Here is a 115343-nt window from a genome sequence, read left to right as displayed (position 1 = left end):
ATAGCAAAGAGACAATCGATAAAACGAACCTTGATACTATTTGCAAGCTTTTTATTCCTTCTTACATTTACACTTCCATTTCAAGCAGGAATATTTCCCGCAAAAGACACAATGACTCATGAAGTGTTCTCTAATTTCATTCCTTTAAGTGTTGTTTCTGCTGAAGAGGATGCGTCATTGGAACCGATACAGAGGGAGGAAGATATTAAATTAATTCCAGGAGGTCAATCGATTGGGGTGCAGCTGGAAACGCTCGGGGTACTTGTAGTCGGTCACCATTCCATTCAAGGGAAAGAAGGCTCATTGTCACCGGGACAGGATGCCAAAGTCTTAATTGGGGATATGATTGTTGAAATCAATGGGAAACCGATTAAAGATATGAGCGAGATTAAACCATTGGTAAACACAGCCGGGAAGCAAAATGAAGAACTAAAAATTACGCTGAAAAGGGGAAATGAAACACTTAACACATCCTTACAGCCAGTACAAGATAAACGGGATCAGGAATATAAGATTGGACTTTATATTAGGGATTCTGCAGCGGGAATTGGGACGATGACATTCCATGACCCAGAGACAAAGCGATATGGGGCGCTTGGTCATGTAATTTCAGATATGGACACAAAGAAACCGATTGAATTAATGAGAGGTAAGATTGTCCGGTCATCTGTCGTCCACATTGAAAAAGGTAATCAAGGAACACCGGGTGAGAAGCAAGCAAGATTCTCCGCAGACCGGAATGTGATTGGAAGTATTGTGAAGAATACACCACACGGAATTTTTGGTGTGCTTAACTCAACCATAACGAATGACAATTATGATAAGCCTTTACCAATCACCCGATCTGATGAAGTTAAAGAAGGCCCAGCAAAAATTTTAACTGTTGTTGCTGATGAAAAGGTCGAGGAATTCGACATCGAAATCGTTAGCTCGGTTCCGCAAAAAAAAGCTGACATTAAAGGAATGGTTCTTAAAATAACCGACCCTCGTCTCCTCGAAAGTACAGGTGGAATTGTTCAAGGAATGAGCGGCAGTCCCATTATACAAGACGGAAAGATAGTAGGTGCTGTAACACATGTATTCGTTAACGACCCAACTTCGGGCTATGGTGTCCATATCGAATGGATGCTGAACGATGCAGGAATATCCATTAAAAAAGATGATGAAACCATTGCCTTAGCGAGCTAACCAAGAACTTGCAACAGTAAAAACACCCTGTTGCAAGTTTTTTGCATTCATTCAGCGTAAGTATCGGAAATGTCCGAAACTCACTTCTGGAGGTCCGCAGTCCAGACACCTCTCGCACCTGCTGAGCGGCCGGCAAGCCTCCTCGCGCTGAGCACTAAGGGGTCTCGCCAGCCCTATCCTCCCGCAGGAGTCTCGAGGTGTCTGGACTGCTATCAGGAAAGACCAAATATGGATCACTGTTTAATGTTCCAAAGATATAATTCCTATCGTGACGAAACAATTTCTATTCAGAGAATCAGTTCAGTTGCCCGGTGGACGGTGACTCCTGTGGGAACAGCACGAGCCTGGAGACCCCGCAGGGCGCGAGCCCGAGGAGCTCTAGCAGTGCCTAAGGATGCGCATCCGTCCACCGGGCAACTGAATGGCGATTAGAGAGAGCCATGAGAACGTGCAAAACACTTACACTGAATGAAAGTGATAAGATTATACAGTATTGAGCTTTGGTGACGAAAATCTAGTTATGGTTTTTGTCGAATAACATCGAATAAATTTGTCGAAAAAGCTCGGTATATTAGTTAAATTGTAGGAAAAATAGAGAAATATAAAAATATACAAATTCTTTAAAATAAAGAAGGATAATAATATCTTTTGTAGAATATGTAAGAGGGAAGAGTAAAAATAAGGAGGATTCGTAAAGTGGAAAGTATTTCAGTATGTTTAGTCGATGATAACCCGGAATTAATTTCGTTAATGGAGGAATATTTTGAAGGTCAAGATGATATTGAAGTAATCGGTACAGCTTCAAATGGCAGGGAATGCCTAGAAATGTTGGAGGTATTAGAACCCGATATACTTATATTAGATATTATTATGCCACATATTGATGGAATTGCAGTACTGAATCAATTACGCACGCTGGAATTAAATAAAACACCGCAAGTCATCATGCTAACTGCATTCGGCCAGGAAGAAGTAATGAAAAAAGCAGTTGAATTTGGCGCTTCTTATTTCATTTTAAAACCATTTGACTTGGACCATCTAGCTGACAGAATCCGAACGATCAGTAAGAATATCGATAATTTTAAAACCAAAGTAAGAAAACAAAGGAAAAAGAATAAGACACATAATCTTGAAGCAAGCATTACAAATATCATTCATGAAGTTGGTGTGCCAGCCCATATTAAAGGTTATATGTATCTACGGGAAGCAATTACGATGGTTTATAATAATATCGATTTGTTGGGAGCAATTACAAAAACGCTTTATCCGCAAATCGCAAAAAAATATAATACAACAGCTTCCAGAGTGGAGCGAGCAATTCGCCATGCGATAGAAGTAGCTTGGAGCAGGGGGAACATTGATTCAATATCGGCATTATTCGGTTATACCATTAATATTTCTAAAGCAAAACCTACGAACAGTGAATTCATTGCGATGGTTGCTGACAGATTACGGCTTGAACATCAAGTCAGCTAAAAAAAGAGACTGGATCAAACATCCAGTCTCTTCTTATGCATTTCTCTAGGAACCACTTTTTACTAACGAATCTTCCTCTACAAAATACAGTTCATAAAGGGAGCGGATTGCCCGTTCTAAATCGTCGGCTTGAATACCAAACATCATGGATACCTCGGAAGAACCTTGGTTGATCATATCAATATTTACATTTGCCCTTGTAAATGCTTCAGTTGCCTTATTAGCAACACCAATCGAATTTACAAGCCCTTCACCAACGACCATAATAATTGCTATTCCTCTTGTAATACTGACCGTATCTGGATGCAGTTCATTTTTAATCCGTTCTAAAATAACTCTTTCTTTATGGCGCGGTAAATTACTTTCCCGGAAAATAACAGACATGTTGTCAATTCCGGAAGGAGCATGTTCAAATGACACACCTTCATCTTCAAAGATATTTAATAGCTTACGCCCAAATCCAATTTCTCTGTTCATTAGATATTTGCTGACATAAAGACTGCAGAAGCCAGTATCACTTGCGATACCTGTTACAACTCGTCCATTTAATTCCCGTTCTGCGACGATCAATGTCCCTTTAGCTGAAGGGTTATTCGTGTTTTTAATTGCGACCGGAATTTTGGCATGGTAAGCAGGGATTAACGCTTCATCATGAAAAACAGAGAAACCAGCATAAGATAATTCCCGCATTTCTTTATACGTAAGTTTTGTAATTGTTTTCGGATTAGGTACAAAAGCAGGATTTACTGTAAATACAGAATCAACATCTGTGAAATTCTCATAAATCTCAGCTTCGACACCAGCAGCGATTAATGAACCGGTAATGTCTGATCCGCCCCTAGAAAATGTAACGAGTTTACCTTCCTCTGTATATCCGAAGAAACCGGGGATGACAAGTACTCCATCCCGTTCTCTTAGCATGCGAATCTTATCAAAACTATCCGGAAGAATTTGTGCGTTACCTGGCTCATCACTAAGAATAAGGCCGGCTTCCTGCGGATTGACGTATGCCGAATAGATACCGATTTTATTTAAATAAGCACTCAGCAATTTCGCTGAACTATCTTCACCGATTGCTTTTACGGCATCCATTAAACTTGCCTCATTATCAGATAGTTCCTGTACTTGTTTTAATGATTCTGTAAATTCATCCAATAACGTACTTGGAAGTTCTAATTCTGTAACTATCTCTGTAAAACGCTGCATAATGGCCTCGAACTGTTCGTCAAAATCAGTTTGCTTTAAATAAGCAGTCCCAAGGTCGATCAGCAAGTCGGTCATCTTTGTGTCTTCCTTAAATCGTTTTCCCGGAGCTGACACAACGATAAATTTACGGCTTGCGTCACTCTTTATAATATCTCCAACTTTCATTAATTGGCTTGCACTCGCCATTGAACTGCCGCCAAATTTTGCGACCTTCATCTGGTTTCCTCCTCATTTGTTACATAAAGATAATTTTCTACTTATCATATCATAAATTCATATATAATTACGATAAAAAGTTAATAAATTTTGTTTATTCACCCTTAACAGAGGAATTCTTCTCTTTTGCTTTGTTTTTTCGATCGCGAAAAACGATAAAACCTCCAAGAAAAGCGATTCCAGCAAGGAATAAGGCTAATCCGACAACAAATTGAATCCATGAATAAATGAAAATGGTATAAAAATCGTTGAATAATGTATCCCGCATTAATTTAATTCCAATGGCAGCAATGATGCCAGGGATTAATAGGATGCCAATTGCTATATTTCTCATGTTCATTCCCCTTTAAAAATCTCTAAAGTTGTTCTATCTATAGAGTATAGCAAAAATAGGCATAGAAATAGAACAAAATCATTCAAAGGGAAATGTTTTATACACAATAATGCAGTAGTTATCATAATCAACTAATCATTGCCAATTCATTCACGATAACGTATGATATAAGTATGCAAGATAATGCAAAGGTGGTGAATTGATGAAAAAAGTACTTATTGTTGGTGCCGGAAAAGGTGGGACGGCATTGATTCATATCATTCACTCCACAACCACTATGAAAATTGTGGCAGTAATTGATCACAATGATGATGCACCCGGTCTTGCATTAGCTAATAAGTTACAAATACAAACCGGAAGTGATTGGAGAGCCTGGGTCGATAAATCGATCGATATCATTATTGAAGCTACAGGCGATCAGACTGTCCTTGAAGAACTGATCCGTTCGAGAAGAGAACAGACAGTTGTTGTTCCAGGCTCCGTGGCCTACATTATTTCTGAACTTGTAGATGAAAAAGATGTACTGCTTGAGCAAATTAAGCAGCAAAGCGATGATCAGGAATTGATTCTTAACCATATTCGTGACGGAATGATTGTTATCGACAAGGAAGAGAACATTCAATTTGTGAATGAGAAAGCGGCAGAGATTGTCGGGCATCCGAAAGATGCATTTATCGGCAAGCATATAAGACACATTATAAAAAATTCACGTCTACCAAATATACTTCAAACAAAAGAAAAAGAAATTAATCAGAAGTTTCCATTAGAAAATGGAAAACAGATTATTTCCACACGGATACCTTTAATTAGTGAAAACGGTGATTTAATTGGAGCGTTTACTGTATTCAAAGACATTACCGAAGTTGTTAAGTTAGCAGAAGAGAACACCGATTTAATCGAGCTGAAAAATATGTTAGAAGCGATCATTAAATCTTCAGACGCTGCAATAAGTGTTGTTGATGAACATGGTAATGGCATCATGATTAATCCTGCCTATACAAGAATAACTGGACTAACAGAAGATGATGTGATTGGAAAACCAGCGACAGTAGACATCCATGAAGGGGAAAGCATGCACATGAAAGTGCTGCAAACTGGTAATGCCTATCGTGGGGTCCGGATGAAAGTTGGCCAGAAAAAAAGTGAAGTCATTGTAAATGTTGCACCGGTCATTGCCAAAGGTAAAATTCAAGGAAGTGTCGGCGTCCTGCATGATGTCTCGGAAATTCAAGCACTGACAAATGAACTGGAACATGCGAGGCGAATTATACGCAGTCTGGAAGCAAAATATACGTTTGATGATATTATCGGTTCATCACCTGAAATGCAACTGGCACTTGAACAAGCGAAAGTTGGAGCGAAGACGCCAGCAACAGTTTTGCTAAGAGGTGATTCTGGTACGGGGAAAGAGTTGTTTGCCCATGCGATTCATAATGAAAGTGACCGCAAACAAAATAAATTCATCCGTGTTAATTGTGCCACAATGAATGAATCATTGCTTGAAATGGAATTATTCGGTTATGAATCACGTGAATCGCCCAAAAGTAAAGTAGGTGCCTTCGAAGCAGCGGATGAAGGAAGTGTCTTTCTTGATGAAATTGGTGAGTTATCTTTAGATATGCAGTCTAAACTTCTCCGGGTTTTAGAGGAGAAGGAGATTATTCGTGTTGGTGGAAAACAAGCGCTTCCAATTGACGTCCGGATCATTACTGCAACGAATACAAATTTGGAAAAAGCAATCAGTAATCGGACATTCAGAGAGGATCTTTACTACCGTTTAAATCGTTTACCTATTTTTATTCCATCTTTAAGTGAACGTGTATCTGACATTCGCGAACTGGCAGAGCATCTCATTTTGAAACTTAATGAAGATTACCGCAGAGATGTCAAGCATATTAGTGAAGAAGCAATTGAAGTGCTCGAGCAATACCAGTGGCCGGGGAACGTAAGGGAGTTGGAGAATATGATTGGTCGCGCGATGATTTATATGGATAATCAGGAAGAAGTAATTAAAAAAGAATACTTACCGAAATTACTGCAATCATCTTCCACGCTAAAGCAATCCAATCTCATGTTCCCGGAGTGGGACTCTTTAACAGACGCTGTAGATGGTTTTGAGAAAGATTATATCTATAAAGTATATAAAAATAATGGATTTAATAAAACGAAAACTGCTCAAGCATTAAATATTTCAATTCGAAACTTATATTATAAAATTGAGAAATACCAGCTTGAATGATACTTAGGGCTAAATGGTTATTAAAGCGCTTACATTCAATCGATCTTCGTATGAATAATAATCTTTTTATGAAATTTGGGAGGAATGGGAAATGGAATTATTTAAATCAATGGAAAAATATGAGTATGAACAATTAGTGTTTTGCCAAGATAAGGCATCAGGACTAAAGGCAATTATCGCGATTCATGATACAACGCTGGGACCTGCGCTTGGAGGAACGAGAATGTGGACGTATGATTCAGAAGAGGCAGCGATTGAGGATGCGCTTCGCCTTGCCAAAGGGATGACATACAAAAATGCTGCAGCCGGACTCGATTTAGGTGGTGGGAAGACGGTTATTATCGGAGACCCGAAAAAGGACAAAAATCCAGAATTATTCCGTGCTTTCGGACGTTTCATTCAAGGGTTGAACGGACGCTATATTACTGCTGAGGATGTAGGCACAACAACAGAAGATATGGATCTTATTCATCTGGAAACCGAGTTCGTAACGGGAACCTCACCGACTTCGCCTGACGCAGCCGGCAACCCGTCGCCAATAACTGCTTATGGAATTTATAAAGGAATAAAAGCAACAGCGAAAGAAACATTCGGTTCTGATTCCTTAGAAGGTAAAACAATTGCCGTTCAAGGAGTTGGTAATGTCGCTTATTCGCTTTGTGAATATCTCCATGATGAAGGTGCTGAATTAATCGTGACGGATATTAATGAAGCAGCGGTTCAAAGAGCTGTAGAAGCGTTCGGAGCAACAGCTGTTGGACCGGATGAAATTTATAGTGTTGAATGCGATATATTCACTCCTTGTGCATTAGGTGGGGTTATTAATGATGAAACGATTCCTCAATTTAAAGCGAAAATGATTGCCGGCTCAGCAAATAACCAGCTTGCAGAAGAAAAACATGGTGACATCATCCATGAAATGGGAATTGTTTATGCACCGGATTATGTTATTAACGCAGGTGGAGTTATTAATGTTGCGGATGAGCTTGCCGGTTATAATAAGGGAAGGGCTTTAAAGAAAGTTGAGGTTATCTATTCCAACCTGGAACGTGTCTTTGAAATTTCCAGAAGAGATAATATCCCGACTTACGTTGCAGCTGACAGAATGGCTGAGGAACGAATTAAAGCGAAACGGGAATCACGCAGCCAATTCTTAACGAATGAGCGATCAATTTTAAATCGTTAAGATTGGAATGGAGACCGGAAAGGAGTAATGGACGATGGCAGAGGATTACGATTTAGTCATATTAGGCGGAGGTACGGGTGGATATGTCGCAGCCATTCGGGCTTCCCAGCTTGGATTAAAGACAGCAGTCGTTGAAAATAAGAAGCTCGGAGGAACTTGTCTCCACCAGGGCTGTATCCCTTCTAAAGCTTTATTGCGCAGTGCTGAAGTATATCGTCAGACAAAAGAAGCCAGTGAGTACGGCATAGAAACGAAGGATACAACAATTAACTTTACAAACGTACAGGCAAGAAAAAATACGATTGTTGAGCGCTTGCATCAAGGTGTACAGGGACTGATGAAAAAAGGTGAAATTGATGTTTATCAAGGATTTGGAAGAATTCTTGGACCAAGCATCTTTTCTCCGATGCCTGGCACGATATCGGTCGAATACGCCAATGGAGATGAAAATACAATCTTAACTCCTAAAAACGTCATCATCGCAACTGGATCACATCCGCGTTCGTTGGATGGATTAGCATTTGACGGGAAGCAAGTCTTATCTTCAGACGATGTCTTGCAGCTGGATGAACTTCCAAGCTCTGTACTCATCATTGGCGGTGGGGTAATTGGAATTGAATGGGCATCCATGCTGAATGACTTCGGAGTGGAAGTAACGGTCATTGAATATGCAAAACAAATTTTACCGACGGAAGACGAGGCAATTGCTAAAGAGATGGAACGCCTGCTTCAGAAGAAAGGCATTACCTTTGTAAAAGAAGCGAATGTCCTTCGTGATACATTGGAAATTGCAGACGAAGTTTCCATCCAAGCTGAAGTGAAAGGTATAGCAACAACATATCAAGCGGAAAAAATTCTCGTATCAGTCGGAAGAACGGCTAATGTAACAAACATTGGACTTGAAAATACGGATATTCAGGTGGAAAATGGTTTCATTAAAACAAACTCATTCATGCAAACGAAAGAATCTCATATTTATGCGATAGGCGACGTTATCGGTGGCATGCAGCTTGCCCATGTCGCTTCTTATGAAGGAATAAGGGCGGTTGAGCATCTGGCGAATGAAAATCCGTTGCCACTTGATTATGAAACGATTCCAAGCTGCATCTATTCCAGTCCAGAAGCGGCTCATGTCGGTTTGACGGAGAAGGAAGCGAAGGATAAGGGCTACAATGTGAAAATCGGTAAGTTCCCGTTCCAAGCAGTCGGTAAAGCATTAGTCTATGGTGAATCTGCGGGTTTTGTAAAAATAATCGCGGACGTCGATTCGGATGATTTATTGGGCGTTCACATGATCGGTCCACATGTCACAGATATGATTTCAGAAGCAGGACTTGCAAAAGTTCTTGATGCAACACCATGGGAAATTGCAACTGGTGTACACCCGCATCCTACGCTCTCAGAAGCAATTGGCGAAGCAGCACTTGCTGTCGATGGTAATCAGATCCACGGCTAAGGATAGAAGAACAAAGGAGTGATTAAAAGATGAGTTCAAATCGTCATCAACAAGCAGGTTTAACAGATGAACAGGTACTTGATATGTATAAAACGATGCTGCTTGCAAGGAAAATTGATGAACGGATGTGGCTGCTGAACCGTTCAGGTAAGATTCCCTTCGTTATATCTTGTCAAGGTCAGGAAGCAGCACAGATTGGAGCTTCTTTTGCTCTAGATCGGGAGCGGGATTGGAGTGCGCCATATTATCGCGACTTAGGTGTCGTTTTGGCGTTCGGTATGACAGCAAAAGATTTAATGCTTTCCGCCTTTGCGAAAGCGGAAGATCCAAATTCAGGCGGCAGACAAATGCCAGGACACTTTGGCCAAAGGAAAAACCGGATATTAACTGGCTCTTCTCCCGTTACAACACAGCTGCCACATGCAGTAGGTGTTGCTTTGGCTGGTAAAATGGAGCATGAAGATTTTGTTTCTTTTGTTACACTTGGTGAAGGTTCAACAAACCAAGGGGATTTCCACGAAGGTTTGAATTTCGCTGGTGTACACAAACTCCCTGTTATCACGATGGTTGAAAACAATAAGTACGCCATATCTGTCCCATTCGAACGTCAGGTTGCGAGTGAGAACGTGTCAATCCGTGCTAAAAGTTATGGCATGCATGGCGTCACCGTTAATGGTAATGATCCGATTGAAGTTTATTCCGCTGTTAAAGAAGCGCGGGAGCGTGCGGTTAACGGTGATGGCCCGTCACTTATTGAAGCAGTGACATATCGCCTTACAGCTCACTCGAGTGATGATGATGATCGCACATATCGAGAAAAAGAGGAAGTGGAGGAAGCGAAAAAAGATGACTGTATCCTTACTTTCTCTACTTACTTAAAGGAATCCGGTGTACTTACAGAGAAAAGAGAAGAACAGATTAAACGTGAAGTACAGGAGATAGTAAACGAAGCAACTGAATATGCAGAACAAGCCCCTTATGCAGAGCCAGAACATGCATTACGCTACGTTTACGAAGAACAGGAGGGATAAGAGAAATGACAGTTATGTCTTATATACAAGCGGTAACTACTGCATTACGAGAAGAAATGCAACGTGATGAAAAAGTATTTATACTCGGTGAAGATGTTGGTAAAAAAGGTGGTGTATTCCGGGCGACGGATGGGCTTTACGATGAGTTTGGCGCCACGCGCGTCCTGGATACCCCACTATCCGAATCAGCAATTGCCGGCGTTGGAATCGGCGCTTCAATGTATGGGTTGCGTCCGGTAGCTGAAATGCAATTTGCAGACTTCATCTTGCCGGCATTCAACCAGATTATTTCGGAAGCAGCTAAAATCCGTTATCGTTCCAATAATGACTGGCAGGCGCCAATTACAATCCGAGCTCCATATGGCGGTGGTGTACATGGTGCTTTATATCATTCTCAATCTGTCGAAGCGATGTTTGCGAACCAGCCTGGACTTAAAATTGTCATGCCATCAACCCCTTATGATGTAAAAGGATTGCTTAAAGCAGCAATCCGTGATAATGATCCTGTGTTATTTTTTGAACATAAACGCGCATATCGGCTCATCAAAGGGGAAGTACCCGAAGATGACTATGTTCTTCCGATTGGAAAAGCAGATGTGAAGCGGGAAGGGGATGACATCACGGTTATTACGTATGGGCTCGGTGTACACTTTGCCCTTCAAGCAGCAGAGAAACTTGCTGAAGAAGGCATCGAAGCTCATATACTCGATTTACGAACAGTTTATCCGCTTGATCAGGAAGCAATTATTGAGGCGGCAACAAAGACCGGAAAAGTGTTGCTCGTTACAGAGGATAATAAAGAAGGAAGCATTATTGGGGAAGTGGCAGCAATAATAGCTGAGAATTGTCTGTTCGACCTGGATGCACCAATTAAGCGTCTTGCTGGACCGGATGTTCCAGCCATGCCTTATGCTCCCACTATGGAAAAATACTTTATGATCAACCCGGAAAAAGTCGAGAAAGCGATGCGTGATTTAGCCGAATTTTAAGCTTTAGGAGGATGAAAAATGGCCTTGGAAAAAATTACAATGCCTCAGCTCGGGGAAAGCGTGACAGAAGGTACAATTACAACCTGGCTTGTTCAGCCCGGGGATAGTGTTGAGAAGTATGATCCAATTGCAGAAGTAATGACAGATAAGGTAAACGCTGAAGTACCATCTTCTTTTTCAGGAGTGATTAAAGAACTTGCTGCAAATGAAGGAGATACTATTGCGGTTGGTGAGGTAATGTGTCAAATTGAAATAGAAGGCGGGGGCGCACTTCCTGAGAACGAGCAAACATCAGCAGGAAATGAAACAACAGAAACTATTTCTGCTGAACAGAAGGACGCAACGATGAAGAAAAGATTTTCTCCGGCTGTTTTATCATTAGCCCAGGAAAATAATATTGATTTAAATGTAGTGGAAGGTTCTGGGCGTGGTGGACGGATTACGAGAAAAGATATTGAGAAAATAATCGCCTCCGGAAACATTCCGCAACGGGAAGCAACGCCAGGGGCAAAAGAGTTCCAGGAGATACAGCAAAAAGTGAAACGTTCAGTTGAACCTGCAGTTCGAACGAAGACTGGTGACATTGAAATCCCGGTGACTGGTGTAAGGAAAGCGATTGCCCAAAAAATGGTCACATCGGCTCAAGAGATTCCACACGCCTGGATGACGGTGGAGACAGATGTAACCGATCTTGTTAACTACCGTAATGCGGTTAAGAATGAGTTTAAACAACAAGAAGGCTATAATTTAACTTTCTTTGCATTTTTTGTTAAAGCTGTAGCGCAGGGCTTAAAAGAATTCCCGCAGCTTAACAGTACATGGGCCGGGGATAAAATTATCCAACGTAAAGCAATCAATATTTCCATTGCAGTAGCGAGTGATGAGGAGTTATTTGTTCCAGTAATTAAAAATGCTGACGAGCTGTCGATCAAAGGTATTGCCCGCGAAATCACCGAGTTAGCCCAGAAAGCAAGAAATGGTCAATTAACGGCTGAAGATATGAGTGGTGGCACGTTTACAGTGAATAATACAGGCACATTTGGATCGGTACAATCGATGGGAATCATCAATCATCCACAAGCAGCAATCCTGCAAGTGGAATCGATCGTTAAACGTCCGGTAATTATTCATGATATGTTTGCAGCAAGAGATATGGTTAATCTCTGCTTATCATTAGATCATCGTGTGCTAGACGGGTTGATCAGCGGCAAGTTCTTGAGAAGAGTAAAGGAAATTCTTGAGAATACGAATGAAGATACGACTACTATTTACTAAGAGTTCGTTAGGAAGGGATTTTTAGGAATTTATTTAATTGAAATTACTAATATTCCCTGATAAGCTAAATATGTATTTAGACTAATTTTATTTTAATTGGGAAAGGAGAGTTTGTGATGGATTTTAACTTGTTTATGAATGATATTGTCGACGCTGCTCGTAAAGATATAACTGAAGCTGGTTTTCAAGAGCTCAGAACACCGGAAGAGGTGGATGAAGCGCTCAAACAAAAAGGAACAACACTTGTCATGGTTAACTCGACATGTGGATGTGCAGGAGGTATTGCTCGTCCAGCTGCAGGCACTTCCATTCATTATGATCGACGACCGGATCACTTGGTAACCGTATTTGCTGGTCAGGACCGGGAGGCTACAGAGCGGGCAAGAGAATATTTTGAAGGGTATCCGCCATCATCCCCATCTTTTGCGTTACTTAAGGACGGAGAAATTGTATCGATGCTGGAACGTCACGATATCGAAAACTATAGCCCTATGGAAGTAATGATTAAACTCCAAGCATTATATGATGTGCACTGTGAAGAGGTCTAACCGATTTTAATAGAGACTGACGGTATTTAGTCAGTCTCCTTTTTACTAGAGTCTTACATAACATAATAAATTAAAAAAGACCGGTCTGATTCACCAGTCTTTGTAAGTTCATAATATTTAGTATTAGGATTCATTAAAACGCGAAGGCGGCCAATCCGTATGTGAATGTTGACAACAACATGAGGATAATCATGACATATACAATAATTTTTGTCCTGCGCTGACGTTTTGATTGTCTTTTTGAATAAGATTGTTTGGACAATTCTCTGACCTCCTTATCACAATTACTACTCTTAAACATTTTAACGTGAAATTGCTCATTGGACAAGTGTAAAGATTTCGGAAAATGAATTTGTCATGGATTTGTTGGAGAATGGGGGAAAATTATATGCCGGAAAAGTATAATCACGAGAAAACAAAATGGGAAGAAGATGTTAAGAAAACATTAAAGCGCTTTCCTGAGCGTAAGAGAGCGTTTCATACATCATCTGAGATCCCGATTGACTATTTGTATGGATCAAAGGAAGCGAACTATCCGTTAGGGTATCCGGGGCAATATCCTTATTTACGTGGGATTCAACCGACCATGTATCGCAGCAGGTTATGGACGATGCGACAATATGCGGGATTCGGTTCAGCAATCGAAACGAATAAAAGATTTCGTTATTTGTTAGAACAAGGGCAAACAGGACTTTCCGTTGCATTTGACTTACCGACGCAAATTGGCTATGACTCAGACGATGCGATGAGTGAAGGAGAAGTCGGTAAAGTAGGAGTAGCAATTGATACATTAGCTGATATGGAAAAACTGTTGGATCAAATTCCACTTGATCAAGTAAGTACTTCGATGACAATCAACGCTCCTGCAGCTATTCTTTTATGCATGTATATTGCAGTAGGAGAGAAGCAAGGGGTATCTTCAGAAAAGCTTACTGGAACGATTCAAAATGATATTTTAAAAGAATATATTGCAAGGGGTACATATATTTTCCCGCCAAAACCATCGATGCGATTAATTACAGATATATTCGCCTATTGTCAGGAGAATTTGCCTAAATTCAATACGATAAGTATTTCCGGTTACCATATTCGGGAAGCCGGTTCGAATGCCGTCCAGGAAGCTGCATTCACAATTGCGAATGGAATGGCTTATGTTGACGCCGCAATCGAGTCTGGACTTGATGTGGATTCATTCGCACCGCGCCTGGCTTTCTTCTTTAATGCCCATAATGAATTCTTTGAAGAGATTGCTAAATTCCGGGCAGCAAGAAGAATTTGGGCAAAAATAATGAAAGAACATTATCATGCGAAGGATCCAAAGAGCTGGAAATTACGATTTCATACCCAAACAGGCGGCTCAACATTAACCGCGCAGCAACCGGATAATAATATTGTCCGTGTAACCATGCAAGCTCTTGCGGCAGTCCTAGGCGGCACACAAAGCCTGCATACAAACTCACGTGATGAAGCTTTATCATTGCCGACAGAGGAGTCTGCAAGAATTGCTTTACGGACCCAACAGATTATTGCCCATGAAAGTGGCGTTGCGGATACGGTAGACCCGCTTGGCGGTTCTTATTATGTGGAAGCGTTAACAGATGAACTCGAAGAAAAGGTAATGGATTATTTAGACCGGATTAAAGCGTACGGAGGTGCCGTACAAGCGATTGAAGAAGGATATATGCAACGGGAAATCCATCATAACGCGTATGAAACTCAAAAGCGGATTGAGAGTGAAGAAGAAATCATCGTCGGTCTTAACCAATTTAAAGTGGAAGAAGAGGTTAATCCTGATCTGTTGAAAGTAGATGAGGAGCTTGAGCAAGCCCAAATAAATAATCTGCAGCAAATCCGCGGAGAACGAAATCAAAAAGAAGTGGACCGCAAGCTGCAAGCATTGCGTACAAATGCAAAAAATCAGAAGGAAAATTTGATTCCGTATATATTAGATGCTGTAAAAGCATATGCTTCCGTCGGAGAAATTTGCCGCGTGTTACGTGATGAGTTTGGGGAGTATACAGGATTTTAAGGGGGGAAGGTATCGTGAGAAAAATTAGAATACTAATAGCTAAGCCTGGACTCGATGGGCATGATCGCGGAGCTTTAGTTATTGCTCAAGCAATGCGTGACCACGGAATGGAAGTAATTTATACCGGTCTTCGTCAATCACCTGTACAAATTGCAACAGCTGCAGTTCAAGAAGATGTTGACGTTGTTGGTTTATCCTCCTTATCCGGAGCCCATAATACGCTATTTCCAAAAGTACTGGAGGAACTTGAGAAACGAAATGCAGGCGATATTCCAGTGATTGGCGGAGGGGTTATTCCGAATGAAGATATTCCGTTTCTGCTTGAAAAGGGCATTAAACGTATTTTCACTAGCGGTTCACCAACGGAAGAAATGGCTATTTATTTAAAGCAGCTTCTACGACCGGAAGAAACACCAATCCCACCGAAACAGATTGCTCATCTCGGGATTGCGGTTAAAAAAATCGAAGAAGTATTACCTTTTTATACCAATGCGATAGGTCTCGAGGTAGAAGCAATTGAAGAGGTAGAGTCAGAAGGTGTTAAAATAGCATTCTTAAAAGTTGGAGAAACACGAATTGAATTACTCGAACCGTTACATGAACAATCTCCTATAAACTCTTTTCTTGCGCAGCGGGGAGAAGGTGTCCATCATATCGCTTTTGAAGTGGAAGATTTAACAAGCAGACTCTCCAAATTAAAAGAAAAAGGTGTTCGGCTTATCAATGAAGAATCGAAGCAAGGCGCAAACAATAGTCAAATCGCGTTCATCCATCCGAAAGAGGCGCATGGTGTCTTAGTTGAGTTATGTGAGCATCCAGAAGGAAGTGAAGACTGATGGATATATATGATAAGATTAATGAATTATATGATAAACGGAGAGAAGTCGAACTAGGCGGTGGTGACGAACGGATCAAGAGGCAACATGAAAAAGGTAAAATGACTGCAAGGGAACGGATCGATTACCTTTTGGATGAGGATACATTTGTTGAACTGAATCCTTTTGTCGAAACCCGCACCTCTGACTTCAGTATGAACGGTGATTCGAGTAACAAAGGTGAAGGTGTGGTAACCGGATACGGGAAAATAGAAGGGAGATCTGTCTATTTATTTGCCCAAGATTTTACGGTGTATGGTGGTGCACTTGGAGAAATGCATGGGAAGAAAATTGCAGCTGTTATGGATCTTGCAGCAAAGACGAGAGTGCCGTTTATCGGACTGAGTGATTCAGGTGGTGCGCGAATCCAGGAAGGTGTTTCCTCTTTGGATGGTTATGGACAGGTGTTTTACCGTAATTCCATTTATTCTGGTGTCATTCCGCAGATTTCAGTTATTATGGGGCCAAGTGCTGGTGGTGCCGTCTATTCACCGGCAATCACTGATTTTGTTATTATGGTGGAGAAGACGTCTCAAATGTTTATTACAGGGCCGAAAGTGATTGAAACTGTCACGGGAGAGAAGATATCCTCAGAAGATTTAGGGGGAGCATACATTCATAACACGAAAAGTGGAAATGCCCATATCAAGACTTCAACTGAAGAAGCAGCTCTCGATTCGGTCAAAAAGCTACTATCTTATATTCCGGCAAATTTTGAGGAAAAATTAAAGCCGCTCCCCTATGAAACGAAAAGCATGGAAGAAGAATTTCGTCCAGCTCTGACTGATCTTGTTCCATTTGATCCCGTTCGGCCATATGATGTGAAAAATATAATTGAGAATATTGTTGATACGGACAGTTTTTTTGAAATACATCAAGACTTTGCTAAGAATATTGTTGTTGGCTTTGCCCGGATAAAAGGGGAAGCGATTGGTCTCGTCTGTAATCAGCCGAAGTATATGGCCGGTGGACTAGATATCGATTCAAGTGATAAGGCATCTCGATTTATTCGTTTCTGTGACTGCTTTAATATACCAATTATTACATTTGAAGATGTTACTGGATTTTTCCCTGGTGTCAAACAGGAACATGGTGGTATTATACGACATGGGGCAAAGATTTTATACGCTTATTCCGAAGCAACCGTTCCGAAAATTACCGTGATTACAAGAAAAGCATTTGGCGGTGCGTATGTTGCTTTAAATAGTAAGTCAATCGGTGCGGATCTCGTTTATGCATGGCCGAATGCTGAAATTGCTGTCATGGGGCCTGAAGGAGCGGTTAATATCATTTATGGTAGGGAAATTGCAGAAAGTGATAATCCTGAGAGCTTGCGCGCTGAGAAAATCGCAGACTACCGCGAGAAATTCGCGAATCCTTATGTAGCAGCAGGTTTAGGAATGGTTGATGACGTCATCGATCCTAGAGAGACGAGAATCAAGCTCATCCAAGCCTTGGAAATGCTGCGGGATAAACAGGAGGAACGCCCTCATAAAAAGCACGGGAACATCCCCTTATGATGTAATAAAGGACCTGGAGGCTAAAAGATGGATATAGTAAATGAAACAAGATTAGTCGAGGAATTCCTTGAACTCGTTCAAGTGGATTCCGAAACAGGACATGAAGCAGAAATTGCATCCGTCCTTAAAAAGAAATTTACTGATCTTGGTGTGGAAGTGATGGAAGATAATGCAAAGGAAAAGACAGGACACGGAGCAGGGAATTTAATTTGTACACTGAAAGGGACTAAATCGGATATAGATACTATTTACTTCACATCCCATATGGATACTGTCGTACCAGGTAATCATATTCAACCCATAATCGAGGACGGGTTTATTAAATCAGACGGCACGACCATTCTCGGCGCAGATGATAAAGCTGGCCTTGCAGCAATTTTAGAAATGATTCGTTTATTACAAGAGCAGCAAGTCGAGCATGGTGATATTCAATTTATCATTACAGTCGGGGAAGAGTCCGGTCTGGTTGGTGCAAAAGCATTGGACAGTTCCTTGATTCATGCGTCATACGGCTATGCAATTGATAGTAATGGCGAGATTGGTGACATCATTGTTGCAGCTCCGAATCAGGCAAAAATTTTCGCAACTGTAAAAGGCAAAACCGCCCACGCAGGGGTCGAGCCAGAAAAAGGTGTCTCTGCGATTACAATAGCAGCTAAAGCAATATCCAAAATGCCGCTTGGTAGAATTGATGAAGAAACAACTGCAAACATCGGCCGCTTTGAAGGTGGACAACAAACGAATATCGTTGCGGATCATGTAGATATCATTGCAGAAGCTCGTTCTTTAGATCGGAAAAAGCTTGATAAACAGACAGCCGCAATGAAAGAAGCGTTCGAACACGCAGCAAGCGAACTTGGTGGTGAGGCGGAAGTAGAAATAAAACTGATGTACCCTGGTTATAAACAAGAAAGCGGGGACCAAGTGGTGGAAGTTGCTAGGAGGGCTGCAAAAGCAATTGGTAGAGAAAGTAAATTGCTGAAAAGCGGCGGTGGCAGTGATGCTAATATCATTGCCGGTTTTGGGATTCCAACGGTGAATCTCGCAGTAGGGTATGAAGAAATCCATACGACAAAAGAAAGAATCTCTGTAGATAATTTGCGTAAGATTACAGAACTCATTACAGCAATTGTTATGGAGACAGCAAAATAACAATACAATCAAGCATCCATTGCCCTGTGAATAGGACGTAATGGATGCTTTTTCTATGCTATACTTATAGTAAGAGTAACAACCAATCAGTAAAGGGTGGTTAACATGTCTACGTTGCAGCGAACAGCAAGAAGAAGAATCATTTTTCATATAGACATGAACAGTTTTTATGCCTCCGTTGAAATGGCCTTCAATCCAGATCTTAAAGGAAAGCCTGTCGCTATCGCGGGAAATCCTGAAGAAAGAAAAGGGATTATTGTAACGAGCAGCTATGAAGCAAGGGCGAAAGGGGTCCGGACAACGATGACGGTTTGGCAGGCGAAAAAGCTTTGCCCGGAGCTCATTATTTTGAAACCAAATTTCCAACGTTACCGGGCCGCTTCAAGTGAAATCTTTCGGATGTTGTCTGAAATAACGCCACTTGTTCAACCGGTCTCCATTGATGAGGGGTATTTGGATGTAACAGATGTAGAGAGTCTAGGTACCCCGGTAGAAATTGCACAAAACTTACAAAATCGCATATTGAATGAACTTGATTTACCGTGCAGTATCGGTATTGCCCCAAATAAATTTCTGGCTAAAATGGGTTCAGACCTCAAAAAACCCCTTGGTATAACAATTATTCGCAAACGGGAATTATCTAAAACATTATGGCCGCTTCCCATTGATAAAATGTATGGTGTGGGGGAAAAGACAGCAGAAAAGTTAAAAGCAATAAAGATTCACACGATTAAAGATCTGGCAGAAGCAGATGTTTATGAGTTACGCCAATTGCTTGGAATTAACGGCGAACGACTAATCAATCGGGCAAATGGTATTGACAACAGGGAAGTCGACCCTGATGCGATATTTGATTTCAAGAGCATTGGCAATTCACAAACCTTACCTTATGATACGACGAGCCATCAAGAGATTTACCAATTGCTTGATAAGCTTTCTGAAAAGGTGATTAGCCGCATGAAACGAAAAGAAGTCGTTGGAAAAAGTGTGCAAATTATGATTCGTTATCATGACCGGAAGACGGTTACGCGAAGCAGGAAGCTGGATACATATATCGATGAAAAATCAGAATTATTACCGATTGCGACTGAGTTATTTGAAAATCACTGGAACGAAGAACCAATCCGGCTGTTAGGTGTGACCGCTCAGCATCTGGAAGATAAGCGTAACGTTGGAGAGCAGCTTGATTTATTTACCTATGAAGAAGCTGTAAAAAAAGAGAAATTAGAGCAGACGGTAAAGAAATTAGCGGATAAATTTGGCGTGGGTACATTTAAAACATTACCTAGCAAGCAAGACAACGACTCTAACAAATTCACAACAAGCTTTCAAAAAGACTTCCTTGATGACTTTAAAAAATAATGTTACGCACTCTGTGTATCTCTCACAGAAATCCGCAGTCCCATGGGAATGAGCGCATGGGCTGCGGAGCTCGAAAGGACGTTTATAAATAAACCAAGAACATTTGTGACATCAGTCATGAGCGGGTCATTTCATGATTCTCTTTACAACTGAAGTGTTCAGCTTGCTTCCTTGGTAACGGAATGGAAAATCAAATTTCGTTGTTTGTTTAAGAATACCTTTTTGATGGGTGAATGTATCAAAGCCGTATTGGCCGTGATAGGCACCCATCCCGCTTTGGCCCACACCGCCAAAGGGCAAGAATGGATTGCCTAAATGGTAGACAGCGTCGTTAATCGCACCCCCTCCAAAGGAAATAAACTCGATAACTTGCTGCTGGATTTTTTCATTTTCACCGAAATAATAAAGAGCAAGCGGTTTTTCTTTGCGCTTGATTTTATATAAGGCATCTTCAATATTTCGAAACGTAAGGATAGGTAGGAGAGGACCGAAAATTTCTTCCTGCATAATCGGGTCATCCCATGTCACTTTATCCAGCACGGTCGGCTCGATTAAACGCGTATCTGGTTCATATCCCCCGCCATGAATCACTTTTTCTTGATCAATAAAGTTTATCAATCGGTTGAAATGCTTCTCGTTTATGATTTTCGTGTAATTCTCATTGTATAACGGATGTTTTCCAAATAACGATTTAATTTGTTTGACGAGAGCTTTCATAAATTTAAATTTGACATCATCGTGAACATACAGATAATCCGGAGCCACACAAGTTTGTCCTGCATTAGTGAATTTTGCCCACGTAATTCGTTTGGCAGCAAGATTTACGTTGGCATCAGAATCAATGATTGCTGGACTCTTCCCACCCAGTTCAAGTGTTATCGGTGTTAAATGTTCACTTGCTGCTTTCATCACAATTTTTCCAACGCTTGTACTTCCTGTGAAAAAGATATAATCAAATCGTTCTCCGAGGAGGGTCTGTGTCGTTTCGACTCCATCTTCCACGACCACAATTAAAGAAGGATCAAACGTATCCTGAATGAGCGTACTTAGCAATTGGGAAGTTGCTTTTGCATGTTCAGATGGTTTAATCATCACACAGTTTCCAGCCGCAAGCGCTGCTATTGCTGGTGCAAGGGCAAGGTGCAGCGGATAGTTCCAAGGTGAAATAACGAGCACAACCCCGTAAGGCTCTTTCATAATATAGGATTTTGACCCTTTATGCGAAAGCGGGGAAGGTACCTTTTCTGGCGCCATCCATGCCTTTAAATTTTTTAATGTAAAATCAATTTCGGAATATAAAAAGCCTAATTCTGTTACGAAGGCCTCATGTTTTGACTTGTTGAGATCCTGTTTTAAAGCATAATAGATCTCTGTTTCATTTTCTTTAAGCATACTTTTCAATTTTAATAAACTTTCTTTGCGATATTCAAATTCAAGCGTATTCCCGTGAATGAAGAAGGTTCGCTGATTTTCTAGTAATTCTGGAATATAATTCATTTTTATCTCTCCTAAAGTCCGTGTAACGCTTATCTATTACCTGATATTGTGATGATAAAAATCGTTTGCAAGCTCCGTATCCGGGAAAATTACTCGTGCTTCCTGCAGTAAATCCTCATCGTCTTCTTGCTGATACCGTGATGAAATATGAGTCATGATCAACTGTTTCACATTGCCCTCTTTTGCAAGAGTAGCGGCTTGCTTCGTTGTGCTATGAAAGTATTGAAACGCTAAATCTTCCTGTTCCGCCTTGAAGGTTGCTTCATAGATTAAAACATCAGATTGTTCAACAAATGTAGTAAAGCTTGCGCTATAACGGGTATCTCCCATTACAGTAACGATTTTCCCCGGTTTATCCGGTCCAATGAAATCTTTGCGGTATAGTATACCGAACTGTTCCGTATTGATATATTCATTATTTTTAATTTTACCGTATAAAGGTCCTGGTGGAATACCTTTAGCTTGTAATTTGCTTGCAAGTAATTCTCCAGGTGAATCTTTTTCAACAATTCGGTAACCGAAACTTGGGACGCCGTGGTCCAGCTCCTTTACATAAATCGTAAAGTTATTTTCTTTAATCACGGATCCGTCTTTTATTTCAACAATTGTAATCGGATAGTTGAGATGAGATTTACTGATACGGAGCGCCGTTTCGACATAATCACGTAATCCAGTTGGGCCGTAAAGCGTAACCGCATCATCCCCTCCTTGGAAGGAGCGGCTGCTTAACAGGCCTGGCAGACCGAAAATATGATCGCCATGTAAATGGGTGATAAATATTTTGTTTATTTTCCTCGGTTTTATTGAGGTGTGTAGTATTTGGTGCTGGGTTGCTTCTCCGCAATCAAATAACCAAATTTGGTTCTCTTCCTGCAGGAGTTGCAAGGCAATAGCTGATACATTTCTTCCTTTTGAAGGAAGGCCAGCACCAGTACCAAGAAATGTGATTTCCATGCGATTTCCTCCGCGATAAATAGTTTACATATTCATTCAACATACCTAGCCTGATACGGCTAGATATACTTATACTTTCATTCAGCGTAAGTGTCCGAAACTCACTTCTGGACTGCTACCAGGGAAAACTTAATTTGGAACGCTATTTATTATTCCAAAGATATATTTTTTTCGTGACATGGCACTGGAATAAATGCTATTAATAATAATCATCCCAACCAGTTCAGTTGCCCGGTGGACGGTGACTCCTGCGGGAATAGCACGAGTCTGGAGACCCCGCAGGGCGGCAGCCCGAGGAGCTCTAGCAGTGCCCAAGGATGCGCATCCGTCCACCGGGCAACTGAACGGCGATTAGAGAGCATTTCAAGAGAACGTGCAAATCACTTACGCTGAATGAAAGCGATGGATGGTTTATTTAAAAATATTTCGGATATGGTGTGCTTTATCTGGGACATCGGTAATGATGCCGGAACAATGAAGTTTCAAGCATTTTTTAATCGAGATCGTACGATTTACAGTATAGACCCGGATAGGAAGATGGGCTGCTTCACATGCTTTGACTAAAGAAGGTGTAAGCAGCGTATGCTTGACATGTAGAGAGCTTGCTCCTAATTCTTTAGCATAGTCTGCAAGATTAGGGTGTTTTCCTGACCGGAGAAAAGCAACATCTAAAGTATGATCGAGCTGCCTCATCCGTTTGACACTTTCTGGATTGAAGCTTGAAATTGTCGTGCGCTGCTTTACTTGGTATTTTCTGATTGCATCAAGCACTTTTATTTCGATATCTTCATAGTCTATTTTATTATTTTTCAGTTCCAAATTTAAATGTAACGGCTTATCACTGGCCCACTCTAAGAATTCTTCAAGTGTCAAAATTCGTGTTCCAATGAATGTAGCTGCAAAATAAGCGCCAGCATCCAAGGTCTTTAGTTCTTCCAAATGATAATCTTTAATATGACCTCTTCCATTTGTCGTTCTCCGTAAATCCTCATCATGAATCAGAATTGGAATGCCGTCTTTTGTTAATTGTATATCCGTTTCGATTCCGTCTGCTTCCATTTGATAAGCAAGGCGAAAAGCAGGCAGCGTATTTTCTGGTGCATATTTACTTGCTCCGCGGTGAGCGAATATCATCGTCTGCAATTGATCCATCCTTTCGAAATCAGATAGGCTTATACCCGATGCTGCTCATAGATATTTCGTTTTGTATGTTCTTTTAACTTTACATACAAATCTTCCGGTAAATCAGCGGTTAAATCAGCCGCTGTATTTTCCATGACCTGTTCTTTCGTGCTTGCTCCAAATGTGATTGTTGTAACGGCAGGATGTTGTAGGACATATTTTAATGCTAGTTCGTTCATTGGCATTCCTCCAGCGAGTTCTGCTATAGCTTCAGCCGTTTCCAGCAGCTCGGTCTGATTGTAGTCCAGAAAGCCTTTTGCTGCTTTCTTTGTAATATTTTCTTTATAATATGTACTCAACATGCCTTTCGCTAGTGGTCCTCTTACAATCGCACTGATTTGATTCGATTCCAGCTGCTTTAAGACATTTTCTTCGGGTCTCCGGTCGAGCAAGTTATATTGCAGCATCACACCATCAATAGAAGATTTGTTAATGAACGTATCAATCACATTCGGTCGAATGGAGGAAATTCCGTAAGCCCGGATCAATCCATCTTGTTTCAATTCTTCCATCGCTTCAATCGTTTCTTCTATTGGATCATCCAATGTTCCGCCGTGAAGCATGAAGAAGTCAATATAGTCGGTCTGGAGCCGTTTTAAGCTTTCTTTCGCTGCTTGTACGATATATCCTTTTGAAGGATCCCAGAACCAGTCCTTCGTTTCTTTCGAGAAGTGGTTCCCAGCTTTTGTAGTTAAGATTATATCTTGTCTTCTATCTTTAATAATCTCCCCGATAATTTCCTCGTTCAATCCAAAATCATATAAATCTGCTGTATCAAGATGATTAATTCCTTGTGCTAATGCAGTATCGATAATTTCTTTTGCTTTATTTTTATCTTGTCCAAGGGACATACAACCGAGAGTAAGCTCAGATACATAAATATCAGATTTCCCTAATTGATTTCTTTTCAATTAAAACACCCCGCTAATTCATAACTTATCCCCATTATAAGGAAGTTTCGTGACATACGCCAATCAGTTAGTAGTTTTAAGGAATAAATATATGATAAAATGGGGAATAAAAGAAAGAATGAAGGAGATAACAATGAATAACTTTGAAGAGAAAACAATCCATACAGAAAAAATATTCAACGGAAAAATTATTGACTTGCAAGTGGATGATGTTGTCTTGCCAAACGGGGAGAATTCGAAGCGGGAAATCGTCAAACACCCGGGAGCTGTAGCAGTTATCCCGATTACAAAAGATAACAAAATCGTATTCGTGAAACAATATCGTAAACCACTTGAAAAAACATTAGTGGAGATACCAGCAGGGAAATTGGATAATAATGAGCAACCACTGGCGGCAGCAATTCGTGAACTGGAGGAAGAGACGGGTTATACGACGAAAGAATTGAATTTTGTCACATCATTCTACTCATCTCCAGGTTTTGCTGATGAACTTGTTTATATATACGTTACCGATACATTGGAAAAATTGGAGACGCCAGTTCCAGGGGACGACGATGAATTTGTTGAAATTGTTGAATTAACTTTGGACAAAGCGAAACAATATGTCGAGGAAGAAATGATTCATGACGCCAAAACAAATTATGCCGTTCTCTACTTACATGCGCTAGGGAGGATGTAATGCAATTATCATCGTATTTTGTAGATTTGCATATTCATATCGGCAGGGATCATGCTAATCGTCCGGTAAAAATTACCGGAGCAACGTCACTTACTTTATCCAATGTTTTAAAAGAAGCAGATGAGAAGAAAGGATTGGATATGGTTGGCGTCATTGATTGTCACGTACCTGCCGTGCAAGCCGAAATTCAGGAACTAATTGATACAAAGCAGGCTTTAAGCTTGAGTGATGGTGGGATTCGGTTCAAGCAAGTGACGTTGATTCTCGGTTCAGAAATTGAAATATATGATGAAAATTGCAAAGGACCAATTCATGTTCTTTGCTTTTTCCCAACACTTGAAAGCATTAGCACCTTTACTGCCTGGCTTAAAGAACGAATGACAAATATTAATCTGAGCTCCCAAAGGTACTATGGTTCTGCAAAGGATTTGCAGTATAAAGTAAAAGAGTTATCCGGCTTATTTATTCCTGCTCACATATTTACCCCATTCAAAAGTTTATACGGTAAAGGGGTAGAGCGGTCTCTACGGGAAGTACTGGATGATTCGCTGATTGATGCGGTTGAACTTGGTCTTAGTTCGGACACGTATATGGTTGAGGGCATCGATGAGCTTCACCCTTATACATTTTTAACAAACTCTGATGCCCATTCATTAGGAAAGATGGCGAGGGAATATCAGGAAGTCCTCATGGAAACACCGAGCTTCAAGGAGCTTTACTATGCAATCCACCAAGTCGAAGGAAGAAAGGTCGTTCGTAACTTCGGCATGAATCCGCGTCTTGGGAAGTATTATCATACGGTTTGTAAAAACTGCTTGCATCCTGCGCCAAAAAATGAATCGTGCAGTAATTGCGGTTCCTTGAAACGGATAAACGGTGTAAAAGAACGGATCGATACGTTAAAAACGAATGAAAATACGAGAGAACGTCCTGTTTATATTCATCAAGTCCCACTTGACTTCATCCCTTCTCTAGGTCCGAAAACTTATACAAAACTATTAACTGCATTCGGTACGGAAATGAATATCATCCACCGGGTAAGCAAGGAAGAGTTGGAAGTGATTGTTCCGGCTAAACTTGCCGACATGATAATAACCAACCGGAATGGAGAATTGCAAATAGCTGCAGGTGGCGGCGGTAAATATGGGAAAGTGATTACTGGAGAGAGTGATTCCAGCGAGTAAGTGTTTTCGGAACGTGAGTCTATTAATGAGTTCTATTTAAAGATAGACCCTCATAGCATAACTATAGAAAGATGCTAAGGAGGGTCCACATGCAAGAGTTTAAATTAAGGTTCGCAAACCATATACAGTCCCATGCAATTATCTATTTATTTATGTGTATTCTGCTGTTAACCGGGATTATTTTTGGTGCAGTCCTCGTTAACAGCATGAATTTTATCCAGAAACAGGACTTGTTTTTCTATTTGGAACGGTTTTTCAATCATACCTTGGACGAACAAGATGTGGACCGCTTTACAGTATGGAAAGATAGTTTTTATTTTCATTTAAAATATCTTTTATTATTATCTGTTCTTGGGCTTTCCGTGATTGGATTACCAATCATCTGGATTTTACTATTTATTAAAGGGTTGGTCATCGGTTTTTCGGTCGGCTTTATTGTGAATCAACTCGGTTCAGAAGGGTTGTTGTTTGCTTCTTTAACCATTGCACCGCATAATTTAATTGTTATTCCGATTTATATTTTTGCAGGTACAATGGCAATGTTGTTTGCGCTCTTCAGTTTGAGAAAGATTTTTTCAAGAAGAAATGTGGATTCGCTTTGGCAGCCTTTTGTCAATTACATTATTATATTCTCAATGCTGATTTTGTTATCGGGTGGTGCGGCGTTAGCGGAAGTGTACATTTCTGGAGGCCTAATGGAAATGTTAATCAAATCATTTTACTTATAATCGAACCTTCTTTATAATTATTATTAATATAAACTAATAAACTATACTTTGACACGCTTAAGAATGGCGCCTATAATAAAGTTGGGATTATGAGGGAGGCGAACGAGGAATGGAACATCGGATTGAACAAATTAAAAAACAACTCCATGCACAGAATTATAAATTGACCCCACAACGTGAAGCGACTGTAAGGGTATTGATAGAGAGAGAAGAAGATCATCTAAGTGCGGAGGATGTTTATTTATTAGTTAAAGAAAAGTCGCCTGAAATTGGTTTAGCTACCGTCTATCGAACATTAGAATTATTATCTGAATTAAAGATTGTCGATAAAATAAATTTTGGAGATGGTGTCTCTCGATATGATCTTCGTAAAGAAGGCGCTAAACATTTTCATCACCATCTAGTTTGTATTGAATGTGGATCCGTTGAAGAAATTGTAAATGATTTATTAGAAGATGTAGAAAAAATTGTTGAAAATGATTTTGGTTTCCAAGTAAAGGATCACCGTTTGACATTCCATGGAATTTGTAAACAATGCCAGGAAACCGTTGTGAAAGCACAATAATCAATGTAAAGAGCAGCTTTGTCCAAAACGGGATGAAGCTTTTTTTGTTATTCCACCTATGGTAAATTATAGATAAAGGGAGATGAGCGTGATGCTTTATAATGAACTGGAAGATTTTTTGCATTTTTTACAAATCGAAAGGGGGCTTGCTGCCAATACCTTGACCTCCTATAAACGCGATTTAAAGAGCTACATACAACATTTGGAGAAAACAGCGATGAAAACGAACTGGAAAGAAATTTCGCGTCCGGACATTTTGCAATTTCTCTTTCATTTGAAAGATAGCGGGAAATCAACTGCGACAATTTCCCGGCATATTTCATCTATTCGTGCTTTCCACCAATTTTTAGTAAGAGAGCAAATCGTTACACAAGATGCAAGCCTTCATATCGAAAAACCAAAAAATGAACGGACATTACCGGATGTACTTTCTCAAGATGAATTGGATAAGCTTCTTGAAATAACCGATAGCAAACCGTTAGATTTACGCACGAAAGCGATGCTGGAACTTTTATATGCAACAGGTCTCAGGGTGACGGAAATGATTGAACTGAAAACAAATGATTTGCATCTTATGATGGGGTTTGTTCAGTGTTTTGGAAAAGGTTCTAAAGAACGAATTGTTCCTTTAGGAAATACAGCTATCCATGCGATTGAAGATTATTTAGATAATGCAAGACCGAAGCTATTGAAAGGGCAAAATACGCAAACGCTTTTTGTCAATCAGCACGGTAGACCCTTGTCGCGTCAAGGATTTTGGAAGATTTTGAAGAAAAAAGCGCTGGAAGCTGGCATTACCAAAAATATAACCCCACATACATTACGCCACTCCTTCGCTACCCATCTGCTCGAGAATGGCGCTGACCTGCGAATTGTTCAGGAGATGCTTGGCCATGAGGACATTTCAACTACACAAATCTATACACATGTTACAAAAACAAGACTGAAAGATATGTACAACGCCTACCATCCAAGAGCATAACAGACACATTCATCCCATATTTCATATCAAATGGATATGGGATTTTTAATATAGGTAGCTATAAAATATAAATGTTGTTATAACCACAGTTGCTGGCAGTGGCCACGTCCGGATCCAGCGACCAGCAACTATCAAACTTCACCCTCCTCCAATCGATAAAGAAGACTCGGCCGATTGGCTTCAGCCAGAGGCTTAGTCGCACTTATACCCTTGTGGTGGAAGTCAACATCAACTCACTATCGTCGCCTGAGTTTCCTTTTTCTCCCTTCCGGTAAAAAAGAGGTTCGATTAAGTTCGCCCCTTCCTGGGGCAACATCGAACTACCTCCCATCCTGGGAGGCACAGTTTGTACGTTGCTAAACGGGCGCTTCCACCTTTGTTCTGTATAAAAAACCTCTAAATTGGGCATCCTAGTTCCATACTAAAATTTGGAGGTAAATCTATGAATAAGAGCAGTATTCTTCTAACTGTTATCTCATTTTTACTATTTGCTAGTTTCACTCCATTAGCAGGGGTAGATGCAGCTTCTGATGCGGAGAATGAGCTGGAACTTGCCGAGGATGCAAAATCCGCGATATTGATTGAACAGGATACCGGTACGATTTTATTTGATAGGAATCCCCATGAAAAGTTACCACCGGCAAGCATGACAAAAATCATGACTCTATTATTAATCATGGAAGCTATCGACGAAGGAACATTATCACTTGATGAGAAGATCCGTGTAAGTGAAAATGCTGCGTCCATGGGCGGCTCGCAAATATTTCTTGAAGCAGGGGAGGAAATGTCCGTTACAGACCTCTTAAAAGGTGTAGCAGTAGCTTCAGCTAATGATGCTAGTGTAGCGCTTGCTGAACGGATTGCTGGAAGTGAGCAAGCATTTGTGAAAGCAATGAATGAAAAGGCGAAATCATTAGGTCTTGAGAATACAAATTTCCAAAATACATCTGGTTTACCAGCAGAAGACCACTATAGCACCGCTTATGATATGGCGATGATGTCACGTGAATTGTTAAAATACGAAAAAATCACAGAATTCACCTCCATTTATGAGGATTACTTACGGAAAGATACCGACAAGGAATTCTGGCTTGTCAATACAAATAAACTCGTCCGATTTTATCCTGAAGTTGATGGATTGAAAACTGGTTACACAAGCGAAGCAAAATACTGTCTGGCTGCGACAGCTAAAAAAGATGATATGCGAGTTATTGCTGTTGTTTTAGGTTATGAGAACTCAAAAGCAAGAAATGCTGCAGTTTCATCCATGCTCGATTATGCATTTAACCAATATGAAACGGAAAAGCTTTATGACAAGGGAGATGTCGTTACAGAGATATCTACGTTAAAAGGTGATAGGAAAAAAACAAACATCATCACCGCCTCTCCGATAAGCACAATTCATACAAAAGGACAAAAGCTTGAAGATTTAACAACAGAGTATGAATTAATGGAAGAAATCGACCTTCCAATTGAACAAGGAGACAAGGTCGGTACCCTTTTCATTAAAAACGGCGAAGAAATTATAATCGAAGCGCCATTGACTGTGGAACGCTCGGTTCATAAGGCATCTTTCTTCACATTACTAAAACGTTCTCTTCAGGAAGTGACTGTTTTTGAATAAGTGTCGATTAAGCGGGAATATCAACTAGTTTTGTCATGATGCAGGAATTCAAGGGAGCAATAAAGAAACATAGATTAAGGAATAAAAGAGGAGGAGATTAATGTGGGATTACAATCCTTATTTTCCGTGAAGGAGGATGTACTAATTGTCAGACTGACGGGAGAACTAGATCACCATACGGCTGAAACACTCCGTAAAGAATGGAAGGACATGCTTTATAATCACTCTGTAAAACATGTGATTTTAAACTTGGATGGAATCTCATTCATGGACAGTTCGGGTTTAGGTGTCATTTTAGGCCGATATAAAGAAGTGTTGCAGCTTGGTGGTGAAATGGTCGTCTGTTCTGTCACGCCGCCAATTAATCGTTTGTTTGAAATGGCCGGTTTATTTAAAATCATCCGTCTTGCTGAAAATGAGGAATATGCTTTGGAAACTTTGGGGGTGGCATCATGAAAAATAGTATGCAGCTTGAATTTTTAAGTGTCAGTGAGAATGAAGCCTTTGCGAGAGTTGCTGTTGCGGCATTCATCGCTCCATTAGATCCGACGGTTGACGAAATGACGGAAATGAAAACTGTTGTTTCAGAAGCAGTAACCAATGCAATTATTCATGGATACCAGAATGAACCTCATCATTTCATTAAAATATTTTGTTCAATAGAGGATAATGAAATAAAACTGAGAATCGAAGACAAGGGGTTAGGCATTGCCGATATTGAGGAGGCCCGGGAACCGCTCTATACTTCTAAGCCGGAATTGGAGCGTTCAGGTATGGGCTTTACTATTATGGAAAATTTTATGGATAAAATAGAAATTATATCTCGACTTGGCGAAGGTACAACGGTGGAGATGTCAAAGCAATTAATAAATAATAAAACGGTTTACAATTAGGATGAGAGCCAATGGATCTTAATACAAAACCAAAATCAAATAAGCACAAGCTTACAAATGAAGAAGTTAAAGAACTCCTATACCAAAGCCAAAATGGCAATAAAGAAGCCAGGGATTTCTTGGTGGAGCAAAATGTTCGGCTTGTCTGGTCAGTCGTCCAACGCTTTATCAACCGGGGATACGATCCGGATGATTTATTTCAAATTGGTAGTATCGGATTAATCAAGTCAATCGATAAATTTGATTTATCCTATGACGTCCGCTTTTCCACCTATGCTGTACCGATGATTATTGGAGAAATTCAGCGGTTCATTCGGGATGATGGAAGTGTAAAAGTAAGCCGGACCTTAAAGGAGACAGGAAATAAAATTCGCAGAGCAAAGGATGTCCTGACGAAAGAGCTTGGCAGGTCACCTTCTGTCAGTGAACTTGCGAATGAGTTGGACCTTACAGTAGAAGAAGTCGTCCATGCTGAAGAAGCAGCAAGGACACCACAATCCATTCATGAAACGGTTTTCGAAAATGATGGTGATCCGATTACATTACTTGATCAGATTTCAACGGAAGATACGAAATGGTTTGAGAAAATTTCGTTGGAAGAAGCAATTCAGCATCTAGATGAAAGAGAGCGATTGATTGTATATTTGCGATATTATAAAGACCAGACCCAGACGGAAGTTGCAGAACGTCTAGGAATTTCTCAGGTTCAAGTCTCACGAATCGAAAAGAAACTCTTGCAAGAGATAAAAGAATACTTAGGAATCTAGAAATACCCCCGGTAAGGATTTCATCCCCCTTGCTGGGGGTGTTTCTTGTAGAAAAACCTAGTAGTAAGAACTTACGCAATCTATTTCTCACGCATTAGCGGTCTGTAATATCCCCACTGAATGAAGGTTTACTTTATGTATTTTGGATAAAAATCATCGAAAATACGCATACTAAGCAAAATGCTTGGTAAAGGTCGGTGATGGTATGACGCGAACGGTCTATTTGCGAATGAAGCGAAATGTTAGCGTAAGCGAAAATAAACAGCTGCTTCTAAATGATATCGCTCATATCGCTGCTCCAATAGAAATCAAAGAAATTTTTGAAAATAAACCAATCTACCGTATCCGGGATGCAGATCTTAACATCCTTGTAATTGACGTATTTCTCATCATTAAGGAACTTACAAAAGAATTTCCTAAGTGGGAGATAGAAACGGTTGGGCCGGAACAAACCGTTATCCGGATTGAAAAGAAAAGAAGAAAAGCGAATTTATTCATCGCATGTTTAATCTGGCTGCTTTTATTTGTTGGTACGGCGATGACAATCATGAACTTTCATTATGATGTGAGCATGCAAGAAGTTCAGCAGCGACTCCATTTCATCTTAACCGGTGAAGAAAACGAGTTTCCGTTATGGATTCAGATTCCTTATTCACTTGGATTGGGACTCGGAACGTTATTGTTTTTTAATCACTGGTTCAATAAACGTTTCAATGAAGAACCAAGCCCGCTTGAGATAGAAATCTCTAACTACCAAACTGAACTCGATCAATATTTAGTCATACATGAGAATGAGCTCGATGACAGAAGTTAGTTTGAATATTATACAAGCGTTCATCGGTTTTGGCAGTGGTATTACAGTCGGTGCAGGTTTTGTAGCTTTTATTACAGTGCTGAAGATTATCCCGCGTCTCATTCAGTTAAGTAAGACCGCGTCTTTTCTTAAAATATATACCGCAAGTATTATATCTGGATTATTGTTTGGCACTTTCCTTACCTTTTTTGATGGAAGTTGGCAGGAGCCCGTTATCCTGCTTGTGTTTTTAGGTCTATTGCATGGGATTTTCAATGGATTACTTGCAGCGGCACTTACCGAAATATTGAATGTAATCCCTATTTTATTGAAACGGGTAAGAGTGGACGGTTTCTTACTTTGGCTATTGATGGCGATTATGTTCGGTAAAATTATCGGCTCGCTTTTTCAATGGTTGTATTTTGTTACCGTTTAGATTGTTACGAAACTTGAGTTCGGAGTGAAGAGAATGGAAGTAAAAACAAAAGTATTTCATGATTTGAAGAAAAATGAAGAATATTTGAGAGAAAGGCTCGGAGTAGGCGTTTCTTATGATGTTGATTTTCGAGAAATTATTGTACTCGAACGCCGGATTCAGCTTTATTCCGTTAACGGTCTATGTGATTCAAGTATCATTCAGGAATTACTAAAAGAGCTCGTTCACTTGAATGAATATGAACGGGAGAAAAAGAAACTACCTGAAATTCTTACAAACCGCTTGCTGCATCAACAGCTTGTAAAGTTAGAAACATTGGATGAAGCAGTTGACGAACTGCTTTCCGGTCTCGTAGTTCTGTTTTTAGATGGATATGACGAGGCTTTCACCGTTGATATAAGACATTACCCTGGACGGACACCGGAAGAGCCGGATACGGAGCAAATTATTCGAGGTTCCCGGGATGGTTATACGGAGAATGTTGTAGAAAATACAGCTTTAACGAGAAGAAGGTTGCGTGACGCTCGCTTACGTAATGAAATGATGAAAGTCGGAGAGCGTTCGAAAACAGATGTCTGTGTCAGTTATATTCAAGATATTGCAAGTGATGGACTTGTTGATTTAGTTAAGAGTCGAATCGAATCAGTGGAAGTTGATGGGCTATCCATGGCTGATAAGTCGTTGGAAGAATTTATCGTTGAAAGGAAATGGAATACTTTTCCTTTAGTCCGTTATACGGAGCGACCTGATGTTGCAGCTAACCATTTATTGGAAGGCCATGTGCTAGTTATTGTTGACTCTTCACCGAGTGTGATTATTTTTCCGACGACTTATTTTCATCACTTGCAACATGCGGAAGAATACAGACAGTCACCGATATTTGGTACGTTTATCAGGTGGATTCGTTTTTTAGCGGTACTTGTTTCAATATATCTGCTTCCACTCTGGTTATTATTTGTTGCAGATCCAAGCCTTTTACCGAAAGACCTGTCTTTTATAGGACCAAATGAAGATGGGAATATTCCAATCATCATTCAGATCATTCTAGCCGACTTGGGAATTGAATTATTACGAATGGCAGCGGTCCATACACCAACACCACTCTCGACTGCAATGGGATTGATCGCTGCGGTGTTAATTGGACAGATTGCAATTGATGTAGGATTATTCAGTCCGGAAGTCATTCTATACGTCTCGATCGCTGCGATTGGTTCATATGTGACGCCGAGCTATGAGCTGGGTACGGCAAATAAAATATTAAAATATTTCTTGATTCTGCTGACAGCGTTATTTGGAGTTAATGGGCTAATGATTGGTTTTACATTAACTGTTCTATATTTAGTAAATCAAAAGTCATTAAAGACACCATATTTCTGGCCATTCATCCCATATAACCCAAGTGCATTGCTCCACATCATCTTTCGGATTCCTGTTCCGTACTCCAATAGAAGGCCAAGTATTGTCCATCCGAAAAATATTTATCGTCAACCTGTAGAAAAAGGCAAAGGGAACGACAAATAAACGTTCTCTTTCATTCAGCGTAAGTGTGCCAAACTCGGAAACTTTCTACTGGAGGTCCGCAGTCCAGACACCTCTCGCACCTGCTGAGCGGCCGGCAAGCCTCCTGGCGCTGAGCACTAAGGGGTCTCGCAGGCCTACCTCCGAACAGGAAGTTCTAATGCCGGCGTTGGTCACAGAACGTGACCGTTTTTAGCTGTCCTCCCGCAGGAGTCTCGAGGTGTCTGGACTGCTATCAGCAAAGGCCGAATTTAGATCACTGTTTATTATTCCAAAAGTATTATTTTTATCGTAATATGGCACCGGTATAAATGCTAATAATAATAATCTCTACCAGTTCAGTTGCCCGGTGGACGGTGACTCCTGCGGGAACAGCACGAGCCTGGAGACCCCTTAGTGCTTAGCCCGAGGAGCTCTAGCAGTGCCTAAGGATGCGCATCCACACCGGGCAACTGAACGGCGATTAGAACTCCAGTCTAGAGAATGCGCAAAATACTTACGCTGAATGAAAGTGATAATGTATCGATATAAATTTTTAAGGCATTGTTCTTTTGTTTTCCTCTTTAATATGATAAAGTTATGTATCATTTTACAATATAGCGTACGGGGGGAAACGAAAATGATAATTGACCACCATCCATTTGAAGTTAATGATAAAGGACACTTAATGATCGGCGGTGTCGACAGTTTGACACTTGCTGAAAAATATGGAACACCTTTATATGTATACGATGTAGGGATTATCCGTAAAAATGCTCGAAGTTTCGTACAGGCTTTTAAAGATTTGAATGTACAAGCTAAAGTTGCATACGCGAGTAAAGCTTTTTCCAGTATTGCAATGGTTCAAGTTGCTAAACAGGAAGGCTTATGTCTTGATGTCGTTTCGGAAGGAGAACTGTATACAGCACTTCAAGCAGATTTTCCTACAGAGCGAATCCACTTACACGGCAATAATAAAAGCAGAGAAGAAATAAAAATGGCTGTCGACCAAAATATCGGCTGTATCGTTATAGATAATTTATATGAAATTCAATTACTCGAAGAAATACTTCAAGCTGAGAATAAGACAATCGATGTATTAATCCGGGTAACGCCAGGTATTGAGTCCAACACTCACCAATACATCATGACTGGAAATGAAGATTCTAAATTTGGCTTTAACCTCGTTAATGGCCAAGTGGATGAAGCATTTCGACTTTTACATAACCACGAACATATTCACTTGAAAGGTCTGCACTGCCATATTGGTTCCCAAATTTTTGAAACCGATGGCTTTATGGTTGCTGTTAATCTATTATTCAATCAATTGGAAAAGTGGCTGGATCAGACAGGGTTTGTCCCTGAAGTGTTAAATCTCGGCGGAGGATATGGAATTCGGTACACGGAAGAAGACGAACCGTTAGCGTATCCTATTTATGCAGAAAAAATCGCTGCAGCTGTTAAGAAAAACAGTGATCGTTTAAATATTGCCATGCCGGAGATCTGGATTGAACCGGGACGTTCGATTGTTGGTAATGCTGGTGTATCGTTATATACGATTGGTTCGTCCAAACAGATCCCCGATATTAGAAATTATATATCTGTAGACGGCGGGATGGCTGACAATATTCGACCAGCTCTTTATGAAGCAAAATATGAAGCCGTTCTCGCGAATAGGGCAACAGAAGACCCGGTAGATACCGTATCCATTGCTGGAAAAGCGTGTGAATCTGGAGATATGCTTATTTGGGATCTTCCACTTCCGGAAGCAGAGCCAGGTGACGTCCTTGCTGTCTTTGCAACTGGTGCTTATGGTTTTGCCATGGCAAGCAACTATAATCGCTTTAGGAGACCAGCAGTAGTTTTTGTAGAAAATGGGATCGATAAGCAAGTCGTAAGAAGAGAGAGTGTAGAAGACATTGTAAAAAATGATTTATCTTATGAATGATGTGTCATTTCTTTTCATTAATAATCGAAAATGGTAAACTATATTGGAATATGAATTAAACATAAAAGGAGCGTTTTGCATGGCTAAAACAGGCTATATACTAATGGAAAATGGAGAAAAAATTGAAATGGAATTCTTCCCAGAGGCTGCACCGAACACGGTTAAAAACTTTGAAGATCTTGCAAACTCAGGATTTTATGATGGGGTGACTTTCCACCGCGTGATTCCTGGTTTCGTAAGCCAAGGAGGAGACCCGACAGGAACTGGTGCTGGCGGCAGTGGGAAGACGATTAAGTGTGAGACAGAAGGTAATCCGCACAAGCATGAAGCCGGCGCATTATCGATGGCGCATGCTGGTAAAGATACAGGCTCGAGCCAATTTTTCCTTGTTCATGAAGCGCAGCCACATCTAGACGGAGTTCATACCGTTTTCGGAAAAATCACTTCCGGACTAGAAATTGCACGCAATATGCAAAATGGTGATGCCATGAAAGAAGTACGGGTATCGGCTGAGTAATAAATCGATTACCAAGGTTCATTCCTTTTTCATATATGATTTTTATTTGACAAACTAGCATTAAAATGCCATAAATATATATATGCTTTTAGTTGAATGATTCATTGTTGAAAGAACTTAAGATGAGTTTAAGTTAATTAATGAGGGATTGATATGTTGATTCGCTATAAGAAAAATATGGAAAAAATTGCTATGGGCTTATTATCCTTTATGCCTGATGACAAGCGGGATGTAAAAAAGCTGCAGCAACATATAAAAGAGTATGAAACGAATCCGGATTGGCATTTGTATTTATGGAAAAATGAGGAAGATGACATCCTAGGTGCAGTAGGCATTCGTGTGGAAGATGGAATGCACGCAGTTATTCAAGATTTGTCCGTCAACCCTTCCCACCGGAATCTAGGACTCGGAAAAACATTGATTCAAGAAGCGAAAGAAATATATAGTGAGAAATATATTGTTTATCCAAGTGAACAGATTAGACAGTTTTATGAGAAGTGTGACGCGATTGAATAATAAAAGCCAGCCCCATCAGACGGGCTGGCTTTTATACCTGCTATTTTAAGCGGGTAGATTAATCACCTACATTCGACTTAGAACCATGCTGCCCCTACAATAATTAAGAGTATAAACAGCACGACAATTAGCGCGAATCCTCCTGCAAAACCTCCACCGTAACTACCACTCATAACTAAAAACCTCCTTTACGTAATGCGTAGGTGATAAAGCCAGCGTTATAGAGCAATCTGACTTTACTTACGATATAGCTTATGTACTGCTAGCGAATATGTTTGGGCAGATAACATAATTTTTTTCTTTTCGAGAAAGGATGCAGATGATGCAAGAAGCTTATAAGGTGAAATTAGAACAATTTGAAGGACCGCTTGATCTTTTACTGCACTTAATCAAGCAATATGAAATTGATATTTATGATATCCCTGTAGCAGAGATAACGAAACAATATATGCAATATATCCACACCTTTCAAATATTAGAGTTGAATATTGCAAGTGAGTACCTCGTAATGGCTTCTACGCTCGTCGCGATTAAAAGTCAAATGCTCTTACCGAAACAAGAAATGACAGATGATGTGGAAGAATATATGGAAGACCCCCGTGATGAACTCATGCAACGTTTAATTGAATATCGGAAATACAAAGAAGCTGCTGAGAAATTAAAGAAAAAAGAAGAAGAAGCAACTCATACCTTTACACGACCACCGATGGGATTCGATGAAATCTTGACGGAAAAACCGCCTGTTGTGCAAGGAGATATTACAATTTATGATATGCTCGGTGCACTCGGCAAGATGCTTGAAAGGAAAAAATGGAATGAACCGCTCGACACGACAGTGCAACGGACGGAAATCTCACTCGAAGAACGGATGGATCAGGTACTTTCCATCGTTAATCAAACGAAACAAGGTGTCCGGTTTGATGAATTGTTTCCCGAGCGCACCCGTAACCATATTGTCGTCACTTTTCTTGCCTTGTTGGAGCTAATGAAAGATCGGCAAATTTATTGTAAACAAACGAAGCATTTTGATGTGTTATACTTGTATGCTATGGAGGAATGAAAGTGGATAACGGAGAATTACAAGCCGTCGCGGAAGGACTTCTTTTTGCCTCAGGTGATGAAGGAGTTACGATTAAACAACTAAGTAAGGTGCTTGATATTTCGGAGGACGCAACTTCCCAAATTATTGAAGCGTTAAAAGGGGATTATGAACATGCAACTCGCGGACTGATGCTGATGGAAGCAAATGGGGTATTGCATCTCACGACAAAACCAGAACACAGTTCTTATTTCAAGAAGCTTATTGAAACTCCCCGCTCGGCAAGTTTGTCACAGGCAGCACTTGAAACATTGGCAATTATTGCTTATCAGCAGCCAATCACCCGAGCGGAAATTGATGAAATTAGGGGAGTGAAAAGTGACGGGCCGGTCCAGACCTTACTCAATCGTTCAATGATTGAAGAAATGGGGAGAAAAGAAACGATTGGACGTCCAATTCTTTTTAGAACGTCAAAAGACTTCTTAACCTATTTCGGTTTAACCTCGATTGATGAATTACCACCACTTCCAGAAACGACAGATGATGCAAACAACCAAGAAGTCGATTTGTTTTTTGAGAGATTTAATGATGAACTAAAGAATCATTAATTTGAGTTTCATAGGCACAATTAACAGCCCTCTTCATAAAATACTTTGGAGGAGGGCTTTTGTATGAATAAAATGCATTTACGAGCGCTAAAAAAGTGGAGTGATGATGTAAAGGAAACGATACAAATGGAAGAATTACCGGAGGAAATGCGACATACTTGGGTAAGCTGGGATGAGGAAATTCAAGCTTTTCTTAAAACTGGTGTGGAACAGAATCAACTAATAAAGATCCAAAACCAAGGAGAAGAATTACGACAACATTTAATGGCCTCTGCAAAAGAATCAGTTCGTCAGGATTATGCAAATCATGTTCTTCCAGCGCTTCCATACGCCTACAATGCACTTGAACCTTATATTAGTGAAGAAATTATGAGGCTTCACCACCTTGTGCATCATCAGGCTTATGTGGATGGATTAAATAAAGCTGAAGAAGAGATATACTACGAGAATCATGAACCAGATATGTTGAGGCATTGGTTACGAGAGCAAGCTTTCAACGGTTCAGGACACTTGCTTCACTCGGTTTTTTGGCAGAATATGACTCCCTATTCAGCCAAGGTACCAAGTAAACAAATCGCCCAAGCAATTAATAGAGATTTTGGTTCATTCGCTCATTTTAAAGAGCAATTTACAAATGTTGCAAAAAGTATACAGGGGCCAGGGTGGGCTGCCTTATTATACGATCCGGTCAATCATCGGCTTGTTATCGAATCGATTGAGGAGCATCAGAATAATCAACTTGTTTCCATGATTCCGCTTCTCGTTCTTGATATATGGGAGCATGCGTATTATTTACAATATAAAACGGGAAAAGCGGATTACATTGATGCATGGTGGAATGTTGTAAATTGGGAAGATGTCAACAACCGTCTCTTAAGTGCGATGAATAGCCGTGACTAAGTTCAGTTTTGTCATATATAGAAAACCTTCCTGCATAGAATGAAATAAAGAAATATGCTAGGAGGCAAGTTCGCATGCGATTATTCTCAGGCTTTATCCTATGTGCTTTTCTTTTTTTCTTTTCGGCTGAAAATGGACAAGCGGCCCCAGATGTATCAGCTGCACAAGCAATCTTAATGGATGCGGAGAGTGGGCACGTTTTATTCGAAAAAGATGCATATGAAGCAAGACCAATTGCGAGCATTACGAAAATCATGACCGCAATTCTTGCGATTGAATCCGGGAAAATGGATGAGGAGACAATTATTTCAAGAAATGCAATTTACACAGAAGGCTCATCCATTTATCTTGAACAGGGAGAAAAAATGAAAATTCAAGACCTTGTCTATGGATTGATGCTTCGCTCAGGAAACGATGCGGCCGTCGCAATTGCTGAGCATATTGGGGAGAGCGAAGAAGGCTTTGTCTATTTGATGAACGAAAAGGCGAAATGGCTAGGAATGAATCAAACGAATTTCACAAATCCACATGGTCTAGATAATGAGGAGCATTATTCAAGTGCCTACGATATGGCAATATTAACGAAAGACGCAATGAGAAACAAAGAGTTTCAAGAGATAAGCGGCAGTACAAGCTATTTATCGGAGAGCCGCTCCTACAGTTGGCAAAATAAACATAAGCTCGTGACAGGATACTATACGAAGGCGACAGGGGGGAAGACCGGTTATACGAGACGGACCGGAAGAACGTTAGTAACGACTGCAGAAGAAAATGGGCATTCTTTAATCGTCGTAACTTTAGATGCTGGAAATGACTGGAATGATCATATCGCTTTATTTGAATGGGGTTTTGAAAAATTAACGGAAGAAAGTCTTGAAAAAGAGACTGATGTAAAAGAAACGACAGGTAACAGTGTTCGATCTTTTTTATCCGAATTTTTACGTAAAGTGGCAGGGATCCAGTCATGGTGAATTTAATCTGGGCATTGATGGCGATTGTCGGAATCCTTTATGCAATGTTGAATGGTACGATGGACAAGGTAAATAAAGCAATCATTGAAAGTGCCAATGAAGCGGTTACGCTATCGATCGGTTTGATCAGCATTCTCGTTTTCTGGCTGGGCGTAATGAAAATAGCGGAAGCAGCAGGCGTACTTAAGCTAATTACAAAATTGATGCGTCCACTTATTATAAAAATCTTTCCAGAGATACCAAAGGATCATCCGGCCATGGGGTATATCCTTTCCAATTTCACTGCCAATTTTTTCGGTTTAGGTAACGCTGCAACCCCGTTAGGTATTAAAGCGATGCAAGAAATGAAAAACTTAAGTAAGTCTGATACTGCATCCAGGTCGATGATAACCTTTCTGGCTATCAATACATCAAGTTTGACACTTATTCCCACTACTGTCATTGCTATCCGGATGCAATATAACTCGGCCTCACCTACAGAAATCGTCGGCACAACGTTAATTGCATCGATTGCCGGTGTTACGAGTGCTGTTCTAATTGATCGCTATTACTATAATAAAGAGTCACGGAGGAAATAGGATGAGTTGGATGACGACAATAAGTGTATGGATCATCCCTTGTTTTTTACTGATCGTATTAATCACGGCCTCTTGGAAAAAGCTTCCTAGTTATGAACTGTTTGTGGAAGGAGGGAAGGAAGGTGTCAAATTGGCATTTTCTTTACTTCCTTTTTTAGTAGGTATGATTGTGGCAATAACGATTTTAAGAAGTTCTGGAGCACTGGGTGCATTGATCGGATTGCTGACTCCTGTACTTACTTTTATTGGAGTTCCGCCTGAAGTCTTACCCCTCGCGCTCATCAGACCAATTTCAGGTACGGCGGCACTTGGCATGACAGCAGAACTGATCCAAACGTACGGACCGGATTCCTTTATTGGAAGACTGGCTTCTACCATGCAGGGGAGTACAGATACGACATTGTATATTCTAACCATTTATTTTGGTGCGGTTGGAATAAAAAAGATGCGTTACGCACTTAAGGTTGGACTATTAGCGGATCTGGTTGGTATAATTGTTGCGATAATAATAGTTAGTATCGTATTTGGATAAGCTAATTTGTAGCGTTTAATCTAGGTTAAACGCTATTATTGTTTTATCAGGCATTAACGGTCTGTAAAATCCTTAGTTTTAAGCATGAGAGCAGCCCAAAATGTGAATAAAGTTTCACTTTATGGTGGTAAATCGAAAAAAATACTTTTTAGGATGATGAAAAGCATGGCATTGGAAAGATTACAAAAGGTTATAGCTCAAAGTGGCCTTACTTCAAGAAGGAAAGCGGAACAATTAATTGTGGATGGTAAGGTGAAAGTAAATAATCAAGTGGTTACGGAACTGGGTACGAAAGTTTCCCCTCAAGATGAAATTGAGGTGGAAGGTGTGCCGATCGAGAAGGAAGCGCACGTGTACTATATGTTATATAAGCCTAGGGGCATCATTTCAAGTGTAAAGGATGATAAAGGAAGAAAGACCGTCCTTGATTTTTTTCCGGAAGTCGAGGAGCGAATATACCCGGTTGGAAGACTTGACTATGACAGTTCCGGCTTAATTCTTTTAACGAATGATGGGGATTTTGCAAATGCGCTCATGCATCCAAGCTATGGTTTGGAGAAGGTTTATGTTGCAAAATTGAAGGGCATTCCTAGTAAACAAGAGTTGGCAAAATTGATAAAAGGTGTAACGGCAGAAAGGGACCTATTGAAGGCAGTCCGATATAACATTTTATCTGCAGATCGAAAAAAAGATACAATGATACTGGAATTAACATTGGTAGAAGGAAAGAATCGCCATGTGCGGAGAATGATGGAAGCGCTCGGCTACCCTGTTCAGAAATTAAAAAGGGAAAAATATGGATTTTTAACATTGGAAGGATTAGTCCCCGGCGAAACTAGAGCATTGACTCCTAAAGAAGTAAAACAACTAAAGAATAAACATAAGTAAAATTGTACCAGTTTAGACATAGAATTGTCGATTCTAACAATTGCTATAATGGTATAATACACGGGGAGTGATTGTCATGAGTATAGAAAAAGCAAAAAAGAGAAAGCAGCAAAAAAAGAGAAACAGGTTAATTTATAGAGGAGTCATCTTAGCAGTACTTGTTGGTGCACTTATTTTTGCCATAGTATCCAACTTGCAAAAAGATAATACGGTTTACCGTGCGGGTGATCCGGCACCAAACTTTCAGTTGACGCAAATCAGCGACAATAGTGATTTGGATACAGTACGTTTAAGTGATTACGAAGGCAAAGGAGTCATGTTGAACTTCTGGGCAACTTGGTGTAAACCGTGTGAAGCAGAGATGCCATATATGCAGGAGCTTTATCCAGAGTATAAAGATAAAGGAGTAGAGATTCTGGCTGTTAGCCTGGACACAACAGAACTTGTCGTTGATCGCTTCATCGATCGCTATAGTCTGACATTCCCTATTCCTCATGACAAAAATAATGAGATTAGGGATTTATATAAAGTTGGGCCAATACCTAGTACCTTCTTCATTAATCCGGACGGGGAAATTGAGGAAGTAGTGAATGGTGCTTTAACATTGGACCGGCTGGAAGGATACTTAGAAGAAATAACACCAAATTAATAGACATGTTGGTCAATGTATCAGTTTAACTACATGACATTTTTCATGATAATATGTTTATTCCAGATTTGGTAAAGACAACTGTGAGGGATACAAATGAACAAGATCAAATGTGAATGTGGTCATATCAATCCAGAGGGAACCGTCCTCTGTGAAGCATGCGGAAAGCCGATAGAAGGGAATCAGCATATCGACGGTAATGATCAGAAGAAATTGCTCAACATGAGATATGAAGGATCTGCACGCCGTTCACAGACTTACCGGAGATCATTTGTCGATAAAGTCTGGAGTTTTTTCTCTTCTGTTAAAGTGGGAGTCTGGCTCATCGTTATTGCGCTAGTCGCTTCCACGCTTGGTACGCTTTTTCCGCAACAGCAATTCATACCGCAGAACGCTATATCAAGAGATCCAGCAATCTATTACGAAGATCAGTTTGGTTTTATTGGTAAAATCTATTATTTACTCGGGTTCCACGAGATGTATAGTGCTTGGTGGTATTTGCTATTACTAGGTTTAATAGGTGTCTCTTTAGTTATTTGTAGTTTAGACCGTTTTATACCTTTATACAAAGCATTAAAGATACAAAAACCACGACGCCATGAAACGTTCTTGAACAGACAGCGTTTGTACAGTGAAACAGAAGAAGTCAGTGATGCTGAGATTGAACAAGTAAAAGAAAAATTGAAGAAACAACGTTATCGAATAACAGAACAGAACGGACATATTCTAGCTGAAAAAGGCAGGTTTTCAAGGTGGGGACCTTATGTCAACCACATTGGACTTATCATCATTTTGCTTGCGGCAATATTACGGACGACGCCAATAATGTTTACAGATGAGTATGTGTGGGTGAGAGAGGGAGAAACACTCGTTATCCCTGGAACAAAGGGAGAATACTATATTGAAAACAAAAAGTTCCATCTGGATATGCATGACCCAGAGGATGAACGATTTAAAGATGCAATCGAAAAATCTGGAATGGTGGAAAGTAATTTCCAAACGGATGCTGTCATTTATAAAGATGCAAATGAGGATGTACCAGGTGCTGAACCAGAGCTTGAACATGTTTTAACCGAATCCATTCAAATGAATAAACCTGCAAAATTTGACGGCTATACGCTTTATCAACAAGGTTATCAGCAGAATGAGTTCAGCAGCATGACTTTTAAAATCCATGAAACAGCCGATGAGGAAGAGACTGCCATCGATTCTTTCACTATTGATTTATTCAATCCGGAATCAGAATACATACTGGATAATGGTTTTCGGGTAGCGATTGATCAATATTATCCAGATTATTATTTAGCAGAAGATGGAACACCGGCTTCCGAAACGAATTATCCGAGAAACCCGGCATTCGTCCTACTTGTCTATCCGCCGGACGAAACGGAACCGGAAATAAGTTTCCTTGGTATCGGTAGAAATATTGATGCAACTGGGGAAAACGATTATAAAATCGCCATACAAGATTTCGATACCCATTATGTTAGTGGATTGACATTACGAGTGGACCATACATTGATTTTCTTTGGAATTGGCGCGGCTATCTTTATGATTGGCGTCATTCAAGGAATGTACTGGCAACACCGCAGAGTATGGCTCCATCCGAAAGATGATGGTGTATTACTCGCTGCCCATACGAACAAGAACTGGTTTGGCCTATCGAAAGATATAGAGAAAGCGATTGAACAAACGAATATAAAAATGGTTGAAGATAGACAGGAACTGGATAAATAGAATGTTTATTTGTCCGGTCTGCTAACTTCTCTAGGAGGGTGTTTGATGGATTTATTCAATCTGAGCGGTAATATGCTTTTTGCTGCTTTTATCTTATATTTGATTGCAACGTTATTTTTCGGAGCGACTATTCGGGAAAAACGTAAGAAAGGAAACAAAAAAGAAGTCGCAGGAAATATTGCAATCACCATTACAATACTTGGATTCTTGGCACAACTAACGTACTTCTTTACAAGATGGATGGCAAGTGGTCATGCGCCGCTTGGAAACATGTTTGAATTTGTAACATTCCTCGGGATGGCGATGGTTCTTGCATTCATTATTATCTATTTTATTTATCGACTCGGCTTTTTAGGGCTCTTTGCCTTACCAATTGCAATGCTAATTATTGCTTATGCGAGCATGTTCCCGTCAGAAGTAGCTCCGTTAGTGCCATCACTAAATAGTTATTGGCTCTGGATTCATGTTTCAACAGTTGCAATCGGACAAGGTATTTTATTTATCAGTTTCGTTGCCGGATTAATGTATCTTATTAAAGAGATTGACCAGACGAAGCGGACGAAACGAAATACATGGCTAGAAATCGTTGTGTATACATTGTTTTTAGTCATTGGTTTTATCGTTATCACCTCTGTATTTAACGTTGCGGGTTATAAAGCAACATTTGAATATCAAGATGGAACACAAATTTTCGAGACAGAGTACCACCTCCCGGCAATTGCTGCACCGAATAATGGAGTGCTCGTTACAGATGGTGTAGTGGAGCCATTGTTCGAAGCGCCGTCCTGGATGCAAGGGGAAGATGCTGGCAGGAAGTTTAATACGGTCATCTGGTCGCTATTGACCGGAACACTCATCTATGGAATTACCGTACTTATTTTAAGAAAACGTGTTGCTGCTGCAATTCAGCCTTTACTGCGCAGTGTGAAAGCGGACCTTCTTGATGAGATTATGTATCGTGCTGTTGCCATTGGGTTTCCGGTCTTTACCCTTGGAGGATTGATATTTGCTGCAATTTGGGCACAAATCGCCTGGGGCAGATTCTGGGGCTGGGATCCGAAAGAAGTATGGGCGCTTATTACATGGTTCTTCTATGCTGCCTTCCTGCACTTGCGGTTATCTCGCGGATGGCACGGCGAGAAATCAGGTTGGCTTGCTGTTATAGGTTTCGGTATCATTATGTTTAACCTGATTGTCGTGAACCTCGTCCTTTCTGGATTACACTCTTACGCTTAATAAATGACGAAATAACCAAAGAGACAAAAGCACCGCTTTCTTTAGAATCCGGCTGCCTTTGTCTCTTTTCTTATACATTTATTACAGTTTCGTTTATAATGATTGTTAGAGTTTTTTATTACGTACTTAATTCTCGCACCTGCTAAGCGGCCGGCAAGCCTCCTCGCGCTGAGCACTAAGGGGTCTCGCCAGGCCTACCTCCGAACAGGAAGTTCTAATGCCGGCGTTGGTCACAGGACGTGACCGTTTTTAGCCGGCCTCACGCAGGAGTCTCGAGGTGTCTGGACTGCTACCAGGAAAGGCCATATTAGGATCACTGTTTAATGTACTGGAAAAGTATAATCCTTATCGTGACGGAATAATTTATATTTAAAATAATCATCTCTACCAGTTCAGTTGCCCGGTGGACGGTGACTCCTGCGGGAACAGCACGAACCTGGAGACCCCTTAGTGCTCAGCCCGAGGAGCTCTAGCAGTGCCTAAGGATGCGCATCCGTCCACCGGGCAACTGAACGGCGATTAGAAATCCAATCTAGAGAATGCGCAGAATACTTACGCTGAATGAAAGTGATCAGTAATTCCTTTTGGTTAGTTTTGAAAAGTTATACGAAGGAATAGCTAATTATTTTAGTGTGAAGATTGAGTTGTGTACAAGGTTTTTGTAATAATTGAGACTAGTGGAATATGTCAAAGATTAGAGATTGTGGGGGAATTTATTCATGGAAACAGATGTAAGAATTTTAGTAGTTGATGATGAAGAAAGGATTCGTCGTCTTGTGCGAATGTACCTGGAAAGAGAAAACTACCAAATTGATGAAGCAGCGAATGGCCGTGAAGCATTGGATATGGCTTTAGAAGAAGATTATGACTGTATTGTTCTTGATCTCATGATGCCAGAGATGGACGGGATTGAAGTGTGTGAAGAATTACGAAAGCACAAGTCTACTCCAGTCATTATGTTAACGGCAAAGGGAGAGGAGTCTAACCGGGTACAAGGCTTTGAAGTTGGTGCTGATGATTATATTGTGAAGCCATTCAGTCCCCGCGAAGTTGTTTTACGGGTAAAAGCAATTTTAAGAAGGGTTACCTCTTCTACCTTTACAAATGCAGATGGTTCAGCTAGGGATGTGCTCGTTTATCCACATCTAACGATTGATCATGATGCGCACCGGGTTACTGCTGATGGTGAAGAAGTGAACTTGACGCCTAAAGAGTATGAATTACTTTGTTTCCTCGCTAAGTCACCTGATAAGGTGTATAACCGGGAAATCTTGCTGAAAGAAGTATGGCAATATGAGTTCTTTGGTGATTTGCGTACAGTAGATACGCATGTCAAGCGGCTGAGAGAGAAGTTAAGTTCTGTGTCCAATAAGGCTGCAAAGATGATTGTTACGGTCTGGGGTGTCGGTTATAAATTTGAGGTCGTTGAGGACGAATAATGGTATGGCGTAATAATATTGTTGTTAAACTGGCACTAACGATTATCCTTCTCGTTTTTATTGTCTTATTTATTCTGTTTATGCTATTAATGCAGTTCTTTGAGAACTTCTATATAAATGAGGCAGAAGAAGATATGATGGAAACAGCTGCTAGGGTTGCAACCATTATCGATCAGCAGGATAATCGCCGTTTTATTCATGAAACGGCTGAATTGATTAAAGATCCAGCAAGCAGGATTGCAATTGTTTACCCGACAGGGGACTACTGGTTGTCGATGAGCAGCGATAGTGAACTTAGTGCAATCGATTTGGACTGGATTCAGGATGAATCAGAGCTCTCTGAAGTAATCACGCTGGAACGGGAAGTACAAAAACTGATCGTATTGCCAGATGATACAACGGCTGCGATTATCGTCGGTCAGCCGCTCCTCGATGATGGTGCTGTCTATATATACCAATCTCTTGATGTCGTCAATCAGACAAAGGCAGAAACACAGAAGATTATCTTAATTGCTGCAGGATTCGCTATTGTGTTTACCGTATTTTTTGCAGTTTTTCTTTCAACCCGTATAACGTCACCATTGATTAAAATGCGAGAAGCAGCAGCCGACTTGACTCAAGGAGAATTTAATACAAAAGTGCCTGTTTTAACCCATGATGAGCTTGGAGATTTGGCAAGGGAATTCAACCGGATGGGAAGACAGCTTAAATTTCATATTAATGCTGTTAGTCAAGAGAAGGAGCAACTTGCTAGTATTGTGAAATCAATGGCAGATGGGGTTATCACCCTTAATCGTAATGAAGATATTATTGTAATTAATCCCCCTGCTGAGAAGTATATTGAGGACTGGTACTTTGAAAGAAATATTGCCCCTGATGCAAACCAACAAAAGTTACCGGATGAATTAAAAGAGGCTTTGGAGAAAGTGATTAAAGGCGAAATGGAAGTTATCCGTGAAACACATCTGCAAGGAAGAGATTATGTGATGCTGATGACGCCATTATATGATGAAGACTATGTCCGTGGCGCGGTCGCTGTAATTCGAGATATGACAGAAGAACGGAGGCTGGATAAGCTGCGGAAAGATTTTATCGCAAATGTTTCCCATGAGCTGCGTACACCAATCGCGATGTTGCAAGGATACAGTGAAGCGATTGTTGATGATGTAGCGGAATCTAAGCAGGAAAAAAATGAACTCGCTGCAATCATTCATGATGAATCATTACGGATGAGCAGACTTGTTAATGAATTACTGGATCTAGCACGAATGGAAGCTGGGCATATCCAGTTAAACTTGGAAACCGTGCAAGTGGAATCTTATATTGATCGAATCATTAAGAAGTTCCAGCGTGTTGCTGAGGAAAATCAAGTCGAAGTAAACCTGTCGATGGACGTGACAACAGATCAGGCAACATTTGATTTAGACAGAGTCGAACAAGTCTTTACGAACCTGATTGATAATGCCATTCGCCATACGGATGAACAAGGTTATGTCCAAATTAAAGTAATTGCAAATGAAAAGGAATTTATTGCGGAAGTCGCAGATAATGGCAGCGGTATTCCGAAAGAGGACTTACCATTTGTCTTTGAACGCTTCTATAAAGCCGATAAGTCAAGGACAAGGAATAAAGAAAAGAAAGGAACAGGACTTGGACTTGCAATCGCGAAAAATATTATTGATGCCCATCAGGGTACGATCCGCGTGAATAGCAAATTACAACAAGGAACAACCTTTACATTTACCATTCCTCAGTCTAAACAGAAATAGATAACAAAGTGAGGTTAGTTACACATGAATAAAAAGTTGATAAACATTTTCGTCCTATTTACTGTTTTCCTATTCCTTGCTGCGTGTGGAAGTAGTAATGAAGAGACGAATACAACCGTAAGTACAAATGAAACGGGCGAAACAGACAGTGTACCAGAGAATGCTGTTCGCCTAACAATTTCAATTAATGACGGCGAACAATTTATTAACGAACAGCAAGTAGAAATTGAAGAAAGCGCCAATTTGCTAGAAGTACTTGATGAAACATTTTATATCGAAACCGATGGAGAAGATGTAATCACTTCAATCGAGCGGGTGCAAGCCAGCGAAGAAGAAGGTACAAGTTGGCACTTATTCGTAAACGACGAATTATCCGATGTACCAGCTAAAGATTACACACTAAACGGCGGCGACCGAATCACACTCGATTTGCAATAAACAGATAGAAAAAGGTTGGGACATACATCAAAGTATTGTTCCAACCTTTTTATTATCCTATAATTGAGACGACGTACAGACTACTTTGCTAAAACACTCCATTTTCGGACTTGAAAATAAGAATCCAAATTATTTTATAATGGAATGAATTTCATAATTACCAAAGTCGGCTTTCCCATCACCATATGTCGTTGGGAACGAACCAACTCAACTACATATGGTGATGGTGAAGCATTAAATACGTATTATGAAATTCATTAAATGGTTTTCAAAATAAAATATGGATTGCTTTCATTCAGCGTAAGTGTGTCAAACTCCGAAACTTTCTACTGGAGGTCCGCAGTCCAGACACCTCTCGCACCTGCTGAGCGGTCGGCAAGCCTCCTCGCGCTGAGCACTAAGGGGTCTCGCCAGACCTCCTGGAGGAGTCTCGAGGTGTCTGGACTGCTACCAGGAAATACCAAATTTAGATCATTGTTTATTATTCCAAAGATATAATTTTTATCATGATATAACACTGGAATATATGCGATTAGAACTCCAGTCTAGAGAACGCGCAAAACATTTACGCTGAATGAAAGTGAAACATTTTCGGTCGGGATAACGTCTAATGGCAGGAATGGGGGAAGCTGATGAAGGCTCTGTTTAATCGTTTTTACGAAACATATCATCAAGACATTTATAATTATGTCTTTTACATGGTCAAAGATAAAACAATAACAGAAGATATCGTCCAGGAAGTATATATTCGTGTCATTAAATCCTATGACCGGTTTCGTGGGGACAGCAGTGAAAAAACATGGGCATTCTCCATCGCCAGGCATATTGTGTTTGATCACTTCAGGAAACAAAAACGAAAGCGAAAAGTTACAAACGAAACCATTGATTTGGATGACATGACTGAGTTCATTCCTGCTAGAGAAACCACACCAGATGAAGCGATCATCCACCAGGAAGATGTTGCGTTAATGTATCAGCTACTTGATCAATGCAGCGTAAATCAGAAGCAAGTTGTTATTCTTCGCTACATACAACATCATAGTCTAAAAGAGACGGCAGAAATTCTAGATTTGACGGTGAGTAATGTGAAAACTTTGCAACACCGTGCAATCAAAAAGTTGAAAAGTTTACTTGATGAAGAGAAGGCGAAAGGAGGGATAATGGATGACGAAACGCGACGATAAGCAGATTATTGACCTGCTGGAAAACTTGCCCAAGCATAACGACGAGCGATCAAAAGAAGAGATATATGAACAAATAGCCTTGCAGTTCAGCGAAAATCCGCACAATAAAAAAAAGAAATTCATTCCCTATTTTTCTGTTTCCGCAATTTTACTTTGCCTTTTAAGCTTACCTTTCCTTTTTCATAACGCAACTGAACAATCATCTATGGAAAGGAGAAATGCAACGGAGGAGGTAAGCCTTGATATTGAAAGTGAAACATTCCATGATTCTGCCCAGCAACATGAAGAATCGGAGCGTTTTGGTGAAAGGGAACAGCAGGAAGCATCTCTCATTACGGAAGATGTGCTTACTGAAGTCCCAGCTGACAAGGAAATCATCCATTTTGCCATTCATGATGAAACCATGCAATATATTATCCCGTTGACCTTTCTTGTACCTGAAGAAGCAAATATGGAGAGGTATTACACAAAGCTGGATGAAATATTAGAGATTTACCAACTTTATCCGGAAAACTTTCTATTAAAGGACATCGAGTTTGCAATCGATTTTGATACGAAACAAGCTGTCTTGACTGGGCAGAATCGGTTGCTTAAAGCGACAGGGTCCAGCGATTTACTGTCACACTTATTGAGTGAAATGTTTCTGCCATATGGTATTGATAAGGTAAGAATCATAAATGAACTGAATGAAATGGAGCAAATAATTGATTTGTCTTCCCATCGCACGCAACGGGTGAGCTATTTACTTTATGAGGAAAGCTATATTATTGTTCCACAAGATCATGATACAACAGTAAGAGAGGCGATGCTTGCGTTAAAAGAGATGCAACGTGATGCTTCCATCAATTCAGTCATGGATGAAAATATTGAATTCACAGTGGAAGATGCAGATGAAACAGTCATAGTCGAGTTTGCCGAAGAAACCATTCAAGAAGAAGATGTAACGAAACAAATGATTGAGGCAATATTGCTGACTGCAAAAAGTTATGGATACGAAGATGTCCAATTCATCCACTTACCAATCAAGCAATTGAGGAACTATCATTTCGACAATCCAATCCCTGTGCCGGTTGCTGTAAATGTCATTGCTGAAATAGAATGAGCGCGGTGAGAATCTTGCTTGATCCTCACCGCGCCCATCTAACAAGTGAAACATTTGGCTGTTATGTGTGATTTTACTATAATATAATTGGAGTAAAATCAATTATTTCCCGTTTGAAACGGTTTCTTGCTAATATGAATGGACAAGGAAGGACAAGCATCATAGGCATCGAGAAGATCGTCTCGAAATCTTCTTTTTATCTTTTTTGTGCCGGTATTGCCATCAACCTTTACATAAGACAGCCCTTCTTCATTATAGCCGAACAACTTCGGTGCATTTGCCCCGCAATTTCCACAAGCTATACAAGTATCCTGATTCACGATAACATACATTTACGAAGCCTCCCGAATAAACACTTTCTATTGTAAAACGGTTCACGTATAATTTCAAATAGGTGGCCAGATTGGATGTGAAATAGTTGATTTTTAACGGTATCATTTTAACCGCCGCAAAACAGATTAAACAAGAGAGAAGCACATCAAGCATTTATCATTTACTAACCGGCAGCAGGAACATCCAAACCTTGCAAGATGCACATATTTATTCTAATCAAGCATTCTATGGAATTTATAAAGGATTAAAGAAACAAAGCTTTGATCAGAAAATAAATGAATTAATTCGAGCTGGTCACTTGGAAGAGACAGTTGATGAAAAAGGACGACAAGCAGTACGCTGTTTACCTGAGGGTGAGATGTGGCAAAGGAGTCATCAAGCAAGTATCCCTTATCATTACTTTCAAGGGATCCGCTATTATGATAAAGCTGAAATATTTTATAATAGATTATTATTACTCGTTCAAACATTAAGCAATACGAAAGAAAAGAACTTTTCATTCATCCCGGTCATTCATCAGCCGGAGACGGAACGATTTGTGCGATCTTTTTTTAAACAAATTAAGGAAAATGAAAAAGGTTATTTGAAAGCATTATATCTTGAACTTGAGCAGTTATTAGCTGACTTTCAAGAAGAAGAAGCTCGGTTATTTGTTGACCGATTTTCGGGATATCAACATTATGGGAAAAGCCTTGATCAGCTTGCAGTCGATTATAAAAGAGAGGCAACGGATATCCATTTATTGTTAACCGGAATGATTCATATGTTGCTGTACAAAATTGAAACAGCCCAATCAGACTATCGTGCCTTATTCCCACTAATTGCTGATATTGGACAAACAGTAAAAATAGTCGGTTCAGCCGGACGGACGCATGATTTGTTCAAGCAAGGTCTTACACCTGAAGAAATATCACGCACAAGGAATTTAAAAGTAAATACAATTTATGATCATTTAGCTGAAATTGCGCTGTACGATCCTGTCTTTCCTTTTTCAGACTATGTATCTGAAAACGATGCGAAACAGATCTTGCAGGTAATCCAAGAGTCGAATTCCTTTAAGCTGAAGACGATTAAAGAGAAACTCCATCCCGAGATAAGTTTTTTCCAAATTCGTCTCATGCTTGTTTTTCACCATAAATTCAAGGAGGGAATAAGTAATAATGCATGAAACCCTTCGATTAGAAGAAGAACTCAAGAAGCATTTCCACTATCAAACGTTTCGACCAGGTCAACGGGAAATCATTCATGATGTACTGCAGGGAGAAAGCGTGCTCGGTATTTTGCCGACAGGATCAGGTAAATCTGTATGTTATCAATTGCCGGCCCTATTATTAGAAGGTCTCACAATAGTCATTTCTCCTTTAATATCATTAATGATAGACCAGGTAAAAGAATTAAAAGCGAAAAATTATAAAAGGGCCGTCGCTCTAAATAGTTTTGTCACCTATGCCGAAAGACAGTTGATAATGGAACAATTACATCACTATCAATTACTTTATATCTCACCTGAATTATTACAACAAGATCAAGTAATAAAGCGATTGTCGCAACTGAAAATCAGTTTATTTGTTATCGATGAAGCTCATTGTATTTCCCAGTGGGGACATGATTTCCGGCCGGATTATTTAAAGCTTGGAACTGTGATTCAGCGCCTCAACAATCCGCCTGTACTTGCTTTAAGTGCAACAGCAACCCCTGCTGTGCAAGCAGATATAATTAAAAGCTTGAACAGACCAGAAATCACAAAACGAATCTATCCGATGGACCGAGATAATTTAGCATTTGTCATCCAAGATGTATCCTCAGATCAGGAGAAGCTCGAATTATTAACTTTCTATCTTAAAAAACATTATGGCCCTGCGTTAATTTATTTCTCAAGCAGAATCCAAGCGGAAAATCTTGCGCATATTTTATCAGAGAAATTGCCGGAGCTTAATGTAGCTTTCTATCATGGCGGTATGGAGCCAATTGATAGAATTCAGATTCAACAACAATTCATGAATAATCAAATTGATGTGATTTGCTGTACGAGTGCATTTGGTATGGGAATTAATAAGCATAATATCCGCTTGATCATCCACTATCATCTACCATCCCAAATGGAAGCATATATCCAAGAGGTCGGAAGGGCGGGGAGAGATGGGAAACCAAGTATTTGTCTATTGCTTTATGGCCGCTACGATACTGCAATCCCGAAGAGTATTATTGAAAATGAATTACCAGAGTCTGGAGAAATCCGCGTGATTATGCAGCAGTTACAAATATGGGGTGAACAAGGAATTGAACTCACAAAAGAAACAATTAATACGTTATACGAACTCTTTCAAATGAGTGAAATAAAATGGAGATTTTTACGGTTTCATTTTGAAAAACATGGTATGATTAGAGGAAAGAAAGTTGTCTATCAAGCAGAACAATGGCGTAATATATATGATCATCTCGTAAACTGGATTCATTCACGGAGTCTCTATAAAATGCAAGAATTACAAGAGATGGTTAGCTGGGCTGAGTCAGCTGGTTGTTTACGGGAGCAACTGTATAAGAAGTTTCAATCAGGTTATGACACTCCAATCTTCGAATGCTGCAGCAACTGTGGAATTGACCTGGAACAATGGGAAACACAAGCCTTACTTCCTAGTCAGCGAAAGGAAACAGATTGGAGGTTAAAGCTCCAAAAGCTATTGCTTGGAGTAAAACATGAAGCGAAGTGAATTAATCAAACAATTGTCAGATCGAGAGTTAAAAATAAATCTCGTATTTTCGCAAGTGATATTTCTCGGAATTGCTCTTCTCTTAAGCTTCTTTTTATTTGATCATTTTAGTGATTGGGCAACGTTATTTATTTGGGATATACAGGAAGTAATTTATTTTGGTGCTTTACCGGCTTTGTGTATCGTCGGAATGGATTTACTATTAATGAGGATGCTTCCTGAATCTGCGTTTGATGATGGCGGGATAAATGAAAGGATATTCAGTTACAGATCCATTTCGTTTATTTTTAGTGTAGCTTTACTCGTAGCTGTTTCTGAAGAACTTTTATTCCGCGGTGTAATTCAGAGTACGTTCGGATATGTGCCAGCAAGCATATTGTTTGCAGTGGTTCACTTCCGTTATTTAAGAAAACCGGTATTATTTCTATCCGTACTGGTTGTTAGTCTTATAATAGGTTATCTATTTGTAATTACGGAGAATCTTTTCGTTACAATTACACTTCATTTTATAGTAGACTTTCTTTTAGGATTATTTATTCGCTTCAAAAAGTGAGGTGCTTTCTGAGTTGAGTACAGAACTTGAGCATAAAGAGAAAGATCAAGCGAATGAGTTGAGATCCCTTGTCAAGGATATTGAAGAAGGAAATACAAATGACAAGGAACTATTAGCTGATCATCATATAAACGAAATTGATGTTTTGAATTTACCTCCACGAAAAGAGGTACATACGAAAAATACACGGACAAAAATTAAGTTAAGTAAACCTCTCTTGCGATTACTTTTTACAGTCGTTATTGTTATCGCGGGACTAGGTACAGCAATTTATGTCTGGCAGGATGAAATCACGACTTTGTTGCATAGACTATAAGAAGGAGAAAATCTTACGAAATAGCTTACTACCTAAAATTTAATTAATTGCATATAGTATGAGTATACATTCAATGTATCATCTGCGTGTATAGGCCGTTGTCTTAGTGTTTAGTATTATTTTTTTAAGGGGGATACTGTATGCGTGTGGAAAAACTATCCAGTCATCAGTTCACGATTTTTTTAACTTTTGATGATTTAATTGAGCGTGGTTTTACGAGTGATGAAATATGGCACGATGCAGCTAGTGTCCGGAGTTTATTTAGTGAAATGATGTATGATGCAAGTGATGAATTAGATATAGAACTTGATGGAATGCTGCTTGTTCAAGTATTCATGATGCAAGCCCAAGGTATGCATGTAGTCGTGACGCAAATGAACGACATGGAAACTGAGGACGAAGATTTTATTGAAATGAAGGTAACGCTTGATGAAAGCCATGAGTTGATCTTTTTATTCGATGACTTTGAAGATTTGATTGACGTTGCATCTTATTTATCACCGCTTGGGATAGAGGATGGGCAAGTATATCATTTGAATGACCATTATTATATGTTGTTTGATGAAGAGGAATTGCCCGATATTGAGAAAGAAAGCTTAATTGCAATCATGTCGGAGTACTCCCATTCAAGCATTCTTACTTCCTATCGTTTGAAGGAATACGGGAAAGCTATTTATGAAGAGCAGGCGATAAAACAAATTATGAACCATTTTTACAACTAATTTCTTCTAACAAAAAGTATTGCATTTCATCGTATTTTTATTGCATATTTACAGTGACAGTGTATACTAGCTTCTTAGTAGAAGGTTTATTAATATATGTATTCTAGGGGGTAAATTCATGGTAGCCGATAAAGCAGTTGACTCTACCGAAGAAAATCATGAAAATCTAGATGTTTTAAGTTCAACAAGAACAGTAATCATGACCGCTTTGGAAAAGCTGGGATACTCCAATGAAGTATATGAATTATTAAAAGACCCGCTTCGTATGATGACTGTTCGTATTCCGGTACGCATGGACGATGGCAAGGTAAAAGTATTCACCGGATACCGGGCGCAGCATAATGATGCGGTTGGTCCGACTAAAGGCGGTATTCGGTTCCATCCAGAGGTAACGGAGAAAGAAGTAAAAGCTTTATCCATTTGGATGAGCTTGAAAGCTGGAATCGTCGACTTACCATATGGCGGGGCAAAAGGTGGAATAATTTGTGATCCGCGCCATATGTCTTTCCGTGAATTGGAAACGCTTAGTCGTGGTTATGTTCGTGCTGTCAGTCAAATCGTAGGTCCAACAAAAGACATTCCGGCACCGGACGTATTTACGAACTCACAGATTATGGCATGGATGATGGATGAATATAGTAAGATTGACGAATTTAATAACCCAGGTTTCATTACTGGAAAACCGATTGTTCTTGGTGGTTCACATGGTAGAGAATCTGCTACAGCAAAAGGGGTTACAATTGTATTGAATGAAGCCGCGAAGAAACGTGGCATTGATGTTAAAGGTGCGCGGATTGTTATTCAAGGCTTTGGTAATGCAGGTAGTTATTTATCAAAATTCCTCTATGATCAAGGAGCGAAGATTGTCGGCATTGCGGATGCTCAGGGCGCCTTACATGATCCAGACGGTCTCGATATTGATTATCTGCTTGATAGAAGGGACAGTTTTGGTACGGTCACGAATCTGTTTGACAATACGATAACGAATAAGGAACTGTTTGAACTGGACTGCGACATTATCATTCCTGCTGCAGTAGAGAATCAAATCACACGGGATAATGCCCATAATATTAAAGCAAGTATTATCGTAGAAGCTGCCAATGGGCCAACAACTGCCGAAGCGACTAAAATTTTAACCGACCGTGATATTCTCTTAGTACCAGACGTGCTCGCTTCTGCAGGTGGCGTAACGGTGTCTTACTTCGAATGGGTACAGAATAATCAAGGTTACTATTGGTCGGAAGAAGAAATTGATCAAAAGCTGCATGAGATTATGATTAATTCCTTTAATAATATATATAATCTTTCCGAAACAAGAAAAGTTGACATGCGACTCGCTGCTTATATGATAGGGGTCCGAAAAATGGCCGAAGCAGCAAGATTCCGCGGCTGGGTATAAAAACTGAAGCTAACCCATTCAAAAAACTCTTATCATTTTAGGATAGGGGTTTTTTCTATGGTGCAAAATACAAAAAATGAGCCCATTTATCAGCTGATATCCTATCTCCAGAAATATACTACGCATTCCCGCAGGAGTCTGTTTATATTTCTTTTGGTAAGATATAGCTACCTACTTTTATAAAGATTATTATTCCAATAAAAAACATGAACAGAAATTCTAACTAAAATATTTCCTGGGAGCAGTCCCGATACCTCGAGCCTCCTGCGGGAGGCCGAGGAGGCTCATCAGCCATCCGCGGAAAGCGAGAGGTATCGGGACTGCGGACTTCCAGTAGAAGTATGGTTTTATTTATAGTAGAATGGTTATTAGAGCATGTGAAAAGGATGTGGCAGTAAATGCAACAGGAAGAAGTTATCATTGTTGGAGCTGGACCATGTGGAATGGCTACAGCAATTGCTTTACAAGAAAGAGGCATCAACCCGCTGTTGATTGAAAAAGGAAACGTCGTGAATAGCTTGTATGAATTTCCGACACACCAAACATTTTTCAGTTCCAGTGACAATCTGGAAATTGGTGATGTTGCTTTCATTACCGAGAAACAACGTCCGGTCAGAAATGAAGCACTTGTGTACTACCGGGAAGTGGCAAAAAGAAAAGCATTACGCGTTCAATCCTTTGAAAAAGTTGTCCAGATTGAAAAAACAGAAACAGGATTTTTCCTTCATACCGAAACAAATCATCAGGAGAAAAAGCAATATAAAGCAAACTATGTCGTCATCGCGACCGGTTATTACGATCAGCCGAATCGCTTGAACGTTCCAGGTGATGATTTGCCTAAGGTAAGCCATTATTTTAAAGAGGCACATCCTTATTATAATAAAGATGTTCTAGTAATAGGCGGAAAAAACTCTGCAGTAGATGCAGCGATTGAGCTCCATAAGGCAGGAGCTAACGTAACGGTCCTTTACCGAGGCAAGGAATATTCCTCAAGCGTCAAGCCATGGATTCTTCCCGGGTTCGATTCTTTAGTGAAAAAAGATGAAGTTTCGATGGTATTTAATGCGAACGTAAAAGAAATCACGGAAAACGCGGTGTATTATGAAGTGGATGGTATCGAAAAGCGAATCGATAATGAATTTGTATTCGCTATGATCGGCTATCAACCTGATATCAAATTTTTACATGATGCAGGTGTCGAAACAGACCCGGTGAATGGAATTCCAGCATATGATGATGAAACATATGAAACGAATATAGAAGGAATCTATATAGCAGGTGTTGTGGCAGCAGGGTTTAATAACAATGCCATCTTCATTGAAAATGGCCGTTTTCACGGAGAAGCAATTGCACGCTCCATCATGTCGAAGCAGACGGTGAAAGCATAATTTATAGACAATAAAGGAGCTAGCAACGGCTAGCTCCTTTATTGTTCAGAAAATAATTTACTTAAGCTTTCTATATTCTTCGTTTTTTCTAGGGCAAGGAGTAATTTGATTCTTGCTTTCGGACCTGTCAAACCATTGGCGAAGATGACACCTAATTCTTTTAATTGTCTGCCGCCACCCTGATAAGCATACGTTGGCTGCACGGTTCCTTGATAACAGCGGGAGACGAGAATGACTGGAATATTATCATTTATAATTTTTATAAGTCCATCCACTATCGATCCCGGTAGGTTGCCTTGACCGAAAGCTTCAATAACAAGTCCATCCGGTTTTGCCATATGTAGCGCGTGAATTAAATTCTCATCCATTCCCGCAAACGCCTTCAATAGAAAAACATTAGAATGAACGTCTTTCACAGGATAATATTCTTGTTTTAAAATGATCCGGTGGAAAATGATCATTTCTTTTGTAACGATTCCGATCGGTCCGTATTGCGTGCTTTGGAAGGTCGCAACATTGCTTGTTGAAGTCTTTGTTACGTTGGCAGCTGTATGAATTTCATCATTCATGACAACTAATACACCTTTATTCTTAGCCTGATCCGCAGATGCCACCCGGATGGAACTGATTAGATTATAAAGTGCATCTGAGCCGATTTCATTGCTGGAACGCATGGCACCTGTAATGATGATCGGTTTTTCAGAGTCGATCACAAGATCGAGAAAATATGCCGTTTCTTCCAGTGTGTCTGTACCATGTGTAACGACAATTCCATCATACTTTGACAAGGATTGACTGATGCAATCTGCCAGTGTTAACATATGCTTCGGCGTAATATGCGGGGAAGGCAGGTCAAAAACAACATATTCATCCACATTCGCAAATTTACGATATTCATCCTGTAATCTGGTCAATGGATGTTCATCCGTAACATTCACTGCACCAGTTTCTTTATTTTCTAACATGGAAATGGTTCCACCTGTATGGATAATCAATATTTTCTTCAACAAAATCACCCGCTTCCTATTTTCACTATTTCCAATGGGACAAGTTAATGATACGATAAAAGTACTGTATTTGGAAAGAGGTTAGTGATCATGATTGCTATTTTCACTGTCGGGCTTGCCCCTGTTGTAGCATTAATGTCCTTTTTTTATTTAAAGGATGAATATACAGAACCAATCCCTTTAATTGTCCGATCCTTTTTATTAGGCTGTCTGCTTGTATTTCCGGTTATGTTTGTGCAGCATGCATTTGTTAAGGAAGGGTTCGTGTTAAATAATTTTTTAACATCCTTTTTCCAAGTTGCAATACTGGAAGAGTTTTTGAAATGGTTTATCTTTATGTTCTCCATGTATCATCATGAGGAATTTGATGACCATTATGATGGAATTGTATATGCTGTAGCAATCAGTTTGGGTTTCGCCTCGGTTGAAAATATATTATATTTACTGACAAACGGCATTGAATACGCTTTTTCAAGAGCAATCTTTCCTGTATCCTCTCACGCATTATTTGGAGTTATCATGGGGTATTATTTCGGAAAGGCGAAGACACGTGTGAGTAGAACGAGATTTAATCTCGGGCTCGCTTTCTTCATTCCTTTTTTACTTCACGGTATCTATAATTATATCTTACAGTCGGTTTCAAGCAACTGGATCTACTACCTGATCCCTTTTATGATCGTCCTATGGATTTTTGGACTTCACCGCATGAAAATTGCTAATCAACCGGATTTGAATTAAATAAATAATATGAAATCACTATAGAAGCGTGTACAGTGTCTCAGCTGTATATGCTTTTTTTACATATTTGTGTATAAAAATAGATTAGCAACAAAAACTATCCCCAAGTCACTGCTTCATGAGGAGGGTAAGATTTGCGATTAAGACAGATTAGTTTCTTGATGGTTGTCGGGTTATTTCTATTTCCTTTATTTTTTGACGGAAAAGAAGAGGTAAAAGCATTCAGTCCCCAAGTCATTCAACATGGTGCAATTGGGGATGACGTAATTGAATTGCAGGCGAGATTACAATATTTAGGGTTTTACAATGGAAATATTGATGGAGTATTCGGGTGGGGGACATACTGGGCTCTGCGCAATTTTCAATATGAATTCGGTATGAATATTGATGGACTCGCAGGCGAAGAAACAAAAAACAAATTGGTTCAAGCAAGTGAATTTGATGAAGCTTATGTGAAAGAACAAATAACAAGAGGCAATCGTTTCAGTCACTATGGAGGTATGGAAGGAGAACAGCAGCAAGGTGGCGAGGCGCAACAGGCGGAGCAAAGCGCACCAGCAGATAATACAACTGCAGTCAATGTCCCGCAAGGTTTTTCACAGAATGATATTCAACTGATGGCAAATGCGGTATACGGAGAGGCCAGGGGAGAACCATACGAAGGACAGGTTGCTGTAGCGGCCGTTATTTTGAATCGGGTAGCGAGTCCAAGCTTTCCTAATACAGTATCAGGTGTCATATTCGAACCCCGTGCCTTTACAGCCGTAGCAGATGGTCAAATCTGGCTTACACCGAATGAAAGAGCGAGAGAGGCTGTGCTTGATGCGATCAATGGGTGGGATCCTTCTTCCAATGCCATCTATTATTTCAACCCAGATACCGCAACTTCACCTTGGATATGGACGAGGCCACAAATTAAGAAAATCGGTAAACATATCTTTGCAAAATAGGAAGGCGTGAATAATATGATTCGTTGGATTACCATTGGCGTTCTGTCACTCGGTTTAGTTGGTGCTGCCATTTGGGGTTACCAGGAGCACCAAGAAAAAAATGCGATTTTAATACAAGCGGAGAATGGTTATCAAAAATCATTCCACGAACTTAGTTATCACATGGATTTATTGCATGACGAGATTGGAACAGTGCTCGCGATGAATTCCCATGAACGATTATCCCCTAAGTTCGTTGATATTTGGCGGATTACTTCAGAGGCCCATTCCAATGTATCCCAATTGCCGCTTGGACTCTTACCGTTTAATAAAACGGAGGAATTTCTCTCTAACATCGGTGATTTTACGTACCGGACAGCAATCAGGAACTTGGATGACGACCCGTTGACGGATGAGGAAACGAATGTTCTGGAGGAGCTTTATGTGCAAGCGAATGATATTAAAGATGAATTGCGGCATGTACAGCATCTAGCACTTGAAAATAATTTACGGTGGATGGATGTTCAGCTTGCATTAGTTAACAATGACCAAACTGATAATACGATTATTGATGGCTTTAAAACTGTAGAAGAACAAGTGGAGGGATTTGCTGAGGCAAACAGCCAATCCGGTCTAATTGGAGTCAGTACAAAGCCAGAAGATCATTTTGAAAATCTTCCCGGAGAAACGTTGAGTGAAAAAGAAGCATTAGATAAGAGTAGAAAGATTTTCGATATCAATTCGAAAGAAAATATTGAAATTACTCCTTCAGGGGATGGCGCAGATATTCCAATTTACAGTGTTTCGTATCAAAATGATGACAAACGAGCTTACATGGATCTCTCTCAAAAAGGCGGTTATCCACTAACATTATTAATTGAACGTCCTTTAAAAGATAAGAAACTTAGTTTACATGAAGGACTGGAACGCGCAGAAAAATACTTGGAGCAATTTGACTTTGACGATATGAACCTCTATCAAAGCATGGAACTGAATAATGTAGGAATGTATTCGTTTTATTACAACCAAGATGGTATTCGCATTTACTCTGATTCCGTAGAGGTAAAAGTAGCTTTAGACAATGGTGACGTTTTAGGAGTTACAGCAACCGAATATTACAGTAATCACCATGAACGGGAAATTGACGAGCCGGAACTCACGGAAGAAGAGGCGCTTGAATTTGTTAATGACAATGTGCAAATTGAAGAAAGCAGCCTATCGATTATTACAAATGATGTGGATGAAGAAGTGCTTACCTATGAATTCTTAGGCACATTCAACAATGATACGTACCGCATTTTCATTAATGCAATGGACGGCAGAGAAGAAATGGTGGAAAAACTTGGAGGAAAAGAATTGAAATACTCCTGATCAAAGGCGAAAGCATCCTTACAGGCTAAGTGCGTGACGTCCTGTCGCAACGCCTGTACTAGCATATCCTGTGCTTCGTAGCAAGGTACAAACTGTGCCTCCCAGGATGGGAGGTAGTTCGATGATGCCCTAGGCCCTAGAACGGGGTGAACTTAATCGAACTTCCATTCTTCTCTTTGAGATAAAGGAAACTCAAGCGAACGCAGAGAGCCGATGTTGACTTTCACCACAAGGATATAACTGCGACTAAGCCTCTGGCTGAAGCCAATCGGCAAGTCTTCTTTATCAATTGGAGGAGTGTGGAGTTTGGGACTGCGCACTGCTCGCCCCACCAAAAGATCTGCTAGTTGCTGGGCGCAGAGCGGACGTGGCTTGTGCTGGTAACTGTAGTTGTTCGATACATCTTTATCTTATAATTTTTTAGCTCACGTAAAGGGGGATAGGCAAAAAGCCTTCCCCTTTTCACTTAAATCTGTAATAATAAATATATATTCAATCATTTCGTAATAAAGGTATTCAGAATCGTGGTGAAAATATGAAAGAACCGACAATAAAAATCGGAACAAAGCTGACATTACTATTTAAAATACCCGGAGTGGAGCCGGAAGAATATTATTGTAAAGTCATTGACATTAATGAAGATTATCTTATTATCGATTATCCCGTACATAAACAAACAGGAAAGACGAAATTTTTCCAAATAGGCGCCTCTTTTAAAGCGGATTTTGTAGGCGATGACGAAGCGGTTTATCAATTTCAGGCGACCGTTGCTGCAAGGGTGAAGGTTATTGTTCCCGCTCTAGCTCTCTCAAAGCCAAAACCGGAAGATATGGAGCGAATTCAACGGAGACAATTTGTACGTGTAGATGCAACAGCTGATGTAGCTGTGCATCGCCAAAATGAAGACGGAGAAGCTTTCACAACAGTTACTTCCGATGTAAGCGGCGGGGGATTATCTTTAATTGTACCAAGAGAAGGTTTGCTTAAAATGAATGAAATGATTAATCTATGGGTTGTGCTCGGTTTCCGCTCAGGGAAAATTCACTATATAGAGACGGCAGCACAAGTAGTTTTCTTGCAAATGAGAAATGGAATCCATACAGCATCATTAAAATTTGTTGCATTAAAACCAAAAGAACAACAATTAATTATCAGCTATTGTTTTGAAAAACAACGGGAAATGAGAAAAAAAGAATTATCTTGAGAACAGATTGTAGACCTTCCAATTTGAATTATGCTATGATAAACAGTAGATAAAAATAATTAATCACTTGCTGAACTTGTGAAGCAATCATTTACAAGTTTATGAGAGGACGGAAGTTTGTAGATGCAAGAACAACACACAGCCATTGCAATTGATGGACCGGCAGCTGCTGGTAAGAGCACGGTCGCAAAAATTGTAGCTGATAAATTAAATTATATTTATGTAGATACGGGAGCAATGTATCGTGCACTTACTTTAAAAGCACTTAATGATAAGGTTGATCCATCTGATGATGACGCGGTATTAGACCTATTAATGAATACCAATATCGAACTTACCAATGATTCAACGGGGCAACGTGTCATTTTGGATGGGAAAGATGTAACGGAGGAAATTCGTTACCAGCCTGTCTCTGCAAACGTATCTTATGTCGCCAAGCTTTCCACTGTTAGGCAAGAAATGTTGGAGCGACAGCGGGAGTTAGCGAAGGACCGTGGTGTTGTAATGGATGGTCGGGATATCGGTACTCACGTCCTCCCGAATGCACAAGTGAAAATTTTTCTCGTGGCATCTGTTGATGAAAGAGCGAAAAGACGTCATGATGAAAATATCGCTAAAGGCATACCATCCGATTTAGAACAATTAAAGGCCGAAATTGAGAAAAGAGATGAAATAGACTCTAATCGCGAAACAGCACCTCTAGTTAGAGCGGACGATGCGATTGAAGTCGATACAACATCCCTTTCTATCGATGAGGTCGTCCGCTCTATTTTACAAGAAGTGGAAAAGTATAAAGATAAACAAAATTAGAATACTTTACTTGACAAAAAAATGTAATTATTAGAAGTTATAGAAAGAATAATTTTATATCGCAATGATGTTAATAGGAGGGCTAAGGTTATGACGAATGAATTTAATGAATTACCAGAATTGAAAGTAGGAGATACGGTAACGGGAACTGTTGTAAAAGTAGAAGAAAAACAAGTTCTCGTTGATATCGGTTATAAAACAGAGGGAATTGTTCCGATTAGCGAACTTTCCAGCTTACATGTCGAGCTTCCAAGCGATGTTGTGAGTGAAGGGGATTCTGTCACCCTGCAGGTAAAGAAATTGACAGATGAAGAAGTAGTTTTGTCCAAGCGGGCTGTAGATGCTGAAAAAGCATGGGAGGAACTTGAAGCAAAACATGACAACAAGGAAGTTTTTGAAACCGTTGTAAAAGAAGTTGTTAAAGGTGGACTTGTTGTTGACGTAGGCGTACGCGGATTCATCCCTGCATCATTAGTAGAAACATATTATGTGGAAGATTTCAGCGATTACGAAGGAAAAACGCTGGAAGTTATTGTGGAAGAACTCGACCGCAGCCAAAATCGTGTTATTCTCTCTCACCGTGCTGTAGTTGAAAAAGAAGAAGAAGAGAAAAAGAAAGAACTCCTTGATTCCTTGGAAGAAGGCCAAGTGATTGAAGGAACTGTACAGCGCTTAACAGGCTTTGGTGCATTCGTTGACCTTGGCGGGATTGATGGTCTCGTGCATATCTCTCAACTTGCCCACTACCATGTAGAAAAAGCTTCTGATGTCGTTTCAGAAGGAGACAAAATCGAAGTGGAAGTGCTTTCAGTTGATAGAGACAACGAAAGAATCTCGCTATCGCACAAAGCAACTCTACCAGGACCTTGGACGAATATCGGAGAGCGCGTTTCCCAAGGTGATGTTTTAGAAGGAACAGTTAAACGCTTAGTCAGCTTTGGTGCTTTCATTGAATTATTACCTGGGGTGGAAGGTCTTGTACACATTTCCCAGATCGCGAACCGTCACATCGGCACACCAGACGAAGTACTTGAAGTAGATCAGCAAGTAAATGTCAAAGTGCTTGATGTGAATGAAGAAGATGAGCGTATTTCTTTAAGTATTAAAGAATTGGAACAAGAAAAAGAGCAAGCAGAAGTAAGAAATTATGAGAAGGATGACGATCATTCCGGATTCCAACTCGGTGATGTCATTGGTGATCAGCTCGATAAATATAAGTAATTGATTATTGAAGGCCTCCCTAACAAAGGAAGGCCTTTTTTCTTGGTGTATACAGGGCTTGCTTTTTTGGCAAACTGAAGCCAAGGAGTGAGGACATGAACGAATATACATATGCGATACTTTTTGGTGTTATTGTTGGTACTTTAGCAAGAATTTTAATGTTGAAAACTGATTATAGGCAGTATCCAACCTATCTTCATGGGAAAATCATTCACGCTTCCCTCGGATTTATCGCGGCTTCTCTCGGGGCAATTGCAGTACCTGCTTTAATTGAAAAGGAATATACGGCAGTGACGTTATTAACGGTTGCCGCGACCCAATTTAGGGATGTACGTAATATGGAACGAAATACATTGGCTGAAATCGATCCATTGGAATTAGTTCCTCGCGGGAGAGCGTATATTGAGGGCATCGCAATTTCATTTGAAAGCAGAAATTACCTTTGTATTTTCTCCGCTTTCATTTCCACGATTCTTTTTATATATTTTGATCTTTCGATTGCACTTGCTGGTGGTATTGGCTCTATACTTTTGTCGTTACGCTTAATGAGCGGAAGTACAATCAAAGATATTGCTGATATCGAATATACCCCTCTGAAGTTTGATGGTGCCGGTTTATATGTTGATAATATTTATATCATGAATATTGGAATTAAGGAAAGACAAGAAGAAATATTAAAATATGGCGCTGGATTCATCATCCATCCGAAAAACCGGAATGTCGTGCAGACCTTAGCTAATTTAGGGCAACGACAGGCAATGCTTCACGACGTTTCTGTTTCACTTGGGATTTTTCGTGACTCGGGAACACCAGCTTTAACACCGCTTATTAAACGGGATTTGGACGACGGCAGAATCGGTATGTTTATTCTTCCGCAAAACCGTGATATTGACCTTGCCATTAAAATTATCGGTGCCGTTCCAGTGCTCGAAAGCGCAATCCGCATGCCTACCGAATCAAAATCCTATCATGAAACGAGGGATGAATGATGAATATCGAGAAAGCCATCCTTGCCGTCATTACAACAGATCAATCAAAAATTGATGGAGGCGCACCAATTTTTATTTGTGAATCCAAGCAAGAACTGGAAATGATTGCTGCAAATCTGGAAGCGATAACAGACGGAATTGCGCATTCCTTAAGCGAGGAATTGTACATCATTGTAAAACATTGATTTCGGTTTAAAATTGTTTAAATCGGTTGATTTTGCTAGAATGAATGAAGTAATAAAGTATGGTGTAGAAGGGAAGTTCCTTTCATGAGAAAATCAGTTGTTGCAATAGTTGGAAGACCTAACGTAGGCAAATCAACGATATTTAACCGTTTAGTCGGTGAAAGAATTTCAATTGTAGAAGATATTCCGGGAGTTACGAGAGACAGGATCTATTCGAAAGCGGAATGGCTGAATAGAGAATTTAACCTTATTGATACTGGAGGAATTGAAGCGGGTGATGAACCATTGCTCGTTCAAATGCGGCAACAGGCCGAAATCGCAATCGATGAAGCTGACGTTATTATTTTTCTAATCAATGGTAAAGAAGGAATTACCGGAGCGGATGAAGAGGTTGCGAAACTTCTATTCAAATCAAATAAACCGGTTGTTTTAGGTGTGAATAAAATAGACAATCCGGAAATGCGTGAAACCATTTATGAATACTATTCACTTGGATTCGGAGAGCCGTTTCCGATTTCAGGCGCACATGGTCTCGGTCTTGGTGACTTACTGGATGAAGTCATTCACCACTTTCCTGAGGAAGAAGAGCAGGAAGAAGATGATGAAACGATTTATTTCAGTGTAATCGGACGTCCGAATGTCGGGAAGTCTTCTTTAGTAAATGCACTCCTTAATGAAGAGCGTGTTATCGTAAGTAATATCGAAGGGACGACTCGGGATGCGGTTGATACTCCATTCACTCGGGATGGACAAGACTATGTGATCATCGACACGGCAGGTATGCGAAAACGTGGAAAAGTGTATGAGACGACGGAGAAATACAGTGTATTGCGGACATTGAAGGCGATTGAAAGGGCTGACGTTGCCCTTGTCTTGATTGATGCTGAAACTGGCATCATGGAACAAGACAAGCGAGTAGCTGGATATGCCCATGAAGAAGGGCGAGCAGTTGTAATCGTAGTTAATAAATGGGATACAGTCGATTCGGACCAAAAGGCAATGCAGAAATTCGAAAAGAATATACGAATGCAATTTCAATTTTTGGATTATGCACCGATTGTGTTTTTATCTGCAGAAACGAAAAAACGCCTGCACACCTTACTGCCAGTTGTGAAAATGGTAAGTGAGAATCATGTAAAACGGATTCCGACCAATTTGTTGAACGATGTGATTATGGATGCAATCGCAGTGAATCCAACCCCGACATTTAAAGGGAAGCGTTTGAAGGTTCTCTATGCGACACAGGTTTCTGTGAAGCCTCCTTCTTTCGTCGTTTTTGTTAATGATCCAGAGTTAATGCACTTTTCATATAAGCGATTTTTAGAGAATAAGATTAGAGAAGCGATTGACTATACTGGCACCCCGATTAACATCTTTGTGAGAAGGCGTCAGTAGTATGGGGAGGTAGTTATATGAAAAAAGTTGCTGTGTTGGGCGCAGGAAGCTGGGGGACGGCTTTAAGTATTGTTTTAGCTGATAATGGACATGCTGTAAGGCTTTGGAGTCACCGGGCGGAGCAAGCTCGGGCGATTAATCAAATGAAACGAAATGAAAAGTATTTAAATGTCGAATTACCGGACAAGATACAAGCCTTTTCTGACTTAAGTGAGGCAGTAGAAGATACTGAGGCTGTCGTAATTGTTGTACCGGCAAAGGCAATCCGTGAAGTGACCCGTTCGTTACGAGGGATTTTACCAGAAGAGGCAACCATTATTCATGCAACAAAGGGGATTGAACCTGTTACGTTAAAGCGAGTGTCAGAAATGATTGCGGAAGAATTTCCAGCCTATCCTTCTGATGATATTGTCGTTTTATCCGGTCCAAGTCATGCGGAAGAGGTGGCTTTACGACATCCGACCACGGTAACAGTTGCCGCGAAGAACCCACTGAAAAGCAAACATGCTCAAAATCTTTTCAATAGCGATACATTTAGAGTGTATACAAGTCAAGATGTACTAGGGATTGAGCTAGGCGGGGCATTAAAAAACATTATCGCACTCGGAGCAGGCATTTCAGATGGATTAGGGTATGGTGATAATGCAAAGGCAGCCCTCATCACAAGAGGACTTGCTGAAATCACACGCTTAGGAACGTCGCTTGGCGCTAATCCTATTAGTTTCTTAGGGTTATCTGGTGTTGGTGATTTGATTGTGACATGTACGAGTGTTCATAGCAGGAACTGGCGTGCGGGAAACCTATTGGGGAAAGGGCATAAACTGGATGATGTCCTAAGTGAAATGGGGATGGTTGTTGAAGGGGTGCGTACGGTGAAAGCAGCACACCAGATTGCTGAAGAGCAAGATGTCGAAATGCCGATTACTTCTGGAATTTACCACATCCTCTTTGAAGATAAAAAACCTAAAGATGCCGTCACCCAATTGATGACGCGGGATAAACGCGAAGAAATGGCTGGTCTTGACCAGCTGCTTAAGGAACTGTATTCCTGATTCACACGCATTTTCCATCCTTGCATATACTATTTTGGCAGTAAGAAAGTATAAATCCTTTCTTACTGCATAAGTACAACTAAGGTCGTCACCGAAAAGCCTGGTGACGACCAAGTTTTCTAAAAATAAAGAATCAAGGAGGAAATGCAGTGAATAATTTTCAGAAAGGCATGTTCGATAAAATTAATCAAAAATCGAACATATCCCCCGATGAGATTTATAAGGTAGCAGATTCTGTAAAACATGCTGATTTTTCCGACGAAAAAACAGTGCGCGAACTTATCCAACGTTTATCAAGATTAGCGAACAAACCTGTCTCGAAGGAGAAAGAGGATAAGATCGTAGAAGCGATTGTTAAAAATAAAGTTCCAATGAACTCACAAACCATGAATAACTTATTCGATAAATAAAAGGACATTAGGCAGATGAGGATACAGAACATTGCATTCTCGCATACAATAAATCGCACAAGCATTCATGGATAGAGCCTGCAAGGGTATTATCTAGTCACCCGGAACGGAGCGGCCCCCTCTGTTCCGGTTTTTTTGTAAGCTAATACATCTTGATATAATTATATGAATTGCTTATGGTATAATATACGGTGGTCTTAAGCAGATTCTATAAATCAGGGGTGAAATGAAATGAATATATCCATGTTTAAAATGTACGTATCGTTTGCTGGAATGATTTTATTATTTTTAGCAATGGGTCTGATATGGTTAAGCAGAAGAAAATTAAAGGGCTGGATAGCGGGAGTCGTTTCCCTGCTTGCTTATTTCAGCTTAGTATCTGGTGCGCTAATTATTCTTTTTGTCGTGTTTACAGGACCTACAAGATAATGGATCAGGAGGTTAAAGAGTGAAAGCTTCATACATAAAAATAGGTTTACTTATCTTCTCCTTCATTCTGCTTGCAGGCTGCATGTACCCTGACAGTGAACGAGTGGAGAATCAAGTACCACATGCCACGCAGCTGGATACCGTTCAGTCCGCGGTGCATACCTATCAAGAAGAGACAGGCGGTCTTGTACCAATCCGTACAAAACCGAGCGATACACCAATTTTTGAAAAGTATTTAATAGACTTTAATTTGTTGAAGGATTATAGTGCGATTGCGGAGATCCCGGGCAATGCTTTTGAAAACGGTGGCTATTATCAATATATCTTAATCGACCCGGAAGTTGAGCCAACTGTTAAAGTAATTGATTTAAGAATCACAGAAGCTATTCGCAGTGTCAATATTCGAATGGATGCTTTCCGCCAGGAGCATACATACCCGGCTTTTGGTGAAAAGATAGAAAATGGTATTTATCTGGTTGACCATGAGAAATTAAAACTCGATAGTCCACCCACGGTTGTAAGCCCATATAGTCAGGAGCACTTGCCGATTATAATGGATGTGGATGGAAACCTTTATGTGGACTACCGGATTGACTTGCAGCAAGCTTTAAATGAATTTGACCATGATTATGAAGAAGGAGATGACATCCGTTTCCTTTTAACCGACAATACGCCCTTTGCACCGGCATATTCGCTGCCTTACACGGTGAAAGACGGAGAACCGGTTTTAATGATAGAGGAATAGCAGTTCTAAAAATATGCATAAACCAACACCCTCGGAACATATACTGTTCCGAGGGTTTTTTACTGTTGATTTATATTATATTTTCTATTGTAGAAGGATACTGCGAATCCTACTGGAGGTCCGCAGTCCCTATACCTCTCCCTTTCCACAGGCGGCCTGTGAGCCCCCTTTTGGGAAGCGTAGTGTGTTTCTAGAGGGTGGGATACAATCCATGCAGAATAGGTTGATACTGCAACCTCCAGTAGAAATATCTGAATATAAATCAAGTTAAGCGTTCGTCTGTATATTTTAACTATAGTTTCATATCTCAGAGGGGAGGAGCCGTGGAGAATATATAAATGTATTCTAGTATTGATTAATCATGCATATTTCATTAGGACAACATCATAGACTTGTAATGTCACGTAATATTCCGCTGTATTTCTAATAGTTTTTAGGATCGGGAGGGATTTCTTTGGAGAAAATCGATATTTTTAAAGATATTTCTAAACGGACAAACGGAGATATATATCTTGGAATAGTCGGGGCTGTCCGTACGGGAAAATCAACATTTATTAAAAGGTTTATGGAACTCGTCGTCTTGCCAAATATTGCCGATGAAAGTGATAGATCAAGAGCAATGGATGAACTGCCGCAAAGTGCGGCTGGGAAAACAATCATGACAACTGAACCTAAGTTCATTCCTAATCAGGCTGTCACGGTCAATGTAGAGCAAGGATTGGATGTGAACGTCCGACTTGTCGATTGTGTCGGCTATGCGGTGGAAGGGGCAAAAGGATTCGAGGACGAAAATGGACCAAGAATGATTCATACTCCTTGGTATGAAGAACCTATTCCGTTTCACGATGCTGCAGAAATTGGAACACGGAAAGTTATTCAAGAACATTCTACTATTGGAATTGTCGTAACGACCGATGGATCGATTGGAGAAATTGCTCGCTCAGACTATGAAGAAGCTGAAGAAAAGGTAATCGAGGAATTAAAGGATGTTGGAAAACCATTTATTATGGTAGTAAACTCCGTTCGTCCGACTAGCCCGGAAACAGAATTTTTAAGACAGGAATTAGCTGAGAAATATGATATTCCGGTGGTTGCAGTCAGTGTGGAGAATATGACAGAGCAAGATGTTTATAAAGTGCTCCGGGAGGCCTTGTTTGAATTCCCTGTACTTGAAGTGAATGTCAACCTTCCGAGCTGGGTGATGGTGCTTAAAGATGAACATTGGCTAAGGGAAAATTATCAAAGCGCTATCCAAACAACTGTGAAAAACATTAAACGCTTAAGAGATGTTGATGAAATCGTTGCAACCTTTTCGGAATACGATTATATTGACCAAGCCAACTTGGCTGGCATGGAAATGGGAGAAGGAATTGCTGAAATCGATCTTCATGCACCACCGGAATTGTATGATGAAATATTAAAAGAAATCGTTGGGGAAGAAATTCGCGGGAAAGATCACCTCCTAGAACTCATGCAGGAATTCACTCATGCCAAACGAGAGTATGATCAGGTTGCAAGTGCTCTTCAAATGGTAAAACAGACAGGTTACGGGATTGCTGCTCCAAGTGTACAGGATATGATTCTTGATGAACCAGAAATCATCCGGCAAGGAACAAGGTTTGGTGTAAGACTGAAAGCAGTTGCCCCGTCCATTCATATGATCAAAGTGGAAGTGGAATCAGAATTCGCGCCAATTATCGGAACGGAGAAACAGAGTGAAGAGCTTGTAAGATATTTAATGCAGGATTTTGAAGACGACCCACTATCCATCTGGGAATCAGATATATTTGGAAGGTCGCTCAACTCCATTGTGCGTGAAGGAATTCAAGGAAAAATTTCATTAATGCCTGAAAATGCCAGATACAAACTAAAGGATACATTAGAGCGAATCATCAATGAAGGCTCTGGCGGATTACTGGCAATCATATTATAGCAGCTGAAAAATGCTGCTTTTTATTTTTGGACGGCAGGAAAATTGAAACCCTCGTCGAATAGCTATAGTATAGGGTAATCGAATAAAAAACTACTTTCACATCTGAAATATCTGACAAAGGAAACGAAGTAGCTGTTTTTACAAAAAATATGAGGAAAAAGCGCATATATTGTTGAATTTATAAGCGAATTCGTTTAATATTAGCCTTGTTACTAATTGATTTTAGTAACCGGGTATAAAAAGAGACAAAGATGTGAACAAATGAATTAAGTAGTTTTTTGTTTGTTACACTGTCAAGCTTAACATTTCGGGAGGAGGTGAATGTCATGAACAAAACTGATTTAATCAATGCAGTAGCTGAGCAAACTGAGCTTTCAAAGAAAGACGCAACAAAAGCAGTTGAAGCTGTATTTGATACTGTCATGGATTCACTTAAACAAGGTGAAAAAGTACAATTGATTGGTTTCGGTAACTTTGAGGTGCGCGACCGTGCAGCACGTAAAGGCCGTAACCCACAAACTGGAGAAGAAATCGAAATCCCTGCAAGCAAAGTGCCTGCGTTCAAACCAGGTAAAGCTCTTAAAGATGCTGTTAAATAACTTGCTACATAGGGCTTATAAAGGGTACGTTTCATACGTACCCTTTTTTAATGCATTTATTATTATTGCAAAAAGCATGCAGACCGTGTGGATATATGCGTATAATAGAGGATGATAGATTTAAAATACAGGGTGTTTAAGGGGATGAAAGCATGAAAGAGGCAAATTTCAAAACAGATTTTATTGTTATTAAAGCACTGGAAGACGGTGTAAATGTCATTGGGCTCACCCGAGGAACGGATACGAAATTTCATCATACAGAAAAACTCGATAAAGATGAAATCATGATCGCTCAATTCACGGAGCATACGTCTGCCGTAAAAATTCGTGGAAAAACTGTTATTCAAACGAGTAATGGCGAAATGAGCAATGAAAATTAGCAGATTCGTTATTTTACAAATTTTACTTTTACATCTATGGGAAGATGTAGATTGAAAATAAATATGCTATAATAACTAAGGCACTTCTATAGACGAAAGGGCTTAGGTGATTTCTTTGAGTAACTCGGTAAATGAAATATTACGTTTTAAAAAAACAATAGAGGAAAAAATAGAATATGATTTTCTATGGAAAAATATTCAAAAGCCCGTAATCGATGAAGATAAGTTATTTATTCTATCGAAGCTCATTCCGGTAAATCTTGCGCTTCCCCATGTAAAGCGTGATGCATATATTATTACGACCATGCTTGTTCAAATAGCATTGGATACCCATGAACTTGTTAATGAAAATAAAGCAGATGAAAGTACGGAAGAAAACTTAGCTAGGCAGCTTCACGTACTGGCCGGTGACTATTATAGTGGCTTATACTATTATTTGCTCTCACAAATAGATGAATTTGAATTTATACATAAGTTGGCGTCGGCGATTAAAGCGATTAATGAGTTGAAAATGAAACTTTACTACGAGGAATTCACAAGTTTTAACGAATATATCGACTTGAAAGTTCGGATCCACACAACATTATTAAAAACAGTCGCAGCATACTTTAATCACAATGAGTTTGTAGATAACTTCACACAATGGTTCTATATTTCAACACTCCAAGAGGAAAAAGAACGTATGTTGACGGATGAAATTGTGCTTAACAGTATGTTAGATGTTAAACGCTCAAATGTGTATATGAACAATGAAGATAGATTTAGATATATACTCCATAAAGAATGGTTAGTTCTTCAACATGGAATAAATCAACTGCCACATTCATCTGGAGAAATCTATGCCTACTTTGATAGCAGAAGAGATGATGATGTTGTTATGAATACTTCGAATGTGGAAGAAGGGTAAAGATGCAAAAACAATCGAAAGAAGAACGTGTTCATCACGTATTCGAAAAAATATACCAAAATTATGATTCCATGAACTCTGTAATTTCTTTTCAACAACATAAATTATGGCGGAAAGATGTCATGGAACGAATGCACGTAGAAAATGGTGCAAAAGCATTAGATGTCTGCTCTGGCACAGGAGACTGGGCTATATCCCTTGCTAATGCGGTCGGTGACGAAGGAGAGGTCGTCGGTTTAGATTTCAGCAAAAACATGCTCTCTATTGCCGAAGAAAAACGTGATGCATTAAATTTATCACAGCTTAGTCTTGTTCATGGGAATGCAATGGATCTACCTTTTCCAGATAATACATTTGATTATGTTACAATCGGATTTGGTTTACGTAATGTCCCTGATTATTTGACCGTATTAAAAGAAATGTATCGGGTCGTTAAACCGAATGGTAAAGTAGTTTGTTTAGAAACGTCTCAGCCGGAGATTATTGGCTTCAGGCAATTATATTTCTTTTACTTCCGTTTCATCATGCCGCTTTTCGGTAAACTTCTTGCGGAAAGTTATGATGAATATTCCTGGCTGAACGAATCAACAAAACATTTCCCTGATAAAAATAAGCTAAAAGAACTCTTTCAGGAAGCAGGTTTTTCTTTTGTCGAAGTAAGGAGTTATACACTCGGCGTAGCGGCAATGCATATGGGAACGAAGCAGATTCGCTAAATATACCAGCTAAGTTGCAATTTAAAAGTATAGGTGACACATATGAAACTTCCTAAAACATACGGATACTTAAAAAAAGAACTCGAATTAATCGAGGCATCTTTAAATCAATCGATTCAAGCGGATCACCCAGTGTTACGTCAAGCCTCGACAGATTTATTGAATGCGGGAGGAAAAAGAATTCGTCCTGTATTTGTTCTTCTTGCGGGACAACTCGGTCATTATGACGCCGAGAGTATCAGCAAGGCAGCAATTGCGCTTGAATTAATACATATGGCAACACTCGTGCATGATGATGTGATTGATGAAGCTACCCTAAGAAGGGGAAAGCCTACAATTAAACATACTTACTCTAACCGGGTAGCGATGTACACAGGGGATTATATTCTTGCAAGAGCTTTAGAAGAAGTAACGACGATTAATAATCCAAAAGTCCATAAAGCCCTTTCTAAATCTCTTGTCGAGGTTGCAATCGGTGAAATGGAGCAGATTAAAGATAAATTTAATTGGGATCAGACACTCCGGGATTATTTACGGCGAATCAAAAGAAAAACCGCATTGTTAATTGCAACAAGTTGTGAACTTGGTGCTATCCTCTCTGGTCTGCCAGATAAAGATATTAAGCGGATGTATCGCTATGGTTACTATATTGGAATGTCCTATCAAATTATCGATGACATATTGGACTTCACGGAAACATCCAAGCAACTTGGTAAACCTGCCGGAAATGATCTTCTGCAGGGAAATATTACGCTTCCTGTATTATACGGAATGAATAATGAAAAATTCTACTCCTATACGAGGGAAGTATTTAGGGAACCGGAAAATGTTCATTCTGAAGATATGAAAGCTGTCATTGAGCAATTGAAACAAACGGATGCAATAAAGAAATCTTACCAATTAAGTGATTTATATTTACGGAAAGCTTTAGGAACCTTAGAAGGTTTACCTGCCAGCAAATCAAAACAAACCTTGCAATCTATTGCAAAATATATTGGAAAACGTAGGACATAAGGAAAATAATTGTTATTTTCCTTATAATTATGTATAATTTTAGCGGTTACATAATCATATACTAAAGGGGTGCTTGTATGGAAAAGACATTTTTAATGGTGAAGCCAGATGGAGTACAACGCAATTTAATTGGGGAGATTGTCCAGCGTTTTGAGAAAAAAGGATTCAAACTTGCAGGGGCAAAGTTAATGCAAGTCTCAAACGAATTAGCAGAGCAACACTACGGGGAACATAAGGAGAAGCCTTTCTTTGGTGAATTAGTTGAATTCATTACCTCTGGACCTGTTTTTGCAATGGTGTGGGAAGGTGAGAATGTAATTGCGACAGCGCGTAATATGATGGGTAAAACAAACCCAAGTGAAGCAGCGCCAAGCACAATTCGCGGCGATTACGGAATCACAGTCGGGAAAAACATCATCCACGGTTCAGATTCTCCAGAAAGCGGAGAGCGTGAAGTCAAACTATTCTTTGATGAAAGCGAATTAATTACGTACGATAAAGCAGATACAACCTGGATTTACTAATCCAACCAATCAACCTCCGTTACCAAACGGAGGTTTTTAAGAACAATTTGAAGACAACTCTATTACTGACACAACTATCCAAGCCTAAAACAACTGGGAACCTACTAAAATCCTAACAAGAAAACCCGCTGAATCGCCTACATACAGCGTGAGTGTGCCTAACCCCGAAACTTTCTACTGGAGGTCCGCAGTCCAGACACCTCTCGCACCTGCTGAGCGGCCGGCAAGCCTCCTCTCGCTGAGCACTAAGGGGTCTCGCCAGGCCTATCCTCCCGCAGGAGTCTCGAGGCGTCTGGACTGCTCCCAGGAAAGGCCAAATATGGATCACTGTTTAATGTTCCAGAGATATAATTCCTATCGTGACGGAACAATTTCTATTCAGAGAATTATCTAACCAGTTCAGTTGCCCGGTGGACGGTGACTCCTGCGGGAATAGCACGTGTCCGAAGACCTGAGCAGGAAGTGCCCTTCTTCCGAGGCAGACTAAGAACGCCACGTCCTATGGCAACGTCTGCATTAGCACGTCCTTTGCGTCGAGGCTGAGGCCGTGCCCGAGGATGCGCATCCGTCCACCGGGCAACTGAACGGCGATTAGAGAACCACTCTAGAGAGCCTGCAAATCACGTACGCTGTATGAAAGTAATAAGGGGTTATGGAACTGACAAGAGGAATATTAATTTTTAAAGGAGGGGTATGATGATTGATGATTACACAGAGTTCATTGAGCGTGTGAATAGAAGACATGACATCGACCTCAGTTTATATAAAGAAACACAAATGAAACGCAGAATTACAACTTTAAGAAACAAACGCGGGTTTACCAGCTATATCCATTACTTCGAAGCGATGAACAAAGACAATGAACTGATGAAAGAATTCATTGATCGCTTAACAATTAATGTGTCGGAATTTTTTCGGAACAAAAAACGTTGGGACGTTTTAAAAGACCGGGTTGTTCCAGAATTAATCCATAATAAATCACGCATTACCATTTGGAGTGCAGCATGCTCAACAGGTGAGGAGCCATATAGCTTAGCAATTCTATTCAAAGAATATTTCCCTACTGTTAAAGTAGATATATTAGCAACCGACATCGACGAGGAAGCCTTGAAGAAAGCGAAGGAAGCAGTATACACGGAACAAGCTTTAAAAGAAGTCCCCACAATTTTAAAGCAAAAGTATTTTACATATGAAAAAGGGATGTATCGATTAGATTCTGCTTTAGAGCAAAACATTACTTTCAAGAAGCATAACTTACTTGCCGACCGTTATCCTTCGAATTATGATCTAATTGTCTGCCGGAATGTGCTCATTTACTTCACAGATGAAGCAAAGGATAAAATTTATAACGGATTCAGTAATACACTGCGTGAGAATGGTGTACTATTTGTCGGCAGTACGGAACAGATTTTTACACCTGAAAAATATAGTTTGCAATTATTAGACACTTTCTTCTACCAAAAGACAAAATCTTAAATTTATTCATATTTACATAATTTATGACCAAAAAGATGTCTGAATATGTTATAGTAATTAGAAATCTAATCAGTGACCTTAGAAAACTAAATTGAATGGGAAAAAAGGAGAATGCTACATTGAGATATTTAACTGCAGGAGAATCACATGGTAAACAACTAACTACAATTCTTGAAGGCATCCCTTCAAAGCTTCCGATAACGAAAGATGATATCAACGAATCCTTATTGCGCAGACAGCAAGGTTATGGTCGTGGCAAGCGGATGCAAATAGAAACGGATCTCGTTGAAATTATGGGTGGAATCAGACACGGTTATACATTAGGTTCTCCTATTTCACTCGTTATCCGTAATGATGATTTCAAGCATTGGACAGATATTATGGGGGAAGATCCAATTCCAGAAGATACGAAACTTCGCCGTGTAGTTACACGCCCTAGACCAGGACATGCTGATTTAAACGGTGCATTAAAATATGGTCACCGTGATATTCGCAACATCCTTGAACGTTCTTCCGCTAGGGAAACGGCAGCCCGTGTAGCTGCAGGAGCTGTAGCAAAGAAGCTGCTTAAAGAGCTTGGGATAGAAGTTGCCGGGTATGTAAAAGAAATAGGCGGAATTGTTGCCGAAGATCAAGAAGGAATGTCAATGAAAGAAAGGCAGGAAATCTCGCGAAAATCTCCTGTCATGGTGCTTGATCCTTCTGCAGAAAAAGAAATGATGGAAAAAATTGACCATGCTAAAAGTGAGGGAGACACCTTAGGTGGAGTTTGTGAAGTATATGTCGAAGGAGTCCCAGCAGGTGTCGGCTCATATGTGCATTACGACCGTAAGCTTGATTCACGGATTGCCGGAAGTGTAGTTAGTATTAATGCCTTTAAAGGAGTAGAATTTGGTATTGGTTTTGATGCGGCTAAAATTTATGGAAGTGAGAACCATGATGAAATCGCCTGGAATGAAGAGCTTGGCTACCATCGTACATCCAACCGGTTAGGTGGATTTGAAGGTGGAATGTCCACTGGAATGCCTCTCGTCGTAAGAGGAGTAATGAAACCAATCCCTACTTTAATGAAGAAGCCTTTACAAAGTGTTGATATCGATACAAAAGAAGAGATTACAGCAACGATTGAACGGTCGGACCCATGTGCTGTCCCAGCTGCTTCCGTTGTAATGGAGCATGTAGTCGCATTTGAAGTTGCAAAGGCAATAACAGAGCAATTCCCGCATGATCAATTCCCGCAACTGAAAGAAGCGCTGGATAAGTACCGTGAAGAAATCAGGTGGTTTTAATGCAAGAACTTTCCGTTCAGCATAGCAATGGCTCGTATTCTATTTTTGTAGGCAATGGAATACGTTTTGAGTTACATAAATATTTTAATAAATCCTATTCTAAAATCTTCATCATTACAGATGATACGGTTGAAAAGTTATACTTGGACGATGTAAGAAAAGGATTATCAGACTATGATTTTTCTCATTTTATCATTCCAGCTGGTGAGGAATCTAAGCATATCGATGTTTATTATGAAGTTCAGACAAAGGCGATTGAAATTGGCTTGGATCGCAACGCATTAATCATTGCGTTAGGTGGCGGTGTTGTTGGAGATTTAGCCGGGTTTGTTGCAGCGACATTTATGCGCGGAATTGATTATATTCAAATCCCGACAACAATCCTAGCCCATGATAGTAGTATTGGAGGGAAGGTTGCAATCAACCACCCCCTTGGGAAAAATCTCATTGGAGCATTTTATCCCCCAGTCGGTGTTTATTACGATATGGAAACATTAACTAGTTTATCAGAACGAGAGAAGCGTTCCGGTTACGCGGAACTTATAAAAGAAGCTTTAATATCCAGTGATGAATTATTTCAAGATATGCTTGCAACAAAGCTTGCTTCCCTTGAACAAGAGAAGTTACAGACATATTTAATGGCAGGTATTAAAGTAAAGCAGGAAATCGTGGAAGCGGATGAGCGCGAACAAGGTGTCCGCAGCTATCTTAACCTCGGACATACGCTCGCCCACGCGCTTGAGGCAGAATTAGGCTATGGAAATATTACGCACGGAGAGGCAGTTGCCATTGGATTATTATTTGCAATCCATGTCAGTGAAAGGGAATATGACTGCAATTTGCCGTTTGATAAATTAAAGGAATGGTTAACGGATAACAACTATCCCCTCGCTGCATTCACTGTTGACACGGAAAAAATTATCAACCATATGAAAACGGACAAGAAAGCGACGAAACAACGCATTAATATGGTGCTTTTAAAAGAGCCTGGTAAATTAAACAAGGAAGAACTGACTGATGAGACATTACAGAATCATCTAGATACATTTAGAAAAAGGCTGGTGTAAATATGGTATCAAGAGGAATACGAGGTGCAACTACAGTAACAGAGAATACAGCTGACGAAATTATTTATCATACGAAACTCGTTTTGCAGGAAATGATTGAAGCAAATGATGTCACTCCGGAAAATGTCTCACATGTTTTTATTTCCGCGACAAAAGATATTGATGCTGTATTTCCCGCCCGGGCACTTCGAGAGTTCTCTGGATGGACGTATGTACCGGTTATGTGTATGGCTGAGATCGAAGTAGAGAACAGTTTGAAAAATTGTATTCGTATTATGATGGTCGTGAATACAAATCAAAATCAAGCAGAGGTTAAACATATATTCCATAATGAAGCTATTACGCTCAGGCCAGAATTAGTTGAGAAGAGAGGACAATAGAAAGTGAAGCAGAAACAAATACTTAGCCAATTGACAGCATATCAACAAGGTAAGCAAACGCACGAGATCAAAGAAGAGTATGGGCTTGAAAGAATTGTTAAACTCGCATCAAATGAGAATGTATATGGTTATTCTTCTAAAGTAAAAGCCGATTTAGCTGAATATTTACCAGAATTGAATATTTATCCGGATGGGCATACAGCAGAACTGCGAACTGCTCTTAGTAAAAGATTCGAAGTGGAAGAAGATCAATTGATTTTCGGTAGTGGTTCAGAAGAGCTTATCCAAATTATTTGCAGAGCATTCGTCCAAGATGGAAGCAACACGGTTATGGCGGCTAATTCATTCCCGCAATATAAACATAATACATTTATTGAAGGTGGTACGGTAAAGGAAATTCCGATTGCAAATGATGGGACACATGATCTTGAAGCAATTCTTAAAGCAATCGACAAGGATACCGCCGTCGTCTGGATATGCGCACCAGACAATCCAACAGGCACAATAAATGCAGAAGACGAATTCCTCCAGTTTATGAAAAGTTGTCCGAATGACGTATTGGTCGTATTAGATGAGGCATACCGGGAATTTGTGGGAGATGAATATCTACTTGATTCTATTACATATACGAAATCTTTTTCCAATTTAATATCATTGCGGACTTTCTCGAAAGCATATGGATTAGCTGGCTTACGTATCGGATACGGAATTGGTAGCCCCGAATTAATCCACAACTTGAACGTCGTCCGCGGTCCTTTCAATACGACATCAGTAGCACAAAGAGCGGCAACAGTTGCATTGGAAGATCAAGCGTTTATTAACGAAACGAAAGCTAAAAACATAGAGGTAAAAGAAGTATTTTATCAGTTCCTTGATGAACTAAAGTGGAGTTATTATCCATCCCACACAAATTTTATTCTCGTTTCCACACCTGCAAGCGGGCTGGACGTCTTTCAATATTTAATTGAAAATGGGTTTATTGTTAGACCGGGGGAACTACTCGGTTATCCGAATTCCATTCGAGTTACAATCGGCACCAAGGAAGACATGCAAACATTACAAAATTTATTACAGAAATTTGATGAGCAGATTAGGTGAAAAAATGAAGAACCGAAATATATTAGTGGCAGGTATCGGACTTATCGGTGGCTCACTAGCAAAAGCAGTGAAAATCAATCCAGAACATACCGTTCTTGGCTATGATTTGAATGAAGAAAGCTTACAATATGGACTAGAACAAGGAATTATTGACAAAGCATACACAGATTTCACTCTTGCTGCACAAGAAGCCGATATTATTATACTTGCAGCACCCATTTCTGAGACAATTGCATTAACCCAGAAACTTGATACCATCACATTTGATAAACAAGTGATCGTGACGGATACTGCATCAGTGAAACATGCGATCATAGAAGCGGCCGAGCAGTTAACAAATGAAAATATAGCATTTATCGGCGGGCATCCGATGGCAGGTTCCCATAAACGAGGAATTGGGGCAGCCAGGTCCCATCTTTTTGAAAATGCTATTTATGTTCTTACTCCATCTATCCGGAGCACGAAGGAAATGGTTACTACTTTAAAAGAAGTGCTAAGCCCAACGAAAAGTAAATTTGTCGTGTTGAAACCAGAGGCACACGATGAGATGACGGGTGTAATCTCACACTTCCCACATTTAATCGCCTCTTCACTTGTGCATCGAGCAAAGAAATGGCAGAAAACACATGACTTTCTGCCAAAGCTTGCCGCAGGGGGGTTCCGAGACATCACAAGAATTGCTTCTAGTAACCCGGTGATGTGGCAAGATATCTTTTACCATAATCGGAGAAAGATGTCTGTCTTGCTGCAGGAATGGATCGAAGAAATGATACATTTAAAAGAACTGGTAGACCATAATGAAAAGCGGGCAATGATCGATTACTTGGAAGACGCAAAAAATTACCGCGATAGAATTCCAACAAAAACAGCTGGTGCAATCCCTGCCTTTTACGATGTTTATGTTGATATTCGAGACCAGGCCGGGGCATTAGCATCTGTCGTACAGATTCTTGCGGAACACGATCTTAGTATTAAAAACATTGAAATACTTGAAATACGTGAAGGAATTACAGGGGTACTCCGTGTCAGTTTCTACACGAAGGAAGCACAAAAACAAAGTAAGCATTATTTAGAAATGAATGGATATGAAACGATGATCCAAAATTGATACATAGGACGTGATTCGATGGCAGAGAAAAAAATTTCACCTCAATCGTCCGCTCTTATAGGCGAACTCGAAGTACCAGGAGATAAGTCAATATCTCATCGGGCGGTAATTTTTGGATCATTGGCAAAAGGCCAGACCAAAATTGACCATTTTTTAGATGGAGAGGACTGTCTCCGGACGGTAGATGCTTTCAGGCAGATGGGAGTAGACATTGAGCAGCAAGGTGAATCAATTGTAATCAACAGTGGCGGAGCAGAAAACCTGATAGAACCAAAAGTACCCCTATACTTTGGAAACTCGGGGACAACTGCACGTCTCATGATTGGCTTATTATCCGGCTTACCACTCTTTACAACAATTTATGGAGATGCTTCGTTATCGGAACGGCCGATGGACCGGGTTGTTCTGCCTCTTTCAGCTATGAATGCAGCAATATCCGGTCGAAGTGATGCCAAACTGCTGCCATTAGCAATTAATGGGAAAGAATTACAAGCAATTCAATACACTTTACCAGTCAAAAGTGCCCAAGTTAAATCTGCATTGCTATTTGCCGGCCTTTTTGCTAACGGTGAAACAGTAATAACAGAAAAGGCCAAAACGAGAAACCATACGGAAACAATGCTTGAAGCATTTGGGGCAGAGCTTGCTGTTCAGGGGAATACCATCCGTATGAATGGAAAACAAGCCCTGAAGCCTGTAGATATTTATGTTCCGGGAGATATTTCTTCTGCAGCTTTTTTCTTAGCCGCTGCAGCAGCTAAACGAGATAGCTCGCTTGTCATAAAAAAGGTTGGACTGAATCCAACCCGGACAGGAATTATTGACGTGTTAACTCAAATGGGAGCACAAATTGAGATTAGTAATAAAAAGAGAATAGGCGGAGAACTGCTTGGTGATGTTAAAATCAGTAGTTCCAGCTTGATAGGAATTGAAATATCCGGTGATATTATCCCGCGATTAATTGACGAAATTCCAATAATTGCTCTGCTCGCAACCCAAGCAGAGGGCAGGACGGTTATTAAAGACGCAGCAGAGCTTCGCGTGAAAGAAACAGACCGCATTGCTGCTGTTGTCGAAGTGCTAACAACACTTGGAGCGTCTGTGACAGCAACTGAAGACGGGATGATTATCGAAGGGAACCAGGAATTGACAGGTGGAAACATATCAGCTTATCATGATCACCGCATGGCAATGATGGGTGCTATCGCTTCCTTCTTTACGACAGAAGACATCGTTATCGACGATATCTCATCTATTGCTATTTCTTATCCGAGTTTTTTCGAAGATCTAAAAAAAATAACGACAAACTAACCCTCTAACCAAAGAAAGCCAAATCACTACCGCTTTCTTTGGTTTCTTTTATTGAATAAGGAAGGTGTTTTCGATATTATTACAGTAAGCATGTTTACAGAAAGGATGGAGAAATGGATACCATCTTACAAGCAGTTGAATTAGTCGAACAAAATAAGATACCACAAGCATTGCGTTTATTGGAGGAATACGCTCCAAAAGCAAATGATGATGAAAAATATACCATTGCCGAATTATACTTACAATGGGGATTTCTTGATGAAGCAGAACTCATTCTTTCAGAACTCTTGATGAAATATCCTGTTGAGAGTGACTTGATCCTAAGCTTAGCTGATATTGCAATAGAAAAAGAAGATGACGAAAAGGCAATTGCGCGCTTAGCAGAAATTCCAGAAGAGGATCCCGCCTATATTCAAGTATTAATCCAACTAGCCGATTTATACCAAGTGCAGGGTTTATTTGAAGTCGCAGAACAAAAACTGTTGACAGCTAAACAAAAGCTGCCGAATGAGGTCATTATTGATTTTGCTCTTGGAGAACTTTCTTTTTCAACCGGAGAGTACAAGAAAGCTGTTACGTATTATGAAAAAGTTGCCAAAGAGCATAATATGTTTGCTGATGTTTCTGTGCTGGACCGGCTCGCGGAATCCTATGCAGGAATCGGCGAATATGAAAAAGCACTTGGTTTTTTTAAAGATGGACAAGAACAGACTCCAGATAAATATTTCAAATATGGTGTTACCGCAAGCCAAGCAGGAAGAAATGATATAGCAGTCACCGCCTGGCAAGAAGTAGTTGAGTTAGATCCTTACTACCATTCCGTTTATGAAAATTTGGCTAAAGCATTACAAGATGAAGGAATGGTTCAAGAAGCATTTGAGGTAGTGGAAAAAGGATTGAAACAAGATACATTCAATAAACAGTTATATTTTCTTGCAGGCACAATTGCGCGCCAGCTGAATAATGATTCGGCAAGTGAAGAATATATAAGAGAAGCAATTGCGATTGACCCGGACTATAAGGAAGCAATCCTCTTTTTCCTAGAATTTTTAAAGGAAGGGGACAGGCATACAGATATTATCGACCTGCTCGAGAGTGTGAAATCAATCGGATCACTTGAACCTTTATATGATTGGGAACTGGCAAGAGCTCATAACGAAGAAGAACAATATAAAGAAGCTTTGCATGCTTATCAGGATGCGTATACGAGCTTGAATGATGACACGGATTTTCTGAAAGAGTATGGTTACTTCCTTACTGAAGAAGGACTGGTATCTGAAGCAATTACCGTGTTTCGTAAATATTTACAACACGTTCCTGATGATTATACGATTGAGGAATATTTATCCCGGTTACACGCTCAAGATTAATGAGGAGGATTCATATGACTAACACTGTCATTCATCCGCATGAGAAGAAAGCATTTATTTATTGGTTCCTGAACCAATATGAAATGAAGGTTAGAGAAAGCAATTGGATTTTAACTTATTTAGCGAGCAATAACAAGCTACTGCGGAATTTACATTTCGTTCGTCATGCAAAGGCTTGCCCGCGCAGTATTATAATCTCAACTTCATGTTCAAACGGGCCAGCATTTCGTTTTCACCGGGAACGATTAATTACGTCCGATCCGGAAAAAGCTTTTCATGATATCCGTTTAAACGATGATGAGCCCCTCTATGTTCAATTGAATTTCCATCAATGGAAGCAAAGTCCGCAGTATGCATTCGTCCTAGAGGAAAATCCATTTTTATCGGATGAAAATTATATTACAGAGGAAGACAAGCAGGAAGCAGAGCGGGTGATTAACTATACACTTCAAGCACAGAAGAAAGACAGATTATTAAAGAAAATTGATGAATCGCTCGATGAAAGAAATTATGAAAAATTTATCAGACATTCTGAAGAACTAAAGAAAATCGAGAAAATCCTGATGAATCAACCAGTTTCTTAATGAATAGGTTGATTCATCAGGATTTTAAAGCTTCCCTCCTCTTAGCCTAGCGTAGGTAAAAGATGAACCATTTATTTTGCCTGAAATTATTGATAATTATTTTCTTTTCGGGTATAACAGAACATAAGTTCCGGTGAGGGGTGAGTATCATGTATCGTGGAAAGCGTGTTTCTTTTCATGCATCGAAGGAAGCAATCGATCACTTGTTTGCATGCAATCGTCTGTCTGCTGATGTGTGGAATGCTTGTTTAGAAGGTGCTAAAAACTATCATCTCCAAACCGGTAAGTGGATCAATCGAACCCACTTACAACAAGCAATCAAGAAAACGGTCCCCCTTCACAGTCAAAGTATCCAAGCAGTGGCACATAAATACAATGAGTAGTAAATGGCGTGTTCCCGCCCACATGTATTGATGTGTTGCTTATTATGAGATAAAGAACACACACCACCATTAGGTGGAGCGTCTCCTAACCGATGCGCACGGGAAATCTTTTTCTTTAAGATAAGAAACCTCCAACTTCAAGAGATGTTCATCTTTAAGTGGATGGAGGTTCATGGTAAGCTTAGAATTAGAAGTATAAGAAAATTGATAGAACAGAGAGGCTGATTAATTGCAATGAAGTGGAGAAAAGATGATTTGGAAAAATATGTGCAAGCGAAAGAATATATCGACACCATTCTGGTACCATTAGTTCCTTTTCAGTTGACAAATGATGCTGATTTAGGGAAAAACGCCTTTCAGCAAGAAGTGATTACGATATTTGCAAATGAAATCGAGCAAGAGTTAAGTGGCAGAGTATTGTTAATTCCGAGCTATCTCTATTTAAAAGATGGAGATAAGGCAATTGAAGTAGAGCGACTGAATCAGTGGATCAGTGAAACAAAGAATCAACCGTTCAAGCACTCCATTTTACTCACCTTTGATTCATCCTGGAAAAAGCATGAAAAAGAACTTGTTGGTGATCTGCTATGGATACCTGGTGTTCAAACAGGAGACATTCATTCAAAAGAAATGCAAGAGATGATCCGGGATCAAGTTTCCCAGTTATCAGAAATTGTTCGTTCCTACTGGTAATTTTAACACTTAATCTGTAGCACCACTTCATCATTTTAGTTGAAACATGTGTAAAAATGACTGTTAAATAGGAATATTATCTTTTGACTCTAGTTTATATATTGACCCAAGTGCAAGATTACGCTATCATGGTATTGTCCTAGTAATCTAAATTAATTTTCAAAATGTCCGTAACTAATGAAAAGAGGGGGGAAAATCATGAGTGAAGAGAAAAAGCAGCAAGTATCCCGTAGACAATTTTTGAACTACACATTAATGGGAGTAGGTGGATTTATGGCAGCTGGTCTGCTCATTTCTCCAGTAAGAATGGCAATTGATCCTGTGTTGAAAGCAGCAGGTGGTGGGGATTTGGCTAACGTTGGACTGGCTGTTGATGATATTACATCAGATCCGCAACGTGTTGACTGGAGCGTCGACCAAGTAGATGGTTGGTATGAGTCACAAGTAAACCGTTCTGCGTGGGTTTATAAAAATGATAGTGATGAAGTTATAGCCTTTTCCCCAGTATGTAAACACTTAGGTTGTGTTGTATCTTGGGAAGGAAGCGATCAGTATCCGAACGAATTCTTCTGCCCGTGTCATGATGGACGCTACTATAAAGATGGGGTAAACGTACCAGGTACACCACCACTAGCGCCATTGGATGAATATGAAATGGAAATTAAGGATGGAATGCTATTCTTAGGGGATCCAAAACCACACAGGGAGGCTTAATTAAAGATGCTACAGAAAATATACGATTGGATCGACGAACGCATCGACCTTCAACCAATTTGGCGTGACATCGCTGACCATGAAGTTCCTGAGCATGTTAACCCTGCCCATCACTTCTCAGCATTCGTCTATTGTTTTGGAGGATTGACATTCTTCGTAGTCGTTATTCAGATATTGTCTGGTATGTTTTTAACGATGTATTATGTGCCGGATATTGAAAATGCGTGGCGATCCGTTTATTACTTACAAACTGAAGTTGCACATGCTCAAATTGTTCGAGGTATGCATCACTGGGGTGCCAGTGTAACAGTTGTGATGCTTTTATTACATACTTTACGTGTGTTTTTCCAAGGTGCATACAAGAAGCCTCGTGAACTTAACTGGATGGTTGGGGTTCTGCTCTTCTTCGTCATCCTTGGGCTAGGATTCACAGGTTACTTGTTACCGTGGGATAACAAAGCGTTTTTCGCTACTCAAGTAGGTCTTGAAATGGCTCAGCAGGTCCCGTTTATCGGTGATCAATTGAAGATTCTATTAGCTGGTGACGCCTCGATTGTAGGTGCGCAAACATTGACTAGATTCTTCGCCATTCATGTATTCTTCTTGCCAGCTGCATTATTTGCACTACTAGCTGTACACTTTATCATGATTAGAAGACAAGGTATATCCGGACCACTATAAAAAGGAGGGGAAAGCATTATGCAAAGAGGGAAAGGCATGAAATTCGTTGGAGACTCGCGGATCAAACAAGGACCCACAGTCTCACGAATTCCGAAAGACTATTCAGAGTACCCTGGCAGAACAGAAGCTTTTTGGCCCAACTTTTTATTAAAAGAATGGTTGGCAGGTGCAGTATTCCTTATTGGATTCCTAATTTTAACATTAGCACATCCATCACCACTTGAAGGGTTGGCAGATCCAACAGATGCTGCCTATATTCCTTTGCCAGACTGGTATTTCCTGTTTCTGTATGAACTATTGAAATATGAATTCGCTAGCGGAACGTACATTATTCTCGGAATGCTTGGAATTCCTGGTTTAGCATTCGGTGCATTACTTCTAGCGCCGTTCTTGGATAATGGTCCAGGACGCAGACCACATCAACGTCCGATTGCAGTCGGAATGATGTTGCTAGGTTTAGTTTCTGTTATTTGGTTAACTTATTCTTCTTCTGCAGCTGTTGACTGGGAAGGTCGTGCGGAAGCGAACAAGCCTGTTCCGCCATCTGAAGAAGCAGATGTTGTGATTGATACAGAGCATCCGGGCTATGCTGCATATGAAACAAGCTGTTTAGCGTGTCATGGTGCTGAACTGGAAGGTACGGCAGCTCCTGCATTGTATGGTCCTGATTTTGACTATACTGCGGAAGAAATTGCTGATATCTCCGTAAACGGAACTGGAGCAATGCCTCCAGATCAATTTACTGGTACAGATGAAGAATTAGAACAATTAACAGAATTTATCTTATCCGTAAACGAATCAATCGAATAATATTATTCAGCATGAAAACCACCTTTGCCATTTCGATGGTAAAGGTGTTTTTTTAAAATGCTTTTAATACTTGCTTACAAGGAACAATAGGGCTTATAGTTAAATTATCCAATTAGGTTTTTCATGGTAGCAGTCCAGACACCTCGAGACTCCTGCGGGAGGCCGGCTAAGAACGGTCACGTCCTGTGACCAACGCCGGCATTAGAACTTCCTGTTCGGAGGTAGGCTTGGTGAGACCCCGCAGCAGGCTTGCCTGCGAGGAGGCTCACCAGCCGCTCAGCAGGTGCGAGAGGTGTCTAGACTGCGGACCTCCAGAAGAGAGTTTCGGAGTTAGGCACACTTACGCTGAGTGAAAGCGATCTGCATTGTTTTTTCGGATGGATAGTTTAATGAATTTCAGAATACGTATTTAATGCTTCACCACCATATGTAGTTGAGTTGGTTCGTTCCCAACAACATATGATGATGGAAAAGCCGACTTTGGTAATGATGAAATTCATTCAGTTAGGTGAATTATAGTTAATTTTAAAAGAATTGAGAGGTCGGCAGATGATTAAGTATATTCTTTCTAATAAAATATTTATTTTCATGCTTTTTATAGTAAACCTATTCGGTACAATCTACGGGTATATCTGGTATCTTCCACAATTATCAATCACACCCGATATATTTTTAATTTTTGTCCCGGATAGTCCGACAGCAAGCTTATTTTTTACGATTTTTCTTTTGTTTTTCCTGTTTGGCAGAAACGTCCCTTATGTAGAAGCGTTGGGGCTTGTCACCCTCGTTAAATACGGTACTTGGGCAGTTGTAATGAATTTACTTACGCTGATCATTGATGGTTCATTAAGTGCAGCAGGGTATATGTTAATGTTTTCTCATGCGGGGATGGCGATTCAGGCTGTGCTTTATGCGCCATTTTATAAGATTAAAATGAGACATCTTGTCGTAGCTGGAATCTGGACCTTACATAATGATGTGATTGATTACGTGTTCGAGATGATGCCAATTTATTCTTCATTAACACAATATATGGAGAGGATCGGTTATTTCACATTCTGGCTCAGTATCGCTTGTTTAATGCTTGCATACGGCTTAACGGTTAGGAAGCATAATAAATTATCCTAAGGTGATAAATAGGGTTCCCTCATCATATAAATGGATTAGGTGAGGTGACTAAAATGGGAATGACATCCAGTATTACCTTGATTTATTCGACTGTTGCTGTTGCGTTTCCGTCCCTGTTACTGAACATACAAAAGGTGAGTTTCCCGCAATGGGTGTATGCGAATGTGGAATTGCTCCCACTTTTCCCTGCTTTATTAATTGTCGGTGGTTTCATTCTGATTACATTATCTTATGTGAGTTGGAGAAAGTATAAAGGAGAAAAAGAAAAGGCGGCGAAGAAGGAAGGGCGCGACAAAATAGTTGACTGAAATAGGATTCCTGACTAAAATTGACTTATCGACGTAGATTGGAGGGAAATAGATGGGTAGCTATTTAATTTATATCGCGCTTATACTAATCATACCATTATGGGCGCAAGGCAGAGTGAAATCAACATATAATAAATACTCGAAGAAATCGACATCTTCCCAGATGACCGGTGCTGAGGTAGCAAGAAAGATTCTGGATGATAATGGATTATACCATGTAAACATTGAACAGACAAAAGGTACCTTGTCTGACCACTATGATCCCCGTTCCAAGGTTGTTCGACTTTCAGAAGGTATATATGGAGGCCGCTCCATGGCATCTTCGGCGATTGCGGCACATGAAGTTGGACACGCCATTCAAGACCAGGAAGAATATGCATTCATGCGTTTCAGAAGTGCACTTGTTCCGGTTGCTAACTTCGGTTCAAACATCTCCTTCATTTTAATTCTTGCAGGTATTTTCCTCGGTATGATGGAGCTATTCTTTTTCGGAATTATCTTCATGGGCGCAGCTGTTCTATTCCAGCTCGTTACACTGCCTGTAGAGTTTGATGCTTCTAGTCGTGCAATGACACAGCTTGTCTCGACTGGAATCATTCGGAATGATGAAGAACGAGAGACGAAGAAAGTATTGAATGCTGCTGCACTGACGTATGTCGCAGCTGCTCTAGTCGCCTTATTAGAGCTTGCACGTTTTATATTGATATTTTTGAATAGCAGAGACTAGATGGAAAAGAGATTGGCAATGTGCTGGTCTCTTTTTTATTGCAGTGGTTTCTTGTTCTCATCAAGCGTGAATCCTTCTCCCTGCACATCTTGAACCGTACTGATTGAGACGAAGGCGGATGGGTCAATCTTTAAAATAACGCTTTTTAGACGGACGATTTCATTTCGAGGGACGACACAGTAAAGTACTTCAAGTTTTTCACCTGTATAGCTGCCACGCCCTGATAGAACCGTAACTCCCCGATCCATCTTCTGAATTTCACTGTATATCGCTTTACTTTTGTTTGAAACAATTGTCGCTCCTTTAGCAAGATAAGCACCTTCTTGAATAACATCAAGTACCCGTGCTCCGATATAGACCGCAACTAAAGTGTACATACCTTGAACAAGATCTAAAATAAGAAGTACAGAAGAAGAAATGACAATAAAATCGAATAAGAACATCGTATTTCCCATGCTCCATCCAAGATATTTATTTGCTAACCGTGCAATAATATCTACCCCTCCCGTTGTGCCGCCATAACGAAAGATAACCCCTAAACCGACCCCGATAAATACTCCGGCAAATATCGCAACTAAAGTCATATCATTTTCCAAAGGGATTGCAAATTGATAGGATTGAAAGATAGCTAAGAATACAGATACTGCGAAGGTACCGATAATGGTGTAAATGAAGGTATTTCTCCCGAGAAGTTTCCAGCCGATGAGAAAAACTGGGATGTTTAATAAAATATTCGTGATTGCCGGATCAAATCTCCATAAAAAGTAAAGGAGCAGCGTGATCCCGGTAAAGCCGCCTTCACCTAAGTTATTTTGCATATTAAAATGTACAATTCCAAACGAATAAATCGCTGCACCGATTAAAATAAAGAAAATACTTTTCAACCGCAATCCAAATAGCATCATTAACATCTCCTAAGTATGTGCGAATCTGTTCCGAATTAGTATCATTTTACCCCGAGGAATTAATTTCATGACTTTTCAAAGAAAATATTTGTCAAATTACGTAAGGTTAGCTAACATAAAAGGTAGGCAAACATGGAGAAAAAAGGAGATCGTTAACGAATGCAAAAAGAATTTACAACAAAAGAAATTCAAAAGCGTGTCGATGATTATATCGGCCAATTTAAAGAAGGCTATTTTTCTCCACTTGCAATGATTGCTAGACTGACGGAAGAAGTCGGTGAGCTTGCCCGAGAGGTAAATCATCATTACGGGGAGAAGCCTAAAAAAACGACCGAAAAAGAAAAAACGATTGAGGAAGAACTTGGCGATGTTTTATTTGTAATCACAAGCTTTGCAAATTCACTTGACATTGATTTATCCGAGAGTTTTGACCGCTCCATGTCGAAATTTGAAACCCGAGATAAAGATAGATGGACGAGGAAATAAACAACAGGAGAGGTGGAACAGAAGTGGCAATAAATATTATATTAGCAGGACCACGTGGTAAAATGGGGAAAGAAGCAATTCAAATGATTGAACGTGTAGCCGATTTTAATCTCGTTGCTGTAATTGATCGAAAAAACGAAGGCAAATTTTTAAACGATATTATAGAGGAATCAGATGCACATGTTCCGATTTTTGAAGACCTGGCGGAATGCTTTCAGAAAATAGATGCAGACGTCTTCATTGATCTTACAAGTCCTGCGTCTGGTTATAAGCATACAAAACTCGCTATTGAACACCGGGTACGTTCTGTGATCGGTACTTCCGGATTTACAGAGGAGCGTATTCAGGAGTTAAAAGAGCTCTCGGATGAATATAAATCTGGTTGTATCATTGCACCAAACTTTGCTATCGGTGCGGTATTAATGATGAAGTTCTCGCAGATGGCGGCTCAATATTTCCCGGATGTGGAAATCATCGAGAAGCACCATGATCAGAAGATAGATGCTCCATCTGGAACGGCGGTTAAAACAGCCGAGATGATTCAAAAAACACGAGAAAAGAAAATGCAAGGCCATCCCGATGAAAGAGAAGAACTCGATGGAGCACGCGGTGCTGAATTAGATGGCATGCATATCCATAGCGTAAGACTACCAGGACTAGTGGCACACCAGGAAGTAATCTTCGGTGGACCGGGTCAATTATTCACAATTAAACACGATTCCATGAGTCGAGATTCCTTCATGGATGGAATTAAAACATCTATTTACAAAGTAATGGAGTTAGAAAGACTCGTTTACGGGTTGGAAAATATATTATAAAAGAAAAGAGGTCAAGCTATGATGAAAATTGCTCTAATCGCCCACGATAAAAAGAAAGAAGATATGATACGCTTTACGATTGCTTATGAACATCTATTGAAAGAGCATGAACTCTGTGCCACCGGGACTACAGGTAAGTTAATCAAGGAAGCTACTAAATTGAATGTACATAGATTTAAATCAGGCCCGCTTGGCGGTGACCAGCAAATTGGTGCGCTTATTGCGGATAATGAAATGGATATGGTAATATTTTTCCGCGATCCGTTAACAGCTCAACCACATGAACCTGATGTAACGGCTTTAATGCGCTTATGCGATGTATACCAAATCCCGCTTGCTACAAATATTGCAGGTGCGGAAATCTTTATTCATGGTCTGGAACGCGGAGATTTTAAATGGCGGGAAATCGTTCGAAAAAAGGATAAAGAATAATCCATGAAGATAGGGATAACTTGCTATCCTTCCGTCGGTGGTTCGGGAGTTATTGCAACGGAATTAGGAAAGCTTTTAGCTGAAAATGGCCATGAAATCCATTTTATTACGTCAAGCCTTCCGTTCCGGTTAGATAAATTGTATCCGAAAATTTTTTATCATCAAGTGGAAGTAAATCATTATCCAGTTTTTCAATACCCGCCCTATGATTTATCCCTTGCTTCCAAAATGGCAGAGGTCATCGATCAGGAGAAACTTGATATCTTACACGTTCATTATGCGATACCACATGCCATTTGTGCGATCCTTGCGAGAGAAATGGCCGAACATAAGGTAAAGGTCGTAACGACTCTGCACGGGACAGATATAACGGTCCTTGGGATTGAGGCTGCATTTAAAAAAATGATCAAATACGGGATTGAACAATCTGATGCGGTAACGAGCGTATCCCATAGTTTAAGGAAGCAGACGGAAGAAATGATTGAAACGGACTATCCGATATCTGTCATCCATAATTTTGTAAATGAATCCGAATACTATCCATTCCAAGCGCACTATTTGAAGGAACAGTACAATATAAAAGATGAAGAAAAAGTTATTATCCATATATCGAACTTCCGGAAAGTGAAGCGGTTGCCGGATGTCGTTGATACGTTTTATCGGATTCGACAGGAAATTCCTAGTAAGTTGCTGCTTGTTGGCGACGGTCCGGAGTATTCTGCAACAAAAAACTTAGTGAAAGAATTAGAGTTGGAGAACGATATTCTGTTCTTAGGAAAGCAAAATAATGTAAATGAACTGCTGGCAATTAGTGACTTAACACTTTTACTTTCAGAAAAAGAAAGCTTTGGTCTTGTTCTCCTGGAAGCAATGGCATGTGGAGTTCCAGGGATTGGAACGAATATCGGCGGGATTCCAGAAGTAATCACACATGGAGAAACCGGATATCTGGTAGATAGAGGCGACACAAAGCAAGCAGCAGAATATGCTTTAGAAATTCTAACAGACTCGGAATATCAGCAAACACTTCGTGAACACGTTATGCATGTTGTTAAACAGAAATTCCAATCGAACATCATTGTCGATCAATATATTAATTTATATGAAGAACTACTAAAGTAAAGGAAATTTGGTGAAGGCATGTTAAAAGAAATATTCAAGCAAGCAAAGCCCATATTAGAGACCCTTGAAGCTGAAGGTCATAAGGCTTATTTTGTTGGAGGCTGTGTGCGGGATCTTTTACTCGAACGGCCGATTAAAGACATTGACATCACTACCTCTGCCACACCGGATATGGTTCAAGCAATTTTTCCGAGCGTCATCCCCGTGGGAATTGAACACGGTACAGTTATCGTAAGGCACGAGAAAGAATCATATGAAGTAACTACCTTCCGTACAGAAGGGAGCTATTCGGACAGCAGACGTCCAGATCATGTTGAATTTATCCATAACATTGAAAAAGACTTAGAGCGACGTGATTTTACAATCAATGCTCTCGCGATGGATAAAACCGGCCGAATTACTGATTTATTTTCCGGTAAAAGCGATTTGGAACAACAAATCATTCGAACGGTCGGTAATGGCAAGGAGCGTTTCGGGGAAGATGCCTTGCGCATCATCCGTGCCCTCCGCTTTTCTAGTCAGCTCGGCTTCCAAATTGAGGAAGAAACGTTTACAGCGATGGTTGCTTGTAAATCAGCAATACGCGATATTTCCGTTGAAAGAATTACGAATGAAATGGAACGGTTCTTTGCAGGAAAACATGTTTCAATTGGAGTGAATTATTTAGTAAAGACAGCGGTTCATACTGTTTTACCGGTTTTTAAAGATGATCCTAGTTTAATCGGGGTAATTCCGCATAATATGAAACCTCTCCTAAGTTTTGCTGAGGTTATTGCTTTCTTTCATTATCAAAAGCCAGAAATTCCGATCCATGAGTGGACAAAGGAATGGAAATGCTCTAATCGAACGAAGCGACTTGCAATACAATTAACCGAGGATATCGAGCGATATAAGCGAAATGGCTTAAATGAGACTGTAATATACCAGCTTAAAGAGGAGCGCTTCAGAGCCTTTACCAGATTAGTTGACCTGCTATTACATGATAAGCTATCTGTTACGGAATTAAGGCGGTTAAAGCAGAAAATGCCGATTCAATCAAGAGACGAGTTAGCAATCAACGGAAATGATCTTTTAACACTTTTCCCTGACAAGAAACCAGGAGTATGGGTGAAGCATTTGCTTGGAGAAGCGGAAAAGGCTGTAATTACTGGCAAGGTAAATAATCAGTATCGTGACGTAAAGGAATGGTTAGAGTGGATTCAACGAGAAATAGATTAATTCAAATTCTGTCGGAAAACGAAGAAACCTATATATCGGGTCAGGATATTTCCGAGCTATTGCATATTTCTCGCAATAGTGTCTGGAAACACATGAAAGCATTGGAAAAGGACGGGTATGTCATTGAAGGTGTTCCAAGAAAGGGATACCGTATCCTGAAACATCCAGATAAAGTCAGTGATAATACGATCAAATGGGGTCTGGAAACAGAGTGGCTTGGTCAGACGATCATTCATAAATCCTCCGCTGCTTCTACCCAGCAATTAATTCATCAAGCGGCTGTAGAAGGGGCAAGGCATGGAACGGTAGCTATTCTCGATGAACAAACAGCAGGGCGGGGAAGAATGAACCGGGAATGGCATTCTGCAGGGAATAAAGGCATGTGGCTAAGCATCTTACTGCGTCCTAAAATTCTTCCGCAAGAGGCTCCTCAGCTAACGTTGCTAACTGCAACTGTATTAGCTGACGTGTTAAAAGACTATGCAAGTGTAGAATCGATGATTAAATGGCCAAATGACCTTTTGATCAATAAAAAGAAAACAGCAGGAATTTTAACAGAGATGCAAGCAGAACAGGACCAAATTCAATACATCGTTATCGGCATCGGTTTAAATATCAACCATACAGCAGGCGATATACCAAAGTCACTAGCAGCCAAAGCGACTTCACTTTATTTGGAAACAGGAAAACAGTGGTCCATTCAAGAACTCATTCAACAATTTTTAAAAGAATTTGAAGCTGCTTTTGACAGATATTTGGCTAATGGCTTTTCTGATGTAAAGAAAAAATGGGAAAGTTATGGTTTTAAAATGGGAGAAAAAATAAAAATTAAAAACCTGAGAGAAGAGAAAAAAGCGATTTTCCACGGGATTGCTGAAGACGGCGCCCTCCTTGTTTTACATGATAATGGGGAAGTGGAGAAAATATATTCCGGTGAAATCGAATGGTTTAAATAATAGTGTGTTCAAAAGGAGGATAAAAAGGACCGAGGTCGGCTAAATAAGCAACGTCCTGTTGCAACGCCGACACTAGCACATCCTTTGCGTCGAAATTCGAGGCGGCGAAGCTCCCGGCACCCAAATGTACGTTCGTAGGTGCGTGAGGAGAGAAAAAGCGAGCCAACGAGCTTCCACAGGAAGTGGTGAGTTCTACGTTGTGCACAGGACGTGGACGGTCTTAGTAGAACCTCCCTTTCACGAAGTGTCATTTTTACGACTTTTGAACAACCTCTAATAGTTAAACGTGATAGATGGAGGAAGAAAACTCTTATCAATAAAGGGATAAGAGTTTTCTTTTGGACGAAATGACGTATATAATAGAGAGGACGGAGGTGTGGAATTGAAAAAATTTGTTGTGATTGACTTAGAAACAACTGGGCATTCGCCTGATAATGACGATAAAATCATCGAGATTGGAATGGTAATTATTAATGATGATGAAATTGTCGATAAAAGAGATACTTTCCTAAACCCAAATAAAAAAATACCTCCCTTTATAACCAATCTGACGAATATAACAAATGATGATGTTAAAGATGCACCATATTTTAACGAAAAAGCGGACAAAATAATGGAGTTATTTGAGGATAGTTATCTCATTGCACATAACGTTCCCTTTGACATGGGTTTTTTAAATGCAGAATTAGTGCACAGTGGAAGGACACCCCTAAGGAATCCTGTCATTGACACCGTCGAACTATCCCGTATCCTTTATCCGAAAGCTCCAAGCTATAAATTATCGCAGATTACAGATTACCTTGGTATTTATCACGATGAACCACATCGGGCTTTATCGGATGCTTACGTCACCGCTAAATTATTCTTGAAGTTAAAGGAGAAGTTATTTCAGCTTCCGTATGAGACACTTGCCAATCTGGCAAAATTAGAACCCATGTTTAAGTCAAACCTTGCTAATATGTTGAATGAGGCAATGGAGCGGAATAGTTTTGCCTTTGCTGATGAAGCGAAGTTTGCTACATATAATGGACTCGCATTTAAAATGATCGAGGACACGGTTAAAGAGGAAATGGTGTTAGCAACTTCTTTCGGTGATTATTTAGATCATATTTATGAGGAAGAAGGTACACTCGAGAAACAATTCGAGAAATATGAAAAAAGAAGCGGTCAGCGGGAAATGTCTGAAACGGTGTATGATGCATTCCGGAGTGAGGAACATGCTTTAGTGGAAGCTGAAACTGGTACAGGGAAATCCCTTGCATATTTACTTCCTGCAGTATATGAGGCTGTTAAACAGAATAAACGAATTATCATTAGCACGTATACCACACAGCTGCAGACACAGCTTTTAGAAGAAGAGATTCCTCTCGTGCAGAAAATCGTGGACTTTCCGTTTGAAGCTGCATTGTTAAAGGGGAGGAATCATTATTTAAGCATGGAACGCTTTGCATATGAATTAAGTCATTTAGAGCGAGATAACTATGATACGACGCTAACGAAAGCAATTTTACTTGTATGGCTTACGGAAACTGTGACTGGCGATATTGATGAAATTCAACTTCCGACAAGCGGTTATACATTTTTCCAGCGCGTTTCAGCAGATGCAGAAAGGAAGCTCGATGTCACGTCACCCTGGTTCCGGTATTCGTTTTACACACGTGCAAGAAGAAGGGCCGGGCGTGCAGATTTAATTATAACGAATCACGCTCTCTTATGTACCGATATGTTTAACGATTATCAATTTCTTCCTGTGTATGATAAGGTGATCATCGATGAAGCTCATCATTTAGAAGATACAGCAGCCTATCATTACGGATTGAAACTGGATAATATTACAATGCATTATACATTAAATCAAATTGGTCGTTCGGAGGACACAAAGTTTTTCAATTATATAGTTGGTAAGTACGAAGAAACGGAAGATAAATTCTCCCTTGAAAAATGGGATGAATTAATAACAAATACAAAAAACGAAATTGATGATCTCTATCAATATTTACATGCTTACGTGACCAAACAACGCAAAAAAGATAAATCATTAAGTGATGTGGGAAGAATCCAGTTCCGATTTAGTAAGGAGACAGTACATGCTTCCAACTGGGAAATAATAACCGAAATGGTGAATCGTCTGATCTTTTATTATCGTGATCTTATCTATTTCTTATCGCTTATTGATAAGAGTCTTGAGGATGAGGAAGACTATGTGAAGAACGATCGACAGGAATTTATTCAAGTAATGGAAAACTTACAAGACCATATTGACCATTTGGAACTGTTGTTTTTAGTAGACCAAGATATCCATCACGTCCAGTGGCTCGAAATGGATACGAGAGGCTATCAACAGGCCGTTTATTTATACAGTGAACCGACTAACGTCTCGACCTTACTAGGTGAAGAGTTATTCGCGAAGAAAGACAGTGTCATCTTAACGAGCGCCACGTTGACAATGAAGAATTCATTCAACTTTATCATAAAGAGGCTCGGTCTTCCGAAAGAGAGACTGATCACGAAACAAATCCGTTCTCCATTCTCTTTTAAAGACCAGGTCCAGCTCTTGATTCCAAATGATTTTCCGGATATTAAGTATGGAAATATGGATGATTATATTTATGCAACAAGTGAAGCTATTCTTTCTTTAGCAGAGGTGACAGAAGGACGCATGCTCGTGCTGTTTACTTCCTATGATATGTTACGGAAATCCTATAAACTCTTGAAAGAAATTATGACGGATGATAAATACATGCTTATCGGGCAAGGAATTACGAGTGGGAGCAGAACAAGACTGAAGAAGAATTTCCAAAGCTTTGAACGCTCGATACTGCTCGGTACAAGCTCATTCTGGGAAGGTGTTGATATTCCTGGTGAGGATTTATCCTGCTTGATGATTGTCCGTCTTCCGTTCCAACCACCAGACCATCCAGTTTATGAGGCGAAATCACAGGAATTGAAGGAAGAGGGAAGAAATGCATTCATGGAATTATCCTTACCAAATGCCGTTATAAAATTCAAACAAGGATTTGGACGCTTAATCCGTTCATCCAGTGATAGGGGAATCGTTTTCATTTGTGATTCGAGAATTGTGAAAGCACGGTACGGACGCTACTTTACAGAATCCATACCAGAAGTACTAATCCTGAACGACTCCACCCAAACCTTGATTGAACAAGCAAGAAAATGGTTTTAAAACAAAGGCGGAAGCTCCCTTCCAGGTTACCCGCTCAAAAAAAGCTACTGTATAAACATACAGTAGCAAACGTGCGGTTTGGTATGAGGGAGAAAATTTTTGCAACGGGTCTTGTCTGGAAATCCAGTCAAGAGCGTTACTACCTATAGTATGAACCACCGGATTCGTTCTATGGCTAGAAATTTTTTATAAACACAGGGAAGAATTAGGGAACTTGTCGGAAGAGGTGTAAAAAATGGCTGAAACAAGACGAAAATGGCTGATTTTTAGCATGATTACCTTTCTCCTTCTATTTATTTCTATGTTTATTTATGGTATCTTTTTATACATGGATTTAAACTCTGAACGTACAGAAGGCCATGAAGCAACAAAGCGGGAATTACTAAAGCAAACAGAAATAACGGAGATTTCGAAAATTGAAAACTTCAATGGTGAAGCAGCGTACCATGTCGTTTACGGGAAGAGTGAAGAAGGCAACGGAAAAATCATTTTTTACCCGCTGGAAGGAAACGAGAAAACACTGACGACAGTCGATTCAACAGAAGTTCTAGCCCCATCTTCCATGATTGATAGGTGGCAGTCTGATTGTAGGACTTGTCAATTAGTAAAAATAACACCAGCCTTGCTGGATGAAGAAATACTATGGGAACTCGTCTATTATGATGAGAATGACCGATATGTATTTGATTATCGCTCGATTTATGATGGGTCCGATTATGAAGAAATACGTTATTTAAGAAAGTTCAATTAGGAGGAAAGTACAAATGGAATTAGCGAACCGAGTTAAAACGATCACTCCCTCATCAACACTGGCTATTACTGCTAAGGCGAACGAATTAAAAAGTAAAGGCCATGATGTCATTGGGTTAGGAGCTGGGGAACCAGATTTTAATACCCCTGAACCAATTATGGAAGCGGCTATTCAAGCCATGCAAGCAGGGTTTACGAAATATACACCGACTGGCGGAATCCCCCAGCTTATTGAGGCGATTCAAAAGAAAATGGAGAGAGATCATCAGCTCACCTATTCAAAAGAAGAAATCATCGTCACGATGGGAGCAAAGCATGCCCTTTATGCATTGTTCCAAGTGCTTTTAAATAAAGGGGATGAAGTGCTTATCCCTGCACCTTATTGGGTAAGTTATCCAGAACAAGTGAAACTTGCTGAAGGTGTTCCTGTCTTTATTCACACAAAGGAAGAATATAATTTTAAAGTACAGCCAGAAGATTTGGAAAAAGCAATTACGAATAAAACAAAAGCAATTATCATCAATTCTCCGAGTAATCCAACAGGTATGATGTACTCGGAGGAAGAACTCGAAAAGCTAGGCGAAATTGCGCTTAAACATAATATCCTTATCGTTTCCGATGAAATTTATGAAAAGCTTATATACTCGGAAGAAGAGCATGTATCAATTGCTTCGATAAGTCCTGAATTAAAGAAACAAACGGTCGTCATAAATGGCGTTTCAAAAACATACGCCATGACAGGATGGAGAATTGGCTATGCAACTGGAGAGAAGCAGATTATTAAAGCAATGAACAATGTTTCTTCTCATTCTACATCTAATCCAGTTTCTATTGCCCAGCACGCATCTGTTGCTGCACTTTCCATAGACGAAAGTGAAATCCGGAAGATGAGAGATATATTTGCAGAAAGACTGGATGTCTTTTACACTTTAATAAGTGAAATCCCGGGGATCACGTGTGAAAAACCAAAAGGGGCATTCTATTTATTCCCAAATGTAATAGAAGCCGTCCGAAACAATGGCTTTGACACAGTTGACGAATGGGTAACAGCAATTTTAGAAGAAGAAAAAGTCGCCATGGTGCCTGGCACTGGATTTGGTGCACCAGACAACGTGAGACTATCCTATTGTATATCAATGGATGACTTAACAGAAGCGGCAAAACGGATTAAACGCTTTGTCGAAACGCACTAAAGATCGATTGATGGAGGTAACAAGATGAAGATTACGATATCTCAAGCACCTGATTATAATGAAAAAGAAGTAACAATTGGAGCTTGGCTTGCAAATAAACGTTCCAGCGGGAAGATCGCCTTTCTGCAATTACGTGATGGTACTGGCTTCATGCAAGCAGTTGTAGCAAAAAATGATGTAAAGGAAGAGATTTTCCAGACAGCGAAGAACTTAACACAAGAAACATCGATTTATATTACAGGGAAAATTGTCGAGGATAAACGCTCTGCATTTGGATATGAGATGCAAGTAACGGATATTGACGTAATCCATGAAGCAGAAGATTATCCTATTACTCCGAAAGAGCATGGAACCGAATTTCTAATGGACCATCGCCATTTATGGCTACGTTCGAAAAAGCAGCATGCAATCATGAAAGTCCGTAATGAAATCATCCGAGCAACGTATGAATTTTTCAATGATCAAGGTTTCGTTAAAGTTGATCCGCCAATTCTGACAGCTTCTTCAGCTGAAGGATCAACCGAATTATTCCATACGAAATATTTTGATGAGGATGCTTATTTATCCCAGAGTGGACAGCTTTATATGGAAGCCGCTGCGATGGCGTTAGGAAAAGTTTTTTCATTCGGACCGACATTCCGTGCTGAAAAGTCAAAAACCCGGAGACATTTAATTGAATTCTGGATGATCGAACCAGAGATGGCATTTATCGAACATGAAGAAAGCCTCGTTATTCAAGAAAATTACGTCATGTTCCTTATTCAATCCATACTTAATAACTGTACATTAGAGCTGGATGTATTAGAAAGAGACATTTCCAAGCTTGAAAAGATCCAAGCACCTTTCCCGCGAATCACGTATGATGAAGCAATTGATTTGCTGAAAGAAAAAGGATTTGATGATATTGAATGGGGTGAAGATTTCGGCGCGCCACATGAAACAGCAATTGCCGATAACTTCGATAATCCTGTCTTTATTGTGAACTATCCGAAAGACATTAAAGCATTTTATATGCAGCCGCACCCAGAGCGTGATGATGTTGTTTTATGCGCTGATTTAATTGCACCGGAAGGATACGGTGAAGTGATTGGCGGCTCAGAACGTATTCACGATTACGAATTGATGAAACAGCGTTACGAGGAACACGGATTAACCGGCCCTGCCTATGCGTGGTATCTGGAATTGCGGAAATATGGAAGCATTCCACATTCTGGGTTCGGCCTTGGTCTTGAGCGTACTGTAGCATGGCTTACGGGTGTGGAGCATATTCGCGAAACAATTCCATTCCCGCGTCTGTTAAATAGATTATATCCGTAACCTTAAATAAATGTAATGATAAATCCCTTGCAACTAAAGCAAGGGATTTACAATTGTTTAATTTACTAAACTAAACTGCAACTTTCATACAGCGTAAGTGTGCCAAACTCCGAAACTTTCTACTGGAGGTCCGCAGTCCAGACACCTCTTGCACCTGCTGATCGGCCGGTAAGCCTCCTCGCGCTGAGCACTAAGGGGGCTCGCAGGCCTACCTCCGAACAGGAAGTTCTAATGCCGGTGTTGGTCACAGGACGTGACCGTTTTTAGCCGGCCTCCCGCAGGAGTCTCGAGGTGTCTGGACTGCTACCAGGAAAAGCCTAATTTAGAACACTATTTATTATTCTATAAATACAATCTTCTTCACACTGCTGTAATGATGGGATAATTTCTATTTATCATAATCATCTTCACCAGTTCAGTTGCCCGGTGGACGGTGACTCCTGCGGGAACAGCACGAGCCTGGAGACCCCTTAGTGCTCAGCCCGAGGAGCTCTAGCAGTGCCTAAGGATGCGCATCCGTCCACCGGGCAACTGAACGGCGATTAGAAAGCAAACCATGAGAACGTGCAAATCACTTACGCTGTATGAAAGCAATCAGAAGATATGTTAAGTTTTAAAAAGAATGCTTAGTTGTTTAAGTCCGCAAAGTTGAGTGATGAAGAATCGGAATTCGCATGTTTACTTGGCAGGTGGATAAATATAAGTCCTTTCTTACTGCATAAGTGCGAGCTTTGATTGTCACCGAAATCCTTGGTGTCAACAACGAAGCTTTCTAATAAGGAGGTACCTAACATGTTTGAAACGAACCCACTGGAAGAAATATTACACGATCAATTACATATCCCCGGCAGATTGCTGACAAACTACACGAAGCTTGGTTTAAATGAAACTGAGCTTGTGCTTGTTCTACAACTCATTTACTTTTTCAAAGAGAAGAACAATTTCCCAACTCCCGCTGAACTGGCTGATCCATTGACAATAAGTGAGAAACATTGCTCCGACATCTTAATGAAGCTTATTCAAAAGGATTTATTAACGATTGAGCCAAGAGAAAATGAGAAAGGTCAAATTTCAGAAGCCTACTCTGTTCAGCCGTTACTAGAAAAACTTTATCATGAAGAAAAAGAACAAGAGCAAGAAGAAAATACAACGGGTACGATTTTTATTTTGTTTGAACAGGAATTCGGTCGGCCGATTTCTCCATTTGAAATCGAAATGATTAACTCGTGGTTGGATGAAGACGAAATCAGTCCGGCATTAATTAAAGCAGGGCTTCGAGAATCAGTACTTATGGGTAAATTAAACTTTAAATATATTGATCGTATCTTGCGGGAGTGGAAGAAGAAAGGAATCCATTCTGTTGAACAAGCAAGAAATGCAAGCAGGAAGTTTCACAGTCATCAGCAAGTGAACCAGCAGCCTGCTCAAACAGTAAAAAGAGATACATCGATCTACTATAACTGGCTGGAAGGGGAAGACTAGTTAGATGCTGAATTTAAAAGAGATTAGACATGTATTAGATACGATTGCAGAAATGTTCCCTGATGCGGAGGGCGAGTTGGTTCACTCGAACCCTTTCGAATTATTGATTGCCGTTGTATTATCCGCACAATGTACGGATAAATTAGTGAATAAAGTTACGGCAGACTTATTTAAGAAATATAAAACGCCTGAAGATTATATTGCGGTACCACTGGAAGAACTCCAGCAGGATATTCGTTCAATCGGACTTTATCGTACAAAGGCAAAGAACATCCAAAAGCTTTGCCACGTTTTGATCGATAAACATGGAGGGAAGGTTCCTGAAACAAAGGAAGAGCTCATGAAGCTGGCAGGGGTCGGCAGAAAGACAGCGAATGTCGTTGCTTCCATCGCTTTTAATGAGCCAGCGATCGCGGTTGATACTCATGTGGAACGGGTGTCCAAGCGATTAGGGATATGCCGCTGGAAGGATTCTGTACTGGAAGTGGAAGAGACCTTGATGCGGAAGATACCGCGGGAAGAATGGTCAGAGACACATCACCGATTAATCTTTTTTGGAAGGTACCACTGTAAAGCGAGAAATCCAAATTGTCCGGAATGCCCACTTCTTGATCTTTGTCGAGAAGGTAAAAAACGGATGCGAAAGCTTGAAATAAAGAAGAAATAGAGAGCAAAAAATAAAGGAAAGCTTATCTGTCGCTATGCAGATAAGCTTTCCTTTTTTCCTTCTTTGCTTTCTTGTTATTCGTCGGATTGTTCTTCCTCATCGGGAGTTTCATCCTCTTCAGGTGGTGCTTCTTCACCTTCATCCTCATCTTCTTCTGGTTCTGGTGCCTCTTCTACTGGTTCTTCCTCTGGTTCTTCTGGCTCTTCTGCTTGTGGTATGCTGACAGATGTTGATTGACTATCGCCGCGTACGTCACCTTCTTGCCCAATTGGAGTTACACTGATTGAATAGGTTTCTCCAGGGGAGAATGTACCACTTATCTCAATGCCTTGAGACTGTACGGTTTGCGTTTGTCCACCGTTGACAGTCACTTCGAAAGCAGCGGGAGGACCATCATAATTCCATGAAACATCGATTATTCCTTGGTCTTCCACATACGTTGCGCTTAGACTAGAGACTGGAGGTATATTTTCTTCCTCTTCCTCCTCATCTCCACCTGGTACCGTAATCGATGTGGATGCAGGCTCACTTGTTATGGAATTATTTTCGTTGCTAATCGCTACGACTTGAATCGTGTATTTTGCCCCAGCTTCTACTTCCGATATATCTAAGGACATATCCTCTGTTGTCGCTAATTCCTGCATGGAGCCCCCATCAACACTCGCACTCACTGCAAAGGAGACATCACTATCCGTGTTATAATCCCATTCCACGTGGATTGAATGATCATCTTCATTATAGGTTGCATTCAGCCCGTTAACTGCATCAAGCTGATCAAATTTTTCCGATGTTGTTGTCGGTTCAGACCCCCGAACGAATAGCTCGGTAACCTTTTGAGCGGCAGGTGTGTGATCACTTGCGAGCTCTGGTGGATTTGTTCCACGTTCGATCGCTAATTTCACAACAGAATCTGGTTGTTGGAAATCGGCTGTATCAATACCTTCCGACACATGGAGCATCGTTTCCCGGAACATTTGCTGGGCGATCGTCCAATCCACCGAATCTGGAAGTCCTACTCGTTTTCCATCTACAATATTCTCACCAACCCAAGTAGATACAGTGTAGTTGGTCGTATATCCTATAAACCAGCGGTCTCCCGCTGAACCGTCATCGACGTTCGTTGTTCCCGTCTTACCAGCTACCGGTAAACCGCCCATGCTACCAGACGCCCATGTTCCGTCCGTAAAGACAGTTTTCAACATATCCGTGATCATGTAAGCCGTGTAGTCTTCAATAGCTGGTTCTGAATCCGGCCGAAGCTCAACCGTGCTTCCGTCTGGGAATTCAACTGATTCTACAGCATATGGTTCTGTATAAACTCCTCCGTTACCAAACACACTGAAGGCACTTGCCATTTCCAGCGGCGTAACAGTTAAACTACCACCGCCGATAGCATCGGAAGCATAAAGGTTATCTGGCATATCCAGTCCAAGCTGTTCACCAAAACTCTTCGCCCGGTCTGCACCTACTTCTTCAAAAAGTTTCACCGCAGGAACATTCAGGGATTGACTTAATGCTGTCCGAGCGCTAACCCAACCAGAGTAAGTACGGGTGATATTGTTAATCGGTTTTTCCATTCCTGGTCCTTGGTATGGCGCATCGTCATTGATTTGGTGATACGTAGAAATCTTGTCATACTCTATTGCCGGTCCGTAAGACATGATTGGTTTAATTGTGGAACCAGGTTGCAAATTAGGCCTTTTATCTATCGCATAGTTCAATTCTTGACTGCCCGTACTATTACGACGTCCGCCAATTGCTTGTATAGCACCTGTTTTCGTATCGGTAACAACAATCGCACCTTGTACATTATCACTACCATAATTCAGCGGGTTAGCTTCCGTATCTGTTAATAGAAGTTCAACCCGTTCCTGGGCATTTGTATCAAGCGTTGTATTGATTTTTAAACCATCTGTATAAATATTGATGCCTTCTAATTTCTCACTGATTTCATCGGCCACTTTATCGATAAACGCACCGTATTTCGTAGAGCTTTCCTCAGGTTCTGCGAGCATTGCAATAATATCAACTTCACGTGCCTCGTTTGCTTCTTCTTCTGTAACCTTGCCATGGCGTACCATTAGATCAAGCACCGTATTCATCCGATAAGCTGTAAGCTCTGGATCACGGAATGGGTTATATGCAGTAGGCCGTTGTGGTAATCCAGCTAAAATCGCCGCTTGTGCCAAGGTTAGATCATTTAAATCTTCCACACCGAAATAGGATTTCGCTGCTGCTACAACGCCATAAGAATTATTTCCATAGAAAATTTTATTTAAATACATTTCTAAAATTTCTTCTTTAGAATATTTTCTTTCAAGTTGCAGTGCGAGCCACTGTTCCTGCACCTTTAATTTAATTTGCTTTTCATTGGATAGAAAAAAGTTCTCTACTACCTGATGGGTAATTGTACTTGCACCTTGCGAGCCGAACCCATCCGTAATGTTAGCGACAATAGCGCCGCCCAGTCTTCGTAAATCAATTCCCTTATGTTCAAAGAAACGAGCATCTTCTGTAGCAACTACAGCGTCAATTAGTACTTGAGGTAAATCTTCATATTTGACCTGTTCCCGATTCTCTAATTCCAACGTGGTAAAGGGTTCCCCGTATTTATCATTTAATGTAGAAGATAGGGGAACATTCAATTTGTCAGGATCGAGATCCGGTGCAGTAGCTATCCAATATATCCCAACTGCTCCACCGACAATTCCCGCTGCCAATCCAATAAAGAGAATCGTAAAGAGAATTGTCTTCCATATGGGTCGTTTTCCCGATGTTTTCTTTTTCGTTGTTTTCTTATTTCTTCTTGCCGCTCGCGACATCTTATCTGTCATAAGTAAAACCTCCATCATTTGAACTATTATTTTGTGAAATAAAGCTTGTCAATCACAGACAAATAGTCCACTCTTGCTTGAAATTTTAAGGGAATGAGATAACCTTCATCTCGGATTGTTTCATATGCAATTGATTTTTTCCCTTTCTTAAATTGGTCGAACCAAAGGGGAAGAAGTTTCGCTGTTTCAAATAAATATGTTTCATCATGGCTTGAAAAGCGGATAATGATAAAACTGATCCCCCCATGACTTGCAACCTGCTCCATATGAGCAATCTGATGTTCATGAATGTTAGCTAATGGAAACCGCGTTTTATTTTTCGTCTCTTTTGCTTCAAAGTCAATGTATTTACCGCGATATAATCCATTATAATCCGTTGTTGATGCTTGTTTATAATAAGCTTCTGTAATAACAGCTGCACTGCGCTGCGGGTAATGCACCCGTACGACTTGAACCGGGGTTGGTTTTTTATGGATAACAGCTAGATTATGTGCAAGATAATATTCGTTTGTTGTATTGATATCTTCCTCCAGCGTCATTCCCCGATTACTGTATTTTTGATTCTTCATTTCTCTATTTACCCGTTGTAATGGACGCCTTTTCTGTCCATTTGGATAGTTCATTATTTCTCCTCCTATTGACTGAACCGATCATCCTCCCTTACTCCATTAAATCTCAGGAAGTAATCGTACATATACATTATATAACAAAAATGAAAAAGAGACATAATTAGGGAACATTTTTTCGGTAAATAGATAAAGAAATCATACCATGAAAATACGAGTCTGGAAACGAACCTGAAGTGAACATTTTACCATTTTGCATGAGAAAAACAACTAGTTTTGACCGTTTACTTCTAGTTTTGTCGACAGAGCAGGAGACTAAACATCAAAGAACGAATTGCTAATAGAAAAGGGAGGAGATGCGGATGTCAATCGCATTGGAACAATTATATGTAGATGGAGTAAGGAAGCAAGATGCTGAACAATTCTTAATGGATATCGCTGAGCAACTCGAACAATTAGATGCTATAATAAAGAATAGAACCAACCATGAGATTTCAAAGCTGTTCCAGGAGCAACAACAAGAAATGGAAATGGTTGAAACTACAATCGAAAATTTATTACAATATAGATAAAGTAAGGAAGAAACTTTAAATATTTACACATAAGGTGGTCAGTCATGGTAACCGTTAAAGCACAAACTGCAAAATTGAGAGCGCATCTCAATCGTTTAAAAGAAAGATTTGAAAATACTGCTCCACCTAAAAACCGCCGGGATAGAGATTTTTTTAATATGGTAAAAGAAGAAACAGATCCAGTATATGAACTACTTGAACAATGGGAAGAAGCAACACTAGGAATCGTGAAGCAACGGAAAGTAAATGTTCACCCGCAGCAAGTCGCGTCAACTAGAGAGAATATGGAGCTTTTGCTTATGCATAGCTACTTTATAGATGCCCGGCCGAAGCGATATATGGAATTGTATAAATCTATCACCTATATCTTTGATCAATTACTTGAGGAATTAGAGGATACTAACAAATAAGTGGGGGAGAATCATGAATCAGCAATCATTAGTCCAACAAGCAATCAATATTAGGGAAACTGCGTATGTTCCATATTCGAAATTCGCAGTAGGAGCTGCATTGCGGACGAAATCAGGCAAAGTCTATACAGGCTGTAATATTGAAAATGCAGCTTATCCTGTCAGCTTATGTGCAGAGCGGGTAGCAATATTTAAAGCGATCTCAGAAGGGGAAACGGAATTTGAGGAAATGGCTGTTGCCGCAGATACGAATCGTCCCGTACCACCATGCGGCTCTTGCAGACAAGTGATGAGCGAGTTCTTCTCGCAAGATATGGAAATTCATCTTACCAATCTCAATCAAGATATAAAGACATTTACGATGGAAAAGCTGCTGCCATTTTCCTTTACTCCGACTGATTTGGATGCGGAATAAGATGGACCAGGTAATTCACCTTGTTATTACGTTGAAAAACACAAAACACACCAAGCTTAGTTTATGATGGTGTGTTTTTTAGTTGTTCATGTAATCATCATCCAGGGTGTCCTAGTAAGTGCCGCTGCAATTTGGGTTAAAGTGTATAAGCGAACTAACGAAAAGTGAGACAGCTCTACAAGAGTTGTCTTTTTTCTTGCATAAAATAGGATGGGAGGAATTTATATGACTCATTTACTGATCGCAGGACACGGAAGAAAAAGAAACGGCGACTTTGACCTTGGTGCAACTGGATTCATTACAAAAGGAGAACACAGGTATGTATCAGAAGATTTATTCCCAGCGATGAAAAGATTTCTGCCAAAAAATCATAAGGTTGTCTTTTTTGACAAATATAACGTATACGATTATGGAAATATCGCAGCTCTTGCTAAGAAGTACAATGCAACTGAAGTAACAGAAATCCACTTCGATGCAGCTACAGCCAACGCATCTGGCGGACATGTTATCATCCACAGTGATTATAGCCCCGACAAAATGGATCTAGCTTTGCGGGATGCAATCGATCGAATCGTCGGTGTACGGTATGCTCACCGAAATCATCACGGCATTAGTGGACGCAGTGAACTAGCAAACGTTAACCGTGCCAAAAATGCTGGCATCACTTATCGTTTGGTTGAATTAGGTTTCGGTACAAACTCCCACGATGCTAAGATAATGATCGAAGGGGTGGAGAAGTACGCCAAAGAACTTGTTAAGGCTATCACCGAGACAACTAATGGCAAACTCCCTCGTAAGCCAAGAACTCCAAGCAAACCGGAAGAGAAGACAATTTCTCAAATGGCTGATGAAGTTATTGCTGGCAAACACGGGAACGGCCATGCAGCTAGGAGAGAGTCACTGGATATCAGTCAATCGGAGTATGAGAAAGTTCGCATGGAGGTTAACCGTAGATTAAGAGGAACTTCTACACCTAAATCTAGCGGTCCTAGCAAATCGGTAGCGCAAATGGCTCAAGAAGTGATTCGCGGGAAGCACGGCAATGGCCATGATGCGAGAAGAAAATCGTTAGGCATTAGCCAAGCTGTATATAACCAAGTTAGAGAAGAAGTAAACAAACGTTTGGCTGGTGTGCTGTCACCTTCTGAAAAATCGATTAGTCAGATGGCTCGTGAGGTTATTGCGGGTAAACACGGGAATGGCCACGCGGAGAGGCGGGAATCCCTAGGAATTAGTCAAGCTGAGTATGAAAAAGTCCGTGGCGAGGTTAATAGACGGTTGTAGATATGTTATTTATTATACCTGAGTCGATGCCTTTGAAAATTGTGTTTCCTACTATTAGCTTTGTCCACTCTTCTTCTTTCAAAGTGCATATGCTAAACAAGAAAGGAGAGATCAGTTATGTGTTATTCTGACCCATGTAGAAAGAAACATGAGGATCATTGCGATTCATGTAAAAAGCAGCGTGAAAACTGTTGTTGTTACAAACGTGACGAAAAACGTAGAAGAGAATACTGTCATTGTTGTAACCGCTATTACTAAAATTAAAAAACCTCTCAGCTGTAAAATAGTTGAGAGGCTATTTTTTATCAATTAATTCTGCACAACAATTTTTCGAAATAAACTTGTCACATCATGTATTACATTCTTCTTTACATGATACATCTTTAAAACCGTTATAGGCACCCTCTTGTCTTTATTCTTCAAAAGCACTCTGCTACCTCATAAAGTACTCTAAACGTTGACCCAACTTGACTACATACCTATTTAATAATAACCTTTGATAAACAGATATGTTATGATATATAACATTAATTGGCTCACAAAACATTGGTAACACTGGGCTTTGGGAGGGCCTTTTTTAAAAGTCCCCCCAAAAGCTCCCCCAGTTTAACTATTTACGACTTTGCTAAATATTTCTACCGCCTGCAGATCTGCATCCTCATCTGAATGTCCATAGGTTCGATGAATTTCTTCAGCGGTGTTTCCTAATCGTTTGGCAACGGTAGCAACAGATACTCTTCTATTTAAAAGTATTGTTGCATGAGTATGGCGCAATCCGTGCGGTGTTATTTTTTTAATAC

The 115343-nt window shown here is 40.1% G+C and carries 119 protein-coding genes (2 of these 119 running past the window's edge); 104 read left to right on the top strand and 15 right to left on the bottom strand.

The window, feature by feature from the left end:
- Both spoIVB and spo0A read left to right on the top strand, forming a co-directional pair.
- A protein-coding gene (spoIVB, locus tag LZD48_RS00960) for a SpoIVB peptidase (protein WP_235760862.1) crosses the window boundary here: on the top strand, positions 1 to 1188 show its 3' portion. It extends 6 nt beyond the left edge of the window; the window shows 1188 of its 1194 coding nt (coding positions 7-1194); its start codon lies off the left edge, out of view; its stop codon occupies positions 1186 to 1188.
- A gap of 696 nt (positions 1189 to 1884) precedes the next feature.
- Entirely contained in the window at positions 1885 to 2664 is a 780-nt protein-coding gene (gene spo0A / locus LZD48_RS00955; RefSeq protein ID WP_235760861.1) for a sporulation transcription factor Spo0A, read from the top strand.
- A gap of 45 nt (positions 2665 to 2709) precedes the next feature.
- On the opposite strand, the gene LZD48_RS00950 is transcribed toward spo0A, so the two are convergent.
- A complete protein-coding gene (locus tag LZD48_RS00950) occupies positions 2710 to 4086 on the bottom strand; it encodes an aspartate kinase (RefSeq protein WP_235760860.1) in 1377 nt (458 codons plus the stop codon).
- Between the two features lie 94 nt (positions 4087 to 4180).
- The gene (locus LZD48_RS00945) at positions 4181 to 4420 is read right to left on the bottom strand and encodes a DUF2627 family protein (RefSeq protein WP_235760859.1); all 240 of its coding nucleotides are present in this window, start codon (positions 4418 to 4420) and stop codon (positions 4181 to 4183) included.
- A 202-nt stretch (positions 4421 to 4622) separates the two neighbouring features.
- Between LZD48_RS00945 and LZD48_RS00940 the strand changes: the two genes are divergently transcribed.
- The 7 genes from LZD48_RS00940 to LZD48_RS00910 all read left to right on the top strand — a co-directional run bounded on the left by LZD48_RS00940 (position 4623) and on the right by LZD48_RS00910 (position 13144).
- Positions 4623 to 6659, top strand: coding sequence for a sigma 54-interacting transcriptional regulator (locus LZD48_RS00940; RefSeq protein WP_235760858.1), 2037 nt, complete (start codon positions 4623 to 4625; stop codon positions 6657 to 6659).
- 91 nt (positions 6660 to 6750) lie between these two features.
- A complete protein-coding gene (locus tag LZD48_RS00935) occupies positions 6751 to 7845 on the top strand; it encodes a Leu/Phe/Val dehydrogenase (protein ID WP_235760857.1) in 1095 nt (364 codons plus the stop codon).
- 34 nt (positions 7846 to 7879) lie between these two features.
- On the top strand, positions 7880 to 9301 hold the full coding sequence (gene lpdA / locus LZD48_RS00930; protein ID WP_235760856.1) for a dihydrolipoyl dehydrogenase: 1422 nt from the start codon (positions 7880 to 7882) through the stop codon (positions 9299 to 9301).
- A 29-nt stretch (positions 9302 to 9330) separates the two neighbouring features.
- Positions 9331 to 10332 (top strand): thiamine pyrophosphate-dependent dehydrogenase E1 component subunit alpha, encoded by a 1002-nt coding sequence (locus LZD48_RS00925; RefSeq protein WP_235760855.1) that lies wholly within the window; start codon positions 9331 to 9333, stop codon positions 10330 to 10332.
- Positions 10333 to 10337: 5 nt separating this feature from the next.
- A complete protein-coding gene (locus LZD48_RS00920; protein ID WP_235760854.1) occupies positions 10338 to 11321 on the top strand; it encodes an alpha-ketoacid dehydrogenase subunit beta in 984 nt (327 codons plus the stop codon).
- 18 nt (positions 11322 to 11339) lie between these two features.
- On the top strand, positions 11340 to 12596 hold the full coding sequence (locus LZD48_RS00915) for a dihydrolipoamide acetyltransferase family protein (RefSeq protein ID WP_235760853.1): 1257 nt from the start codon (positions 11340 to 11342) through the stop codon (positions 12594 to 12596).
- A 116-nt stretch (positions 12597 to 12712) separates the two neighbouring features.
- Positions 12713 to 13144, top strand: a complete 432-nt coding sequence (locus LZD48_RS00910) for a BrxA/BrxB family bacilliredoxin (RefSeq protein ID WP_235760852.1) — start codon at positions 12713 to 12715, stop codon at positions 13142 to 13144.
- Positions 13145 to 13277: 133 nt separating this feature from the next.
- Here LZD48_RS00910 and prli42 read toward each other — a convergent pair whose 3' ends face one another.
- Positions 13278 to 13445, bottom strand: a complete 168-nt coding sequence (gene prli42 / locus LZD48_RS18675) for a stressosome-associated protein Prli42 (protein ID WP_255770215.1) — start codon at positions 13443 to 13445, stop codon at positions 13278 to 13280.
- Between the two features lie 87 nt (positions 13446 to 13532).
- Between prli42 and LZD48_RS00900 the strand changes: the two genes are divergently transcribed.
- The 5 genes from LZD48_RS00900 (at position 13533) to LZD48_RS00880 (ending at position 20082) form a co-directional block, all read left to right on the top strand.
- Positions 13533 to 15173 carry an acyl-CoA mutase large subunit family protein gene (locus tag LZD48_RS00900; RefSeq protein WP_235760851.1) on the top strand — a complete coding sequence of 547 codons (1641 nt, stop codon included), beginning with the start codon at positions 13533 to 13535 and terminating at the stop codon, positions 15171 to 15173.
- 14 nt (positions 15174 to 15187) lie between these two features.
- Positions 15188 to 16009 (top strand): methylmalonyl-CoA epimerase, encoded by an 822-nt coding sequence (mce, locus tag LZD48_RS00895; protein WP_235760850.1) that lies wholly within the window; start codon positions 15188 to 15190, stop codon positions 16007 to 16009.
- Positions 16009 to 17568 carry an acyl-CoA carboxylase subunit beta gene (locus tag LZD48_RS00890; RefSeq protein ID WP_235760849.1) on the top strand — a complete coding sequence of 520 codons (1560 nt, stop codon included), beginning with the start codon at positions 16009 to 16011 and terminating at the stop codon, positions 17566 to 17568. Before mce ends, LZD48_RS00890 begins: the two co-directional genes overlap by 1 nt.
- 33 nt (positions 17569 to 17601) lie before the next feature.
- The gene (locus tag LZD48_RS00885; protein ID WP_438822737.1) at positions 17602 to 18720 is read left to right on the top strand and encodes a M20/M25/M40 family metallo-hydrolase; all 1119 of its coding nucleotides are present in this window, start codon (positions 17602 to 17604) and stop codon (positions 18718 to 18720) included.
- A gap of 105 nt (positions 18721 to 18825) precedes the next feature.
- Entirely contained in the window at positions 18826 to 20082 is a 1257-nt protein-coding gene (locus tag LZD48_RS00880) for a DNA polymerase IV (RefSeq protein ID WP_235760847.1), read from the top strand.
- Between the two features lie 126 nt (positions 20083 to 20208).
- Here the strand turns inward: LZD48_RS00880 and LZD48_RS00875 are convergent, their stop codons facing one another.
- From LZD48_RS00875 to LZD48_RS00860, 4 genes are all read right to left on the bottom strand, one after another.
- The gene (locus tag LZD48_RS00875; RefSeq protein WP_235760846.1) at positions 20209 to 21579 is read right to left on the bottom strand and encodes an aldehyde dehydrogenase; all 1371 of its coding nucleotides are present in this window, start codon (positions 21577 to 21579) and stop codon (positions 20209 to 20211) included.
- 36 nt (positions 21580 to 21615) lie between these two features.
- Positions 21616 to 22533 carry a ribonuclease Z gene (rnz, locus tag LZD48_RS00870; protein ID WP_235760845.1) on the bottom strand — a complete coding sequence of 306 codons (918 nt, stop codon included), beginning with the start codon at positions 22531 to 22533 and terminating at the stop codon, positions 21616 to 21618.
- 411 nt (positions 22534 to 22944) lie between these two features.
- Entirely contained in the window at positions 22945 to 23667 is a 723-nt protein-coding gene (locus tag LZD48_RS00865; RefSeq protein WP_310739766.1) for a glycerophosphodiester phosphodiesterase, read from the bottom strand.
- Positions 23668 to 23705: 38 nt separating this feature from the next.
- The gene (locus tag LZD48_RS00860; RefSeq protein WP_235760843.1) at positions 23706 to 24626 is read right to left on the bottom strand and encodes an aldo/keto reductase; all 921 of its coding nucleotides are present in this window, start codon (positions 24624 to 24626) and stop codon (positions 23706 to 23708) included.
- 133 nt (positions 24627 to 24759) lie between these two features.
- On the opposite strand from LZD48_RS00860, the gene LZD48_RS00855 reads away from it, so the two are divergent.
- The 15 genes from LZD48_RS00855 (at position 24760) to LZD48_RS00785 (ending at position 37755) form a co-directional block, all read left to right on the top strand.
- Positions 24760 to 25305: an NUDIX hydrolase gene (locus LZD48_RS00855; RefSeq protein ID WP_235760842.1), complete on the top strand. Its 546-nt coding sequence runs from the start codon at positions 24760 to 24762 to the stop codon at positions 25303 to 25305.
- Positions 25305 to 26489 (top strand): endonuclease Q family protein, encoded by a 1185-nt coding sequence (locus tag LZD48_RS00850; protein ID WP_235760841.1) that lies wholly within the window; start codon positions 25305 to 25307, stop codon positions 26487 to 26489. Before LZD48_RS00855 ends, LZD48_RS00850 begins: the two co-directional genes overlap by 1 nt.
- A gap of 89 nt (positions 26490 to 26578) precedes the next feature.
- The gene (gene spoIIM, locus LZD48_RS00845; RefSeq protein ID WP_235760840.1) at positions 26579 to 27217 is read left to right on the top strand and encodes a stage II sporulation protein M; all 639 of its coding nucleotides are present in this window, start codon (positions 26579 to 26581) and stop codon (positions 27215 to 27217) included.
- A gap of 109 nt (positions 27218 to 27326) precedes the next feature.
- On the top strand, positions 27327 to 27782 hold the full coding sequence (gene fur, locus LZD48_RS00840; protein WP_235760839.1) for a ferric iron uptake transcriptional regulator: 456 nt from the start codon (positions 27327 to 27329) through the stop codon (positions 27780 to 27782).
- Between the two features lie 91 nt (positions 27783 to 27873).
- Complete coding sequence (xerD, locus tag LZD48_RS00835; protein WP_235760838.1) at positions 27874 to 28764, top strand: site-specific tyrosine recombinase XerD; 891 nt, start codon at positions 27874 to 27876, stop codon at positions 28762 to 28764.
- A 442-nt stretch (positions 28765 to 29206) separates the two neighbouring features.
- On the top strand, positions 29207 to 30388 hold the full coding sequence (locus LZD48_RS00830; protein WP_235760837.1) for a D-alanyl-D-alanine carboxypeptidase family protein: 1182 nt from the start codon (positions 29207 to 29209) through the stop codon (positions 30386 to 30388).
- A gap of 102 nt (positions 30389 to 30490) precedes the next feature.
- Positions 30491 to 30844 carry an anti-sigma F factor antagonist gene (spoIIAA, locus tag LZD48_RS00825; protein ID WP_438822735.1) on the top strand — a complete coding sequence of 118 codons (354 nt, stop codon included), beginning with the start codon at positions 30491 to 30493 and terminating at the stop codon, positions 30842 to 30844.
- A complete protein-coding gene (gene spoIIAB / locus LZD48_RS00820) occupies positions 30841 to 31281 on the top strand; it encodes an anti-sigma F factor (RefSeq protein WP_235760836.1) in 441 nt (146 codons plus the stop codon). The genes spoIIAA and spoIIAB overlap by 4 nt, the downstream gene beginning before the upstream one ends.
- Positions 31282 to 31292: 11 nt before the next feature.
- Complete coding sequence (gene sigF / locus LZD48_RS00815; RefSeq protein WP_235760835.1) at positions 31293 to 32048, top strand: RNA polymerase sporulation sigma factor SigF; 756 nt, start codon at positions 31293 to 31295, stop codon at positions 32046 to 32048.
- Between the two features lie 205 nt (positions 32049 to 32253).
- A complete protein-coding gene (locus tag LZD48_RS00810; RefSeq protein WP_235760834.1) occupies positions 32254 to 32862 on the top strand; it encodes a stage V sporulation protein AA in 609 nt (202 codons plus the stop codon).
- Positions 32849 to 33277 carry a stage V sporulation protein AB gene (locus LZD48_RS00805; RefSeq protein WP_235760833.1) on the top strand — a complete coding sequence of 143 codons (429 nt, stop codon included), beginning with the start codon at positions 32849 to 32851 and terminating at the stop codon, positions 33275 to 33277. The genes LZD48_RS00810 and LZD48_RS00805 overlap by 14 nt, the downstream gene beginning before the upstream one ends.
- 33 nt (positions 33278 to 33310) lie before the next feature.
- The gene (locus LZD48_RS00800) at positions 33311 to 34798 is read left to right on the top strand and encodes a spore germination protein (RefSeq protein ID WP_235760832.1); all 1488 of its coding nucleotides are present in this window, start codon (positions 33311 to 33313) and stop codon (positions 34796 to 34798) included.
- Between the two features lie 616 nt (positions 34799 to 35414).
- Positions 35415 to 36722 carry a diaminopimelate decarboxylase gene (gene lysA / locus LZD48_RS00795; protein WP_235760831.1) on the top strand — a complete coding sequence of 436 codons (1308 nt, stop codon included), beginning with the start codon at positions 35415 to 35417 and terminating at the stop codon, positions 36720 to 36722.
- A gap of 79 nt (positions 36723 to 36801) precedes the next feature.
- Complete coding sequence (locus tag LZD48_RS00790; protein ID WP_235760830.1) at positions 36802 to 37239, top strand: peptidylprolyl isomerase; 438 nt, start codon at positions 36802 to 36804, stop codon at positions 37237 to 37239.
- A 153-nt stretch (positions 37240 to 37392) separates the two neighbouring features.
- Positions 37393 to 37755, top strand: a complete 363-nt coding sequence (locus tag LZD48_RS00785) for a GNAT family N-acetyltransferase (RefSeq protein WP_235760829.1) — start codon at positions 37393 to 37395, stop codon at positions 37753 to 37755.
- Between the two features lie 77 nt (positions 37756 to 37832).
- Here LZD48_RS00785 and LZD48_RS00780 read toward each other — a convergent pair whose 3' ends face one another.
- Positions 37833 to 37928, bottom strand: coding sequence for a YjcZ family sporulation protein (locus tag LZD48_RS00780; RefSeq protein WP_235760828.1), 96 nt, complete (start codon positions 37926 to 37928; stop codon positions 37833 to 37835).
- Positions 37929 to 38077: 149 nt separating this feature from the next.
- On the opposite strand from LZD48_RS00780, the gene LZD48_RS00775 reads away from it, so the two are divergent.
- The 15 genes from LZD48_RS00775 to LZD48_RS00705 all read left to right on the top strand — a co-directional run bounded on the left by LZD48_RS00775 (position 38078) and on the right by LZD48_RS00705 (position 52825).
- Complete coding sequence (locus LZD48_RS00775) at positions 38078 to 38815, top strand: segregation/condensation protein A (protein WP_235760827.1); 738 nt, start codon at positions 38078 to 38080, stop codon at positions 38813 to 38815.
- A gap of 2 nt (positions 38816 to 38817) precedes the next feature.
- Positions 38818 to 39402 (top strand): SMC-Scp complex subunit ScpB, encoded by a 585-nt coding sequence (gene scpB / locus LZD48_RS00770; RefSeq protein ID WP_235760826.1) that lies wholly within the window; start codon positions 38818 to 38820, stop codon positions 39400 to 39402.
- Between the two features lie 63 nt (positions 39403 to 39465).
- Positions 39466 to 40302 carry a superoxide dismutase gene (locus LZD48_RS00765; protein ID WP_235760825.1) on the top strand — a complete coding sequence of 279 codons (837 nt, stop codon included), beginning with the start codon at positions 39466 to 39468 and terminating at the stop codon, positions 40300 to 40302.
- Between the two features lie 74 nt (positions 40303 to 40376).
- A complete protein-coding gene (locus LZD48_RS00760; RefSeq protein ID WP_235760824.1) occupies positions 40377 to 41273 on the top strand; it encodes a D-alanyl-D-alanine carboxypeptidase family protein in 897 nt (298 codons plus the stop codon).
- Complete coding sequence (locus LZD48_RS00755) at positions 41267 to 41851, top strand: nucleoside recognition domain-containing protein (RefSeq protein WP_235760823.1); 585 nt, start codon at positions 41267 to 41269, stop codon at positions 41849 to 41851. Before LZD48_RS00760 ends, LZD48_RS00755 begins: the two co-directional genes overlap by 7 nt.
- Position 41852: 1 nt before the next feature.
- A complete protein-coding gene (locus LZD48_RS00750; RefSeq protein WP_235760822.1) occupies positions 41853 to 42383 on the top strand; it encodes a spore maturation protein in 531 nt (176 codons plus the stop codon).
- 165 nt (positions 42384 to 42548) lie between these two features.
- The gene (locus LZD48_RS00745; RefSeq protein WP_305082617.1) at positions 42549 to 43271 is read left to right on the top strand and encodes a pseudouridine synthase; all 723 of its coding nucleotides are present in this window, start codon (positions 42549 to 42551) and stop codon (positions 43269 to 43271) included.
- 76 nt (positions 43272 to 43347) lie between these two features.
- The gene (gene resA, locus LZD48_RS00740; RefSeq protein ID WP_235760821.1) at positions 43348 to 43920 is read left to right on the top strand and encodes a thiol-disulfide oxidoreductase ResA; all 573 of its coding nucleotides are present in this window, start codon (positions 43348 to 43350) and stop codon (positions 43918 to 43920) included.
- Positions 43921 to 44016: 96 nt separating this feature from the next.
- The gene (gene resB, locus LZD48_RS00735; protein WP_235760820.1) at positions 44017 to 45657 is read left to right on the top strand and encodes a cytochrome c biogenesis protein ResB; all 1641 of its coding nucleotides are present in this window, start codon (positions 44017 to 44019) and stop codon (positions 45655 to 45657) included.
- A gap of 45 nt (positions 45658 to 45702) precedes the next feature.
- Complete coding sequence (gene ccsB, locus LZD48_RS00730; protein WP_235760819.1) at positions 45703 to 46893, top strand: c-type cytochrome biogenesis protein CcsB; 1191 nt, start codon at positions 45703 to 45705, stop codon at positions 46891 to 46893.
- A gap of 719 nt (positions 46894 to 47612) precedes the next feature.
- Positions 47613 to 48332: a response regulator transcription factor gene (locus LZD48_RS00725; RefSeq protein WP_235760818.1), complete on the top strand. Its 720-nt coding sequence runs from the start codon at positions 47613 to 47615 to the stop codon at positions 48330 to 48332.
- On the top strand, positions 48332 to 50101 hold the full coding sequence (locus LZD48_RS00720) for an ATP-binding protein (RefSeq protein WP_235760817.1): 1770 nt from the start codon (positions 48332 to 48334) through the stop codon (positions 50099 to 50101). Before LZD48_RS00725 ends, LZD48_RS00720 begins: the two co-directional genes overlap by 1 nt.
- 24 nt (positions 50102 to 50125) lie before the next feature.
- The gene (locus tag LZD48_RS00715) at positions 50126 to 50539 is read left to right on the top strand and encodes a DUF4430 domain-containing protein (protein ID WP_235760816.1); all 414 of its coding nucleotides are present in this window, start codon (positions 50126 to 50128) and stop codon (positions 50537 to 50539) included.
- A gap of 632 nt (positions 50540 to 51171) precedes the next feature.
- On the top strand, positions 51172 to 51723 hold the full coding sequence (locus LZD48_RS00710) for a sigma-70 family RNA polymerase sigma factor (RefSeq protein WP_235760815.1): 552 nt from the start codon (positions 51172 to 51174) through the stop codon (positions 51721 to 51723).
- Positions 51704 to 52825: an RsiX family anti-sigma factor gene (locus LZD48_RS00705; RefSeq protein ID WP_235760814.1), complete on the top strand. Its 1122-nt coding sequence runs from the start codon at positions 51704 to 51706 to the stop codon at positions 52823 to 52825. The genes LZD48_RS00710 and LZD48_RS00705 overlap by 20 nt, the downstream gene beginning before the upstream one ends.
- Before the next feature lie 98 nt (positions 52826 to 52923).
- On the opposite strand, the gene LZD48_RS00700 is transcribed toward LZD48_RS00705, so the two are convergent.
- On the bottom strand, positions 52924 to 53157 hold the full coding sequence (locus tag LZD48_RS00700) for a ferredoxin (RefSeq protein WP_235760813.1): 234 nt from the start codon (positions 53155 to 53157) through the stop codon (positions 52924 to 52926).
- An 86-nt stretch (positions 53158 to 53243) separates the two neighbouring features.
- On the opposite strand from LZD48_RS00700, the gene LZD48_RS00695 reads away from it, so the two are divergent.
- From LZD48_RS00695 to LZD48_RS00665, 7 genes are all read left to right on the top strand, one after another.
- Positions 53244 to 54326 carry a YpbB family protein gene (locus LZD48_RS00695; protein ID WP_235760812.1) on the top strand — a complete coding sequence of 361 codons (1083 nt, stop codon included), beginning with the start codon at positions 53244 to 53246 and terminating at the stop codon, positions 54324 to 54326.
- Entirely contained in the window at positions 54319 to 55869 is a 1551-nt protein-coding gene (locus LZD48_RS00690; protein ID WP_235760811.1) for a RecQ family ATP-dependent DNA helicase, read from the top strand. Before LZD48_RS00695 ends, LZD48_RS00690 begins: the two co-directional genes overlap by 8 nt.
- On the top strand, positions 55856 to 56422 hold the full coding sequence (locus tag LZD48_RS00685; protein WP_235760810.1) for a CPBP family intramembrane glutamic endopeptidase: 567 nt from the start codon (positions 55856 to 55858) through the stop codon (positions 56420 to 56422). The genes LZD48_RS00690 and LZD48_RS00685 overlap by 14 nt, the downstream gene beginning before the upstream one ends.
- A gap of 13 nt (positions 56423 to 56435) precedes the next feature.
- Positions 56436 to 56738 (top strand): hypothetical protein, encoded by a 303-nt coding sequence (locus tag LZD48_RS00680; RefSeq protein ID WP_235760809.1) that lies wholly within the window; start codon positions 56436 to 56438, stop codon positions 56736 to 56738.
- 140 nt (positions 56739 to 56878) lie between these two features.
- On the top strand, positions 56879 to 57460 hold the full coding sequence (locus LZD48_RS00675; protein WP_235760808.1) for a genetic competence negative regulator: 582 nt from the start codon (positions 56879 to 56881) through the stop codon (positions 57458 to 57460).
- A 118-nt stretch (positions 57461 to 57578) separates the two neighbouring features.
- On the top strand, positions 57579 to 58859 hold the full coding sequence (locus LZD48_RS00670) for a Glu/Leu/Phe/Val family dehydrogenase (protein WP_235760807.1): 1281 nt from the start codon (positions 57579 to 57581) through the stop codon (positions 58857 to 58859).
- 398 nt (positions 58860 to 59257) lie between these two features.
- Positions 59258 to 60247, top strand: coding sequence for a YpdA family putative bacillithiol disulfide reductase (locus tag LZD48_RS00665; protein ID WP_235760806.1), 990 nt, complete (start codon positions 59258 to 59260; stop codon positions 60245 to 60247).
- Positions 60248 to 60285: 38 nt separating this feature from the next.
- Here LZD48_RS00665 and LZD48_RS00660 read toward each other — a convergent pair whose 3' ends face one another.
- Positions 60286 to 61254 carry an asparaginase gene (locus LZD48_RS00660; RefSeq protein ID WP_235761085.1) on the bottom strand — a complete coding sequence of 323 codons (969 nt, stop codon included), beginning with the start codon at positions 61252 to 61254 and terminating at the stop codon, positions 60286 to 60288.
- Between the two features lie 90 nt (positions 61255 to 61344).
- On the opposite strand from LZD48_RS00660, the gene prsW reads away from it, so the two are divergent.
- From prsW to ypeB, 3 genes are all read left to right on the top strand, one after another.
- A complete protein-coding gene (prsW, locus tag LZD48_RS00655; RefSeq protein ID WP_235760805.1) occupies positions 61345 to 61992 on the top strand; it encodes a glutamic-type intramembrane protease PrsW in 648 nt (215 codons plus the stop codon).
- Between the two features lie 161 nt (positions 61993 to 62153).
- Positions 62154 to 62942 carry a spore cortex-lytic enzyme gene (gene sleB / locus LZD48_RS00650; RefSeq protein WP_235761084.1) on the top strand — a complete coding sequence of 263 codons (789 nt, stop codon included), beginning with the start codon at positions 62154 to 62156 and terminating at the stop codon, positions 62940 to 62942.
- Positions 62943 to 62957: 15 nt separating this feature from the next.
- Complete coding sequence (gene ypeB, locus LZD48_RS00645; RefSeq protein WP_235760804.1) at positions 62958 to 64292, top strand: germination protein YpeB; 1335 nt, start codon at positions 62958 to 62960, stop codon at positions 64290 to 64292.
- 152 nt (positions 64293 to 64444) lie between these two features.
- On the opposite strand, the gene LZD48_RS00640 is transcribed toward ypeB, so the two are convergent.
- A complete protein-coding gene (locus LZD48_RS00640) occupies positions 64445 to 64612 on the bottom strand; it encodes a hypothetical protein (protein WP_235760803.1) in 168 nt (55 codons plus the stop codon).
- A gap of 215 nt (positions 64613 to 64827) precedes the next feature.
- Here LZD48_RS00640 and LZD48_RS00635 point away from each other — a divergent pair, with 215 nt between their 5' ends.
- From LZD48_RS00635 to LZD48_RS00470, 34 genes are all read left to right on the top strand, one after another.
- Positions 64828 to 65496: a flagellar brake protein gene (locus LZD48_RS00635; protein WP_235760802.1), complete on the top strand. Its 669-nt coding sequence runs from the start codon at positions 64828 to 64830 to the stop codon at positions 65494 to 65496.
- A gap of 123 nt (positions 65497 to 65619) precedes the next feature.
- A complete protein-coding gene (gene cmk / locus LZD48_RS00630) occupies positions 65620 to 66306 on the top strand; it encodes a (d)CMP kinase (protein WP_235760801.1) in 687 nt (228 codons plus the stop codon).
- A 90-nt stretch (positions 66307 to 66396) separates the two neighbouring features.
- Positions 66397 to 67527, top strand: a complete 1131-nt coding sequence (gene rpsA, locus LZD48_RS00625) for a 30S ribosomal protein S1 (protein WP_235760800.1) — start codon at positions 66397 to 66399, stop codon at positions 67525 to 67527.
- A gap of 95 nt (positions 67528 to 67622) precedes the next feature.
- Complete coding sequence (locus LZD48_RS00620; RefSeq protein WP_235760799.1) at positions 67623 to 68516, top strand: YIEGIA family protein; 894 nt, start codon at positions 67623 to 67625, stop codon at positions 68514 to 68516.
- The gene (locus LZD48_RS00615) at positions 68516 to 68701 is read left to right on the top strand and encodes a capping complex subunit for YIEGIA (protein WP_235760798.1); all 186 of its coding nucleotides are present in this window, start codon (positions 68516 to 68518) and stop codon (positions 68699 to 68701) included. Before LZD48_RS00620 ends, LZD48_RS00615 begins: the two co-directional genes overlap by 1 nt.
- A gap of 84 nt (positions 68702 to 68785) precedes the next feature.
- Positions 68786 to 70096 carry a ribosome biogenesis GTPase Der gene (gene der / locus LZD48_RS00610; RefSeq protein ID WP_235760797.1) on the top strand — a complete coding sequence of 437 codons (1311 nt, stop codon included), beginning with the start codon at positions 68786 to 68788 and terminating at the stop codon, positions 70094 to 70096.
- 17 nt (positions 70097 to 70113) lie between these two features.
- Complete coding sequence (locus LZD48_RS00605; RefSeq protein ID WP_235760796.1) at positions 70114 to 71148, top strand: NAD(P)H-dependent glycerol-3-phosphate dehydrogenase; 1035 nt, start codon at positions 70114 to 70116, stop codon at positions 71146 to 71148.
- 149 nt (positions 71149 to 71297) lie between these two features.
- Positions 71298 to 71558: a stage VI sporulation protein F gene (locus LZD48_RS00600; RefSeq protein WP_235760795.1), complete on the top strand. Its 261-nt coding sequence runs from the start codon at positions 71298 to 71300 to the stop codon at positions 71556 to 71558.
- Between the two features lie 231 nt (positions 71559 to 71789).
- Positions 71790 to 71987: a DUF2768 domain-containing protein gene (locus tag LZD48_RS00595; RefSeq protein ID WP_235760794.1), complete on the top strand. Its 198-nt coding sequence runs from the start codon at positions 71790 to 71792 to the stop codon at positions 71985 to 71987.
- 19 nt (positions 71988 to 72006) lie between these two features.
- Positions 72007 to 72732: a YphF family lipoprotein gene (locus LZD48_RS00590; protein ID WP_235760793.1), complete on the top strand. Its 726-nt coding sequence runs from the start codon at positions 72007 to 72009 to the stop codon at positions 72730 to 72732.
- 454 nt (positions 72733 to 73186) lie between these two features.
- Positions 73187 to 74665 carry a stage IV sporulation protein A gene (spoIVA, locus tag LZD48_RS00585; RefSeq protein WP_235760792.1) on the top strand — a complete coding sequence of 493 codons (1479 nt, stop codon included), beginning with the start codon at positions 73187 to 73189 and terminating at the stop codon, positions 74663 to 74665.
- A 326-nt stretch (positions 74666 to 74991) separates the two neighbouring features.
- A complete protein-coding gene (hbs, locus tag LZD48_RS00580; RefSeq protein ID WP_235760791.1) occupies positions 74992 to 75264 on the top strand; it encodes a non-specific DNA-binding protein Hbs in 273 nt (90 codons plus the stop codon).
- 152 nt (positions 75265 to 75416) lie between these two features.
- Entirely contained in the window at positions 75417 to 75644 is a 228-nt protein-coding gene (gene mtrB, locus LZD48_RS00575) for a trp RNA-binding attenuation protein MtrB (RefSeq protein WP_235760790.1), read from the top strand.
- A 115-nt stretch (positions 75645 to 75759) separates the two neighbouring features.
- Positions 75760 to 76551, top strand: a complete 792-nt coding sequence (locus LZD48_RS00570; RefSeq protein ID WP_235760789.1) for a heptaprenyl diphosphate synthase component 1 — start codon at positions 75760 to 75762, stop codon at positions 76549 to 76551.
- A 2-nt stretch (positions 76552 to 76553) separates the two neighbouring features.
- Positions 76554 to 77267: a demethylmenaquinone methyltransferase gene (gene menG / locus LZD48_RS00565; protein WP_235760788.1), complete on the top strand. Its 714-nt coding sequence runs from the start codon at positions 76554 to 76556 to the stop codon at positions 77265 to 77267.
- A 42-nt stretch (positions 77268 to 77309) separates the two neighbouring features.
- Positions 77310 to 78281, top strand: coding sequence for a heptaprenyl diphosphate synthase component II (gene hepT / locus LZD48_RS00560; RefSeq protein ID WP_235760787.1), 972 nt, complete (start codon positions 77310 to 77312; stop codon positions 78279 to 78281).
- Between the two features lie 77 nt (positions 78282 to 78358).
- Positions 78359 to 78805 carry a nucleoside-diphosphate kinase gene (gene ndk, locus LZD48_RS00555; protein WP_235760786.1) on the top strand — a complete coding sequence of 149 codons (447 nt, stop codon included), beginning with the start codon at positions 78359 to 78361 and terminating at the stop codon, positions 78803 to 78805.
- 696 nt (positions 78806 to 79501) lie between these two features.
- Positions 79502 to 80281 carry a CheR family methyltransferase gene (locus tag LZD48_RS00550; protein ID WP_235760785.1) on the top strand — a complete coding sequence of 260 codons (780 nt, stop codon included), beginning with the start codon at positions 79502 to 79504 and terminating at the stop codon, positions 80279 to 80281.
- Positions 80282 to 80400: 119 nt separating this feature from the next.
- Complete coding sequence (gene aroC, locus LZD48_RS00545; RefSeq protein WP_235760784.1) at positions 80401 to 81570, top strand: chorismate synthase; 1170 nt, start codon at positions 80401 to 80403, stop codon at positions 81568 to 81570.
- A complete protein-coding gene (gene aroB / locus LZD48_RS00540) occupies positions 81570 to 82637 on the top strand; it encodes a 3-dehydroquinate synthase (protein WP_235760783.1) in 1068 nt (355 codons plus the stop codon). The genes aroC and aroB overlap by 1 nt, the downstream gene beginning before the upstream one ends.
- 2 nt (positions 82638 to 82639) lie before the next feature.
- The gene (gene aroH, locus LZD48_RS00535; protein ID WP_235760782.1) at positions 82640 to 83017 is read left to right on the top strand and encodes a chorismate mutase; all 378 of its coding nucleotides are present in this window, start codon (positions 82640 to 82642) and stop codon (positions 83015 to 83017) included.
- A gap of 3 nt (positions 83018 to 83020) precedes the next feature.
- A complete protein-coding gene (hisC, locus tag LZD48_RS00530; protein ID WP_235760781.1) occupies positions 83021 to 84115 on the top strand; it encodes a histidinol-phosphate transaminase in 1095 nt (364 codons plus the stop codon).
- A 4-nt stretch (positions 84116 to 84119) separates the two neighbouring features.
- Positions 84120 to 85223, top strand: a complete 1104-nt coding sequence (locus LZD48_RS00525; RefSeq protein ID WP_235760780.1) for a prephenate dehydrogenase — start codon at positions 84120 to 84122, stop codon at positions 85221 to 85223.
- 18 nt (positions 85224 to 85241) lie between these two features.
- Complete coding sequence (gene aroA, locus LZD48_RS00520) at positions 85242 to 86534, top strand: 3-phosphoshikimate 1-carboxyvinyltransferase (RefSeq protein ID WP_235760779.1); 1293 nt, start codon at positions 85242 to 85244, stop codon at positions 86532 to 86534.
- Between the two features lie 113 nt (positions 86535 to 86647).
- On the top strand, positions 86648 to 87904 hold the full coding sequence (locus LZD48_RS00515) for a tetratricopeptide repeat protein (RefSeq protein WP_235760778.1): 1257 nt from the start codon (positions 86648 to 86650) through the stop codon (positions 87902 to 87904).
- 14 nt (positions 87905 to 87918) lie between these two features.
- A complete protein-coding gene (locus tag LZD48_RS00510) occupies positions 87919 to 88488 on the top strand; it encodes a ReoY family proteolytic degradation factor (RefSeq protein ID WP_235760777.1) in 570 nt (189 codons plus the stop codon).
- A 149-nt stretch (positions 88489 to 88637) separates the two neighbouring features.
- Complete coding sequence (locus tag LZD48_RS00505; RefSeq protein WP_235760776.1) at positions 88638 to 88871, top strand: hypothetical protein; 234 nt, start codon at positions 88638 to 88640, stop codon at positions 88869 to 88871.
- Between the two features lie 234 nt (positions 88872 to 89105).
- A complete protein-coding gene (locus LZD48_RS00500) occupies positions 89106 to 89564 on the top strand; it encodes a YpiF family protein (RefSeq protein ID WP_235760775.1) in 459 nt (152 codons plus the stop codon).
- 198 nt (positions 89565 to 89762) lie between these two features.
- Positions 89763 to 90278 carry a QcrA and Rieske domain-containing protein gene (locus LZD48_RS00495; protein WP_235760774.1) on the top strand — a complete coding sequence of 172 codons (516 nt, stop codon included), beginning with the start codon at positions 89763 to 89765 and terminating at the stop codon, positions 90276 to 90278.
- Positions 90279 to 90284: 6 nt separating this feature from the next.
- Positions 90285 to 90959, top strand: a complete 675-nt coding sequence (qcrB, locus tag LZD48_RS00490; protein WP_235760773.1) for a menaquinol-cytochrome c reductase cytochrome b subunit — start codon at positions 90285 to 90287, stop codon at positions 90957 to 90959.
- Between the two features lie 18 nt (positions 90960 to 90977).
- Entirely contained in the window at positions 90978 to 91769 is a 792-nt protein-coding gene (locus tag LZD48_RS00485; RefSeq protein WP_235760772.1) for a menaquinol-cytochrome c reductase cytochrome b/c subunit, read from the top strand.
- Between the two features lie 549 nt (positions 91770 to 92318).
- Positions 92319 to 92897: a lipoprotein heptaprenylglyceryl N-acetyltransferase LhaT gene (gene lhaT / locus LZD48_RS00480; protein ID WP_235760771.1), complete on the top strand. Its 579-nt coding sequence runs from the start codon at positions 92319 to 92321 to the stop codon at positions 92895 to 92897.
- 53 nt (positions 92898 to 92950) lie between these two features.
- Entirely contained in the window at positions 92951 to 93205 is a 255-nt protein-coding gene (locus LZD48_RS19190) for a sporulation protein YpjB (RefSeq protein ID WP_438822734.1), read from the top strand.
- 52 nt (positions 93206 to 93257) lie between these two features.
- Positions 93258 to 93932 carry a zinc metallopeptidase gene (locus LZD48_RS00470; protein ID WP_235760770.1) on the top strand — a complete coding sequence of 225 codons (675 nt, stop codon included), beginning with the start codon at positions 93258 to 93260 and terminating at the stop codon, positions 93930 to 93932.
- 35 nt (positions 93933 to 93967) lie between these two features.
- Here LZD48_RS00470 and LZD48_RS00465 read toward each other — a convergent pair whose 3' ends face one another.
- Positions 93968 to 94834, bottom strand: a complete 867-nt coding sequence (locus LZD48_RS00465; RefSeq protein WP_235761083.1) for a YitT family protein — start codon at positions 94832 to 94834, stop codon at positions 93968 to 93970.
- Positions 94835 to 94996: 162 nt separating this feature from the next.
- On the opposite strand from LZD48_RS00465, the gene LZD48_RS00460 reads away from it, so the two are divergent.
- The 12 genes from LZD48_RS00460 (at position 94997) to nth (ending at position 108462) form a co-directional block, all read left to right on the top strand.
- On the top strand, positions 94997 to 95323 hold the full coding sequence (locus LZD48_RS00460) for a nucleotide pyrophosphohydrolase (protein WP_235760769.1): 327 nt from the start codon (positions 94997 to 94999) through the stop codon (positions 95321 to 95323).
- Positions 95324 to 95346: 23 nt separating this feature from the next.
- Positions 95347 to 96141, top strand: coding sequence for a 4-hydroxy-tetrahydrodipicolinate reductase (gene dapB, locus LZD48_RS00455; protein ID WP_235760768.1), 795 nt, complete (start codon positions 95347 to 95349; stop codon positions 96139 to 96141).
- Between the two features lie 21 nt (positions 96142 to 96162).
- Positions 96163 to 96573, top strand: coding sequence for a methylglyoxal synthase (locus LZD48_RS00450; RefSeq protein ID WP_235761082.1), 411 nt, complete (start codon positions 96163 to 96165; stop codon positions 96571 to 96573).
- Between the two features lie 3 nt (positions 96574 to 96576).
- Complete coding sequence (gene bshA / locus LZD48_RS00445) at positions 96577 to 97695, top strand: N-acetyl-alpha-D-glucosaminyl L-malate synthase BshA (RefSeq protein ID WP_235760767.1); 1119 nt, start codon at positions 96577 to 96579, stop codon at positions 97693 to 97695.
- 18 nt (positions 97696 to 97713) lie between these two features.
- On the top strand, positions 97714 to 98913 hold the full coding sequence (locus tag LZD48_RS00440) for a CCA tRNA nucleotidyltransferase (RefSeq protein WP_235760766.1): 1200 nt from the start codon (positions 97714 to 97716) through the stop codon (positions 98911 to 98913).
- On the top strand, positions 98880 to 99869 hold the full coding sequence (locus LZD48_RS00435) for a biotin--[acetyl-CoA-carboxylase] ligase (RefSeq protein ID WP_255770175.1): 990 nt from the start codon (positions 98880 to 98882) through the stop codon (positions 99867 to 99869). The genes LZD48_RS00440 and LZD48_RS00435 overlap by 34 nt, the downstream gene beginning before the upstream one ends.
- A gap of 376 nt (positions 99870 to 100245) precedes the next feature.
- Entirely contained in the window at positions 100246 to 103053 is a 2808-nt protein-coding gene (dinG, locus tag LZD48_RS00430) for an ATP-dependent DNA helicase DinG (protein ID WP_235760764.1), read from the top strand.
- 235 nt (positions 103054 to 103288) lie between these two features.
- Positions 103289 to 103804, top strand: a complete 516-nt coding sequence (locus LZD48_RS00425; protein ID WP_235760763.1) for a cell wall elongation regulator TseB-like domain-containing protein — start codon at positions 103289 to 103291, stop codon at positions 103802 to 103804.
- Positions 103805 to 103817: 13 nt separating this feature from the next.
- Positions 103818 to 104996 (top strand): pyridoxal phosphate-dependent aminotransferase, encoded by a 1179-nt coding sequence (locus tag LZD48_RS00420; RefSeq protein WP_235760762.1) that lies wholly within the window; start codon positions 103818 to 103820, stop codon positions 104994 to 104996.
- A gap of 24 nt (positions 104997 to 105020) precedes the next feature.
- Positions 105021 to 106313: an asparagine--tRNA ligase gene (gene asnS / locus LZD48_RS00415; RefSeq protein WP_235760761.1), complete on the top strand. Its 1293-nt coding sequence runs from the start codon at positions 105021 to 105023 to the stop codon at positions 106311 to 106313.
- A gap of 792 nt (positions 106314 to 107105) precedes the next feature.
- The gene (locus tag LZD48_RS00410) at positions 107106 to 107795 is read left to right on the top strand and encodes a DnaD domain-containing protein (RefSeq protein WP_235760760.1); all 690 of its coding nucleotides are present in this window, start codon (positions 107106 to 107108) and stop codon (positions 107793 to 107795) included.
- Between the two features lie 4 nt (positions 107796 to 107799).
- Complete coding sequence (gene nth / locus LZD48_RS00405; RefSeq protein ID WP_235760759.1) at positions 107800 to 108462, top strand: endonuclease III; 663 nt, start codon at positions 107800 to 107802, stop codon at positions 108460 to 108462.
- 74 nt (positions 108463 to 108536) lie between these two features.
- Here the strand turns inward: nth and LZD48_RS00400 are convergent, their stop codons facing one another.
- Both LZD48_RS00400 and recU read right to left on the bottom strand, forming a co-directional pair.
- Positions 108537 to 111296, bottom strand: coding sequence for a PBP1A family penicillin-binding protein (locus LZD48_RS00400; RefSeq protein ID WP_235760758.1), 2760 nt, complete (start codon positions 111294 to 111296; stop codon positions 108537 to 108539).
- Positions 111297 to 111322: 26 nt separating this feature from the next.
- Positions 111323 to 111919 carry a Holliday junction resolvase RecU gene (gene recU, locus LZD48_RS00395; protein WP_235760757.1) on the bottom strand — a complete coding sequence of 199 codons (597 nt, stop codon included), beginning with the start codon at positions 111917 to 111919 and terminating at the stop codon, positions 111323 to 111325.
- 305 nt (positions 111920 to 112224) lie between these two features.
- Between recU and LZD48_RS00390 the strand changes: the two genes are divergently transcribed.
- The 4 genes from LZD48_RS00390 (at position 112225) to LZD48_RS00375 (ending at position 114543) form a co-directional block, all read left to right on the top strand.
- Positions 112225 to 112434, top strand: coding sequence for a hypothetical protein (locus LZD48_RS00390; RefSeq protein WP_235760756.1), 210 nt, complete (start codon positions 112225 to 112227; stop codon positions 112432 to 112434).
- 44 nt (positions 112435 to 112478) lie between these two features.
- Positions 112479 to 112844, top strand: a complete 366-nt coding sequence (locus tag LZD48_RS00385) for a YppE family protein (RefSeq protein ID WP_235760755.1) — start codon at positions 112479 to 112481, stop codon at positions 112842 to 112844.
- Positions 112845 to 112857: 13 nt separating this feature from the next.
- Positions 112858 to 113259, top strand: coding sequence for a cytidine deaminase (locus LZD48_RS00380; RefSeq protein WP_235760754.1), 402 nt, complete (start codon positions 112858 to 112860; stop codon positions 113257 to 113259).
- A 225-nt stretch (positions 113260 to 113484) separates the two neighbouring features.
- The gene (locus tag LZD48_RS00375; RefSeq protein WP_235760753.1) at positions 113485 to 114543 is read left to right on the top strand and encodes an N-acetylmuramoyl-L-alanine amidase; all 1059 of its coding nucleotides are present in this window, start codon (positions 113485 to 113487) and stop codon (positions 114541 to 114543) included.
- Between the two features lie 606 nt (positions 114544 to 115149).
- Here the strand turns inward: LZD48_RS00375 and LZD48_RS00370 are convergent.
- Positions 115150 to 115343, bottom strand: the end of a protein-coding gene (locus LZD48_RS00370) for a site-specific integrase (RefSeq protein WP_235760752.1). 967 nt of this gene lie beyond the right edge of the window; 194 of the gene's 1161 nt are visible here — the last part of the coding sequence; its start codon lies beyond the right edge, outside the window; it ends in the stop codon at positions 115150 to 115152.

The sequence above is a fragment of the Oceanobacillus alkalisoli genome (assembly GCF_021556485.1).
Classification (GTDB): domain Bacteria; phylum Bacillota; class Bacilli; order Bacillales; family Amphibacillaceae; genus Oceanobacillus; species Oceanobacillus alkalisoli.
This window is presented reverse-complemented; position numbering and strand designations above follow the sequence as displayed.

Bases quoted from the DNA above. Each gene is read 5' to 3' on its own strand.
- prli42 (WP_255770215.1), bottom strand. From the start codon at position 13,445: ATGTTTAAGAGTAGTAATTGTGATAAGGAGGTCAGAGAATTGTCCAAA.
- LZD48_RS00785 (WP_235760829.1), top strand. From the start codon at position 37,393: ATGTTGATTCGCTATAAGAAAAATATGGAAAAAATTGCTATGGGCTTA.
- LZD48_RS00390 (WP_235760756.1), top strand. From the start codon at position 112,225: ATGTCAATCGCATTGGAACAATTATATGTAGATGGAGTAAGGAAGCAA.
- LZD48_RS00760 (WP_235760824.1), top strand. From the start codon at position 40,377: ATGCGATTATTCTCAGGCTTTATCCTATGTGCTTTTCTTTTTTTCTTT.
- hepT (WP_235760787.1), top strand. From the start codon at position 77,310: ATGAAACTTCCTAAAACATACGGATACTTAAAAAAAGAACTCGAATTA.
- LZD48_RS00935 (WP_235760857.1), top strand. From the start codon at position 6,751: ATGGAATTATTTAAATCAATGGAAAAATATGAGTATGAACAATTAGTG.
- recU (WP_235760757.1), bottom strand. From the start codon at position 111,919: ATGAACTATCCAAATGGACAGAAAAGGCGTCCATTACAACGGGTAAAT.
- LZD48_RS00620 (WP_235760799.1), top strand. From the start codon at position 67,623: ATGAACGAATATACATATGCGATACTTTTTGGTGTTATTGTTGGTACT.
- LZD48_RS00485 (WP_235760772.1), top strand. From the start codon at position 90,978: ATGCAAAGAGGGAAAGGCATGAAATTCGTTGGAGACTCGCGGATCAAA.
- LZD48_RS00400 (WP_235760758.1), bottom strand. From the start codon at position 111,296: ATGACAGATAAGATGTCGCGAGCGGCAAGAAGAAATAAGAAAACAACG.
- LZD48_RS00460 (WP_235760769.1), top strand. From the start codon at position 94,997: ATGCAAAAAGAATTTACAACAAAAGAAATTCAAAAGCGTGTCGATGAT.
- LZD48_RS00780 (WP_235760828.1), bottom strand. From the start codon at position 37,928: ATGAGTGGTAGTTACGGTGGAGGTTTTGCAGGAGGATTCGCGCTAATT.
- LZD48_RS00465 (WP_235761083.1), bottom strand. From the start codon at position 94,834: ATGCTATTTGGATTGCGGTTGAAAAGTATTTTCTTTATTTTAATCGGT.
- LZD48_RS00790 (WP_235760830.1), top strand. From the start codon at position 36,802: ATGGCTAAAACAGGCTATATACTAATGGAAAATGGAGAAAAAATTGAA.
- LZD48_RS00745 (WP_305082617.1), top strand. From the start codon at position 42,549: ATGGCATTGGAAAGATTACAAAAGGTTATAGCTCAAAGTGGCCTTACT.
- LZD48_RS00635 (WP_235760802.1), top strand. From the start codon at position 64,828: ATGAAAGAACCGACAATAAAAATCGGAACAAAGCTGACATTACTATTT.
- LZD48_RS00685 (WP_235760810.1), top strand. From the start codon at position 55,856: ATGAAGCGAAGTGAATTAATCAAACAATTGTCAGATCGAGAGTTAAAA.
- LZD48_RS00800 (WP_235760832.1), top strand. From the start codon at position 33,311: ATGGAAGTAAAAACAAAAGTATTTCATGATTTGAAGAAAAATGAAGAA.
- LZD48_RS00855 (WP_235760842.1), top strand. From the start codon at position 24,760: ATGAATAACTTTGAAGAGAAAACAATCCATACAGAAAAAATATTCAAC.
- der (WP_235760797.1), top strand. From the start codon at position 68,786: ATGAGAAAATCAGTTGTTGCAATAGTTGGAAGACCTAACGTAGGCAAA.
- ccsB (WP_235760819.1), top strand. From the start codon at position 45,703: ATGGATTTATTCAATCTGAGCGGTAATATGCTTTTTGCTGCTTTTATC.
- LZD48_RS00850 (WP_235760841.1), top strand. From the start codon at position 25,305: ATGCAATTATCATCGTATTTTGTAGATTTGCATATTCATATCGGCAGG.
- LZD48_RS00710 (WP_235760815.1), top strand. From the start codon at position 51,172: ATGAAGGCTCTGTTTAATCGTTTTTACGAAACATATCATCAAGACATT.
- LZD48_RS00775 (WP_235760827.1), top strand. From the start codon at position 38,078: ATGCAAGAAGCTTATAAGGTGAAATTAGAACAATTTGAAGGACCGCTT.
- mtrB (WP_235760790.1), top strand. From the start codon at position 75,417: ATGAAAGAGGCAAATTTCAAAACAGATTTTATTGTTATTAAAGCACTG.
- LZD48_RS00420 (WP_235760762.1), top strand. From the start codon at position 103,818: ATGGAATTAGCGAACCGAGTTAAAACGATCACTCCCTCATCAACACTG.
- LZD48_RS00925 (WP_235760855.1), top strand. From the start codon at position 9,331: ATGAGTTCAAATCGTCATCAACAAGCAGGTTTAACAGATGAACAGGTA.
- lysA (WP_235760831.1), top strand. From the start codon at position 35,415: ATGATAATTGACCACCATCCATTTGAAGTTAATGATAAAGGACACTTA.
- aroH (WP_235760782.1), top strand. From the start codon at position 82,640: ATGGTATCAAGAGGAATACGAGGTGCAACTACAGTAACAGAGAATACA.
- LZD48_RS00550 (WP_235760785.1), top strand. From the start codon at position 79,502: ATGATTGATGATTACACAGAGTTCATTGAGCGTGTGAATAGAAGACAT.
- xerD (WP_235760838.1), top strand. From the start codon at position 27,874: ATGCTTTATAATGAACTGGAAGATTTTTTGCATTTTTTACAAATCGAA.
- lpdA (WP_235760856.1), top strand. From the start codon at position 7,880: ATGGCAGAGGATTACGATTTAGTCATATTAGGCGGAGGTACGGGTGGA.
- LZD48_RS00500 (WP_235760775.1), top strand. From the start codon at position 89,106: ATGAAGTGGAGAAAAGATGATTTGGAAAAATATGTGCAAGCGAAAGAA.
- LZD48_RS00945 (WP_235760859.1), bottom strand. From the start codon at position 4,420: ATGAGAAATATAGCAATTGGCATCCTATTAATCCCTGGCATCATTGCT.
- LZD48_RS00900 (WP_235760851.1), top strand. From the start codon at position 13,533: ATGCCGGAAAAGTATAATCACGAGAAAACAAAATGGGAAGAAGATGTT.
- LZD48_RS00505 (WP_235760776.1), top strand. From the start codon at position 88,638: ATGTATCGTGGAAAGCGTGTTTCTTTTCATGCATCGAAGGAAGCAATC.
- LZD48_RS00705 (WP_235760814.1), top strand. From the start codon at position 51,704: ATGACGAAACGCGACGATAAGCAGATTATTGACCTGCTGGAAAACTTG.
- LZD48_RS00665 (WP_235760806.1), top strand. From the start codon at position 59,258: ATGCAACAGGAAGAAGTTATCATTGTTGGAGCTGGACCATGTGGAATG.
- LZD48_RS00510 (WP_235760777.1), top strand. From the start codon at position 87,919: ATGACTAACACTGTCATTCATCCGCATGAGAAGAAAGCATTTATTTAT.
- LZD48_RS00375 (WP_235760753.1), top strand. From the start codon at position 113,485: ATGACTCATTTACTGATCGCAGGACACGGAAGAAAAAGAAACGGCGAC.
- ndk (WP_235760786.1), top strand. From the start codon at position 78,359: ATGGAAAAGACATTTTTAATGGTGAAGCCAGATGGAGTACAACGCAAT.
- LZD48_RS00380 (WP_235760754.1), top strand. From the start codon at position 112,858: ATGAATCAGCAATCATTAGTCCAACAAGCAATCAATATTAGGGAAACT.
- bshA (WP_235760767.1), top strand. From the start codon at position 96,577: ATGAAGATAGGGATAACTTGCTATCCTTCCGTCGGTGGTTCGGGAGTT.
- LZD48_RS00385 (WP_235760755.1), top strand. From the start codon at position 112,479: ATGGTAACCGTTAAAGCACAAACTGCAAAATTGAGAGCGCATCTCAAT.
- LZD48_RS19190 (WP_438822734.1), top strand. From the start codon at position 92,951: ATGGGAATGACATCCAGTATTACCTTGATTTATTCGACTGTTGCTGTT.
- LZD48_RS00410 (WP_235760760.1), top strand. From the start codon at position 107,106: ATGTTTGAAACGAACCCACTGGAAGAAATATTACACGATCAATTACAT.
- LZD48_RS00765 (WP_235760825.1), top strand. From the start codon at position 39,466: ATGAATAAAATGCATTTACGAGCGCTAAAAAAGTGGAGTGATGATGTA.
- spoIIAB (WP_235760836.1), top strand. From the start codon at position 30,841: ATGAAAAATAGTATGCAGCTTGAATTTTTAAGTGTCAGTGAGAATGAA.
- LZD48_RS00615 (WP_235760798.1), top strand. From the start codon at position 68,516: ATGAATATCGAGAAAGCCATCCTTGCCGTCATTACAACAGATCAATCA.
- LZD48_RS00810 (WP_235760834.1), top strand. From the start codon at position 32,254: ATGACGCGAACGGTCTATTTGCGAATGAAGCGAAATGTTAGCGTAAGC.
- LZD48_RS00595 (WP_235760794.1), top strand. From the start codon at position 71,790: ATGAATATATCCATGTTTAAAATGTACGTATCGTTTGCTGGAATGATT.
- sleB (WP_235761084.1), top strand. From the start codon at position 62,154: ATGGTTGTCGGGTTATTTCTATTTCCTTTATTTTTTGACGGAAAAGAA.
- LZD48_RS00875 (WP_235760846.1), bottom strand. From the start codon at position 21,579: ATGAATTATATTCCAGAATTACTAGAAAATCAGCGAACCTTCTTCATT.
- LZD48_RS00720 (WP_235760817.1), top strand. From the start codon at position 48,332: ATGGTATGGCGTAATAATATTGTTGTTAAACTGGCACTAACGATTATC.
- LZD48_RS00865 (WP_310739766.1), bottom strand. From the start codon at position 23,667: ATGATATTCGCTCACCGCGGAGCAAGTAAATATGCACCAGAAAATACG.
- aroB (WP_235760783.1), top strand. From the start codon at position 81,570: ATGCAAGAACTTTCCGTTCAGCATAGCAATGGCTCGTATTCTATTTTT.
- LZD48_RS00830 (WP_235760837.1), top strand. From the start codon at position 29,207: ATGAATAAGAGCAGTATTCTTCTAACTGTTATCTCATTTTTACTATTT.
- LZD48_RS00675 (WP_235760808.1), top strand. From the start codon at position 56,879: ATGCGTGTGGAAAAACTATCCAGTCATCAGTTCACGATTTTTTTAACT.
- LZD48_RS00725 (WP_235760818.1), top strand. From the start codon at position 47,613: ATGGAAACAGATGTAAGAATTTTAGTAGTTGATGATGAAGAAAGGATT.
- spoIIM (WP_235760840.1), top strand. From the start codon at position 26,579: ATGCAAGAGTTTAAATTAAGGTTCGCAAACCATATACAGTCCCATGCA.
- ypeB (WP_235760804.1), top strand. From the start codon at position 62,958: ATGATTCGTTGGATTACCATTGGCGTTCTGTCACTCGGTTTAGTTGGT.
- LZD48_RS00670 (WP_235760807.1), top strand. From the start codon at position 57,579: ATGGTAGCCGATAAAGCAGTTGACTCTACCGAAGAAAATCATGAAAAT.
- hbs (WP_235760791.1), top strand. From the start codon at position 74,992: ATGAACAAAACTGATTTAATCAATGCAGTAGCTGAGCAAACTGAGCTT.
- nth (WP_235760759.1), top strand. From the start codon at position 107,800: ATGCTGAATTTAAAAGAGATTAGACATGTATTAGATACGATTGCAGAA.
- LZD48_RS00425 (WP_235760763.1), top strand. From the start codon at position 103,289: ATGGCTGAAACAAGACGAAAATGGCTGATTTTTAGCATGATTACCTTT.
- LZD48_RS00690 (WP_235760811.1), top strand. From the start codon at position 54,319: ATGCATGAAACCCTTCGATTAGAAGAAGAACTCAAGAAGCATTTCCAC.
- LZD48_RS00890 (WP_235760849.1), top strand. From the start codon at position 16,009: ATGGATATATATGATAAGATTAATGAATTATATGATAAACGGAGAGAA.
- LZD48_RS00950 (WP_235760860.1), bottom strand. From the start codon at position 4,086: ATGAAGGTCGCAAAATTTGGCGGCAGTTCAATGGCGAGTGCAAGCCAA.
- rnz (WP_235760845.1), bottom strand. From the start codon at position 22,533: ATGGAAATCACATTTCTTGGTACTGGTGCTGGCCTTCCTTCAAAAGGA.
- menG (WP_235760788.1), top strand. From the start codon at position 76,554: ATGCAAAAACAATCGAAAGAAGAACGTGTTCATCACGTATTCGAAAAA.
- LZD48_RS00750 (WP_235760822.1), top strand. From the start codon at position 41,853: ATGAGTTGGATGACGACAATAAGTGTATGGATCATCCCTTGTTTTTTA.
- cmk (WP_235760801.1), top strand. From the start codon at position 65,620: ATGCAAGAACAACACACAGCCATTGCAATTGATGGACCGGCAGCTGCT.
- LZD48_RS00880 (WP_235760847.1), top strand. From the start codon at position 18,826: ATGTCTACGTTGCAGCGAACAGCAAGAAGAAGAATCATTTTTCATATA.
- qcrB (WP_235760773.1), top strand. From the start codon at position 90,285: ATGCTACAGAAAATATACGATTGGATCGACGAACGCATCGACCTTCAA.
- LZD48_RS00440 (WP_235760766.1), top strand. From the start codon at position 97,714: ATGTTAAAAGAAATATTCAAGCAAGCAAAGCCCATATTAGAGACCCTT.
- LZD48_RS00450 (WP_235761082.1), top strand. From the start codon at position 96,163: ATGAAAATTGCTCTAATCGCCCACGATAAAAAGAAAGAAGATATGATA.
- LZD48_RS00920 (WP_235760854.1), top strand. From the start codon at position 10,338: ATGACAGTTATGTCTTATATACAAGCGGTAACTACTGCATTACGAGAA.
- sigF (WP_235760835.1), top strand. From the start codon at position 31,293: ATGGATCTTAATACAAAACCAAAATCAAATAAGCACAAGCTTACAAAT.
- LZD48_RS00940 (WP_235760858.1), top strand. From the start codon at position 4,623: ATGAAAAAAGTACTTATTGTTGGTGCCGGAAAAGGTGGGACGGCATTG.
- LZD48_RS00435 (WP_255770175.1), top strand. From the start codon at position 98,880: ATGGTTAGAGTGGATTCAACGAGAAATAGATTAATTCAAATTCTGTCG.
- LZD48_RS00715 (WP_235760816.1), top strand. From the start codon at position 50,126: ATGAATAAAAAGTTGATAAACATTTTCGTCCTATTTACTGTTTTCCTA.
- LZD48_RS00700 (WP_235760813.1), bottom strand. From the start codon at position 53,157: ATGTATGTTATCGTGAATCAGGATACTTGTATAGCTTGTGGAAATTGC.
- lhaT (WP_235760771.1), top strand. From the start codon at position 92,319: ATGATTAAGTATATTCTTTCTAATAAAATATTTATTTTCATGCTTTTT.
- LZD48_RS00755 (WP_235760823.1), top strand. From the start codon at position 41,267: ATGGTGAATTTAATCTGGGCATTGATGGCGATTGTCGGAATCCTTTAT.
- LZD48_RS00915 (WP_235760853.1), top strand. From the start codon at position 11,340: ATGGCCTTGGAAAAAATTACAATGCCTCAGCTCGGGGAAAGCGTGACA.
- asnS (WP_235760761.1), top strand. From the start codon at position 105,021: ATGAAGATTACGATATCTCAAGCACCTGATTATAATGAAAAAGAAGTA.
- fur (WP_235760839.1), top strand. From the start codon at position 27,327: ATGGAACATCGGATTGAACAAATTAAAAAACAACTCCATGCACAGAAT.
- resA (WP_235760821.1), top strand. From the start codon at position 43,348: ATGAGTATAGAAAAAGCAAAAAAGAGAAAGCAGCAAAAAAAGAGAAAC.
- LZD48_RS00910 (WP_235760852.1), top strand. From the start codon at position 12,713: ATGGATTTTAACTTGTTTATGAATGATATTGTCGACGCTGCTCGTAAA.
- LZD48_RS00525 (WP_235760780.1), top strand. From the start codon at position 84,120: ATGAAGAACCGAAATATATTAGTGGCAGGTATCGGACTTATCGGTGGC.
- LZD48_RS00515 (WP_235760778.1), top strand. From the start codon at position 86,648: ATGGATACCATCTTACAAGCAGTTGAATTAGTCGAACAAAATAAGATA.
- LZD48_RS00470 (WP_235760770.1), top strand. From the start codon at position 93,258: ATGGGTAGCTATTTAATTTATATCGCGCTTATACTAATCATACCATTA.
- rpsA (WP_235760800.1), top strand. From the start codon at position 66,397: ATGACGAATGAATTTAATGAATTACCAGAATTGAAAGTAGGAGATACG.
- LZD48_RS00495 (WP_235760774.1), top strand. From the start codon at position 89,763: ATGAGTGAAGAGAAAAAGCAGCAAGTATCCCGTAGACAATTTTTGAAC.
- prsW (WP_235760805.1), top strand. From the start codon at position 61,345: ATGATTGCTATTTTCACTGTCGGGCTTGCCCCTGTTGTAGCATTAATG.
- LZD48_RS00605 (WP_235760796.1), top strand. From the start codon at position 70,114: ATGAAAAAAGTTGCTGTGTTGGGCGCAGGAAGCTGGGGGACGGCTTTA.
- resB (WP_235760820.1), top strand. From the start codon at position 44,017: ATGAACAAGATCAAATGTGAATGTGGTCATATCAATCCAGAGGGAACC.
- aroA (WP_235760779.1), top strand. From the start codon at position 85,242: ATGGCAGAGAAAAAAATTTCACCTCAATCGTCCGCTCTTATAGGCGAA.
- LZD48_RS00805 (WP_235760833.1), top strand. From the start codon at position 32,849: ATGACAGAAGTTAGTTTGAATATTATACAAGCGTTCATCGGTTTTGGC.